Source organism: Micromonospora halotolerans, from assembly GCF_032108445.1.
GTDB classification, from domain to species: Bacteria; Actinomycetota; Actinomycetes; order Mycobacteriales; family Micromonosporaceae; genus Micromonospora; species Micromonospora halotolerans.
The window spans coordinates 6340557-6455124 of record NZ_CP134876.1; the positions used below are offsets into that span (position 1 = coordinate 6340557).

Consider the following 114568-nt stretch of genomic DNA (forward strand, 5'->3'; position numbering starts at 1 on the left):
CCCAGCTCCCGCCCGCCAGCAGTAGTGAACCTGTCTCCAACCTGAGGCTCGGGAAGGTCGACCAGCTTTCGAGGTGAGCGGCGGCCAAGGTTGTCAATCCAGTCGTAGGCGTAAGGGGCGAGCCTCACTTGTGCAACCCAGGGCCACACCGCTTCGGCAGGCGCCTTCACATGCACGGCCCGCCACGCCCGCAGCTCGGGTGAGACGACGAACTCGTCACACGGATAGGAGCGCAAGATCTCGCAGTCAGTCACACCCCACCGGTCGCCGATCATGTACCCATCCTCCACAAGACTTGCGCCACCACTCAACCGACTGGCGATGTCTTGGGATTCGGGTCGTGCGCTAGGAGCGACACGAATCGATCCCCAAGTCGGGCTGCGCGTTCTCGATGTCATCCCGATCGGCTGACAGGCACCCTAGCTGGACTGATTGGGCCGGGCTGTCCACCGGGTCCATCCGATGCCGGGAACGCGATCACGGACCGGCCTCATGGACGGTCACAACCAAGCTCCCGTCAACCTTCGTCACGATCAAACCTGCCGACGACGACCCGGCCTGGTACGCCTCGATCTCACTGCTCCACGAGGACCGCTACGAAGTCGAACGCCGTGACGCCCATCAGCGCTTCCAGACCTCGCCATCGAGACCGACCGCGGCACATCGCTAAGGACCTCACCATCTGGCCGCCACTACCCCAACCGGCCAGGCTGAACCTCAGTTCCGCAGTTCCGAAGCAGGCCCCAACCCTGGTCCTGGCCCTTCCTGACGTGACGGGTGCGCAGTCGAGCCCTGGTGATTCAGGCACCGCCGGCGTCGGCGGCGCCCGTGCCGGCGTCACCCGTCCGGGCGACGAATCCGGGAAGCTCGGACGTCCCGCGACCCCGTGAAGGACACCGTAGCCGCCTCGATCCCGGTCACTCCGGACGGTTCAGCGCAGCAGGACCGGTCCGCGTCGATGCGGGTGCGGAACAGGGCGTACGGCTTGCGCCGCAGGTCCTGTCCCCGCTGGAGAAGCTCGGCGCGGCCGACGGGCCGCCGGCTCAGGCCGGGAGTACGGCCCCTTGGCCAACAGATGTGCCAGGTACGCGATCTTCGCCGTCAGGGTCGTGGCGCTGCCGACGTGCCCCTAACCGGGTCCTCGTCGCCCCGTTCGTGTCGAGCCGACCGGCGACACGACCCCGCGCACCGATCATCGGGCGGGCTCGCCGTGCTCGACCTGCGCACCCTGGAGGTACCGCCGGGTGGGCTGCTGCACGCGCTGCTATCCGCCGGCCGGTCTACTTGGCTTACGTCACGTCGTACCTGTACGCCGCCGTGAGCTGGCAGCAATCTCACCGGATCCGCTGCACTGACGGCGGGCTGCACTGGGCGAGCCTGGGGCGTGTTGTTCAGCGTGGCCCTGCTGCCGTTCGCCACCGCGGTGGTCTCCCGGGCGGTGGAGGTGGGCGACCGTTTCGACGACGGCGTCCCGGTGGCGCTGTTGGGCTGGTAGAGGTGGTCATGGTCCTCTTGACGGCCTGGCTCTGGCGCTACCACTACCTGTGGCACGGGGAGTTGCTGCAACGGCACGTCGCGTCCCGGTCCTTAGCCGTCGAGCGACCTCGGTGCCGACACCGAGAGGGAAGCACCATGACGGTCGGAGAGCTCACGACGGCGCGGTTGGTGCCGATGGACGGCGACGAGCCTGGCTACCGGTGAGGAGCAGCGATGACGCACAGTGAGCAGCACCGCCCGGAGATCGTCGTCGGACTGGTGGCGACCCCGCCGGATTACCCGGCCCGGGTGGCCGCTCGGCTCACCGCCGAGTTGGCCGGCCGGCTCGCCGAGCGGGTGGACGCGGACGTGCGGTGGACCGTCCGGGAAGGCTGGGGTGAGGTGGCGCCGCGCCGCGACGGCGGCGTTGAGGCGCTGCTCGACGATGTTGCCCAACGGCGCACCGACGACCAGTGGGGCCTCGCAATCTGCCTGACCGACCTGCCGCTGCACGCCGAGCGGGTGCCGCTGGTCGCGCAGACCTCCGCCCGGCGCCGGGTCGCGATTGTGTCCCTGCCCGCGCTGGGACTGCCCCAGCTGCGAGCGGCCCGCGCGGCCGTGCCGGATCTGGTGAGCCGACTGCTCACCGACGCTTCCGACCAGCGGGTGCCGCCGGCCGGTTGGGCACCGGCCGAGATGGCAAGCAGGGTTCCCGCCGTCCACCGGGTGGTCGGCAAGGCCGACGCCGGGGAATTCAGCTACGTCGCCTCGCGGCTGCTCGGCCGGGTGCGGCTGTTGACCGGCATGGTCCGAGCCAACCGGCCGGGGCGCGCCCTGCTGGGCCTGTCCAAGCTGCTGGTCGGCGCGTTCGGCACGGCCGCGTTCGCGCTCACCACGGACACCATCTGGCAGATGGGCGATGCGCTCGGCGGACTCCGGCTCTCCGTGATCATGTTACTCGGGCTGACCGCGTTGGTGGCCTGGCTGATCGTCGCGCACGACCTGTGGGAGAAACCAGGCCGGGAGACACCGGCTGAGCTGGCCCGGCTGTTCAACCTGGGCACGATCCTCACCCTCACTTTGGCCACGGCGGTGTCCTACCTGGTGCTGTTCGCCGGAACGGTGCTCGTCGCGGCGCTACTGATCGACACATCCGTGCTGGAACAGACCTTGCAGCGGCCGGTCGATTTCACCGACTACCTGACGCTCGCCTGGATCATCAGCTCGCTGGCCACCGTCGGCGGCGCGATCGGCTCCGGGCTGGAGAACGAGGAAACGGTGCGGGCCGCCGCCTACGGCTACCATCCCGAACCCGGCGGCTGGCGGGATGAAAGGAACGCGTAGCCCCACGCAGTGGGCGCAAGCCCCGAGTCACGATCGAACCCCCGAGGGACTGGGCCTCGCGACGCACGCCGATGGGCGTGACGGTGCGGGCGTCGATGCTGACTGTGCCGGCCAGCCGATCCCGCGGGGGCCGCAGGAGGACCTCGGTGAACGCGCTCACCTCGTGCGGGGCCCGCCGTAGTGCCGCGCGCCCGGTCACTCCGTAGTCACCAGCAGCCCGTCCACCAGGTCGCGCGGCAGCCCATGGGTGTCGTGCAGGTAGCGGAAGTCCTCCTCGGTGGCTCGCGCATCAGCTCGATCAGGCGGTCCGGCTGCGCGCGGATAGGTGGATGCTGGCGGGACAGGTCAGCAACAAGCTGTCCGGTCGTTGTTGGCCGACGGCTGTCCTTCCGGGAGCTCATATCCTGAGCAGGGAGGCGCCACCGCCTGCCGGCTCAAGCCGTCTGCGATCACGAAGCCGGGCCGTTCATCTGCGCGGGCGGCCTCATCGGACCCCCCGTCAGGGTTGGTACTGGCTGCGGGTGCGGGGCAGCCACTGCGGATGGTGGTCGCGCAGGTAGCGGATCAGTCCCTCGCGCAGGTCGCAGCGCAGGTCCCAGGCGCTGGCGCCGTCCGCGGTCGAGGCCTGCACCTGGATGACCACCGTCTGAGGGGTGGAGTCAACCATCTGGAGCACCCACTGGTCGCGATCCCACAGCGGCGAAGCCTCAACCAGCCGGCGCGCCTCCCGGCGCAGGTCGTCGAGGTCGGCGGTGTGGTCGACGTGGATCTGAATCTTGCCGACCACCCGGGACTCGTTCCGGGTCCAGTTCTGAAACGGCCGCTCGGTGAAGTACGTGGTCGGCAGGATGAGCATCCGCTCGTCCCAGAGCCGGATCACCACGTTGGTCAGCTTCACCTCTTCGACTCGGCCCCATTCGCCGTCCACCACCAGCACGTCGCCGACGTGCAGCCCGTCGGCGAAGGCAACCTGGACGCCGGCGAACGCGTTGCCGAGCGCGGTTCGGGCGGACAGGCCGATCACTGCGCCGACCACTCCCGCCGAGGTCAGCACGGAGATGCCGAAGAGGCGTACCGGCCGGAAGGTGATCAGGATCAGGCCGATCGCGACGATCGTAACCACGGCGACGGTGAGCCGCCGCACGGGGCGGATCTGGGTACGGGCGCGCCGGATCCGCCGGCTGGTCACCGCGTCGCTCGGCAGTCGGCTGAACGCGACCGCTTCGGCGACGTGCAACGCCCTGATCACCAGCCACGCGCCGACGAAGATCAGGACCAGCAGGACGACGTGCCGCAGATAGCGCTGCCACCCGGCCGGCCCCAACGGCAGCGCGTAGTACAGCGCCCCGACCAGCAGAACCCCTGCCGCCGGGCGGCGGCAGGCTTGCCGCAGCGGCTCCAGCAGCCACTTGTAGCGGCCGCGGGCAACCCGGCGGACCAGCATGCCGGAGATCAGGTCCACGACCACCGCCGTCGCGAGCGCGGCTACTACGATCAACGCGGTACGCATCAGAAGCCGCTCACCGTAATCCTGATGCCGCCTTCGCCCAGGTCCCTGCCCACTCCACGTGCCCAGGGTGCCATCCGGTCCGGTGGTAGGCGGCGAACATCGCCAAACGACCGCTGACCGGGCGCGCGTCAGCCGCCCGGCGGCGGCTTCCCCGTTACCGGCTTGGCGCCCTGCAAAATACCGAACAGCCAGAGCAGGGAGGCGTGAGGAGCAACGCTCCGACGACGAGGACGGCGAGCACGGTGGCGAGCGCACTGGGATCACCGGCCGCCTCGGCCACGGTGAGATCGGCTGGCAGCAGGACCGGGTACCGGGCCGCGCTCAGGAGCGGAGCACGGCCGCGACCGCGAGGGCGGCGGTCACCCGCACCAGCCGGTAGCCGCTGGGGGTGATCAACACCAGGGAGACGATCCCGGCGACGAAGGAGAGCAGGACCAGGACGCGCGCCCGGCCGCGCCGGTCGGCGAGAAGGTCCGGGCGGGGCTCAGGGCCGGGCTATCCTCCCGGCCTGGAGCCCCATTGTCAGGCTGTCGCCATCTGGCGGACGTGTTTGCCCTCGGCGAACTCCTCGACCATCTTCGCGCAGAAGGCCGGGAGGTCGCTGGGGCTGCGGCTGGTGACCAGGCCGTTGTCGACCTGCACCTGTTGGTCCACCCAGTTTCCGCCCGCGTTGCGGATGTCGGTGCGCAGGCTGGGGAACGAGGTGACGGTCCGGCCGTTGACCATCCCGGTCTCGACCAACGACCAGGGGCCGTGGCAGATCGCTGCCACCGGCTTCTGTTGCTGGAAGAACGCCCGGACGAAGTCCATCGCCTGCTGGTTCATCCGGAGCCGGTCGGGGTTGACCGTTCCGCCCGGCAGCAACAGGGCGTCGTAGTCGGCCGCATTGGCCTCGTTCACGGTCCGGTCCACCGGATAGTGGTTGGCCGGATTGATGTCGTGGTTCATTGACTGGATCTCGCCGGATTTCAACGAGATCAGGTGGACCTCGGCCCCCGCCTGTTCCGCGGCGGCCCGGGACTGGGTGTACTCCACGTCCTCCACCCCGTCGGCGGCGAGGCAAGCGACTCGCTTGCCGGTCAGTGGCTGCTGGCTCTGCGCCATTTCTGCGGCCTTCCCTTCGGGCGTCGCCCCATCGGCGGCGCATCGTTCGCTCGCGGTCGCCTTCCCGGTGCGGGCACCGGAAAACAGGCCAGCGAACGCCACTCGAGGGCCGACAGTCCCGCTACATGCCGGCCTTGGCCGCCCTCACCGCGGGCCTTTGCTCGCGTCGGGATGCGCCTGCTTGCCGAACCGACGATGCCCAGGCCCGCCCGGATCCGGACCTCCTCGACCAGTTCGCCCGACGGCGCCGGACCGTCCGCGGGCCGGCCGACATACCGATATACGGCGAGGCCAGCAGCTGGACGGTCCGCGTCATGGCAGCCAGCGTCACCCGATGACCTTGGGCGCTCGCATTGGCGCACCATCCAACGGATGTGCGGCCGCGGCCTCGCTGAACGCCTGGCGCAGGTGCAGGGCGACCTCCTCTTGGGCGTGCGCGGCCTTGTCCAGCACCGCGGCAAGGCCGAAGAAGTCGTGCATCACTCCGCCGTAGCGGACCGACGTGGCCCGCACGCCGGCGGCCTGCAAGCGGGCGCACCACTCGTCGCCCTGGCTCTGCAGCACGTCGCGGTCGGTGGTGACGATGAGTGTCGACGGCAGACCGGCGAGGCCCTGCGCGGAGAGCGGGAGCAGATCGACCCTGGGGTCTTTCAGGCTGTCGGTCACGCCACGGAAGGCGTGCATCATCATCCAGGACAGCAGTGGACGATTCAGCGGCCGGGCGTCCGCGGCGTCCCGCATGGACGCGCCGTACTGGGCGGTGGTGGTCAGCGGGCAGACGAGCACCTGGGCCACGGGCAGTTGCTCACCTGCCTGCTTGAGCTGACCGCAGGTCGCGGCCGCCATGTTCGCCCCGACGCCCTCGCCACCGATGGCGATGCGTGACGGGTCGCCGCCGAGTCCGGTGGCGTTGGTCCGGAGCCACCGGTACGTGGCCAGCACGTCCTCGTGGGCGGCCGGGAACACGTGCTCGGGAGCCTTGCGATACTCCGGCGACACCACGATCGCACCCGTCCGGTTGACCAGGGCGCGGCAGGACGCGTCATAGTCGTCGTTCGTGAACAGGATCCAACCGCCACCGTGCACCCACATCACGACGGGCACCGGATCGGGGGTCTGGCCGAGCGGCTTGTAGACGCGTACGACCAGATCACCACCGGGGCCGGGCACGGTGACGTCCGCTGCCGATCCGACCTCCTCGGCGTCCGTCGGCCGCCCGTCCTGCTGCAGGATCTCCATCGCCGTGTCGGCGAGGCTCGGCTGCTGGCGGGCCTGCTCGGGGGTGAGAAGTTCGTACGGGGCCAGTACCAGTCGGGACCAGGTGTCGAGGATCCGCTGCGCCTAAGTGTCGAGCAGCCAGGAGGCGTCGGTCGACAGGACGTTGCTGCGGCCGGATACCCGGTCACGTACCTTGTCCATGAACCCGGCGGCCACGTGCATGAGCCTGCGGCGGCGTCCGGTGGGCAGGACGGTGGGATGCGAGCGGGCCGGGACCGACCGCTTGGCGGCGAGGTACCGCTCGCCGAGCCGACCCATCTCCTCCGCGCCCACCGCCCGACGCAGCGCCGGCAGGAACTCCCGTTCCTCCTTCTCGATGTGGTGCCGGACACCGCCGATCAGCTCGTTCAGCGCCCGCTCGAATTCGCGGCTGCCGGGATCCGCATGGTCAAGCAGGACGAGCAGCCTCTTGAGGCCCTGGTGCTCGTCCCGCCCCTCCTCGGCGTCCGCGGCGGCGCCGATCTCGGCCAGCGCCGGATACAACACCTCCTCCTCCGCGTGGGCGTGCAGGGCGCGGCCGTAGCTCACCTGGTCGACCAGCATGCGCCGGTCACCGCGTCCGGCCTCGAGGTGCTCGAAGAGGCGGTTCGCCACCACGTGCTCGTCGGCGATCAGGTGGTCGAGGTCGCCCGGCAAGGTCGCGTACGGCAGCGTCATCGGACACCTCCTCCTCCAGTTACCGCAACCGGCACCGCCGTCGCGGCATAACCTGGCATGTCGCCAAGACCCGAACGGGCGGATCGATGCTGGTCAGCGCATGCCCGGCCAGGCGTTGGCACCCGGCTCTCCACCCGCAGTGAACATGGGTCGGCCGCGTACGCTCACGCCTGCCTTCTCGTCAGCAGAGCCCGCATGATCATCCGGCGCGTGCGCCCTCGGAGAGGGTACGAACGGCCCGCGGGGGCGAGCGTGGCCGACCCGGCTGATCGGGACTGCCTCACCTGCCACCAACCGTGAAGCCGTTTCACTGCGACAAACGCCACCGAACCCAACAAAGCACTACTAGGTGCCGACCCGGCGGGACTCGAGTCGTCCCGTCCCCGGCCCGGTCAACTGCCAGAACTCCTGGGGCAACTGGTCAACGAGGTCCCCGTACTCCTTCGCGCTGGCCGACTCACGGAGGGTATCCAGCACGGCGTGTGCCCCGTCGGTGGCCACCTGGCGATCCACCCCGGACCGTGACTGCACCCGTTCGAGGAACTCGGCGAGCCCGAACCGTTCCGGATCTTCGGTGGGCCTATCCACCAGGCCTCGTAGCTCCTCAGGGAGTTGGGAGGCGAGGTCCCTCGCCTGGCCACCAGTGATCCGTTCTGCCAACGTCTCGAGCGTGGCGCGGGTGATCGGTTCCGCCTGCCCCGGCGGAACCTTCGGTCGCGCTGCCACGGACTGGATGAACTCGGTGTAGTTCACCTCGGATCCCCTCTCAAACCGGATTGCGGCGGGTACCCGCGCCCGCCGGGGTGAAACGGCAGCCCGCCCTCAGCCGGACGGTGGCGGAGGGCGGTGGGTGATCCGGCGGGTCATCGGAAACTGGTACAAGCCGGCGCTGGTGACGGCGTAGAAGACGGGCAGGAGGAGGAAGATGGCGAGGCCGACCAGCGGCGCCACCAGGTAGCCGACCACCCCCGCCAGGACGTACAGAACGACCCCGGCGAGGGCGCGGAGCCGCTCGACGCGGAAGAACGCGTCCTTGACCTGTTCCTTCAGCAGGTCCGGGTGCCGGGCCAGGTAGTGGTAGAACGCCAGCCAAGTCGCGCACAGCAACGCGCCGATCAGCGCGTAGAAGGCGATGGCCACACGCTGGTCCGCGTTGTCGTGCTCCTGCAGCGCGTGCGACACGACGATGGTCGGAAACGGCAGCAGCGCCGTGGTGAACAGCACGAACAGGTTCCTCCAGTGCAGTCCGCGATCGGCCTGCTGGATGCGGTTGAACGCCGCCTTGTGGTTGAGCCAGACGACGGCCACGTACGAGTAGGACGCGAGATACGCGACATACGACGGCCACTGGTGGAGCAGTCCGGACAGAAGGCGGCCGGGCGGGACGTCCGGCACCCGGAGGTCCAGGACCAGCAGCGTGATGATGATGGCGAAGATGGCGTCGCTGAACGCCACGGCACGGCTGGTGTCCGACCGGGTGCCAAGGTCCATCTCAGGCCCGCTCACCAGGCGTGCCTACCCACGACCGGCCCCGGTAGGCCGGCGCCGGGGCAGCAGCAAGGGCCTCACCGCGCTCTGTCTCGTGGCCAGCCCGGCGCCCGGCATTGCTGGTACCGCCTATGGCTACGCGGACACGGCTCGTCCCGAGACGCACTGACGGTGATGGCCGGTGCCGGCGACACCGAGACGGGCAAGGTGCTGCGGTGGGAGTTGGACTCGGAGCCGGAGGCCCTGCAGATGGTCGGCCGTCTGCTGCGCCCCGAGGTAACCGCGAGTGTCAGGCCGAGCGGCCGCCTCGTAGGACGATTCGGATCAATGGGCCGGTGTGGGGGGCGAGGCGATAGGACCTGCCCCACTCCCCCGGCCACGAGCGCCCCGCCGGGTCACCGTCCTGGCGACCAAGGCGGTCATCCTCGCCGACTAATCCTCGCCACCGGCGCCGTCGCCGTGCTCGCCTCGCTGCCGGCCGGCCGGCTCATCCTCCTCGGCCACGGCATTCGATTCGGCGCACGGCTACCGGGCGCTGTCCCTCGGCGACGGGCCGGTGCTGCGCGCCGCTGTCGGGTCGGTCCTCTACCTCTCGTTGATCGGCCTGCTCAGTCTCGGTACCGCTGCCGTGGACGTCAGAACTCGAGGACGTACTTGACCCCACCAGAGCGGCCGCCCGCGACCTGGTCGGCGATCGCGGCGCCGTCCTTGATCGGTGTCGTCTGGACGTCAAGTCTCAGATCGCCGGACGCGGCGAGTGCCGCGAGTTCGGCGAGTGCACGTCCGTTGGGTTGCACGTAGAGGTTCGAGGTGGTGATTCCGCGAATCGGGTCGGGTGCGTCCGAGGTGATGGAGGTGAGGCGGCCTCCGTCGGTGAGCAGTCCGATCGCGTCCTCGGCGGTGCCTTTCGCGGCAATGAGGACGGCGTCGAATCGGCGATCGCTCTTCTGCGCCCAACCGTCAGCGTGGGTGTCGATGACCTCGCTGGCGCCGAGGGCGCGGAGCTGATCGGCGCGGGCCGGCCCGGCACCGGCGACGATGTCGGCGCCCCGGAGGTGGGCGAGTTGCACGGCCAGTGACGCGGTGGGGCCGGACGCTCCGACGACGAGCAGGCGGGTGGTGGCGTCGACCTGGAGCTCGTCGAGGGCCTGCTGGGCGGTGAGCCCGGCGACCGGGAGTGCCGCCGCAATCTCCGGAGCCAGGTTCTCGGGCAGTCGTGCGACGTGCGCGGAACGGACTAGGACGCGCTCTGCCCAGGTGCCGCTGCCGCCTGGCAGTGGCGCCTCGTGGACCAGCACGAGGTCTCCCGTGCGGAATTCGGTCTCGTCCGGGCCGGTCGCGCTGACGCGGCCGACGGCTTCGACGCCCAGAGCTGCGGGCGGTACGAGGCCGACGTCCCATCCGCCCGTGTGAAGCAGGGCGTCCCACGGTCCGATCCCTGCCGCGACCACCTCCAGGACGAGCTCGCCCGCGTCAGGCTGGCGGGGGTCCGGAAGGTCGAGGATCTCCAGAGCGCCGTTGGCGGCTCGCACACCGAGTCCGATCATGGTTCTTCCTTCTGTGTTGATTCTGTTCGTGCGTGTTTCGGGTTTCAGGCGGAAGGGTTCGTGCTCGGATCCACGGGCCGCTTGGATTTCGGGAGTTTGTCGACCACGAGCCGGTAGGAGCCGGTGACGAGCTCCTTCACCAGGTTCTCGTCGAGGCTGGGCCCACCTGCTGCCGTGATCCAGTGCTTCTTGTCCATGTGGTAACCGGTCGTGATCTCTGCGTACTGCTCGCGCAGCCCAACGGCCTCGTCCGGATCGGCCTTCAGGATCACGACGGGCTGTCCCGGCATGTCGGTCATGAGCATGAAGACCTTGCCGCCCACCTTGTACAGCTCCCAATTCGGGTCGACACGGTGCTCGAACGTCACGTCCGGCAGATCTGTCGCGTACTCGTTCGCGACCTTCTGAAGTTCCTGTCCGTCCATAGCTGATCAGCTCCTCTAGCGATCGGTTCGCCCGGGCCGGGCGGCTCAGGCGAAGGTGAATAGACGCTCGGGCTCGAACCGCGACACGGGGGTCTTGTACTGCTTCGCCTCGTCGGGGTAGCCGAGCGCGAGCAGCACGGTGGTGGTGTATCCGGTCTCGCGGATGTTGAAGGCCTTGTCCACGCTGATCGGGTCGAAGCCTTCGAGCGGCATGGCCTCGACGCCGAGCTCGGCGGCCGCCATCATCGTCAGACCCATGACCATGTAAGTCTGCTTCTCCATCCAGTGGTAGGTGTCCTTGTAGCTGTATTTGCGCAGGCTCACGAAGTCACGGGTCATCGACTCCCACCGCTCCTGCTTAGCCTCGTCTGCGAACCGGCCGTCGGCCCGCTCCTTGGCGAATACCGCTTCGAGGTGGTGCTCGGGCACATCGGCCCGAGTGGTGAGGATGATGGTGTGCGAGGCGTTCAGGATCTTCTCGGCGTTGTCCTGGAACCGCTCGCCGAGGTTGGCCGCCAACCGCTCCTTGCCCTCCTGGGTAGACACGACGTAGAAGTGATTCGGCTGGATGTTCGTCGACGTGGGAGCCGAGCGCAGGAACCTCAGCAGCTGCTGAAGAGTCTCGTCCGGGATCGTCTTGCTGCCGTCGAAATACCGGCTGAGGTGCTTGCTCATGAGCTTGTCGAGATCCATGTCATCGTGCTTTCTGTGGTGATGAGTTGAGGGGCTGTGATGGTGGAAGTCGGATACGGCTAGGGCCTGCGGGCGAGGAGTTCGCTCACCCGGTCGAAGCTGATGCCTGTCGTGGCCGAGGCGATGTCGCCGGCCTTGAGCGCCGCCGCCGCCTGTTCGAGAGCACCCATCGCGTGCGTGTAGAGCGCAGGGCCCAGGCTGATGCGCTTCACCCCGGCCTTCTGCAGTTCAGAGACGGTCAGCACCTGGTCCGCCGGTGAGATGAGAACGTTCACGGGTGTCGGCGCGACGGCGGTGACGATTGCGACCAGGGACTCGAGGTCGGGCGGGAACGGCGCGTAGAGCACGTCGGCGCCGACCTCGGCGAAGGCCGTCAGCCGTCGGATGGTGTCATCGAGGTCAGGCCTCCCCTGGATGAAGTTGTCGGTGCGAGCGGTGACGACGATGCGTCGCTTCGCCGCGGCGACCGCACTGCGAACCCGGCCTACCGCGTCGTCGAAGTCGCGGATCGGGTCATCGGGATTCCCGGTGGTGTCCTCGATCCCGATGCCGGCCAGCGCGTGCGCGACGGCGCTGTCCACAGTCACGGCGACGTCCTCGGCGGTGACGCCGTAGCCGTCCTCGAAGTCACCGTTGACGGGCAACCCCGTGAGCCGGCCGAGCATCTGTGCGTGGTCGAGATGCTCGTCGCGGGTGATGCTGTGGCGTCCGTCGATGCGGCCGAGCGCGGCCGCCAGGGCCGCCGACGACGTGCCGACGGCCTCGAAGCCGGCATCCGCCAGGACCAATGCCGACACGCCATCCCAGGCGTTCGGCATGACGAGGCCCCCTTCTCGGGTGTGCAGTGCCATGAACTTCTCATAGAGCTCAGAACCGGGCATGTCGTCCCTTTCCGGTGCGGTCGATCAGGGCGAGGGTTCGACCGGTCAGGCCGCTGTTCTCGCAAGTTCGGTAAGCGCTCATGCGAGGTCGGGGGCCGGGATGTCGACGTCGGTCAGGTTCACGTTGTTGAGGTAGTTGGTCAGCAGTGCCCGGACGACCAGCGTGACGATCGCCAAGATCTCCGGATCGGTGTACCCGGCCCCTTGGACGGCCGCGAGGTCGGCATCGCTGACCCGTCCGCGCGTCTCGATCACCCGCTGGGCGAAGCGAGCCACCGCAGCCCGCTTCGGATCGACCGAGCTTCCCGCCCGCGCCAGCTCGATGTCCTCCGCGGACATGCCGCCCTTCAGGGACCCGGCCGTGTGCAGCGCCAGGCAGTAGTCGCAGCCATCGGCTTCGGACACGGCCAGCGCGATCGTGTGGCGCGTCCTTGCGTCCAGGAGCCTGCTCGCCTTCGTCTGCACCGTCATGACGAGATCGAGGACGGTCGGGTTCGACGCGAGCATGGTGAACATGTTCGGTACGAAGCCGAACTGCGCGCCGACCTGGTCAAGCGTGCTCCGCACGTCGGCGGAGGGCTCGTCGGCAGGAAAAACGTTCAGGCGTGACATGGGAAGTCCACTCCGGTCCGTGTGCGGTGGTGGTCGGTAACCGACCTGGGTCAGGTTTTGGGCTGCGCGGCCCACTCGCTAGATGCAACACTACACAAGACTGGGCTGTCAAGCCCACTTTTGGTAAGATGTGAATCATGAAGGCCACGACGACAGCGCGAGAGCCTCGCCAGCTCACCGAGAAGGGGCAGGCGACGCGCGCCCGGATACTGGAGCAGGCCGCCGCGCTCATCTACGCCGAGGGCGTCCACGCCACGAACAACGACAAGCTCCGGCGCGCCGCCGGCGTCAGCGGGTCGCAGATCAACCACTACTTCCCGACCAAGGAGAGCCTCGTCCTGGCGGTGATCGAATGGCAGGCTGAACGCGTCCTCGGGCTCCATCGCAGCGAACAGTTCGACGGCTTCGAGAGCCTCGAGGGGTTTCGGAAGTGGGCAGCGTTCTATATCGGGTATGAACGCGCCTACCACGAAGGCTGCAGCCTCGGGTCGCTCGCCAGCGAGATCATCAAGACCGACCTCGACGTTCACGATGAGCTTGCGCATGCGTTCGCCCAGTGGCGAGAGATCTTCCGCGACGCGCTCCTCGGCCTGCAGCGGCAGGGCCGTCTGAGCAACGAGGCCGACCCCGGGCAGCTCGCGAGCCTGCTCCTTGCGGCGTTCCAGGGCGGCATGCTCCTCGCACAAGTCGCCCGGGGCATCTCCCCCCTCAGGGACGCCCTGGAAGCCGCTCTCGACTACATCGAGACCTTCGCGATCCCGCACGGCACATAGGCAACTGGAACCGAATCGGCCGTCCGGGTCCCGGCCTCACAGCCGACAGCGCCCTGCGTGAATTGCCCAGACGGCGCCCGGCTCTTCCTCACCACCGCCCACTTCGGGTTACCGCCGGAAGCCGTCGGGCGCTCCGGCGGCGTCTTCGTCGCGGAGGTTGACGTGCGGGCACTCCGGCGGCCGCCTACGGTGGCATCCTGCCGGACGCGGGCTGACTCCGCCGGCACGGCCGAAGAGGTTCCTGGTGCTGACGGCGGCATTGTTCGCCGTCGCCAGCGCCGGGGTGCCGCCTGTGCGGTGGACCTGGCGCACCGTTGTGGGGCAGGCCCACCAGAAGCCCGCCCCACACCCGTGGGCCTCGGACTGGCCGTCAGCGCGGCCGGGTTCAGGCCGTGATGATCACGTGCAGGTTGCGGGGTCCGTGGACGCCCTCGACCCGGTTGAGTTCGATGTCGCTGGTGGCCGACGGCCCGCTGATCCAGGTCAGGGGCCGGTGTGGAGTGATGCGGGTGAGGGCGTCGGGCACGGTGGCGACGACCTGGTCGCTGCGCACCACGCACACGTGCACGTCGGGCAGCAGCGTGATGATCCGGCGACCCTGGTCCGGGGCGCCGTCGAGCACGATGGTGCCGGTCTCGGCCACGGCAACGGCCGCTGCGGTGACGACCCCGTCCAGGGCCGCGATCCGCGCCGCGGTGAGGTTGTCGTCCGGCACCGCGCGGACGCTGCCGGGCAGCCAGTGCCGGGGCAGGCCGGGTGGCACCACGACCTGCCGGCCGCCGAGCACCTCATCGACGATCCGGGCCACGTCGGTGTCGGCGCACCGGTGCACGGTGGCCCGGTAGTCGGTGAGCCGGTCCACGAACAGGTCGAGGTCGGTGGCGACGGCGCCGGCGGGCCGGTACTCCCGGGGCACCGGCGCCGGCGCGACCCGCGGGTCGCCGAGGGCCGCGCGGATCCGGCCGAGAACGACGTCCCGCGCGGTCACCGCTGCGCCCACCACTGGCGGAAGGTCTGCGGAGGCGGCTCGGGCAGGTCGCGGCTGGCCGTCCAGCCGGACAGCGGCGGCGGCAGGCCGCGCCCGCGCGGGCCGGCGAGCCGGCTCAGCTTCGCGGCGCGCTGCGCGGCCGCGTACAGCGCCGGGTGGTCCATGGTGTACGCGGCCGCGGCCATCGCCGCCGCCTCGGCGCGGGGGTGGGGGGCCTCGGCGCGCAGGTGCACCAGGATCGACGGGATGTCGATCATCACCGGGCAGGCGTCGTAGCAGGCGCCGCAGAGCGACGACGCGTACGGCAGCGAGGCGTTGTCGGCCACCCCGGTCAGCTGCGGGGACAGCACCGCCCCGATCGGCCCCGGATAGACCGACCCGTACGCGTGCCCGCCCGTGCGCTCGTACACCGGGCAGACGTTCAGGCAGGCCGAGCAACGGATGCAGTGCAACGCCTGCCGGCCCACCTCGTCGGCGAGCACCGCGCTGCGCCCGTTGTCCAACAGCACCAGGTGAAACGCCTGCGGCCCATCGCCCGGCGTGACCCCCGTCCACATCGACGTGTAGGGGTTCATCCGCTCCCCCGTCGACGCCCGAGGCAGCAGCTGGAGGAACACCTCCAGGTCCCGCCAGGTGGGGACGACCTTCTCGATGCCCATCACGGTGATCAGGGTCTCCGGCAGGGTGAGACACATCCGCCCGTTGCCCTCCGACTCCACCACAGCCAGGGTGCCCGTCTCGGCGACGGCGAAATTCGCCCCGGAGACGGCCACCCGCGTGCTGAGGAACGTCTCCCGCAGGTGCCGGCGCGCCGCCGCCGCCAGGACCGCCGGCTCATCGGTCAACCCCGGGTCGACGTCGGGCATCTCGCGCAGGAAGATCTCCCGGATCTCCGCCCGGTTGCGGTGGATCGCCGGCACCAGAATATGACTCGGTTTATCCCGCCCGAGCTGCACGATCAACTCGGCCAGATCCGTCTCCACCGGCTCGATCCCGACCGCCTCCAGCGCCTCGTTCAGGCCGATCTCCTGCGTGGCCATCGACTTGACCTTCATCACCCGGTCCGCGCCAGCCGCCCGCACCAGGCCGGTCACGATCCGATTGGCCTCCACCGCGTCGACCGCCCAGTGCACCGTGCCACCCGCCGCGGTCACCGCCGCCTCCAACTGCTCCAACAACTCGGGCAGGCGCGCCATCGTGTCGGCCTTGACCGCCGAGCCGGCGGCCCGCAACTGTTGCCAGTCCGGCACCTCGGCGATGACCGCACCGGACTTGGCCCGGATCGTGGTCGTGGCGTGCCGCAGGTTGCGGCGCAGTTGCGGGTCGGCCAGGCCACGGCGCGCGGCGGCCGGGAACGGCTCGCCCTCGCGCAGGTGGCCCACCCCCCGAGGGGCCGTCGTCGGCATGCCCAGGAACGTCCGCGTCATGACCGCACCTCCCGGCGGGCCTGCTTCCCCGCCCGGTCCTCGTCCTCCGTGCTGGCCAGGATCTCCGCCAGGTGCACCGTCCGCACCCCCGCCCGCAGGCGCGACAGCCCGCCACCGATGTGCATCAGGCACGACGCGTCCCCGGCGGCGCACACGTCCGCCCTCGTGGCCAGCACATTGCGCATCTTGTCCGCCAACATCGCCGTCGACGTGTCCGCGTTCTTCACCGCGAACGTGCCCCCGAAACCACAACACTGCTCCGCTTCCGGCAACTCCGCCAGCTCCAGCCCCCGCACCGCGCGCAGCAGCCGCAGCGGTTTGTCCCCCACCCGCAGCATGCGCAGCGAGTGACACGTCGGGTGGTACGTCACTCGGTGTGGGAAGTAGGCGCCGACGTCGGTCACCCTGAGCACGTCCACCAGCAGCTCGGACAGCTCGTAGGTGCGCCGGCCGATCTCCTCGGCCCGGCTGGCCAGCCGCTCGTCACCGGCCCGGCGCGCCACCATCGCGTGCTGGTGCCGCACCGACCCCACACACGAGCCCGACGGCGCCACCACCACCTCGAACGGGGCGAACACCCGCACATGCCGGCGCACCAACCGCAACGCCTCATCCGGATAACCGGTGTTGACGTGCATCTGCCCGCAACACGTCTGATCCTCAGGAAAGACCACCTCATGGCCCAGACGCTCCAGCAGCCGCACCGTCGCCCTGGCCGCCTCCGGGAAGAGGGTGTCAGCCAGGCAGGTCACGAACAGGGCGATCCGCATCCTCAGCCACCCACCCGATCCTCGGCGGCTCGCCAGGCCGCCTGGCCACCTCGCGGCTCGTATCGAACGAGGTGCTGGGTCTCGCGCAGGAGGGCCCGCAGTGCCGGCAGGTCGCCGCCGACGGCGCCGGCGGCCCGGGCCTGTACCAGGATGTTACCGAGTGCGGTGGCCTCGACCGGGCCGGCGATCACCGGCAGCCCGCAGGCGTCGGCGGTCAGCTGGCAGAGCAGGTCGTTGCGGGCGCCGCCGCCGACGATGTGCACGGCGTCGACGTCCCGGCCGGACAGCTGCTGCGCCTGCTGGACGGCTCGCCGGTGGGCCAGCGCCAGGCTGTCGAGGATGCAGCGGACCGTGGCGGCCGGGCTGGCCGGCACGGGCTCGCCCGCGCGCCGGCAGGAGTCAGCGATCCGCGCCGGCATGTCGCCGGGCGGCAGGAACACCGGGTCGTCGGGGTCGACGACGGACCGGAAGGCCGGCTCCTTCGCCGCCTGCCGCAGCAGGTCGGGCAGGTCGACCGGACCCCAGGCCCGAGCTGACTCCTGGAGCAGCCACAGTCCCATCACGTTGCGCAGGTAGCGGATCGTGCCGTCGACACCGGACTCGTTGGTGAAGTTGGCCTGGCGGCTGGCCGCGGTGAGGACCGGGGCGTCGAGTTCGACGCCAACGAGGGACCAGGTGCCGCAGGAGATGTAGGCGAACTTCTCCCCTGCGGCCGGTACGCCGACGACGGCGGACGCGGTGTCGTGGGAGCCGACGGCCACCACCTCGGGCGTGCCGGCGAGCCCCAGATCGGGCCGGACCGGCCCGATCCGGGTGCCCGGCTCGTGCAGGGGCGGGAACAGGCCGGTGCCGATGCCCGCGTCGGCCATCAGGTCGGTGGCCCACGCGCGGCGGCGTAGGTCGTACAGCTGGGTGGTCGAGGCGTTGGTGACTTCGGCCCCGATGTGATTGGTGAGCCAGTAGGTGATGAGGTCCGGGATCAGCAGGAGCCGGTCGGCGGTTTCCAGCTGTGGTGTGCCGGCCGCCGCGACCAGCTGGTAGAGGGTGTTGAACGGCAGCTGCTGCAACCCGGTGGTGGCGTACAGCCGCTCCTCTCCCAGTTGCTTCGCCACCCGCTCGGCCACCCCGTCGGTGCGCGCGTCGCGGTAGTGCACCGGGTTGCCCAGCAGCTCCCCGGACCGGTCGAGCAGCCCGTAGTCGACGGCCCAGGAGTCGACGCCGATGCTCGTCACCGGGCCGGCGGCCCGAAGCCCGGTGCGGACGCCGTGCCACAGGTTGAGGATGTCCCAGTGCAGCGTGCCGCGGACGCGGACGGGCTCGTTGGGGAAGCGGTACGCCGCGGTGAGCTCCACCCTGCTCTCGCCGACGCGGCCGACCATGACCCGCCCGCTGGACGCGCCGAGGTCGACCGCCGCGACGTCGACGACGGCGCTCACCGGAGGAAGGCGGCGGCGACCCCGGCGTCCACCGGGATGTGCAGCCCCGTCGTGTGCGACAGGTCCCCGGCCGTGAGCACGAAGACGGCGTTGGCGACGTGTTCGGGCAGCACCTCCCGCTTGAGCAGGGTGCGTTGGGCGTAGAACTCGCCCAGCTTTTCCTCCGGCACCCCGTAGACGGCGGCGCGCTGGGCGCCCCAGCCGCCGGCGAAGATGCCGGAGCCGCGGACCACTCCGTCGGGGTTGATGCCGTTGACCCGGATGCCGTGGCCGCCGAGTTCGGCGGCGAGCAGGCGGACCTGGTGGGCCTGGTCGGCCTTGGCGGCGCCGTAGGCGACGTTGTTCGGGCCGGCGAACAGGGAGTTCTTGCTGGAGATGTAGACGATGTCGCCGCCCATGCCCTGGTCGATGAGCACCCGGGCGGCCTCGCGCGAGACCAGGAAGGAGCCCTTGGCCATCACGTCGTGCTGGATGTCCCAGTCCGCCTCGGTGGTTTCCAGCAGGGACTTCGACAGCGACAGCCCGGCGTTGTTGACCACGAGGTCCAGCCCGCCGTAGGCGAGCACTGCGGCGCGGACCGCGTCCGCCACCGCCTCGCCGTCGGTGACGTCGACCGGCACGGCCACCGCGACGTCGGGGCCGCCCAGCTCACCGGCGACCGTCTCGGCGGCGGTGGCGTCCCGATCGGCGACGACGACGCATGCGCCCTCGGCGGCGAGGCGGTGGGCGATGGCCCGGCCGATGCCGGAGCCGGCGCCGGTGACCAGGGCGATCCGGGTGGCGAGGGGCTTCGGCTTGGGCATCCGGGCGAGTTTGGCCTCCTCTAGGGCCCAGTATTCGATGCGGAACTTCTCGGCCTCGTCGATCGGCGCGTACCGCGACAGCGACTCCGCGCCACGCATCACGTTGATGGCGTTGACGTAGAACTCGCCGGCGACTCGGGCGGTCTGCTTGGTGGCCCCGTAGCTGAACATGCCCACGCCCGGGATGAGGACGATGGCGGGGTCGGCGCCGCGCATCGGTGGTGTGTCCGGCCCGGCGTGCCGCTCGTAGTAGGCGCGGTAGTGGTCACGGTAGGCGGCGTGCAACTCCTTCAGCCGGGCCACGGTGTCGTCCAGCGGCGCGGTGGGCGGCAGGTCGAGCACCATCGGGCGGACCTTGGTGCGCAGGAAATGGTCGGGGCAGGAGGTGCCGAGCGCCGCGAGGGCGGGGTGCCGTTCGCGGGCGACGAAGTCGAGGACCACGTCGCTGTCGGTGAAGTGCCCGACCTGCGGGCGGTCGGTCGACACCAGGCCGCGCAGCACCGGTGCCAACGCGGCGGCGCGGGCGCGCCGCTCGGCCGGCGGCAGCGGCTCGTAGCCGGCGAGCACCGGCCCGAACGGCTCGGGCAGGCCGCGCTGGTCGAGGTACGCCTGCGCGGTGCGGATGATCTCTAGCGAATTGCGCTCGCACTCCTCGCTGGTGGCCCCCCAGGCGGTGATGCCGTGCCCGCCGAGGATGACGCCGATCGCCTGCGGGTTGGCCCGGGCCACCGCGGCGATGTCGAGGCCGAGTTGGAAGCCGGGCCGCCGCCAGGGCACCCAGATCACACGGTCGCCGAAGATCTCCTTGGTCAGCTCGGGGCCGTCGTCGGCGGTGGCGATGGCGATGCCGGCGTCGGGGTGCAGGTGGTCGACGTGCGGGGCGTCGACCAGTCCGTGCATGGCCGTGTCGATCGACGGCGCGGCGCCGCCCCGGCCGTGCAGGCAGTAGTCGAACGCGGCGACCATCTCGTCCTCGCGGTCGACGCCGGGGTAGGCGTCGGCCAGGGCGCGCAGCCGGTCGAGCCGGAGCACCGCCAGACCGGCCTCGGTGAGGGTGCCGAGGTCGCCGCCCGAGCCCTTGCCCCACAGCAGCTCGACGGGGCGGCCGGTCACCGGGTCGGTGGTCTCGCCCTTGGCCGAGGTGTTGCCGCCGGCGTAGTTGGTGATGGTCGGGTCGGCGCCGAGCCGGTTGCTGCGGGCCACGAGTGCCTGAACCTCGGAGTGCATCGTCCTCTTGTCCTCTGTCTGCGTTTCTTGGGTGACGCTCAGGCGCCCCAGCCGGCCTGCTGGCCGCCGACGCGTTCCGCGCGGATCTTGTCGAAGTAGCCGGAGCGGCCGTAGGCGGCCATGGGATCCGGGTCCAGGCCCAGGTCGGCGCGCAGCTCGGCGAGCAGCGGCCGTACATCGGTGTTGTAGGCGTCCATCAGCACCGCGTTGGCGCCGAGCACGTCACCGGCCTGCTGCGCGGCCGCGAGCGCCTCGGCGTCGACGAGCAGCGCCTTGGCGGTGGCCTCTTGCACGTTCAGTACCGACCGGATGATCGCCGGGATCTTCGGCTCGATGTTGTGGCACTGGTCGAGCATGAACGCGATGCCGGCCTCGGGGCGCAGGGCGTCACCGCGGACGATCTCGTACATGATGCGGAACAGCTGGAACGGGTCCGCGGAGCCGACCATGAGGTCGTCGTCGGCGTAGAAGCGGGAGTTGAAGTCGAACGCACCGAGCTTCCCGACCCGCAGCAGGAACGCCACGATGAACTCGATGTTGGTGCCGGGCGCGTGGTGCCCGGTGTCGATGACGACCTGCGCCTTGGGCCCGAGTTCCAGACAGTGCGCGTACGCGGTGCCCCAGTCGGGCACGTCGGTGGTGTAGAAGGCCGGCTCGAACAGCTTGTACTCCAGCAGCATCCGCTGGTTGTCGCCGAGCCGGTCGTAGGTCTCGCGCAGGGCGGTGGCGAGCCGGTCCTGCCGGGCGCGAATGTCGTCCTGGCCGGGGTAGTTGGTGCCGTCGGAGAACCAGAGCTTCAGGTCCCGGGAGCCGGTGCGGTCCATGATGTCCACGCACTCGAGCAGGTGGTCGATCGCCTTGCGCCGCACCCCCGGGTCGGGGTTGGTGACGCTGCCCAGCTTGTAGTCGTTGTCCTGGAACACGTTGGCGTTGATCGCCCCCAGGGCCACGCCTTGGTCGGCGGCGTACCTGGCGAGGTCCGCGTAGTCCTCGACGCGGTCCCACGGGATGTGCAGCGCGACCGTCGGCGCCACCCCGGTGAGCCGGTGCACCACGGCGGCATCGGCGACCTTCTCGTACGGGTTGCGCGGCACGCCCTCCTGCGGGAAGACCTTGAACCGGGTGCCGGAATTCGCGTATGCCCAGGACGGGGTTTCGATGCGCTGGGTGCGCAGGGCCTGCTTGACCCGTTCACGGGTCGACGCGTCGGTCTGGGTCATCGTGGTTCTCCCGTCTGAGCGGCGAGCTGCGCCTCGAGGTTGAAGATCTCGTCGAGCGGCCGCATGGCACGGTCGGCTGTGCCGTGGTCGAGGTGGAGGAAGAACGACGCCATCTCCGCCTGCCAGCGGGCGTTGACGTCGCGGGTCTGCATGGCGGCTAGGGCCGCCGCGAAGTCGTCGGTCACCAGAAACCCCACCAGCAGGCCGTCCTCGCGGAGGAAGAGCGAATAGTCGCGCCAGCCGCACTCGGCGAGGGCGGTGAGCATCTCCGGCCAGACCCGTTCGTGCCGGGCGCGGTACTCGTCGAGGCGGGCCGGGTCGACCTGCAGGGTGAAGCAGATGCGGGGCATGTTTCTCCCGTCGGCGCCCGGGCCGGCGCCCGAGAGGGGCGACGGCGCCGGCCGGGCGGCGCGTCAGAACTTGAACTGGTCGATGTTGCTCTTGTCGAAGACGGTGGGCGGGCCGAGGACGACGATGCCGTCCTTGCCGACGGTGAACTCGCCGAGCTTTCCGGCGGTGAACTTGTCGCCCTCGGCACCGGTGATCTGACCCGAGGCGAGCGCCGCGCCGGCGTAGGCGGCGAGGTAGCCGAGGTCGGCCGGGTTCCACAGGGCGAACGCGTCGACCGTGCCGTCCTTGACGTACTCCCGCATCTGGTTCGGGGTGCCCAGGCCGGTCAGCTTGACCTTGCCCTTGTACTGCGACCCGCTGAGGTAGCGGGCGGCGGCGGCGACGCCGACGGTGGTCGGGGAGATGATGCCCTTGAGGTTGGGGTACGACTGCAGCAGGCCCTGGGTCTCCTGGAACGACTTCTGGTCCTCGTCGTTGCCGTAGGCCACCGTGACCAGCTTGATCTTGCTGTACTCCGGCTTCTTCAGCTCTTCCTTCATCAGCGCGATCCAGGCGTTCTGGTTGGTCGCGTTGGCGGTGGCCGACAGGATGGCCACCTCGCCCTCACCACCGATCTGCTGGGAGATGAGCTTGACCTGGTTCTCGGCGATGCCCTCGGCGGTCACCTGGTTGACGAAGATCTGCCGGCACTCCGGCTTGGTGTCGGAGTCGAAGGTGACGATCTTGGCGCCGGCCGTCTTCGCCTGGTTCAGCGCCCCGCAGATCGCGTTCGGGTCGTTGGCCGAGGTCACGATGACGTCCATGCCCTGCTGGGACAGCGTGTTGATGTAGCTGACCTGGGACGAGGCGCTGGCCTCGGACGGGCCGACCTCCTTGAACTCGCCCTTGATCTCGGTGACCGCCTCCTTGCCACCGTTGTCGCTGGTGGTGAAGTAGGGGTTGTTCACCTGCTTCGGCAGGAAGGCGATCTTGAGCCCTTCCTTGAGCTTGGCGTCCGGGTTGGCGGCGCCGCTGGCCTGCGCGCCGCCGCCGCTGTCGTTGCCGGAGTTCTCCCGGGTGGTGCCGCCGCAGGCGGTAGAGCCGAGCAGCAGCGCGGCGAGGGTGAAGGCGGTGGCCCCGGCACGGAGCCCTCGGTACCTGGACATCGATATCCTTTCGGGGGTGGTGGGGGAAGCGCCGGCGGTCACGACGCGCCGAGCTGCGCGCGTCGCCGTCGGCGGTGCAGCCGGGCGCGGACGTCCGCGACGGCGTTCGGCAGTACCACGGAGACGATCAGCAGGGTTCCGGTGACGATGGTCAGCGCATTGGCGTCGACGTCGGCGAGCTGCAACGCGTTGCGCAGCACCCCGAGCAGCAGGACGCCGGCGACCACGCCGAGCAGGCCGCCGCGACCGCCGAAGATGGACACGCCGCCCAGCAGCACCGCGGTCACCACGGTCAGTTCCAGGCCGGTGGCGTTGTCACCACGGGCGCTGGCGTAGCGCAGGGTCCAGAAGATCCCGACCAGCCCGCCGACGACCCCGGAGACCACGAAGAGCCAGAACTTGGTTCGGGCCACCGACACGCCGGCGAACGTGGCGGCCTCGTCGTTGTTGCCCATCGCGTACAGCGCCCGCCCGACCGGGGTGGCGTGCAGCACGACGCCGAACACCAGCGCCAGCAGCAGCACCGGGACGACGGCGGCGGGAATCGACGTGCCGGGAATGGTCTGCACGGCGGCGGCGGTCCAGCCGGCCGGGAAGTCGGCCACCGCCTGGTCGCCGAGCACGACGAACGACAGTCCCCGGTACAGGGCGAGGGTACCGATGGTCACGGCCAGCGACGGCAAGCCGAAGCCGGTGACGAACAGGCCGTTGACCGCGCCGAGCACGCCGCCAATCAGGACGACCAGGACGCAGATCAGCTCCAGCGACAGCCCGCTGGACAGCCACATCTGCCCCATGAGGGTGCTGCTCAAGCCGACCACGCTGGCCACCGACAGGTCGATCTCTCCGGTGATGACGATCAGCGTCATGGGCAGCGCCAGCAGAGCAAGCGGCACCAGGTCGAGCAGCAGGAACTGGACATTGCGGCCGGTGGCGAAGTTCTGCACCGACAGGCTGGCCAGCAGGACCGCCACGACGAGGACGGCCACGATGGCCCCGTCCCAGGTGCCGAGTGCGCCGCGCAGCCCGGCCAGGCGGCCGGCCTCCCGCTCGGTGTCGGCGCCGGACGGCGGCGCGGCGTACAGACTGTCATGCGCCATGGAGGCTTCTCCCTCGGAGCCGGACCGCCATCCGGAGGGCCAGGAGCCGGTCCAGGCCGATGGCGGCGAGGATGAGCGCGCCGACAACGGCCTGCTGCCAGAACGGATCGATGCGCAGGACGGCCAGCGAGCTGCCGATCGTCGTGAGCAGGACGGCGCCGAGCGCGGCGCCGTACGCGCTTCCGCTGCCCCCGAAGATGGCCACTCCGCCGACCACCGCCGCCGCGACGACCTGAAGCTCCAGGCCGGAGCCGGCGGCCGCGTCGAGGGTGCCGAACCGGGCGGCGTAGAGCACCCCGGCCAAGCCGGCGAGCGCGCCGTTGGCCACGAAGACGGCGAAGACCCGCCGGCCGACCGGGATGCCGGACAGCCGGGCGGCGGCCGGCTCGGAGCCGATGGCGTACAACTCGCGCCCGCTGCGGTAGGAGCGCAGGTAGAAGCCGACGGCGGCGACCACGACGAGCGCGACCAGGAAGAGCACTGGTACCCCGAGCACGGTCTGGTTGCCCAGGCGCAGGAACGACCGGGGCATGTCGGCGGCGTTGATCTGCCGTCCGGCGGCCCAGTAGTAGTCGACGCCGCGGAAGGCGTAGAGGGTGCCCAGGGTGATGACCAGGGCCGGGACCTTGGCCACCGCGATCAGGCCGCCATTGATCACTCCGCACAGCGCTCCCAGCCCGACGCCGAGCAGGAGGGCGACCGGCCAGGGGGTGCCGGGCGCGGCGAGGAACAGCTCGCCGGTGGCGAAGGCGACCAGCCCCAGGATCGACCCGACGGACAGGTCGACGTTGCGGGTGACGATGACCAGGGTCTGGCCGACCGCGAGGATCACCAGGATCGCGCAGCCCAGCAGCAGGTCCTTGATGCTCTGCGCGCTCAGGAAACGGTCGTTGCGCAGCGTGGTGACCAGGATCAGCGCGCCGAGTGCGAGCAGCAGGCTCAGCTCGCGCACGGCGAGCAGCCGTTCGGTGAGGCTGCGGCGCGGCCGGCCGACGTCGGGTGGTGAGTCTCCGGCGACCCGTGCGGGCGCGCCGGTGTCGGCCAGGCTCATGCGGTCGCTCCTTGACCGGTCGCGGCGAACATCACCGAGGTCTCGTCGGCCTCGGCCCGGGACAGCTCGCGGACCACCCGTCCCTCGTGCATGACCAGGACCCGGTCGGCCATGCCGAGCACCTCGGGCAGCTCGCTGCTGATCATCAGGATGGCCAGGCCCTCGCCGGCCAGTTCGGACAGCAGCCGGTGCACCTCGGCCTTGGTGCCGACATCGATGCCTCGGGTGGGCTCGTCGATGATCAGGACCCGAGGTTCGGTGGCCAGCCACTTGGCGAGGACGACCTTCTGCTGGTTGCCGCCGGACAGGGTGGCCACCGGCGCGGCTAGTCGGGAGGTCTTGACCTGCAGCCTTCGGGTCCAGCGCCGGGCCTCGGTCCGCTCGGCGGTGCCGACGAGCAGGCCCAGCCGACTCAGCGCCCGGCGGCGCGCCAGGGTGGCGTTGCGCTCCACCGACAGCTCCATGACCAGGCCCTGCTGCCGGCGGTCCTCGGGCACCAGGGCCATGCCGGCGGCTATCGCCTTGCGCGGGCTGCCCGGCGGCAGGACCCGGCCGGCGACGCGGACCTCACCGGCGTCGTAGCGGTCGACGCCGAAGATCGCACGGGCCACCTCGCTGCGCCCGGCTCCGACGAGACCGGCGAGGGCGACGATCTCACCACCGCCGACGGTGAAGGACACGTCGGAGAAGACACCGGCGCGGCGCAGGGCACGCACCTCCAGAAGGGTGTCGCGCAGCGCCGCGTCCTGCTTCGGGAACAGCGAGTCGACCTCCCGGCCGACCATCCGCCGCACCACCTCGTCGACGGTGAGATCGGCCGTCCGGTCACTGGAGACCCACGCCCCGTCGCGCAGCACCGTCAGCCGCTGGCACAGGTCGAACACCTCCTCGAAGCGGTGCGAGATGAACAGCACCGCCGCGCCGCGCTCGCAGAGCGAGCGGGCGACCCCGAAGAGCCGTTCCACCTCGACGCCGGAGAGCGCGGCGGTCGGCTCGTCCATCACCAGGACGCGGGCGTCGAAGGAGAGCGCCTTGGCGATCTCGACCAGCTGCTGGTCGGCGATGGACAGCCCGCGCGCCGGACGGGCGGGGTCGATCCGCACGCCGAGGCGTTCGAAGAGCTGCTCCGCGGCTCGGTTCATCATGCGGGTGTCGATGCGCCGCAGGCTCCGGCGCGGCTGCCGACCCATGAAGATGTTCTCCGCGACCGACAGGTCCGGGAACAGGGTCGGTTCCTGGTAGATGACGGCGATGCCGGCGGCGCGGGCATCGGCGGGGCCGCGCAGCAGCAGCGGTTCCCCGTCGAGGGTCATCCGGCCGGCGTCCGGCGCGTGGGCGCCGGCGAGGATCTTGACCAGGGTGGACTTGCCGGCGCCGTTCTCACCGACCAGGGCGTGGGCCTCGCCGGCGTGCAGTTCCAGGTGCACGCCGCGCAGCGCGGCGACGGCGCCGAACGACTTGGCGATGCCGTCGAGGACGAGCAGCGGGGATGAGGTGGTCCCGCCTGCGTCGGGGCTCATCCGACCCCCTTCTTGAATCGTTTCATGCGGCTTGGGTTAGGACGCTAGGGGCTCTCATTCACGGGCGTCAAGAGTTTCGGGGACATTTCTGGTCGGCGTCGAGGGGCAATCCCGTGAAACGTTTTAAGGCGTTGTAGACTCCCCCCGTTCGGCGAGGTGCGGACCCTGCGTGAGCACAGATCGGCGAGGGAGCGATGGCGGCGGCAAGCATCAAGGAGGTGGCGCGGCACGCCGGCGTGTCCCTGGGCACCGTCAGCAACGTGCTCAACCGGCCGAACAGCGTCACCCCGGCCACCCGCCAGCGCGTCCTGGACGCCATCGCCGAACTCGGCTACGTGCGCAACGACTCCGCCCGGCAGTTGCGGGCGGGGCAGAGCCGCAGCGTCGCCATCGTCGTCCTCGACGTGGCGAACCCCTTCTTCACCGACGTGGTCCGCGGCGCGGAGCAGGTGGTCGAGGACGCCGGGGCCATGCTCGTCGTCTGCAACAGCGGCGAGGACAGCGCCCGGGAACGCCGGCACCTCGAACTGCTTGAGGAGCAGCGGGTCCGGGGCGTGCTCATCACCCCGGTCGGTCACGGACGCCAGCCCAACCTCGAACGGCTGCACAAGCGGGGCATTCCCGTGGTGCTCGTCGACCGGGGATCCGGCCGGGCCAGCCGGTGCTCCGTGTCGGTGGACGACGTGATGGGCGGCCGGCTGGCCATGGAGCACCTCCTTGATCGCGGGCACCGTGACGTCGCGTACCTGGGTGGGCCGTTCGCGATCCAGCAGGTGGCCGACCGGCACGCGGGCGCGGAGTCGGCGCTGGCCGAGCGCGGGGGCGGCGCCGCTCTGCGGGTCGCCTCGACGACCAGCCTGACGGTCGCCGCCGGCCGGCGGGCGGCCGAGGAGCTGTTGAGCCTTCCCGTCCGGCAACGCCCCAGCGCCGTGTTCTGCGCCAACGACCTGATCGCGCTCGGGGTGCTGCAGGAGGTGACGGCGCGCGGGCTGCGGGTGCCCGACGACCTGGCGATCGTCGGCTACGACGACATCGAGTTCGCCGGAGCGGCGGCGGTGCCGCTGTCGTCGGTCCGCCAACCGCGCGAGCAGCTGGGGCGTACGGCGGCCCAGCTGCTGCTGGAGGAGGCCGAGGGCGGCGAGGCGCACCGCCACCGGCACGTCGTGTTCCAGCCGGAACTCGTCGTCCGCCACTCCAGCGACCCAGCCCCGCGCTGACCCACGTGCGCTGCTAGCCCAGCCGGCCGGTCTCCGCCACCTTGGCGAAGGCGTACGCGCTCGGCCTCGGGATCCGGGCGAAATCGTCGCGGTGGTCGACGGCGATGAGGCCGAACTTCGGACGGTACCCCTCACTCCACTCGAAGTTGTCGAACGCCGACCAGTGCAGGTAGCCGCGCACGTCGACGCCCTCGGTCAGCGCCGCGGCGACGGCGCCGAGGTGTGCGTGCAGGTAGTCGATCCGTTCGGTGTCGTCCTCGGTGGCGATGCCGTTCTCCGTGACGTACAGCGGCAGGCCGGTCCCGGCCGCGCGGTGCAGGACCTGCCGGAGACCGTCCGGGTGGACGGCCCAGCCCATCTGGGTGCGACGGAAACCCGGCGGCGGGTCGGCGAACAGCGTCGGCGAACGCGGGTCGACCCACTGCTTGCGGTAGTACTGCACGCCCAGGAAGTCGCCACGGTCGGGCCCGGTGAGCCCGTCCAGGTAGCGGTCGACGATCTCGCCGCGCAGGAGCCGGTGCAGCGCGCGGCACTCCTCGTCGTCGCGGGCGGGCGCCAGCAGCGGCAGCTGCACAGCGAGGCCGACCTGGGACCGCTCCCCCGCCGTACGCACGGCGCGGACCGCCGCGAAGTGGGCGCTGAGCAGCTGTCCGCCGGCCTGACGCCAGAGCCCGTCGTCGGCGAGACCGGGTGGGTGGTAGCCCTCCAGGTAGCCGTGCAGGGCCACCATCTGCGGTTCGTTGATCGTGCACACGAAGGGCATCAGCTCGCCCAGCTCGGTCGCGACGTATCGGCAGTAGCGGGCGAACACGTCGACGGCATTCGGGGCGAGCCAGCCTCCGGCGTCGGCGAACCACCGGGGCAGCGTGAAATGGTGCAGGGTCACGAACGCAGTCATGCCCGTGTCGGTCAGCGCCGTGAGCACCCGCCGGTAGTGGGCCGTCGCGGCCCGGCTGAACTCCCCGGGCGCGGGTTCGATGCGGGACCACTCCAGGGACAGCCGGTGCGCGGTGTGGCCCAGGGAGCGCAGGAGCGCGAAGTCCTCGGCGTAGCGGTGGTAGTGGTCGATGCCGTCGCCGGAGGACCAGCGGGCGGCCGTGCCGGGTCGGTGTTCGAATTCCCACCAGTCGTTGTTGACGTTGCCTCCCTCGACCTGGTGCGCCGAGGTGGCGCTGCCCCAGAGGAAGCCGGCCGGGAAACTGCCACCCACGATGTGCTCCTCGGTCGGGGCGGGGCCCGGCGTCCGGGTTCGGGCGTCGGGCCCCGCCTGCCTAGCCGGTGACGGTGAAGGTGAACGCGCCGGATCCGACGCGGTAGACGGCGTGCCCGCCGTCGATCCGGACGAAGTCGGCCCGCTGGGGCGTCGCGCCCACGCGGCCGCCCTGCAACGGCACCCAGACCTCCGCGGTGGTGTTCGTGGGGATCGTGACCGAGAGCCGGAGCTGGCCGTCGGCCCTGATCCACTCGGACCGGGCGGTTCCGGCCGGCGTCCGGTAGCTGCCCTTGACGAAGGTCAGGTCACCGACCAACTTCGGCTGGATGACCAGGTCCCGGTAGGCGCTGCTGCCGTCCGCGGCCCGAATGCCGGCGAGCCCGCTGTGGAACCACTCCTCGATCTGGGCGAGGATCATGTGGTTCTTGGAGTCGCCGCGATTCCACCGCTCCCCCATGGTGGTCATGCCGCCCGGGTTGGCGGTGGTGGACGCCATGAAGTAGCCGTAGCTGGGCTGGTCGTCCTCCTGCAGCAGGTCCCACAGCACGTCGTCGCGGCCGCCGGCGGCCAGGGCGCGGACCGTGGGGGCCATGCCGATGGTGCCGCCGCTGAAATGCGGGCCGTCACCGTTGGGGTGGAAGGCCTGGACCAGCTCGACGAGGGCGTCGAGGACAGCGGCGCGCTCGCTGTCCGGGACGAGCCCGGCATCCAGCGCGAGCGCCTGGGCGGTCTGGGTCGCGCCCGTGGTGCCGGCGTTCCCGTCGGCGGCGTACCGGCGCAGCTGGGTGTTGTAGAAGTTCGCGTTGAAGGCCGTCTTGATGTCGGCCGCCAGGGCGCGGTACTTCTGCGCGTCGGCGTCGTGGCCGGTCAGCTGCGCCATCATGGCCAGTTTGGTGGTCATGACGTAGTAGCCCCAGGTGCCGGTGATCCGGCCCGAGGTCTGGTCCGCCGCGACCCAATCGGCGAGGGCGGCGTCGACGATGTGTGCGTTGGCGCCGGTGCCGACCTTCTGCCGCTGGATGTAGTCGGCAAAGGTGACCATCCGATCGTAGTAGCGGGTCATCGTCTGGGTGTCGCCGTAGAGCTCGTACAGCATCGCGGGGACGAGGATGATGGCGTTGCCCCAGTTGATCTCATCCCCGAAGCGGCCCGTGTAACCCCAGTCGTAGACGGGGGTCTTCAGGGCAACGTTGCCGAACATCGGGGTGTCGGCCAGCGACTGCCCCTCCACCAGGTGGTGCATGGTGGTACGCAGGTACGCCGCGAGCTGCTCGTTGCGGTGGATCGCGCCCATCGGCATGGTGTAGTCCGCCGGGTAGGACAGCTTCTCCCGGCCAGGGCAGTCGGTGAAGACCGACATGATGTTGCTGGCGAACGAGTACCGGGCCATCGTGTGGATCCGGTTGATGCGGGCGTTGGAGGTGGTGACCTCGCCGGCCACCGGGGTGTCCGCCTGCACGCGCAGCCCGCGGATGGTGTCGAGCGCCGGGACGTAGTCGTCGGGGAGACCGGTGACCTGCACCCACTGCATGCCGAAGTAGTTGAAGTCGGGGTGCCAGGTCTCACCGCCGTCGAGGCCGGCGGTGGTGTAGGTGTTGAACAGGTCGCGACCGCGGCTACCGCCACCGCCCATGAGCGATGCCTGGTCGACGGTGCCGTCCGCGGCGAGGGACTCGGCCGGGGACATGCGAACGGTGGTGCCGGCCGGTACGCCGTCGCGCAGGCGCAACTCCGGCCAGCCGACGATGTTCTGTCCGAAGTCGAAGACCCAGGTGCCCGGTACGGGACTGGTCACCGAGACGGGCGTGAACGTCTCGACGACCTTGACCGGTTCGGCCGCGCGGGCGACCAGCTTCGTGGCGAGGTTCGGTGGCGGGGCGACACCGGCGTCGACCCAGCCGGTGACGGTGCCGTCCCGGCGCGTCGCGGCGGCGGACAGATCGGCGCCGGGCGCGTCCCAGCCGGGCTGCTCACGGCGGGCGTCGTAGTCGGCGCCTGAGTACCAGGCGTCGGTGACCAGCGCGCCGAGCGCGGTGCGCCAGGTGGGGTCGGAGACGATGACGTCGGTCGTTCCGTTGGCGTACGTGATCTCCAGCCGGGCGATCATCCGCGGCGTCACGGCGGCGCCGGCGCTCGGGTCACTCGCGGCGATGTTGTTGCCCGATCCGGTGACCCGCGCTCCGGTGGCGTGTGGCCGGGCCAGGGCTGGGGTGAAGGTGATGCCGGTGCCGTCCGGGCCGGCGGTGCCGATCGAGGTGATGGTGCGGGATTCGAGGCGGTCGCCTCGGTCGCCGGTGTCGATGTTGATGGTGCCGCCGACGTGGTAGTTGGCGACGGTGTCCAGCTTCACGGTCGTGGCGCCGGCCGCGACCTCGGCGGCCAGGGCGCTGGTGCCCTTGAGCTGGCTCTGCCACCAGGAGTACGGCGCGGTGCGGCCGACCGCCGGGTTGGTGACGCTGCGGCGCACGTAGGCGGGACCGTTGCCGAGTTGCACGCCCAGGGTGTTGGCACCCTTGCGGAGTTGCTCGGTGAGGTCGTAGGTGCGGTACTCGCTGGACAGCTGGTAGTTCGAGTTGCCCGGAGCGAGGACCTCGTCAGTGAGCGTCCGGCCGTTGAGGGTCGGTTTGTGCAGGCCGATGCCGGACAGGTACAGGCGGGCGGCGCTGACCTGCTTGCCGCGTTCGACGGAGAACTGCCGGGCGAAAATCGGCATCGGCTGGTTCTCGGTGCGGCCCGGGTACTCGATCCAGCTCGCCGGCGCCCAGTCGCTCTGCTTGAGCAGGCCCATCTCCCAGGAGGAGGGCGCGCTCCAGTCGGAGGGGCGCCGGTCGGCGTCCCAGACCCGGACCCGCCACACGACCCGTTCGCGGGACTCCAGCGGCGCGCCGGCGTACCGGACGTCGGTCTGCGCCGCGGACTCGACCTTCCCGGAGTCCCAGAGCAGCCGTCCCCGCTTCAGGTCCGACTCATCGGTCGCCGCCTGGATCTGGTACGCGGTCTGCCTGTCCCCCGGGCAGGCCGCCCGCGACGCCGGCCGGTAGCACCGGTGCGACACGGCCTGCCGGGTCTCGGCCATCTGCCAACCGAGCGCGGGGTTGCTGTCGTCGATGCCCAGCGGCTGGTCGTACCGGCCGTCGACCTGGAGGTTCAGGACCCGGACGTTGGTGGGGCCGCCGGCGGCCGCCGGTGTGGCGGCCACCGCCTGCGGTACGAGCAGGGCCAGGCATAGACCGGCTCTGGCCAGCGTGCGCGTTCGATGTCTCGTAGTCGGCACAGGTGTCTCCCTCCCGCCGGCGCACGGCTGTGGCACCGGCGACTCGTCTGGTCGTGCGACTGGTGGAACGGCCGGGCCGGTCGGGACTGCGGTCGCCCCGCGTGGGCGTGCGCCCCGACCGGTCGGCCGGCTCAGGCGGTCAGCCGCCCGCCTTGTAGTCGGCGTCCATCGCGGACAGGACCTTGGCGGGCGTGGCCTGCTTGCTGAAGATCTCCTGGAGGCCGGAGAGCATCGTCTGCTGGACCTTGGCGTTGGGCCACAGCTGGTCCATGAACGGCACGGTCCGGTTGTCGTTGATGAACGTGGTCAGCTCGTTGAAGGCCGGGTCCACGGCTGATCCGCTGTCGGCCAGGGACGGCAGGCTGCCCTGTTTGGCGTTGAACACCTTCATGCCTTCGGGGGACATGACGAAGTCGACGAACTTGAGCGCCAGGTCCTTGTTCTTGGCCTTGGCGTTCACCCCGTACCCGGCGCCCGCGGCGGCGGGCATGACGAACGTGCCCGGGTCGTCGGTGGCCGGCAGGGCCTTGAGGACGAACGTCCCGGACGGGTTCTTGCCCTTCAGCAGCGCCACCACCCAGTTGCCCTGGACAATGCCCAGTGTCTTGCCGGTGGCGGCGAGTTCCTGGCTGGCCTCGTAGCTAGTGCCGAGCGGGTTCTTCTGGAAGCAGCCGGTCTGGTTCATCTCCTGGTACTTGGCCATGGCCGTGGTCCACGCCGAGTTCGCGAACGTGGCCTGCCCGGCCTGCATCTTGCGGTCGAACTCCCGGTCGTTGCCGTACACGGTGGTGGCGACCAGCGCGTACAGGACGAGCTGGGTGACCCAGTTGTCCTGGATGCCGAGCGCGAAGGCGGGGGTGCCCTTTCCGGCCGCGGCCTTGCAGAAGGCGAGCAGCTCCATCCAGGTGCCGGGCGGGGTGAGGCCGGCCTTGCGCATGGCCGCCTGGTTGTAGATGGCGCCGATGCCGTTCATCCCGAAGACCCCGTTGTACGTCTTGCCCTCGTACTGGGCGACGCTCTTGACCGCGTCGGGCAGCTTCGCCGCCCAGGGCCGGTCGGACAGGTCCATCAGGTAGCCCGGCTTGGCCAGCACGTAGGTGGCGCCGGGGTTGCCGTTGCCCGGCCAGACCGACATGACGTCCGGGGCGGTGCCGGAGGCGAGCTGGGTGCGAATCTGCTGCTGGTACTGGTCGGCGCCGCTGGTGGTGAAGTTGACCTTCACACCCGGGTTCGCCGCCTCGAACGCCTTGATGACGTCCTCGACCGAGCCCTGGTCGACCGAGGCGAGCGTGAGCGTCTTCGAGTCGCCGGCGGAGCCGGCGTTGGTGCCACTGTTGCAGGCGGTCATCGCAGCGGTGATCGTCATCGCGGCCGCGACGGCCGCGAGTCTCGTGTGCTTCATGGTGTCTCCCTGGTGAAGGAGCGGTTAGGGCACCACGTCGGGTGCCGTGGCGGTGACGGTGTAGCGGCCGGACGTGAGCCGCAGGGTGACTCCCGCGGCGTACGTCTCGACCCCGAGAACCCCGGGTCGGCCGGCGGCGGGCGCGTCGTTCTCGCGCACGCTGTCCGGGTCCGGTGTGGGGATCTGCAGTACGGCGGTGCACCCGGGCGGCACCGTTGCGGTGACGGTGAGCCGCCCGTCGGAGATCGACCAGCCACAGACGACGCGCCCCCGTGCGGTCTCCTGCTCAGCGCGGGCCCAGCGGAGCCGGCCACCGGGCAGCGGACGCAGCAGCAGCTCCCGGTACGCCACCGAGGACGGCGCCTGGTCGATGCCGGCGACCCGGCCGTAGAGCCAGTCGCCGACGCTGCCCAGGCTGTAGTGGTTGAACGAGTTCATCGCCGGCGACTGGAAGCCGGCGTGGTCGGTCCAGCCGTCCCAGCGCTCCCAGATCGTGGTCGCGCCGTGCCGGATCGAGTAACCCCAGGAGGGGAACTCCTCCTGATGCAGCAGGGCGTAGGCCAGATCGGCCCGGCCATGGTCGCTCAACACCGGGCACAGCAGGGCCACACCCACGAAGCCGGTGGTCAGGCGGTGGTCCCGCTTCTCGATGTCGGCGGCCAGGTGCCCGACGGCCGCCGGCACGAGCCGCTGCGGCAGTAGCCCGAACGCGAGCGCCAGCAGGTACGCGGTCTGGGTGCCGCCCTCGACGGTGCCGTCGGCGGCGACGTACGAGTCGATGAAGGCCGCGCGGATCCCGGCGTGCAGGTCGCGCAGTCGGGCGGCGTCGTCGTGCCGGCCCAGCACGTCCGCCGCTTCTGCGGTGAGTTGGGTGCTGCGCGCGAAGTACGCGGTCGCCAGCACCTCGCGGGGCGTGGTGACGTCGACCTGCAGCCAGTCGCCGTAGGAGTTGCCGGTGCGGTGGCGCCAGCGCAGGTCCGGGTTGTGCCGGTGGACGTACCGGACCCAGGCCAGCATCGAGTCGTAGCTGCGTTCGAGCACGCGGCGGTCGCCGTAGGCGCGCCAGAGGTGCCAGGGGATGATCACTCCGGCGTCGCCCCAGGCCGGGGCCGCCTCCCGGTGCAGGGCGACGACCGGGGCGACGTCCCGGAAGGCGCCCTGGGCGTCCTGCCCGTTCACCACGTCGCGCAGCCAGCGGGCCAGGAACGCGGACACGTCGGCGTTGCGGCTGGAGGTCGGGGCGAAGATCTGGGCGTCGGCGAGCCAGCCGAGCCGCTCGTCGCGCTGGGGGCAGTCGGTGGGTACGGCGATGAAGTTGCCGCGCTGCCCCCAGGTGATGTTGGACTGCAACTGGTTGACCATCGGGTCGGAGCACTCGAACCGCCCGGTGAGCGGCGTGTCGTTGTGCAGCACCCGGGCGACGATGTCAGTCGGGGCCAGCTCACCGGGAAGGTTGTCGACCTCCACGTACCGGAAGCCGTGGAAGGTGAACCGAGGCTCGAACACCTCGACCTCGTCGCCGCCGGCGAGGTACATGTCGGTCGCCTTGGCGGTGCGCAGGTTGTCCGTGTAGAGCTCGCCGTCGGCGAGCATCTCCGCGTGCCGCACCACGATCCGGTGACCGGCGGGGGCACCGCGAACGGTCAGCCGCACCCGCCCGACCAGGTTCTGCCCGAAGTCGACGATGTATCGGCCAGGCGCACGCTGGTGGACGTCGATCGCCGGCACGTCGAGGATTACGCGGATCGGGTGGTCCGGCTCGGCCACCAGCGGACCCGGCTCGGGGTCGAGCACGGCCACGGGCAGGAACGCCGCTGCCCCGGCGGTGTCCCACCCTGGCACGTGTTGGCGGCGGTCGACGTACTCGCCCATCAGCAGGTCGGCCGAGCGGATGGCGCCCGGCCGCTCGCCCCAGGCACCGTCGGTGGCCACCACCTGTCGGGACCCGTCGGCGAAGTCCACGACGAGCTGGGCCAGGAACGCCGGCTGGTCGCCGTAGTGCTGCGCGGGGCGGCGTGCGTCGAAGCCGACATACCCGCACCACCAGCCGTCGGCGACGATCGCGGCCAGGGCGTTGGCGCCGGGGTGCAGCAGCTCGGTGACGTCGTACGTCTGGTAGTGCAGCCGGCGGTGGTACTCGGTCCAGCCGGGCGCCAGTTCGGCGTCGCCGACCCGGACGCCGTTGAGCCGGGGCTCGTACACACCGCGAGCGGTCGCGTAGAGCCGTGCCCGCACCGGCGGTCGGTCGAGGTGGAACTCCCGGCGCAGGTACAGCGGCGGTGCCTCCAGCGGCGGGCGGTCGTCGTCGCCGGGCGGCTCGACGTACGGCAGCACTGCCGGGTCCCGGCCGACCCACGTCGCGGTCCAGTCGTCGTGGTGCAGCAGGCCGGTTTCGAACCAGCTCTGCGCCGCCCCGGCCTCGGCGCCGGTCTCGTCCCAGACCTGCACCCGCCAGTGGTAGCGGGTCGCCGACCGCAGGGCAGGCCCGTCCCACGGGATCAGGATCGTGTCGGCACACTCCCGGCGGCCGGTGTCCCAGATCAGCCGGTCGGGATCGGCCAGATCCGCCGCCCGTTCCGCGGCGGTGAGCCGGTACGCGGACTGGGTCGCCCCGCGCCGGTCGGACGCGAGCTTCCAGGACAGCCGGGGAAGCCGCTCCCCCACCCCCAGCGGTTCGGGCCGCTGTTCCGTCTCCAGGCCGTACGGTGTCATCCCTTCAGCCCTCCGGCGAAGCCGTTGATGATGCTGCGCTGCAGCGCGAAGTAGAGGAGCAGGATCGGCACGATGCTGATCACCAGCGCGGCGAAGATGAGGTTCCAGTCGGCGACGAATTGGCCGACGAAACCGGCCAGCGCCACCGGCACCGTCTGCTGGCTGCTGCCGCTGAGATAGAGCAGCGGGGTGAAGAAGTCGTTCCAGACCGCGATCGCGTTGAGCACCAGCGCGGTCACCGTGACCGGTTTGAGCATCGGGAAGACGACGTGCCGAAATGCGTCCCACGGCCGGCAGCCGTCGATCAGGGCGGCGTCCTCGAAGTCCTGCGGCAGGGCCCGGATGAAACCGGTGTAGAGGAACGTGGTGAACGGCACCTGCAGCCCGGAGTAGAACAGGACCAGCGCCCAGACGCTGCCGAGCAGGCCGAGGTCCCGCATGGTCTGGTAGAGCGGCAGCGCGGCGAGCTGGAACGGCAGGACCAGCCCGAGCATGATCAGCAGGAACATTCCCCGGGACCATCGGGCGGTGGCACGGGCCAGCGGGTACGCGGCCAGCGCCGAGACCGCCAGCACGATCACGACGCTGACGGCGGTGACTATCGCGCTGTTGACCAATGCCCCGCCGAGGCCACCCTCGCGCCACGCCTGTGTGAAGTTGGCGAGGGTGGGCGAGGTCGTCGGCCGGATCGGTGAAGAGGTGTCCGACGGCGCACGCACCGCCAGGTTGACCAGGACGTAGACCGGGAAGGCAATCACCGCCGCCGCGACGACCATCACCACTTCCAGGCCGAAGGTGCGCCACCGGTAGCGGTTCATGACGCCGCCCTTTCGTTACGGGCGAGCACGGTGTACTGCCCGGTGGAGGCGATCGCCACGATGATGGTCAGCACCACCGCCAGGGCGATGCTGTAGCCGAACTCGCCGAGGGTGAACGCGTCCTTGTAGATCAGCGTGGAGATGGTGTCCGTGGCGTGCCCGGGTCCGCCGCCGGTCAAGGCGTACACCTGGTCGAACAGCTTGATCCCGCCGATGATCGACAGCATCAGGTTGATCGTGAACGCCGGCGCGAGCTGCGGCCGGACCACGGACCAGAACCGCTGGACGGGCCCGGTGCCGTCGATCGCGGCGGCCTCGTAGAGCTCCTTGGGCACGGACTGCAGCCCGGCCAGGAAGATGACCATCGAGTATCCGGCGAACTGCCAGACGACCACGGCGACGACCGCCCACAGGGCCAACTGAGGATCGCCCAGCCAGTCCTGCCGCCACGAGTCCAGCCCGACGGCACCCAGCAGGCTGTTGACCGCGCCGTCCGGGCCCAGCAGGTTACGCCACAGGTAGGCGGTCACGATCGGCGTCACCACTGCCGGGGCGAACAGGAAGACCCGCAGCACGTTGCGGGACTTGATCACGGTGTTCACCCCGAGCGCGAGCAGCAGCCCGATCCCGTTCTGGATGATCGTGATCGACACCGCGATCACCAGCGTGTGCCAGATCGCCTGCCGGGCGTCGGGGTCGCGAGTGATCCCGACGAAGTTGTCGAGTCCGACGACCGCGAAGTCGGGGCTCAGGCCGTCCCAGTCCGTGAAGGCGTAGTAGAGGCCCCGAGCGCTGGGCACGAGCACCACGAAGGCGAACAGCACCAGCGCCGGCGCGGCGAACCACCAGGGTGGCGCCGAGCGGCGGCCACCGGTGGAGATCAGGGGCACCGAGCGGCGGTCGCCGGTGGAGACCGGATGGCCGGTCGGGGTGATTGTCATCCGCGTGTCCACTCTTTGAAACGTTTCAAGCAGCGGGCGCAAAGGGAGCTGGAACAACAAGCCAACTGCGAGGGCCAGAGGGTGTGGCGTGGGTAACGTTGTCCAAAATGTTGCGCCTGACCCTAGGAGTTCATCTACCACACGTCAATAGGTCCGCGGCTGGTACAGCGTGTTCCGGCGATCTAGGCTCTGGGCAACGTTTCACACGGCACTGGAGGACGTAGGTGGACAGGCCCGCAGCGCCCACCCGACGGATCACCATCATCGACGTGGCACGGCACGCCCAGGTGTCGACCACCGCGGTGTCCAAGGTGCTGCGTAACGCCTACGGCGTCAGTCCCACGATGCAGGCGAAGGTGCGTCAGGCAATCAGCGAGCTGGGCTATCGCCCCAACGCCGCCGCCCGCGCCATGCGGGGCCAGACCTACACCATCGGCATCATGTTGCCCGACATCCGCAACCCCTTCTTCGCCGACATCCTCGACGGCCTCACCGCCCGGATCGCCGGCACCGATTACCAGGTGCTCCTCGGCCCCGGTTGCAACGGCGAGGAGGCCGAGGCCCGGGTCATCCACGCCATGATCGACCGCGGCATGGACGGCATGGTCCTCGTCGCACCCATCTCCACCCGCGCTTATCTCGAACAGGTCGCCGGCGTCGTACCCACCGTCGTCGTCGGCCGGCACGGCCGATCCCAGACCTATGACACTGTCGCCGACGACGACCTCACCGGCGCCGCGCTGGTCGTCAACCACCTCGCCGACCTGGGACACCGCCGCATCGCGCACATCGAGCACCACGAGACCACCGCCGACTGCCTCGCCGAGATGCCCAACGCCATTCGGGCCGAGGGCTACCGGCAGGCCATGCGCGCCCGCGGCCTCGCCGACGAGATCGACATCGCGTCCACCCGATACAACCAGGAGGGCGGCTACCTCGGCACCCGCCAGCTACTCGCCCGGCCGGTCCGGCCCACCGCCATCTTCGCCGGCGCCGACATCGCCGCCCTGGGCGCGCTCGACGCCATCGCCGAGGCCGGGCTCCGCGTGCCCGACGACATCTCCGTCGCCGGCTACGACAACACCACGTTCGCCGCGTTCCGGCCGATCTCCCTGACCAGCGTGGACCAGGCCGGCCACGAGATCGGCGCCGACGCCGCCCGGCTCCTGCTCGACCGCATCGCCGACCGGAACCGACCCACCGCTCAGATCAAGCTCTCCCCCGCCCTCGTCGTCCGCCGCACGACCGCCCCACCACCGGCATAGCCGATACGCCGGCTCACCGCGGCCTCCCCGCGTGCGCCACCGGTTGACGACGGTCTCTGAACATCACCCACTACGAACTGTTCAGCCTCAGGGAGGCCGACAGCAGCTCCACGGAACCACCGGGACACTGGGCATCGTCACCGACATCTACCGACCCAAGCCCGCTCTCGCCGTCTACCGCGACACCGTCCGCAGCACTGACCAGCTACCCGTTACCAGACATCCCTGAGCACGGCGGACCGCAACGCAGCAAGGCGGGCCAGTGTCCAGTATCGGCCCGCCTGCACGCTCTGAAATGCCGACGCACCGTCAACCCCTCGTCTCGCCGACGCGGCACGCCGATTAACGCCCGCACATGCCGCGCGTCGTGCGCTGCGGAGCGTCACGATCGCTCGAGCCATGCGCCGTCCGGTCGTGTCGATGGGCGTGCCCCCGGTCGCGCCCCCGTTGGACCCTTGCATAGGCTGCGTCGCCATGGGCGAGTCGCGCGGGTCAGGAGTCCTCCGTCATCAGTCGCTGCACGACGGGTTCGTACCGGCGCTAGGGCCGCAACAGGCCTTCGCCGACGCTATCGACCGACACATCGAGGAGCACTTCGGGCCCGTCGAGTTCGTCTACCACGAGATCGCCTCGCACCTGGTCGGTGTGCATGTCTATGTCGTGGCCCCGACCGAGGAACGCCCGTACCGGACGCTGATCACTTCTGGGATGAGTGATCTGCCGATGACGGTCCCGGAGGGCCACGACATCAGCCCGTACGCCGAACTGATGCTCAGCCTTCCGGCAGATTGGCCGCTGACCGAGGTAGCCGGGCTCGCCGACGAGGCCGGGTGGCCGCTGCGGATCCTCAAGCAGGTAGCTCGGCTGCCGCACGAGTACGGAACCTGGATCGGCGAATGGCATTCCGTGCCGAACGGCGATCCCGCGCAGCCGTACGCTACGGACGCCCCGTTCGCTGGAGTCGTCGTCACGCCGATGCTGCGGGTGCCGCCAGAGGCCCGGACGATCGACGTCGGCGGCGGCATCCGCATCGCGTTGCTCGCGCTGATCCCTCTGCACCCAGAGGAGATAGCGGTCAAGGTCGAACGCGGTACCGACGCACTCATCGAAGTCCTCGACCGTGGCCGCGTCACCGAGTTGCTGGACCCGCGCCGGCCCTCGTACGCCTGACAGCTCGATCGGACGCGCTGACCAAGGTCACGTGCGCGCTTCTGCCGCTCACCGTGCGTCGCGCAGCGTCGCACTCCGTCGATCAAGCCGATGCTCGGTCTTGCCGAGGTGAGTGCGTTGCCTGACGTCAAGACTGCGGCAGGTTCAGCCGAGCTGGAACCGCTGTACTCCAGTGCGACCGAGAAGGGTACCGCTCGCGTCGGCCATTGCCTGGGCGGCCGGACCGATGCGGTAGCCAGTCAGTCGTCTTCCATTTTGATCTTTGATTCGAGCCGGACGAGTGGTGGCGATCAGCACCGACCGAACCGCCCGTGTTTGCCGCAGGAGGACCTGGTGTGTGTCGGCAGCGACTTCGTCCTCGAACCAGCGGACGGCCAGCCTGCCGGCATTAAAGTAGGCACCGCCTTCCGGGTGCCGGTACCCGGCGTCGTGATCGCAGTAGGTACCGCCGGGATCATGTCGACGGGTCGAGCGCAGGAGTTGAACAATGGCAGCGACCGGTGGCCCGTCCGGCAGCGGGACGCCATCGGCAAGCGCGACGGTTGACGGCAGGCTCGCGCCGATCGGCAGGTGCAGGAACGCCTGAACTCCCCGTCCGCCACAGGCCATCGCGTTTGCCAGCGAGCCGTGCAGGTGGACTGGGTGAAGTCCTAACGGTCCCGGTTGCGAGCACCGCCACGCGGCGCCAGGGAACGTATCGCGCAACGCCAGGTCGAACGCGTCTTCGTCCTCGGGCAGCAACCAGGTTCCGACATTCATGGTCCGGGAGCCCGCATACGCCACCACCAGGACGGTACGTCATGGATCGCCCATGATCCGCTGCACTCTCAATCCGCTGATCGCGCGTCTTGACCGGCTTCGAGGATCGCATGCCCCAGCGATAGGCGGCACGCACGACTCCGTCAGGTGATGTGCGACAGGGGCCGGCGATTGAGCGACGGCTCAGCCGCCGACCGATGTCCTGTCATCCCGATGAGCGGATGCTGCCCGCCGGCTACCTTCGGCCAAATTCTTCTGCAGGATTTGATACAAGGCAGGATCGCTGGCGGGAGTTCCGGCAGCCCTCATCCATAGAACACCAACACCTGGTCCGCGATGCACGCAGGCTTGGTCTCGCCCTCGATCTCCACCTTCACTTGTACGACCACGCGGGCGCCGTTGGACAGGGGTCGGGCCTGCGTAAGCGTGGCCACACCGCGGACGCGCGAACCGACCAGCACTGGCATGCGGAAACGGACCTTGTTCAGACCACCGTTGACCACCAGGCGGACGCCGTTGACGTGGATCAGTTCGGACAGGAAGGCGGAGCATAGCGAGAGCGTGAACGCGCCGTGCGCGACGGTCTTCCCGAAGGGGCTCTCCGCAAGGGCGCGCCGCTCGTCGACGTGAATCCACTGATGGTCGCCGGTGACGTCCGCGAACGCGTTGATCCTGCCCTGGTCGATAGCCTGCCACTGGGTAGTGCCGAGCATCTCGCCCTCGTGCTTGAGGAACGCGGCGATGCTCTCGTACGTGCTCATGCGCACCCCGTCCCACTGTGGTTTCTAGTCATGGTCATGGGCAGCGGACGATCTGCCCGGCGTACGACAGTCCTCCGCCGAAGCCCAGCAGCAGCACCGGTGCACCGGACTGGAGCTCTCCGCGTTGGAGCAGCTTCGACAGCGCGATCGGGATGCTCGCCGCCGAGGTGTTGCCCGATTCGGTGACGTCGCGGGCAACGACGGCCTTCGTCGCCCCGATCCGCTGTGCGACCGGCTCGATGATGCGCAGATTGGCCTGGTGCAGGACGATGCCGCCGAGATCGTCCGGCGTCATGCCGGCGGCGGCGCAGATCTGGCGGGCGATGTCGGGCAGCGTGGTGGTGGCCCACCGGTAGACGCTCTGTCCAGCCTGGGTGAACTTGCGATCGCCCTCGATCACCACGGCCTCGCCCATGTCTGGGTAGGAGCCCCACACCACCGGGCTGATCTCGGGCTGCTCGGCGGCGGTCAGCACCACCGCGCCGGCTCCGTCACCGACCAGCACGCACGTCGTCCGGTCGGTCCAGTCGGTGAAGTCACTCAGCCGCTCCACGCCGATCACCACCGCGTTCGTCGCCGAGCCGAGCCGAATGGCACCGTCAGCCGTGGCCAACGCGTGGGTGAACCCGGAACAGGCGACGTTGATGTCGATCGTCGCCGGTGACGCCATGCCGAGCCGACGTGCGACCCGGGCGGCAATGTTGGGACTGCGGTCGACCGCCGTGCAGGTCGCCACCACCACCAAATCGACCGCCTCGACGGCCACGCCGGCCTCACGCAGGGCCGCGTCCGCCGCCTCGGCCGCCATCAGGTCGAGCGGCTCGGCGGGCCCGGCGATCCGCCGTTCCCGGATGCCGACCCGACTGCGGATCCACTCGTCGCTCGTGTCCACCATCGTGGCGAGGTCATGGTTGGACAGCACTTTCGCAGGCTGGTAGTGACCTGCGCCGACGACCTTCGAACCGCGCACCGGCGCCTCCCATTAGCCCAGGCGAAGATCAGCAGGTAGACGTTGTCTACCATCTCTGCGTAGACAATGTCTATGCCGTGGGTCGGGCGGCCAACACGGAAGGTAGGTGCGAGTAGACGGCGTCTACTCGCACCTGGTAGACACCGTCTATGCTTGCTGACGAGGGGCTACGCGAACGCCTCATCCGTACCGGCGGCGAACTACTCGACAATGAGGGCCCGTCCGCGGTGTCGCTGCGAGAGATCGCCCGACGCGCCGGCGTCTCGCACGGCGCGCCGCGCCGCTACTTTCCCACCCACCTGGAGTTGCTGTCGGCCATCGCCCGCGACGGGTTCACCGACCTCGCCACCCGGGCGAACTCCGCCCTGGCCGAGGCGGCCGGCGACCCACGCGCCCGGCTGGCCGCGCTCGCCCGGGTCTACCTGCACTTCGCCGCCACCCGCCGCGGCCGATACGAGCTGATGTTCCGCCACGACCTGCTGGAGAGCGGCCACCTGAGACTGCGCGACACCAGCCTGCCACTGTTCCGGCTTCTCACCGACCTGGTCGCACAGGCCCGGCCCGAGCCCGAGCCGCCAGCTCAGGTCGTCGCAGGAGCACTGTGGGCCAACCTGCACGGCATCGCCCAACTGTGGAACTGGGGCAGCCTCACCCTCGCGACCGGCGCCACCGATCCGAGCGCGCTGCTCGACGCCACCCTCACCGCCCACCTCGGACCCGCCGCATGACCGGCACCCCACCCCTGTACGCGCTCGCCCAGCACAGCATCGGCCGATACCTCCGCCACTCCTGGCGTCCCACCGTCACGGGCCTCGGTCACCTCCCCGACTCCGGGGGCGCGATCCTGGCCGCCAACCACCTGTCGATCGCCGACCAGTTGTTCCTCGGAATCCTGACGCCCCGGCACATCGCCTTCTGGGCCAAGGCCGAATACTTCCGCTCCCCCGGACCCCGCGGCTATCTCACCCGGCAGGTCGTCACCGGCATGGGCGCCATCCCGGTCGAGCGGGCCGGCGGTCGGGCGGTCCTCTCGGCGTTCGACGCCGCCGTCCCCGTACTCCGTTCCGGCGGCCTGGTGGCCGTCTTCCCCGAGGGCACGCGTTCCCCCGACGGCCGCCTCTACCGTGGCCGTACCGGCGCAGTCCGCCTCGCGCACCAGGCCGGCGTCCCCATCATCCCGGTCGGCATCCGCGGCACCGACCGCGTACGTCCGCCCGGCGCGCGCCTTCCCCGGCGCCACCCGATCAGCGTCACCTTCGGACCAGCCATCCCAGTGCACATCGAGGCGCCGGCGGACATCCGCCGGCTCACCGACACCCTGATGGCCACCATCCAGTCCCTCACCTTCCAGGACTACGTGCAGCACTACGCCCGGACTTGACCGCAACACGTCTTCCCGCACGAGGCGTCGGAGTCGCCACCGAGCCCGGACCAAGAATCACGTGTGCACATCTGCCGCAGTCCGGGCGCTGGCATGGTCGGTGAGCGATCGGACCTGCCGATGTGCGTGCGGCTTGGTTCTTGTCGTTCGGAGGGTCGCCGTTGCGGCCCTATCTTCGATGAACAGGTCGAGGCCGTGCATCAGTGGCCTTTGGCGAGCCGTGTTTGTAGTCGGGCCCGGCAGGCCGGCCATTCTGAGGCGAGGATGGAGTACATCGCGGAGTCCCGGAGTAAGCCCTCCTCATTCGGTGCCCACGACCGGGACCAGCAGCGCAGTACGCCCTCGAACTGCGCTCCTACGCGCTCGATCGCCGCGCGGGAGCGCTTGTTGCGGGCGTCGGTCTTGAGATCGACACGGGCCACCTGCCATTGCTCAAACGCGTGGGCGAACAGCAGAAATTTGGTCTCGGTGTTTAGCCCGCTGCCCTGTGCCGAAGCAGCCAGCCAGGTGAAACCGACCTCGAGCGCGCACAACTCGTCGCGATCCGGCCACAGCCGCGGATCCCAGTAGGCGGTCGCCCCAACGGCGCGTCCGGACGCCTTGGCTACCTGCGCAGACGGCATCAGACTCCCGGCCGCAGCCCTTGCCAGCTGCGCATCGATGTAATCGCTCACCTCGCCCGCAGTGGGCATCCACGTGAAGCGGTACGAGGTCCGGTTTTCCTCGGCTGCTATGGCGAGGTCCGCAGCGTGCCGGTGCTCCAGCGGCTCCAGACGAACAAGTTCACCGTCGAGCAGCGGCGCGGTCAGTCTCGTTGGGAATGGCAGGGGAACGCTCCGTCCGCGACTTGCCTGGCACACCATGCGCCGGGCCGGGTCCTCACCCGGAGCACCCCACCCGCGTAGGAGGGTTGCCGGCCAGCAAGCCGGGGCTTGGAGCTGGCACTCATGACCTGGCGTTACCGTAGCGGCGCCGCCGGTCCACCGCAATCCGCATTTTGATGACTGACGATGCGTGGCGCCGCCTGCGCAGATATGCCAGGACAGAGTCTTCCCGCCGCTGGACCTGCGCCCCCACGTGATCGGGAATCGGATCTGCCGCGCACCGCGCTGGTTGCAACTCAGGTATGGCCTCGCTACTCGAGCGTCAGTCAGTTCCACCCGACGCCGTATGAAGGCTCTCCTAGACTTTCTTGGTGCAGTACGAGGACCGTACGCTTCCGCCCGCGCTGGCTGCAGCCCACGCTGAAGGCTTCTCCGTCGACCATGACGGTCACGACTTCGAGCCGTACGACGAGTTCATGTGGTCCGTCGAGACGCTTGAGTGGTGGCAATCCTGGACTGGCAACCCGACGGCCGACATCGCGCCGTTCCGAGTCTTCGGGCAAGATGGGTCCGGCGGTCTGGCTGCCTTCTGGATCCGCGTGCCTGACGCCCCGATCGAGACCCAACCGATCGTGTTCCTTGGCTCCGAGGGTGAGCTGAGCGTGATCGCCAGGAACCTCGGCGACTACCTGTGGCTGCTTGCCAATGGCGTCGGCCCCCTTGAGACCGTTGACGGCATCCACCGCACCACCACGCCCGTCCCCGCGCTTACCGTTCGCACGGCGCTACACCGGCGGCACGCACCGGCCCACCGCACCGGTGATCGACGCAGCCCAAGCCGAGTTCTGCGCGCTGACAACACTGTTCGACGCGACCGCGCGGTAGCTGCTGGCCGTACCCCGTTCACAGGCTCTGTGTCCCGAGGTGGGGGCGAACACATGGTCGGCAGGGGAGAGCTTCCGTCGTGGCTTGATCGGAGATGATCAGCGAGTGGCTGGGTTGATTGAACACCTGGAATCGCACCTCGGGCTCATCGCGACTGGTAGCCGAGGCGACGATACGACGCCGGAGGGCGTTCAGGTGGCGTGGTTTGGCCCCGACGTCCCGTTCGGCGGGGTCACGACCCTGGTGACGGTCGGGCTGTCGCGGCGTCATCTCAACCTGCCGGGTGACGGGGCCTTGCACCAGGAGTTGGTGATGCACGTTCCCACTGATGACTATCCGGCCCTGGCGGCTGGGCTGTTGTTCCAGGTGGCCGGTGAGATGGTGCGCCGCCGGACCGGCTTGTCGCATGGGCAGGTGATTGGTCCGCGCGGGCATCTCTTCCCGGGCAGCCAGACCACAGCCATCCTGGCCATCAGCCCGAGATATCTGCCGGAGTCCTTCGCCGTCTGTCACACCGAACCCGCGCCGGTGGTCTTCACGTGGTTGGTCCCGATCACCACAAGTGAAGCTGAGGTGATTCAGAAGTTCGGGTGGGGGACGCTGGAGCAGGCATTCGCGGCTCAGGATCCTGACCTGGCTGACCCCGGTCGGGCAGAAGTGGCGCTGGATTGGTCGGGCTCGTAGGCCTCAGCAGGCGGGTGATCGAGTATCCGGACCTGCCGCTAACCGCGAGCCGGTTAACGGCGCACGCCAGGTGCCGATCGACATCTGCGGGTCGGCTCCGGGATTCACCTCATTACGTTTGCGCCAAGTCGTCCATAAGACTCTTGGCATGAATCTTCTGCCGAGTCGGCCGCGGCCACCGCGCGCCCTTTTTCGCAGGAGTTCCGCACGCGCCGAGTCCGCGCCACCGCCCGTGCGCCGAGAGACCGCCGACGTCGTCGCCGGATGGCTCGGCGTGCCCCCGGTCCGGTCGGACGAGGCGGCCCGGAAAAGACTTGGCGCGACCCAACGGACCGGCGCGGCGGCGGCCGTCGTCCTCGCCGGCCTGACCTGCGGTCAGCCCATTCCGCTCCCGGTCGTCGTAGTGGGCGGGCTGGTCGCCATGGTCGTGGTCGTGGGTTCCTGGCTGATTCTCGGCACGGTCGCCCACGCAGTGCCGCTGCGGCGTCTGCGCACGATCGCGGTCTGGTGGTCGCTGCCGCTGGCTCTCGGCCGTCCGCTGTTCAGCGGCGACCTGTGGAGCTACCAGGCTCAGGGCCTGATCCCGCTCGCGGGGCATGACCCGTATCGACTCGGCCCGGCGCGGGCCCTCGAGGCGGACTCGGCGGTCGCCCAGCACGTCAGCCACTACTGGGTGGACACGCCTGCGCCCTACGGCCCGGCGTGGGAGGGCCTGGCCACCCTGGTGGGGCGGGCCACCGGTACGAACCTGGTGGCCGGCGTGCTGGTGTACCGGACGCTGGCGCTGGCTGGCGTCCTGCTCATCGCCTGGGCGTTGCCGCGCCTGGTGCGGCGCACGGGCACCTCCCAGTCCACGGCGCTGTGGCTCTGCCTGCTCAACCCGCTGGTGCTGTGGCATCTGGTATCCGGGGCGCACAACGATGCGATCATGCTTGGCCTGATGTTCGCCGGGTTCGAGCTCGGGCTCGGCGGCCTCGCCCGACGGGGGACGAACGGCGTACCGCGGCTGGCGGGGGGCTTCGCGTTGTTGATCCTGTCGGCCAACGTGAAGGTCGTGGCGATCGGTGCGGTGTGCTGCCTGGCCGCGTACGCCGCCCGAAGGCATGGCCGGGTGGTGCTGGTGACGGCGGTGGCGGCCGGGGGCGGCGTGGTGCTTTCCACGGTGGTCGCGCTTGGATCGGGGCTCGGGTTCGGCTGGATCGGTGCACTCGGCTCTTCCACCAGCGTGTACAGCTGGATGGCGCCCACCAACCAGCTCGGCTTCCTGATCGGCGGCGGGGCGGGGCTGTTTGGCTGGCACGTGCTGCCGCAGGCGGTGCACGTGGCCACGCTGCTGGGCGCGGCGGTCGGTGCCGTGCTCTGCGGGCGGGTGCTCCGGTCGGTGTGCCGCGGCGCCGTGGAACCGGTGCGGGGTCTTGCGCTGCTGCTCACGATCATGGTGGTGTGCGGGCCTGTGGTGCAGCCGTGGTACCTGCTCTGGGCGATCCTGCCGCTGGCAGTGTCGGCCCGGCTGCCGCAACAACGGAACCGGCTAGTGATCTTCAGTGCGGTCATCGCTCTCGCGTTGCCCCCGACAGGCTCCGGTGCGCCCACCCTCATCACCGGGTATGCGATCGCGGCGGCGGTCGGCGCCGGGGTGTGGTGGCGGCTGCGGGCCGCCCAGCTGGCTCGGGCTGAACGGGCCGAGCCGTGCACTGGCGCCACGACCGGGGAAGTCGATCGTGTACACGACGTCGCGACCTCGCAGGTAACTCCGGTCCCTAAACGAACGCACCACTCTTGGTCGCATGTAGTGACGGGATACGACGTTTAAGCCACGAGTTATCGACCGCGACAGGCGGACACCGGGGGGTTCCACCGGCCAGGTCGACCGAAGCCGTGAAGGCAGCAGCGACGAGCCCGCTCTCATGCCGCCGACCGGGCGCGGTCCGCTGATCGGTCTGTCGGTATCCGTGGCCGCTGATCCCGGCGCTGCCGAATCTGTGTGGAGCATCCAGCCTGCGTGCAGCCCGGGCCACGATCTGCCTGGGACACCTACGATGGCCTCGATGACCATTCCCGAAACACGACACGACGACGCCCTAACCGACGAAGCCCGGGTCGAAGAGGCCCTGCGGCTGCTCACCGGCGTGCCGGTCACACTCGATGTCGCCGTCAAGCGGCTCAGCCGTGGCAGCGGTGTCTACGCCTGGTGGGCTGATCCTTCGGTCTTTCCCGACCTTCCCGGGCCGCCGAATGAAAGCGTCCCGTCGCTACGGCTGCTGTATCTCGGTCGGGCGACCAGCCTGCGGGGCCGGATCCTGCGCAACCACCTGAGGCGTTCGGGCAGCTCGACTCTGCGCCGTACTTTGGTCGGGCTTCTTGTGTCCGAGGGCTACCGAACAACCTGGACCGATCGCGTTGTTCTGGTCCCTGAGGACGAGGCGCGGCTGACCACGTGGATGTACGCGCACCTGCGTTTGACCTGGGTGGAGGACGCCGAGCCGGCGACCATCGAGGCCGAACTTGTCCGGCCTCTGCACCCGCCGCTCAACGTCCACGGCGTCAACCCCGAACACATCCAGGCGGCCGTGGTCGCCGCCAAGAACTCCTACAACATGAGCAGCCACCCAGCCGAGTCCTCGCGAACCCCTTAACCGTTCGCCCGGCCGGTGTACAGGTACCGATGCGCCCTCCTGCCGCACACCGTGCGCTATGCCGCTCGGCGCTCGCAAACTGAGCTTCTGCACAGCTCAACCGCTCCAGCACTCGCCATGTACATGGAGTAAGGCTCCGGCCCGAGCGTCCCCAGACCTCCACGGGCGTCATTAAGGGCGAACGGCAGCTGGCAGCCCGGTAGCGAGGGCCATCAGCTGCCGATGTCGTCGGGATTCTCGGCATCACCAGCGCCGACGCCCGCGGCCGGCCACCCGTTCCGGTGGCCGGCCGCGGGGCCGGAGGCTACGCCGCGCCGTTGAGCGAGGCGGCCAGGGCCTCTGCGAACCCGGTGTCGGCGGGCGCGCCGCTCACGCCGATGCGCCAGGTCCCGCCCGGGAGGTCGCCCACCGGCAGTGATCGCCCGCCCGGCTGCCACAGGGGCTGCCAGGCGACCGAGCCGCTCGGCCGGTTGAACCACCGGTTGTCCTCGCTCCAGGCCGACCCGTCCCGGTAGGCAACCGCCAGTGTGGTCGTGTCGTCCGTGGCAAGCGTCCACCGGGTGAAGCCCGCCGCGTCCCCGTCGCGATCGGCGCCGGCCGGGTCCGCGAGCCGGGGCAGGGCCGAGTCGAGGTTCCAGGCTGCCTCCCAGACCGGCGCGCTGGTCGGGCCGGTCACGTGCCAGGCGAGGCCAACATCCACCGTGGTAGGTGCGAACCGGAAGCGCCAGTCGACGGTCACCGGTTCGTCGCCGAGCGGGATGCCGGCCAGGAGCACGTCCGTGCCGTCGGCCGACACGGTCACGTCGCGGGCAGCGCCGGCCGTGTCGGTGGGCCCGAAGGTGCCGACCGCGAGGTAGGGCGCCGTGGAACGGAACGACGAGTCCGTCACGGTCCGGTAGGCGCCTTGACCGGTCGGGTCGGCCTCGTAGGAGACCAGCCGGGACTCGGGCGCGGCCTGCACGACGGCCCGGTAGTAGGGCGTGCTGACCAGCCGCCCCTTCGTCACCACCGGCGTACGCCAGTTCAGCGGTGCCAACCAGAGCCCGCCCTGACCCCAGCCGGCGCCCGTGACGTACCACTGGCCGGTGCCGGAGTCGTCCTTGACCACCTCGGCGGCGTGCGCCTCGATCCGGCCGGCGAGCTGGTCGACGGTGAAGTGGAACGGGTCCTCGCTGCGGTACACGCGGGTGTCCTGGTAGCCGCTCTCGCAGCAGACGAAGAGATACCAGGAGCCGTCGCGGTGCACCACGAACGGCGACTCGGTCGGCCCGCCGAAGGTGCCGGTGGCCGGGTGCTCGAAGGCCGTCCGCCGGTCGCTCCAGTGCACGAGGTCACGGCTCGTGCGGTAGGCGACGATGTGGTGGCCACCGGCCGGGGTGCTGTTGGCGGTGTAGTACATGACCCACTGGTTGCCGACGCGGGTCACCATCGGGTCCCGACCGTCGAAGCCGTCGGTGAAGAGCGGGTTGCCCGGGTGCCGCGTCCAGGTCGTCAGGTCCTTGGACGTGGCGAGGTGCATCCGGTACGCCTCGTGGTCGGCGGTGCCGCCCGCGTAGAACATGTAGTAGGTGCCGGCGTGGAACAGCACGTACGGCGCCCAGATGTGCGTCTCCCCCGCGCTCGGGTCGGCCTCAAGGGCGAACGGCTGCTTCGTCCAGGGGCCACGGGGTGACGGCGCGGTGGCATGGCCGAAGAACTTCTCGTCCAACGGGTTGGCCGGCTCGGCGTGGGTGATCGCGAAGACGTGCCACAGGCCGGTTGCACGGTCACGCACCATGGTGTGGTCGTTGTAGTACCAGCGCTCGTCCTCGCCGACGCTGGGGTCGTACACGTTCACGAACTCGCCGGCGGTGACCTGGACGGACCGGTTCTCGTACGGCTGGTTGCTCAGCGCGGCGCTGTCGGCGGCCCGGGCCGGCGCCGGGGCCACGATCAGTCCCAGGGCGAGGGCGAGCAGCGCGGACAGCCGACCGACGCGCGACGGTGGGCGGGGCATGCGTTCCTCCAGGGGTCAACGGGTGGCGAGGGGGTGCGCCGGACGGGCGCGCGGCCGCGCTGGTCCGCCGCCTACCTCCGGCGGCGGACCAGCGCCCGGCCCTACTGCTTGCCGCCGAGGGTGGTGTAGACCTCCGCGGCGTTCTCCTTGGTGATCTGCTGGGTGCCGAGGGTGGTCGTCTTCGGGACGTCCTTGGCGCAGTCGACGAGGATCTTCTTGGCCAGGTCGATCGCCTCACGCCCGCCGGTCGGGTACTGGAACGTCGCCTGGAGGCGGCCCTGCTCGACGGCCTTGATGCCGCCGGAGGGGACGGGCAGCGCGTCGATCCCGGTGAACTTGATCGCGGTCTCCTTGCCGGCCGCCTTCGCCGCCAGGTAGGCGCCCTCCGCCATCGGGTCGTTGTGCGCGTACACCGCGTCGATGTCCGGGGTCGACTTGAGCATCGCGTCCATGACGCTCTGCCCCTTCTCCCGCAGCCACTCGGCGGTCTGGCTCGCCACGATCTTGATCTTCGGGTTGCTCGCGATGCCCTCCCGGAAGCCCTGGGCGCGCTCGGCGGCCGGGGTGGAGCCGGGCAGGCCGGAGATCTCCACGACGTTGCCGCCCTGCGGCAGCAGCGTCTTCGCGTAGTACTCCCCCGCCGCCTTGCCGATCGCGACGTTGTCGCCACCGATGAAGGCCGTGTACGCGTCGCCCTCGACCTTGCGGTCCAGCACGATGACCGGGATCCCCTGGTCGTAGGCCTTCTTGACCACCGCGGTCAGCGGCTTCGCCTCGTTCGGCGAGATGATCAGCAGGTTGATGCCCTGGGAGAGGAAGTTCTCCACGTCGGCCACCTGCTTGCTGTTGTCCTGGGCCGCGTCCGAGACGACCACCTTGAAGCCGGGCACGGACTTCGCGGCGTTGCTCACGTCGTCGTTCATGACCTGCCGGTACGGCTCGGCATTGTTGGCCTGGGACATGCCGATCAGGAAGTCCTTGCCGCTGCCGCACTTCGCCGAGGCGTCGGAGCTGCCGCTGCCGGGGTCGTCCTCGACGCTGCACGCCGAGGTGGCGACGAGCGCGGCCAGCGCCAGGATCGTGGCGGCTCTTCGGGCGTAACGCATGGTTTCCTCCAGTGGGTGGTGGGTCAGGCGATGCGGGGACGGAGCTTCTGCAGCGCGGCGGCAGCCACGATGACCAGGCCCTTGACGACCAGCTGCACGTTCGCGTCGATGTTGTTGAGGGCGAGGATGTTGTTGAGGATCCCGAGCAGCAGGGCGCCGGCGATGGTGCCGCCCATGGATCCACTGCCACCGGCAAGGCTCGTCCCGCCGATGACCACGGCCGCGATCGCGTCCAGTTCGTAGCCGGCGCCGTCGTTCGGGCTGCCCTGGTTGAGCTGCCCGGCGTGGATGATCCCGGCCAGCGCGGCGAGCAGGCCGGAGATCGCGAACACGGTGATGCGGACACGGCGCACCGGCACCCCGGACAGCCGGGCGGCCTTCTCGTTGCCGCCGATGGCGTACACGTGCCGGGCGAAGGCCGTGCTGCGCAGCACCAGCAGCGCGCCGACGCCGATGGCGAGGAACAGCAGCGCCGGCACCGGGAGGACTCCGTTGATGGACCCGCTCAGCGTCGAGAACGCCTCCGGGGCCTCCTGCGGCCCGTCACCGTAGGCGATGGGGATGCCTAGGCCGCCGGACCACATCCGGGCGATGCCCCGGGCCGCCTGCAGGCCGGCGAGGGTGACGATGAACGACTGGATGCCGAGCCGGGCGACGATCGCACCCTGGGTGGCGCCGAACGCGGTGCCGATGAGCAGCACGATCAGGACCGTCGGGAGGATGCCCATGCCGCTGTCGACCATCAGGGTGGCGGACCCGACCGCGGCGAGCCCGAGCACCGCCCCGACGGAGAGGTCGATGCCGCCGATCAGGATCACGAACGTCATCCCGACCGCGATGATGCCGATCTCCGAGACCGCCCGGACGATGTTGGCGAGGTTCCCGGAGCTGAGGAAGACGCTCTCGCCGTTGCGGACGGGCGACACGGCGATCGCGATGATGAAGACGGCGGCCAGGCCGAACAGGCTCTGGAAGCGGAAGAAGCTGTCGACGATCGCGTGCCGGTCCCGCGGCAGCCGGATCGGCCCGCGGCGGGGCGGCGTCTCGCGCGGCGCTTCGGCGACGGAGGTGGGGTTGGGCGAGTTCATCGGGCCTCCTTGGCATCGTCCCCGTTGGCCGCGGCGAGGATCGCTTGTTGGGTGGCGGACGCGCGGGGCAGCGCGGCCACGGTGTGACCGCGGTGCAGGACGACCACCCGGTCACAGAGGCTGAGCAGCTCGGGCAGTTCGGACGAGGCGAGCAGGATCGCCATGCCGGTGTCGGCGAGCTGGTGCAGCAGCCGGTAGATCTCGGCCTTGGCCCCGATGTCGACGCCTCTGGTGGGCTCGTCGAGCAGCAGCAGCCGCGGTCGCGTCAGCAGTTGCTTGGCGAAGACGATCTTCTGCTGGTTGCCGCCGGAGAGCGTGGCGGTGGCGACCGCGGGCGAGGCGGCCTTCACCGCCAGGGCGCTGAGCTGCCCGGCCACCGTCCGCTTCACCGCCTGCCGGCGTACGAGGCCGAGCGTCGTCAGTGTCGACAGCGCGGAGAGCACGACGTTGTCGGCCACCGAGTGCTCGAGCATGAGTCCGGCGCCGCGCCGGTCCTCGGGGACGAACGCCACCCCGCGCGCCAGGGCCGACCGTGGGCCGTGCGGACGGTACGGACGGCCGTCGAACGTCACCTGGCCGGCGCGGCGGCCGGAGCCGCCGGCGCCGAAGAGCGTCTCGAGCAGTTCGGTGCGGCCCGCGCCCATCAGCCCGGCGAGTCCGACGATCTCGCCGGAACGCACCGTGAGGTCGACACCGGCCGGCTCGGTCCGCCCGGGCGTCGGCCGGCGTGGCGCCACGGCGAGTCCACGGACGTCGAGCAGCACGTCCCCGGGCTCGTTGCGACCCTCGCCGTAGAGCGCGTCGACCGACCGGCCGACCATCAGCTGGATGATGTCGTCGCGGGAGGCGGTCTTCGGGTCGACGCTGCCCGCGATGCCGCCGTTGCGCAGCACGGTGACCCGGTCCGCGACGACCTCGATCTCCGCCATCCGGTGCGAGATGTAGACGATGCCGACGCCGGCCCGACGCAGCTCGGCGATCGTCGCGAAGAGGCGTTCGACCTCGGCGTCCGCCAGGGCGGCGGTCGGCTCGTCCATGATCAGCACCCGCGCGTTCAGCGACAGGGCCCGGCCGATCTCGACCAGTTGCTGCTCGCCGACGCGCAACGACCCGACGAGCCGCCGCGGTTCGAGGTCGGCGCCGAGCGTACGCAGGTGGTCGGTGGCCTGCCGGCGCATCCGCCGGAGGTCGACGGTGCCCATCCGGGTGCGCGGCTCGCGGCCGAGGAACATGTTCTCCGCGATGGAGAGCCCGCCCACCAGGTCCAGCTCCTGGTGGATCGTCGCGATGCCGGCGCGTTGGGCGTCGGACGGGCCGGCGAAGCTCACCGGCTGCCCCTCCAGCTCGATGGCGCCGTCGTACTCGGTGATCACGCCGGAGAGGATGTTGATCAGTGTCGACTTGCCGGCGCCGTTCTCGCCGAGCAGCGCGTGCACCTCACCCGCCCGGACGGTGAGGTCGATGTCGCGGCAGGCGTGCACACCGCCGAACCGTTTGCCGATGCCGGTCATCCGGACCAGCGGGCGTTCTGTCATGCGGCACCTCGTCAGTCGTCTGCGGGTCTGCTGCGGGTCGGGCCGGAGCCGCCGGGCCCGCTGCGGGCCCGGCGGCTCCGGTCGGTCACGAGACGAGCCGCGCCTCGACATAGTCGAGCCCGGCCAGGTAGCCGACCGCCGCGGCGGCCTTGCCGGTCACGGTGAGCGTGAGCGTGTGCCGGCCCGCCGTCAGCTCCCGCTGGCCGTAGTCGAGCGGGTCGCTCACGACCACCTCCGGCGAGTGGTACGCGTCGAAGGCCGGCCCGACCCGGGCACCGTCGATCGCCACCGTGTTGGTGCCGTAGTCCCGGGCCAGCGTCTGCACGAGGCGCAGGTCGTAGGTCCCGGTGGTGGGCACGGTGAAGTTGACGGTGACGCTCTGGTTCGGCCCGTTCGCGTGGAACCACAGCTGCGCGCTCTGCGACCAGTGGATGCCGCAGCAGTCGCTCTGCGGGTCGGCCGGCGCGTCGGCGCTGACCGCGGGCAGGAGCGATTCGCCCTCGATCCGCAGCGTGTCACCGGTGGTGGCCGAGGCGGTCGGCGAGTACGGGCTGGCGTTGCCGGCCGCATCCACGGCGCGTACCCGGTAGTACCAGGTCTCGCGCAGCCCCAGACCCGCGTGCTCGAAGCTCGGGCGGGTCGTGGTGCCGACGCGGTTGCCCGGTCCCGGCGTGAAGTCCGCCTGGCGGGAGGCGAACACCTCGTACCGGGGGGCGTAGACGTCGTCCGCGGCCGGCTGCCAGGTCAGCGTCACGGCGTTGGTCGTGCCGCTGGTGGCGGTGAGCCCGCTGACCGCGCCCGGCCGCTGGTGGTCGGTGAACGGCGTGACCAGGCTGAGCACCGCGTACCGGGCCGCGGACCAGGCCGGAGCGCCGGCGGTGGGCGTCAGGGTGACGGTCACCGCGTCCCTGCCGCGGGTGAGCGCGGCCGGGACCCGGTACTCGTCCTCCAGCCACCGGTGCGACGCGTTGGCCAGCGGCTGCGACCAGATGCCGGCGTCGTGCCCGTCGACACCGACCGCCACCGACTGGTACCCGGCCGACTGGTCGCCGACCCGGCGTAGGACCGCGCCCGCGTTGTCCTCGTCGAGGGTCACCCGGAACCGGATCGGCTCGCTGGAGGCGCGGACGTCGTCGGTCACCGGTCGGGGCGCGCCGTCGTCGCCTTCGAAAGTCGCCGTGAGCACCGTCCGGTCGCCGCCGGAGGCGTACTGGTGGGCCGTCTCGCTGGCGGAGTCGCCCACGTCGACCGTGTCCGTCCAGCGCTGCCCGAGGGTGTCCTGGCCGTACCAGTACGCCGTGGAGCCGTACCGGGCCGGGTCCTGGTCGCCCGGGCCGTGCTCGATGCCGAACCGCAGTCCGGTCGAGAACGCCACCGACTCCGCGAGCATGAGCCGGTACGCCCCGGTGCAGTCGTACCGGCAGCCGTAGTCGGCGATCTCGTGGGCCGGGTTGCCGTTCATGGGCGCGGAGAAGGTGCCGTGGTTGAAGTACCAGCCGCTCTCGTAGAAGTCCTCGGTGCCGGTGCCGTGGATGCTCGGGCTCTGCGCGCCGTCCACGTACACCCGCTCGTCACCCTCGAGGTAGTTGCGCTGGTTACCGGCGGGGATGTGCCCCTCCATGGTGTGGGTGACCCCCACGAACTTCCCCCGTCCGGCGACGTCGAGGAAGAGGTGGTCCGCTCCCGGCGTGGTGTCGGCGCTGGTCGCGGTCGCCCGGAAGTAGCCGGTGTCGCCGGTCGGCCGCAGGGCCGCCGCCCAGCGGGCGGAGCGCTCGGTGGTCACGGTGGCCACCGACGGTTTGATCGCCACGTCGGACCCGTTGCGCAGCTCGATCGACCAGCGCGACCGGTAGGGCATCGGCCACCAGGCCGACAGGGTCGCGGTCGCGGGGTCGACGCCGAACATCAGGGACCGGACGGCGTGCAGCCCGAGGCCCGTGCCGAAGAACTCGCCGAGCGGGGCGTCCACCGTGGTCTTTCCGTCGAACGAGATGCGCAGCCGGGTGTCACGCAGCACCGCGTCGGACGCGGCGACGGCCGCCTTGCGCTCGTCGTCGGACGGGTAGGAGGAGGTGTTGCTGCCCTGCCAGGTCTGCGCGGTGATCCGGTAGCCGTGCGCCGCCTCGACGTCGGTGTGCGCCGGGCCCAGGTCGACGGTGTCGGTGCGCTTCGCGGTGCCGGCGACGAGGCTGTCGACCCAGTAGGTGAACTCGTTGACGTCGAGGTCGGACGAGATGAACTCGTTGCGGATGGTCAGCTTCGTCTTGCCGGCCGTGGCGCTCGCCGGCAGTTCGACGCTCTGGTCCAGCCAGGTGCCGAACGGCACCGGGTCGTTGGCCGGCCACTCGGCGACCGGTGCTCCGTCGACCAGGATCCGCGCCCGCTGGTGCCCGATGTGCGGGTCGAGCCGGCGGGTGAGCCGTACGCCGGTGTTGGCCGGGTCGACGGCGACGGTGAACTCGCTGCCGCCGCCGGCACCGAAGGCGCGGCCGTCGTCGGCGATCGGCTGGGGCGCGCCGACGAGCTGGGGAATCTTCAGCTGGAGTGCGGTGATCGCGCCGGGGCCCACGCCACTGGCGAGGGTGGCCCGACCGCCCGCGGGGACGGCGAAGGTGCGCTCGGCCGTCGCGGCGCCCGGCTGGGCGGGCTTGGGGTCGCGGGTGCCGGCGGCCTTGAGCTGCGCGATGACGTCCTCGGCCCGGTCGGTGGGGTCGAAGGTGCGGACGCCGTCCGAGGTGGTGAACTTCCGGTAGGAGACGTGGTGGAAGATCGGGTTCTTCTCGGTGGTGACCCGCATCGAGCTGCGGTAGGTCATCGGCGCCTTGATGTAGACGCCCCCGGAGCTCTGCGCCGCGTTGGCGACCACCGGGTAGACGAAGGGGGCACCGAGCTTGCCGTCCACGACATCCTGGAGCTTGGCGTCGAGCACGGTCTGTCCGTCGAGGACGACCGTGATTTTGCCCGTGGCGGAGACGTTGCCCTCGTCGCGGGTGAACCAGATGGAGTCGATCTCGCCGGCGCCGGTGGCCTCGGCGATGACGCAGCCGTCGGCGCTGGTGCGCAGGCAGGAGTACTGGCCGGAGAAGCCGTCGTCGTTACCGCCGCTGCGGTCGAAGCTCGAGAACTGGTAGGCCCGGGAGCCGTCGGTCAGTTCCGGGAGCCGGTCGAGCCGGCGGTAGACGTCCCAGCCGACGGGGCCGTTCGCGGTCGTTCCGGTGGAGGCCGAGGCGGGCCCGGTGAGACCGACGACGGCCGAGCCGGCGATGAGCGTCGCCGCGGCGGCGGCACCGAGCAGCCGCCGAAGCGAGGTACGTGGTGCGTGGGTGGTGGGTGTCATGAATCGCCTTTCCACATCGGTGGGTGGGGCGGGTCGTGATATGCGGCAGACAAGGAATCGATTTCTCGCTGCGGTTGCGATCAGGTTAGGCAGCCGTCGCGCGGCGGTCAATCCTCCAGCGCTGACGGGCGAGGTTCGGCGGCGCTTCGACGTTGACAGCCCCATCCGCCGCTCCTATGGTCCTCGATCAGAACCGAGCAAACGATTTCTCGCTCACAAAAGCGCACCGCGGCCCCGCGGCGCGCGGGGAGGGGGCAGCCGTGCCCCGACTCGTCGTCCTCACCGGATTCCTCGGCGCGGGCAAGACCACGACCATGCTGGCCGCCGGACGGCTGCTCACCGCACGCGGCGGCCGGGTCGCGGTCATCACCAACGACCAGGGCAGCGACCTCGTCGACACCCACCTGGCCCGGGACGCCGTGCCCGACGTCGGCGAGGTGACCGACGGCTGCTTCTGCTGTCGCTTCGAGGACCTCGCCGACCTGGTGACGGACCTGCTCGACACCGGGCGTGCGGACACCATCCTGGCCGAGGCCGTCGGCAGCTGCACCGACCTGCAGGCGACGGTCATCCGCCCCCTGCGGGCCCGCTACGGCGACCGCCTGACGCTGGCCCCCCTCACCACGATCGTCGATCCGGCGCGCGTCGGCGTGCTGGACGGCGACCTCGGCTACCTGTTCGACCGCCAACTCGCCGAGGCGGACCTCATCGCGGTCAACAAGTCCGACGCCCTGCCCCGCGCCGCGTTCGGCGCGCTCCTCGACCAGATCCGGCGCGGCTACCCCGGCGCGGGCGTCCTCGGCTACAGCGCGAGCCTCGGCGAGCACCTCGACGATCTCGTCGCGCGGTGGACCGGCGAGCCACCGCGCGACCGGGACGTGGACCTGGCCGTCGACTACGACCGGTACGCCGCGGCGGAGGCGCGGCTGAGCTGGCTCAACCAGATATGGCAGGTCTCGGCCGACGGCGGGTTCTCCCCGCGACGCTGGGCACACGTCGCCCTCGAATCGCTCTCCGCCGCCTGCGCCCGGCGGGGAGACGTCATCGGTCACGCCAAACTCGCCGTCCAGTCGCCCGCCGGGCTGATCCGCATGAGCGTCGTGGCCGCCGGTGACCGGCCTCGGCACGAGCCCGCCGGGCCCGACGGATCGCCGGTGGCCCGGGCCACCGTGCTGCTCAACGTCCGCGCCACCTGCCCACCGGAGGACCTCGAATCACTGGTACGGGCCGCCGCCTACGACGCCGACCTCGCGGCCGGCGCCGCCGCCCGGCCCGGCCCGGCGAACGCCTTCGCGCCGTCCTACCCCCGCCCCGTGCACCGTCTCCCGGCCACACCGGCCTGACCGTCAGGAGCACCCATGGCAGAGCATCCGTACGACCAGTGCTGTCCCGGCAACGCCTGCGGCCCGAACCGCCGGCAGTTCCTCACCCTCTCCCTCGGGCTCACCGCCGGCACCGTGCTCGTCGGCTCCCGGGCCGAAGCCGCCGCTGCCCTCGGCGTACCCGAGGATCGGCTGATCGGCGTACCGGTCGACAAGGCGCTGCCGCCCGACTGGTCCGCGGCGCTGTACCGCCGGGGCGAGCCCACCAGCTACGCCGGCACCGACCTCCGCTGGCTCGGCATGCCGGTCGGGGGTGGCGCCACCGGCCAGCTGTACCTCGGCGGCGACGGGCGGCTGTGGAACTGGGACATCTTCAACCGACCGGCGGCCGGCACCACCGACGTCGGGTACGCGAGCCCACGGCAGCCCGCCTCGCCCGTCCGGCACGGTTTCGCGCTGCGGACCCGGTCCGGCGGGCGGGTCCAGACCCGCGCGCTCGACGCCACCGGCTTCGACCAGGTGCGGTTCACCGGGCAGTACCCCATCGGCACGGTCCGGTACTCAGCCGCCGACGCTCCGGTCGAGGTGACTCTGGAGGGGTTCTCGCCGTTCGTACCGCTGTCGGTCGCGGACTCGACGCTGCCGGCGACCGTGCTGGTCTACACGCTGCGCAACACGTCGCACGCAACGGTGGACGCGACGCTGCTCGGCTACGTCGAGAATCCGGTCTGCCTGGACACCAGGACGCAGCGCGGGATCACGCTGCGGTCGACGGCGTTCGGCGACCGGTCGCTGCGCGGAGTCCGGTTCTCGGCCGCCGAGCAGACCGAGACGGCCGACCGCCCCGACGTCGTCTTCGAGGACTGGGAGCGGGACACCTACGAGGGCTGGACCGTCGAGGGCAGCGCCTTCGGCGCCGGCCCGGTGCTGGTCTCCGAGATACCGGACTACATGAAGGGCGGCGGGCCGCTCAACGCGACCGGACAGCGACTCGTCACCTCGCACGACTTCCGCGGGGCCGACGGCGACATCGGCCGGGCCGACGCGCCGACCGGCAAGCTCACCAGCGCCCCGTTCACGGTCTCGCGCAAGTCGATCCGGCTGTCCATCGGCGGCGGCAACCACCCCGGCCAGACCTGCGTCAACGTGCTCGTCGACGGCGCGGTGGTCGCCACGGCGACCGGCCGCAACGCCGAGGCGATGCACAGCGTCTACCTGGACGTCGCCGCACACGAGGGGAAGTCCGCGGTCATCGAGATCGTCGACGCCCACACCGGCGGGTGGGGGCACGTCAACGTCGACCGGATCGTGTTCACCGACGTGGCGCCCCGCCCGGAGATCGTGTTCGAGGACTGGGAGCGCGAGACCTACGACGGCTGGACCGTCGAGGGCACCGCGTTCGGCGCGGGCCCGGTGCAGGTCTCCGCGGTGCCCGACTACATGAAGCGCTTCGGCGATCTCGGCGCGTCGGGGCAGCGGTTCGTGACCTCGCACGACTTCCGCGGCTCCGGCGGTGACACGGGCCGGGCCGACGCCGCCACCGGCAAGCTGACCAGCCGGCCGTTCACCGTCGAGCGCCGCTACGTCAACGTGGCCGTGGGCGGCGGGAGCCACCGCGGCAGCACCTGCGTCAACCTCCTGGTGGACGGCGCCCTGGTGGCCAGCGTGGCCGGCCGCGACGCGGAGCCGGTCAGCGTGGCGACGATGAACGCCTCCGCGTACCAGGGGCGCACGGCGGTGATCGAGATCGTGGACGCGGACACCGGCGGGTGGGGGCACGTCAACGTCGACCGCATCGTGTTCAGCGACGTGCCGACGGACACCCGGCCGCTGGACCAGGTGCCCGACAACGGCACGCTCGTCCTCGCCGCGCTCGACGGTCGGGCGGTGACGCGTCCGTCGCTCGCCGGGTGGGACAGCCTCGACGAGGTGTTCGCGGCGGAGGCCGGCCCCACGGAGGTGGACGGCTCGCTGGCCGGGCAGGCCGGATCGGTGAGCGTGGCGGTCCGCCTCGCGCCCGGCCAGAGCCGCACCGTGCGATTCGTGCTCGGCTGGCACTTCCCCGTGCCGGACCGCGTTTCGCTGGGCTTCCTGCGCGGCTCGGACAGCCTGCGCCGGCACTACGCGACCCGGTTCGCCGACGCCCGCGCGGTGGTGGAACACGTCGCCCACGACCTCGACCGGCTGGAGGCCGACACCCGCACCTGGGTGCAGACCTGGTACGCCGACGCGACCCTGCCGCACTGGTTCCTGGAGCGCACCCTGGCACCCGCGTCGACGCTCGCCACCAACACCTGCTACCTGTTCGACGACGGCCGGTTCTACGGCTGGGAGGGCGTGTACTGCTGCCCGGGCACCTGTGAGCACGTGTGGAACTACGCCCAGTCCATCGCCCGGCTCTTCCCCCAGCTGGAACGCGACACCCGCGGCAGGGTGGACCTCGGCATCGGATTCCACCCGGACACGGGCCAGATCGGCAACCGCGCCGAGGCCGACATGGGCTGGGCCACCGACGGGCAGTGCGGGACGATCCTGCGCTGCTACCGGGAACACCTCACCGCGCCGGACGACACCTACCTGCGGGTGAACTGGCCCCGGCTGCGGCGCGCGCTGGAGTGGATCATGGAACACGACGTGGGCCCGGACGGCACGCTCGACGGCCCGCAGCCGAACACGCTCGACACCACCTGGTACGGAAAGATCGCCTGGATCACCGGGATGTACGTCGCGGCACTGCGAGCGGGCGCGGCGATGGCCGACGAGGTGGGCCAGCCCGAGTTCGCCGACCGGTGCCGGGTCCTCGCCGATTCCGGCAGCCGGTACCTGTCCACGGAACTCTTCAACGGCGAGTACTTCATCCAGGAGGTCGACCCGGCCCACGCCGATGCGATCAACAGCAATCGGGGGTGCCACATCGACCAGCTCTTCGGGCAGAGCCTCGCCGGTCAGCTCGGGCTCCCCCGCGTCGTGCCGGCGGAGCAGGCCGTGAGCGCCCTGGAGAGCCTCTACCGGTACAACTTCACGCCCGACCACGCCGGCTACCGGGAGGACAGCGTCATCCCGGGCGGCCGCTGGTTCGCGATGGACCACGAGTACGGCATGCTGATGACCACCTGGCCGCACGGTGGCGCCGACACCGCGGCCGGGAACCCGGCGAGCTGGGCCGCGATGTATTTCAACGAGGTGTGGACGGGCCAGGAGTACCAGGTCGCGGCACAGATGCTCCAGGAGGGCCTGGTCGAGGAAGGGCTCACTCTCACCCGGGCGGTGCACGACCGGTACGCCGCGGGCAAGCGCAACCCGTACAACGAGATCGAGTGCGGCGACCACTACGCCCGGGCCATGGCCAGCCACGGTGTCTACCTCGCGGCGTGCGGGTTCGAGTACCACGGCCCCCGCGGCCACATCGGGTTCGCGCCCCGGATCAGCCTCGACAGGTTCGCCGCCGCATTCACCGCGGCGGAGGGGTGGGGCCTGTTCCAGCAGGAGCGCCACGGCGGGCACCTCACCGGCACCGTCGAGGTCCGGTACGGCCGCCTGCGGGTATCCAGCATCGCCCTGGCGGTGACGCGTTCCCCGGCACGGGTGACGGTACGTCTGGGCAATCGCACTCTGCCGGTGCGTGACTGGTCGTGCCGGGACGGGCGCATTCTCGTTACCTTGGACGCCGAGGTCGTGGTCGGTCGGGGAGACACCATCCAGGTGATGCTCAACGGCTGAACGTGTCGGCGCTCGACACGGCACCGTGTCGAGCGCCGGCGCGGACGCCCTTGACTATTCCGTCATTTTCCGCCCGTAAGATGCCCAGTCCCCGCACCGACGAGGGTGCGGGGATCGGGCACCCGTTCTCGGGCTTGTCATCGTAGGAATCCACCGGATGGAGGCGAATGGCGACGATCTACGACGTGGCACGGCAGGCTCAGGTCTCCCCCGCGACGGTCTCGCGGGTGCTGAACGGCCGCACCACCGTCGATCCAGTCATGGCCGCGCGCGTGCACCAGGCGATGCAGGACCTCGACTACCGCCCCAACGCGGTCGCCCGCAACCTGCGCCTGAGCCAGACCAGCCTCTGGGCGGTCATCATCTCCGACATCGGCAACCCCTTCTTCACCTCCATGGTGCGTGGGGTCGAGGACGTCGCGCAGAGCGCCGGCTACTCGGTGGTCCTGTGCAACACCGACGAGGACCCGGAGAAGGAGTCCCGGTACATCGCGGCGGTCCTCGCCGAACGGATGGCCGGCGTCATCATCTCCACGTCGGGCCGCTCGACGGTGATCAACCGGCTCCTCGAGGCCCGCATCCCGGTCGTGGCGATCGACCGCCAACTGCGCGGCGTCACCATCGACACGGTGCTCGTCGACAACGTGCACGGTGCCGGGCTGGCGACCACGCACCTGCTCGACAACGGCTACCAGCGGGTCGCCTGCATCACCGGCCCGCGCCGGATCTCCACGGCCGCCCAGCGGCTCCGGGGCTACCAGCGCGCGCTGCGGGAACGCGGACAGGAGGTCACCGACGCCCTCGTGCGGTACGCGGACTTCCGCGAGGAGGGCGGCTACCGGGCCATGGCCTCGCTGCTCGACAGCGACAACCCGCCCGACAGCGTCTTCGCCACGAACAACCTGATGACCGTGGGCGCCGTGGAATGCCTCGTCGACCGCGGCATTCGGGTGCCGGACGAGGTCGGGGTCGTCGGATTCGACGACATTCCGTGGGCACACCTGGTCCGGCCGTCGTTGAGCACCGTGTCCCAGCCGACGTACGACCTCGGACGCGCCGCCGCCGGCCTGCTCACCGAGCGGATCGCCAACCCGTCGCGGCTGCCGTCGACCGTCACGCTCAGCACCGGGCTCCAGGTGCGCGACAGCTCCACCCGCCCGAGCTGACCGTTCGCCGGCACGAGGGCTCGGCGACCCGGCCGGGCTTCCTGACCGGCCGGGTCGCCGAGCGCGTACTCAGAGGTTGACGTCGCCGCAGAGGTGCACCTGGACGCCGAGTTCGGCGAACATCGCGGCCTTCACCCGCAGTGTCCGGTCGGCGGTCTCCGCGTCCGGCGCGTAGGCGACGTTCACGTGGTTGGCCTTGTGGCGGGCCATCAGCTGGTCGCGACCGACCCCGTGCAGCACGGCATGCATGATCGGCCACTGCGGGTTCGTGGCCTCCAGCCGGCGCCGGGTCTCCTCCTCCGGAAGCTCGACGACGGTCGCGCGGCCGAGGTCGACGTGCAGCCCGCCGTCCATGATGAACACCCGGGACCAGACGATCTCGCCCGGCTTGGAGACCCCGCTCAGGGTGCCGCCGCCGAGCGGGAAGAACATCGGCGGCTGCCGCATGCTGTACGACTTGTCGTACCCGCCGTTGTGCGACGCCGGCACCGAGCCGGAGATCTCGAACGCCCAGACGAAGTCGTCGCCGTAGGTCTCCCCCCACCGGATGTCGTGCAGGGTGGTGGCCGGGTCGAGGCCCATGGCGGTCCAGATGCGGTTGGTGACCAACGAGTCGACGGCCACCCCCTCGTCGACCTCGTTGAAGTGCGGCAGCGGCGCGCCCGCGTAGAGTTCGCGGCTGCCGTCGCGGCTGCGTACCGGTGGCCGCTGGACGTTGTTGAGCAGCCCCTCGGCCAGGTCGCTGGCCGGGACGGTGTCCTTCAGTCCCTGCTGGTACTGAATGCCGACCGCGTCGAGGCCGAAGTCGTCCGCGATGCGCAGAGCGGCGATGTACATCTTGAACTGGCTCGTCAGCTGGGCGTCGGTGAGCTCGGTCGCCTCGTCGGTGCCGGTGTGGAAGGTCATCCCGGCCTCGTCCAGCCAGCGGCGGACCGCGTGGGCCTCCTCGTCGGAGACCCGTGCCATCTCGGCGACCAGCGCGCTCTGCGACAGCCGCTCCTTGTAGATGCCCAGCGGGTTGATCAGTTCGTCGTCGAAGATCGCGTTGTACATCCCCATGCAGCCCTCGTCGAAGACGCCGATGATGGCCTTCTCCCGGGCCAGCTGCGCGGCCAGGGCGCGACCGAGCTCGACCTCCGGGTCGTCCGGCAGGGTGGACAGATCGCGGACGTGACTGGTGTCGTGGCGCAGCTCGCCGGTCTCCAGCCAGGTGCGCAGCCCGTTGACCGCCCAGTCGTCGGTGAAGTCCCGGCTCCACAGCGCGGAGTGCCGCACGCCCGCCTTGGTGAGGCTCGCGGTGAGGTTGAGCAGGCCGACCAGGCCCGGGAACTCGCCGCTCCAGTTGGCCACGATGAGGATCGGTCCCCGGTGGCTGCGCAGGCCGGCCAGGACGTGGTGGCTGTACTGCCAGACCGCCTCGACCACGATGAGCGGCGCGTCGACCGGGATGCTCTTGAAGACCTCGATCCCGGCCCGCTGGCTGTCGATGAACCCGTGGCCCTTGTCCGGGTCGAACGCGTGGCCGCGCTCGACCTTCCAGCCGAGCGCGTTGACCGCAGTCGTGAGGTCGGCCTCCAGTTGCTGCTGCGTGGGCCAGCACGTGACGTTCGCGCGGGGCCGGAGATCGCCACTGGCCACCGTGTAGACGGTGCCGGGCGCCGCGACGGGCGGCTCGGCCAGCACGGGCAGCGGGTAACGGGTCATGGGGCGACTCCTTCGGTGCGTGGGGTGTCGCTGGCCGCCGGCGGGCCGGCGGCCATCAGACGGTCCTGACGTGCAGCGAGCGCGTGCGCGACCCGCTTGGAACTCGTGTACAGCTCCCGGTACAGCTCGTAGAGCTCGTCGTAGTCCGCGGCCAACTCGGCCCGGGGCTGCCGGATCTCCTTGACGGGGTTCCACGCCTCGATCGAGACGGGCCACCCGGTCCGCGCGGCGAGGAACGCCGCTCCGTAGCTCGCGCCGATCGTCTGCGACGGAATGACCTGGGCACGCCCGGTGACGTCCGAGACGATCTGGGTCCACAGCCCGCCCTGGGTGCCGCCGCCGACCGCCACGACCCGTCGGATGTCACCACCGCTCGCCTCGATCGTCTCGATGTTGTGGCGTACGCCGAGCGCGGTCGCTTCGAGCGCGGCGCGGTACAGGTCCCCGCGCGTGTGCGAGACGGTGAGGCCGGCGACGAAGCCACGGGCTCGCGGATCCAGGATGGGCGTGCGCTCCCCCGCGAAGTACGGGAGCATGAGCAGCCCCTTCGCGCCCGGGCCGGAGGCCTCGGCCAGCCGGAGCAGCTCGGGATAGTCCGGTGAGCCGAACAGCTCGCGGAGCCACGCCGTGATCGCGCCCGAGGTGGCCAGGCCGCCGGCGAGGTTCCGCGTCCCGGGCAGGGCGCCGACCGTGCCCCACAGCGACGGGTTCGTCAGGCGGGCCGTGACGGTGTGGACGAGGAACATGGTGGTGCCGTACATCAGCATCAGGTCGTTGACGCCCTGGGCGCCCACGCTGATCGCCTCCGACCAGGCGTCGATGGTGCCCGTGATCACCGGGACACCCGCCGGCAGGCCGGCCTCCGCCGCCGCGCGCGACGTCACCGTCCCGGCCACCTCGCCGGGCCAGCGCAGCGGTGGCAGGACCAGGTCGGGTGCGATCTCCGTGGCCCACAGCGCGTACCAGTCCTGGCCCTCGGTGTCGTAGAGCGGTGTGCACTGGCTCGCCGAGTGCTGATCGAGCACGTAGTGGTCGGTGAGTTTCCACGCGAGCCACGAGCTGGGCATGAAGAGCCGTCGGGCCCGGGCGAAGAGTTCCGGTTCGTTGTCGGCCACCCAGGCCACCTTGGCGCCCGCCGCCTGGCTGGACAGCGCCGAGCCGCACCGACGCAGGATCTCCTCCGCGCCGAACCGCTCGGTGAGGCGGGCGATCTGCTCCGTCGAGCGGGTGTCGACGCCGTAGAGGATGGCGGGGCGCAGCGGGGTGTTCGCGGCGTCCGTGAGCAGCACGCACGGACCCATGCCGCTCACCCCGACGGCGACGACGTCGACGTCGCCCGGTGCGAGGAGCTCCCGGCTGAGCGCGACGAACTCCCGCCACCAGACGTCGGCGTCCATCTCCACCCAGCCCGGTCGCGGGCGGCTCACCTCGTGCGACCGGGTCGCCGAGCGAACGACCCGGCCGTCGGTGTCGACGAGGACGCCCTTGCTGCTCGATGTGCCGATGTCCACGCCCAGGACGGCCGCAACCTTCATGGCGCCACTGTTTCAGCAATCGATTTCCGAATCAAGACCGCTGCGTCGGCGTCTTCCCCTGTTGGGTTCGAGCCCGCGCGCTGGCATGCTGTCGTATCGCCTGATGAATGCGGGTGCCGGCACGGCCGCAGGTAGCCGGGACCGGCGGGAAATCGTTAACTCACTACGGCTCCGGACACGGTGGATCCGCCGATCCCGCACGATGCCGACAGGCGTCATCGGGCCGCCGCGGGCATACCACCCTCGGGCAAGCGAACCCGGCTGCGTGCAGCGCCAGCGACCAACTCGGCGGATTCCAGGTGCCGCCCGTCGTGGGGCGTCGTCCGCCCCAGGGGCGGGTCGGCGAGTAGGTCAGTGGCCGGCCGATGAATTTGAGATGCTGCGGCGGTCTACCTGTCGACATCACCCGATTCGAAGGGACCGCCCGATGGCAAAGGTCATCTCCACGCTGTTCATCTCGGCCGACGGTGTGGCCGAGATCGACCCCGACTGGCACTTCCCGTACTTCGACGAGAACATGGGCCGCGCCGTCAGCGAGGACTATGACGCCGCTGACGTGCTGCTCATCGGCCGCGAGACCTACGACAGCTTCGCCGGGGCCTGGCCCGAGCGCGAGGCCGCCGGCGGCGATGACGCGCCGTTCGCCAAGCAACTCGGGGACGTGCGCAAGGTGGTCGTCTCGCGCCAGCCGCTGCAATTCTCCTGGCGCAACTCGGAGCTGATCGAGGGTGATCTGCTCGACGCGGTCCGCGCGCTCAAGGCCGACACCGGCAGCAAGGGCATCCTCATCCCGGGGTCGATCTCCGTGGTGCAGCAACTGCTCGCCGCCGGGCTGGTCGACGAACTGCGCCTGCTCGTGCACCCGGTGGCCGCCCGCAAGGGCCGCAAACTGTTCGACGACGGCGATACCCCGTACCACTTCCGGGTGACCACGACCGAGGTATTCCCCACGGGCGTGATCCGGGTGATCTACGCCCCGACCCCGGCGCCCGGGAAGGTCGGCTACGACGACGTCACCGACCAGGTACCGGCCGGGAGCTAGGCCGTGTTTCATAAGCCGGGTCGGAGCCATTCGTTGATCGTGGCGATGTGCACGGTGGCGTGGTAGCGGACGGCCAACTTGTCGTAGCGGGTGGCCAGCGCTCGGTTGCGTTTGAGCTGGTTGATGCCGCACTCGACGGCATGGCGTTGCCGGTAGGTGCCGGGGTCGAAGGTCGGTGGCCGGCCGCCTTTCGAGCCCTTCCTGCGTCGGCTCTCCGCCTGGTCGATCTTGATCGGGATGGTCGCCGCGATGCCTCGACGGACCAGGTGCTGCCGGTTGGCGCGGGAACTGTAGGCCTTGTCCGCCAGGACCCGATCCGGTCGTGTGCGGGGCCGGCCACCGCCGACCCTGGGGACCCGGATACCAGCCAGCACGGGAACGAACTGCGGGCTGTCGCCGCGGTGCCCGGCGGTGAGCACCGTCGACAACGGCTTACGACCCTGTTCACAGGCCAGGTGAAGCTTGGTGGTCAACCCACCTCGTGACCGCCCCAACGCATGATCATCGGGTTCGTCATCGACACCGCCGGGCGACTCGACCTGCAACTGGCCACGGTTGCAGGCGCCGGCAGCGTGCTGATGAGCGCGGGCGCTGGTGGAATCGACGCTCACGTCCCACGTGATCATCCCCGCCGCGTCGGCCCGAGCCTGCAACCCGGTGACCACATCCCGCCACACTCCGGCCCGCTGCCACCGCCGGAACAACCCGTAGACGGTCTGCCAGGGCCCGTAGAGCGCCGGCACGTCCCGCCACGGCGAGCCGACCCGGGTGCGCCACCGAATCCCGTCGATCAACTGCCGTCTGCTCCACTTCGGCGGACGTCCTGACCCACGCAGCCTGGGCAGCAACGGCTCCAGCACCGCCCACTGAGCGTCGGTCAGGTCGTGTCGCCTCGTCACCGCTAAGGTGGCCACGAGGTCTCCGGTATGAAAGTTCGTCTTGGTCGATGAACCCTCTACCGGAGACCTCACTGTCTATCGATCACCGACACGCCTGAGCCGGCCCGGTGCGGGCCAACGGCGGACGATCAGACGGTTTTCATTTTTGAAACAGGGCCTAGTAGTAGCGGGCCGCAGCGGTCGACGCGACGCAGAGCACCGGCGGGGACGCGTACCTGTGCCGCCGTCCCCGCCCCACCGATCCACGACGCCGCCCTGGAGGTTCCTGATGTATCCGACGGTCGACTCGTTCCGCACATCCAGCGGCGAGGCGTGATGACCACGGTCGAGGCGAACGGCGTCACGCTCGGGGTCGAGCACTTCGGCGACCCGGCGGCGCCCCTCGTGCTGCTCGCGGGCGGCACGACCATGCTCTCCTGGCCCGACGCACTCTGCGAGGCGCTCGCGCACGGCGGGCGCCACGTGGTGCGGTACGACCTGCGCGATTCCGGCGCGTCGACCACCGTCGACCCCGACGCTCCGGCGTATACGCTGCGCGATCTCGCCGCCGACGCCGCGGCCCTCGCCCGCGAACTCGACGGCCGGCCGGCGCATCTGGCGGGCATCGGGGTCGGCGGGATGGTCGCCCAGGTCGCCGCGCTCGACCACCCGGACGCGTTCTCGGCGCTCACGCTCGTCGGAACGCGGCCCGTCGCTCCAGGCCCGGTAGATGACGACCTGCCGGACCACGACGCGGCGACGATGGGCCGGCTGTTCTCGCGAGCGATGCCCGACTGGTCCGACCGCGCCGCGGTGGCCGAATTCGCCGCCGGAGGCGCGGAGATCCTCGGCAACGATCCCGCCGCCGCGCGCGCGACCGCCGCGCGCACATGGGACCGCACGCCGGGCACCGAGCCCGCGGTACAGGTGGCCAACCAGTTGGGCACGGTGTTCGCCAAGCTCGACTGCACGCCGCGCTGGCGCGAGCGGCTGTCCGAGCTCACGCTCCCGACGCTGGTGGTGCACGGTCGCCGCGACCCGTTCTTCCCGGTCGGCAACGGCGAAGCGCTCGCCCGCGAGATCCCTGGAGCGCGGCTGCTCGTGCTCGAAGGGGCCGCGACGGCGATCCCCGATGCGGCCGCCGGTGAGGTCGCGGCGGCGATGCTGGCGCTGTAGGTCTCCCCGGCGGCAACCTGCGGGTCGACTACATCGACTGCCGCGTCATGCACCCGTCCGCCTTGTTCGCACTCCGAAGCAATTCGACCCGCCAGTCACCTATCGGATCATCGCCGCCGAGGGCACCACCAACGCCTCGACCGTCGGCTACCTGCTCCCGGTGGTCTCGGTGGCGCTGGGGGCCATCGTGCTCGACGAGGGCTTCAACCTCCGGGTCGCCGCCGGGATGGTGGTCGTGCTCGTCGGCGTCGGCCTGACCCGCCGGCCCACGGGTGGCGCCCAGGTGTGCCGCGACCACGAGCGTGCCGCGCGCCGCGGAGCTGCGGCGGGCGGCACGGCTCGCGCGCCAGGTCAGGAGATGACCACGTCGCTGTAGTAGTAGCGCAGAATCGCCTGGTAGCTCTTGCCCGAGTTCGCGAGATCACGCGAGCCGTACTGCGACAGCCAGTCCCCGGTCACCCAGCCACCGCACGCAGTCGTGGTCGCGCAGTAGTGCGCCTGCAGGATGTTGCCGCTGCGGGTCATCCGGGTGGACCAGGTGCGGTCCACCGCGCCGGACGTCGACGCCTGCGCCGACGACGGCCGGTAGACCTGGTCGCCGGTGTCGTCACGGACGTCATAGCACTGTCCGCCGGGGGTCTTGCGGGTCGAGTGCAGCGCCCAGTACCAGCCGTAGCTCTTGACGGCTACGGCTCCGGCCTCCAGCGAGGCGCTCGGCCAGCTCGACACCCACTCGTTCGGGAGGACGTTCTTGACGTACGTCTTGAAGTCGACCCGGTCGACTCGCCCGAGGCTGACCCGGTAGACCAGGATGGTGTTCGGCAGCGTGCTGTTGGTGCCGTCCGTGCTGCAGCCCGTCGGCCCGCTCAGCAGTTCGTGCGAGGCGTTGTTGTTCTTCAGCGTGACGTTGAGGTTGCCCTTCGCACCGGCGGCGAAGTCCTGGCTCGCGCCGGCGAAGTTGCTGTTGAAGTAGACGCGCACGGTCTTGCCGGTCCGGTTCCACACCGACGCGGCGTTGTTCTTCACGCACACGCCCTGGCCCGCGCCCGTACCTTTGAAGTCGTAGCAGGTCGGCTGGGTCGTGCCGTAGTCGTCCAGGGAGTCGGTGAAGTCGGAGACCGAGCCGGCCTGGTTGCTGTTGTAGTAGTAGCAGAACTCGCCACTGTCGCAGCCCCCGTCGCGGGCGGCGGCGGACGCCGCGCCCGGCGCCACCGTGACGCCGACGAGCGCCGCCACCAGGACCGCCAGGATGGCCGGAAAGGTTCTCAGGATGGTCATCCGTGGTCGCCGATCAGCAGTGGAGCGTGTGCGGGAAGCGGGCTGGGCGCCGCTCAGGTGCACCTGTGAGCGCATGCCGGGTCACCAGCCGCTCGGGACGTAGGCCCAGCCCAGGTAGTCGGACCGGTCCCGGAACGTGTTGGTCTGGTAGACGCTCGGCCCAGTGCTGATGGCGCTGTTGCCGCCGATGGAGAGCATGACGTGCCCGGCCGACGTGGTGGACGTGAAGAACACCGCCGTTCCGGCGGGCGGCACCGAGCCGGTGTGAATGCGCCCGTTGTCTTTCTGCCACTGGTAGTGCGTGCGGGCCGTGGCGAACCGTCCGCTGGTGCCGAACGCCCGCTCGACGAACAGCTCGCACTGGTTGTTCCAGTCAGTGTGCCCGAGCCGTGCCTTCGCGAACGCGACGGCCTCGGCCGCGCGCGGGTCGGCCGGGTAGGTGCCGCTGGTGCCGCCGATGTTGTGCGAGGCGTTGTTGTTCTTCAACGTCGCGTTGAGGTTGGCCTTCGCCCCGGCCGCGAACGACTGGCTCGCACCGGCGAAGTTGCTGTTGTAGTAGACCACCACGGTCTTGCTGGTGCGGTTCCACACCGACGCGGCGTTGTTCTTCACGCACAGGCCCTGGCCTGCGCCGGCACCCTTGAACTCGTAGCAGGACGGCTGGGTCGTGCCGTAGTCCTCGATCGACCCGGTGAAGTCCGAGATGGAGCCGGCGTAGTTGCTGTTGTAGAAGTAGCAGAACTCGCCGCTGTCGCAGACCCCGTCCCGAGACGCCGCCTGGGCCGGCGAGGCGACAGTCAGGATGGAGGTGGTCATGGCGAGCGCTGCGCCGACGACGGCGAGGTTCTTGCGAATGTTCATGGTGTCCTCTCGTGGACAGTGAGCGATGGTTGTGGATCGGGTCGGGTGCGGGTCACTGCCCACGCTGGTACTGCTCCCAGGTCAGGATCGGAACCTGAGGGCCGTTGTCCGGGCCACGGTTGGCCAGGCCGTTCATGCCGAGGTAGTAGTCGCCGACCTGGTGCTGCGCCTGGCTGGACAGGTCCGTGTCGTTGATCGCCGCGGCGTGGATGTGCCACGGCCAGTCACCCTGACTGGGGTCACGGACCCAGGCGGCGAAGCCGACCTGGCGCAGAGCTCGGGCGACGGCGGTGCGCTTGGCCGCGGTCATGCCGGTGACCGCGATGTCCACCACGCCCCCGCCGTCGTGCGTACCGGCCGAGGTCGGGTCGCCCCCGGGGTTGTACGAGCCCTGCTCGAGCACCAGGGTGGAGCCGAGCAGACGCTGGGCCTCGGCCAGCATCGCCTGGGTGCGGGCGTTGACGACGTACCCGTCACGCTGGACCTTCGCGCCCGGGCCGATCGTCTTGACGACGGTGTAGCGGTTGAGCCCGAGCTTCGTCAGCGAGGTCGTGCCGGGCAGCCCGTTCGCGGCCAGGCCGGTGTAGCCGAGCGAGCGCTGGTAGGCCGCGTACGCCGCGACGGTCTGGGTGCCGAAGTAGCCGTCGACCCACTGCGCGTCCAGCAGGTTCGACGCCTGGAGCGCCTGCTCCACGGCGAGCACGGAACTCTTCGCGCCCGGGGTCAGTGTGCTGTCGGCACGGCGGGGGTCGATCTGGGCGGCCAGGACGGTGGCCTCCATGTCCACGACAGGCCGCGCGGCCGTGGTGACGGTCCGCTGCGCTGTGGCGCCGGATGTCGCGGCCCACGCGTGGGCCGGAGCGCCGACGGCCACGCAGAGCGCGGCGAGCCCGACGGTCAACCAGGGACGTTGCAAGGTCGGTCCTCCTCGTAGCTGGTGAGTCTCGTTCGGAACGGACATCACCCTGCGAGAGGAGACGTGCTGTTCGGTACCCCCGGCGCCCTGTCAGATCCGTCAGGCCCTCACCGACCTCGATGAATGCGGTGTTGTCAGGTTGGACGGCGCCCGGGGCTGACATCGAGCGGTCGCCCGCTGACACCGGGCGGGGCGACCCGGGACCCGGCAGATCGACCGGGGCGGCGGCACGGCGGGCTTGACCGCGGCCGCCGCCGGGGGCGCTCAGGCGATGACGGTGACCATGAAGTACACCGGCCGGCGGGTGGGAAAGTACTCCTGCCCGTGCTCGTCGACCATCTTCCAGCTGACCCAGCACTTCCCTGGGCGGTTCGGCGCGGTGACCACCACACTGATCATCACCTGCTCGCCGGGGGGCGTGTCGCCGATCGCCACCCGGTCCGGTGTCCGGCAATCGTCATCGTCAGCGGTGGGGTTCGTCCGCGCGAGGAAGCGGTTGTGCCAGTCGACCGATCCCACGTTCTTGAGCGCCCACACCTTCTCGAATCGGGCGTTCACCTTCACCCGCGTACCGTCGGGGATGGTGATGTCGGCGACGAACTTGCTCGAGTCGCCGGGAATCAACGCGTCCGAGAACGCCGGCGGCGACGGGGACTGAGAGGCGGCCACGGCGCCCGAGCCGCCCGGGGACGACCGGCCGCGGACGGCGAAGCCCAGGGCGGCGACCAACGCCACCACCACCACCACGGTCGCCGCGGCGGCGAGCCACGGCAGGGGGTGCCGTCGCGCACCCGCGACGTCGTCCTGCACGGCCGGCAGGTGCTCCGCGACCCGCAGCGCGCGTGGGCCCGCCGGCACGAGGTCGGCGGACGTGGCGACGCCGGACACGACGGGCCCACCGGCCGCCGCAGAGTTCACGGCGCGGGACGTCTCGGCGGCCACGACGCGAGTCGTCGCAGCATCGGAAATGCCGGCCCTGGTCGGGGAATCGGTGTCGACCGGTGTCGGGGAGTCGTCCGGAGCGGCGTGGACTGTTCCCGAGCGCTGAGCATCCTCCCAGCGGCACCGCCACTGGGCCTCGTCGGCCTCGCAGGCCCGGACGAACTCGCGCGTGGTCTCCCACGAGGGAAACCTGGTCCCGGCGGCAGCCTCGTGCAGCGTCGTGTGCGAGATCCGGCCCGACCGCCCGGCCATCTTCCGGAACGACGGGTTGCCCACGCCGGTCCGCAGTGTCCGCAGCTGTTCGGCGAATTTCTCGGCGGCCACGCGGTCCGGACCTAACTCACCCGCAGCACGCTGGTTGTCCATGTGTCCCCCATGTCAGACGCCGGCGTCAGACGTTGTCAGAGCGTGTAAGAGGCTACCGAACGGCGTCGTCGGTCATCAATGTCGTGGACGACGACACCGGGCGCGAAGATCCCGGTGCGCTGAAGGAGATCATCGATGAAGAGCCTTTCCCGACGTGGGATCCGCTTCCTCGCCGCTGCCGGGCTGGCGGTGCCCGCCGCGCTGGCGTTTGCCGGACCCGCCCATGCCGCCGAGACCAACCCGCACTGCGCGAGCTCGGTGCAGATCGGCGCGACGGCGTACGTCACCGTCGGCGGACAGACCGCCGCGTCGGTCAAGCAGTACAAGGGATGCGGCAAGAACTACGCCTACACGCACGTGTGGCAGCAGTACCGGGCCAGCCACGGCTCGTACCAGGTCTGCACCTCGATCGTGACCGGGAGCAGGCTACGCGACCTGCAGTGCTCGAGCGGCCCGGACGTCTGGTCCTCGGGCGCCAACACGCTGACGGTGTGCACCCGGGCTCTCGGCGGGATCTCCGACGTGGCGCAGAAGGAGACCGAAGTGCGCTGCTGACCGGGGAACTCGACCTCACGCCACGCAGAACTCGTTGCCCTCGGGATCCTGCATGACGACGTGCCCCAAGGTGTCGCCGTACCACTCCTCGCGCAGCACGGTCGCGCCGGCGGCCACCAGTTCCGGCACCTTCTGCTGGATCAGTCGTGCACGCTCGACCATGTCCCAGGGGCCTGGGCCCGCCACCCGGACGTCGATATGCATCCGGTTCTTGGCGGACTTGCCCTCGGGTACCTTCAGGAAACCAATGGCAGGTCCCCTGCCGTGCGGATCGACGATGGACGCGTTGTCCGGCTCGTCGAAACCGGGCTCCTTGACATACCCGAGGGCGAGCGCCCAGAAGGCAGCGAGCCTCTGGGGATCGCCGGCGTCGCACCCCAGGGTCCAGTAGGTCGCCATTGCGCCAACGTACGCGGGGCCAGGACCCGCTGTCATCGTCGAGGGTGTCCGAGATGAGGGTGGGCGGTGACACCGAACGCGTCGCCCAGGCGCTCTTCCGTCGCCTCCGCGCGTCGGCCCCGGACTCCTCGCCGTGCAGGACTGGATCGTGTCGCACGGCGGTCAACCAATGCAGCGGGTCGAGGACGGCCCGGACAGCCTTGTCGGGTCAGCGCCCGACGGGCACAACGCTCGGATCGACTGCATGAGTGCTCAGGCGATCAAGCAGCGTCGTCGACCTGCCCGAGCCATCGACGGATCGCTGAGAAATCGGATGCGGTCAGGCCCACGTAGGGGTCGACACGTTGCAGCAGCGCCGGCACGGGGTGGTGTGCTGCTACCCATCGCCGGTCAGCATCAGTTATCTCGTCGTCGAGCCAGACGAATGGGCGGCCGGCTGCCCACCGGGTCAGGAAGACGGTCTTCCAGTGCAGACCGTGCTCCGGATCCTCGTCGTCGTCCGGCCATTCGACGACCGGCAGGTCCGGAAGCCCGAGCGGCGGCGAGATGACCTCGTTCGCCTCCGCCATCCATGTCGTCGCCCAGACCAACTGACATCCCAGTGCCAACAGCCGCTGCCCGTCGTCTGGGTCAAGCCGGCCCAGCAGAGGGTTGCCAGTATCGTCGGGTGGCTGCACGACGGCACCACCCAGAGTAACCTCGCGGCCAACCGGCCGGGCTTTGAACGGGATCAGCGGCCCGTCGACATCGACGAACACAAGAATGTTGTTCGCAGGGCCGGCCATCACGCTCGAATCGTATGGAATGAACGCCGTCCCCGCTCCGGGGAAGCATCCCGCGGCGTGCCGCCGGCTACCGTTCACACCACCAGCGGCCCGCGCCGTCGACACCCGCCCATAGCTGCTGACCGCGTCGCGTACGGGTGGCAGCTCGATCACGGCGAAGTCGAGGGCTTGGCCTTCTGCGGGTGAATCGTCTCGTGACGGGCCAGCATGGCGACGAACTCGGCGATCTTCCGCTCGCGGGTCTGCGCCCGTTTGACGGCATTGACGCGGTGGATGAGAGCGAACCGGTTGGTTTTGGTGAGTACGTCGAACATGGCCTGGGCGGCGGGTTCGGCGGCGATGGCGGCGAGCAGGTCGGCCGGCACCTCGGCTTCCGACGGCGGGGCGTAGGCGGCCTCCCAGCGCCCGTCCGCCTTCGCGGCCTCCACCGCGGCGCGGCCCGCAGGCTGCATTCGCCCCTCCGCCTCCAGCCGGGCCACGTGGGAGACGTTGCGTTGTGACCAGGAACTGCGGGACCGGCGCGGGGTGAACCGGATCCAGGAGGTCTCCTCATCCCGTTTACGGGCCTGCCCGTCGATCCAGCCGAAACACAGGGCCTCGTCGACGGCCTGCTGCCAGGTCAGCGTCGTGACTGTGCCGCCCTTCCTGGTCAGGGCGAGCCAGACACCGGGCGACGTGGCGTGGTTGGCCGACAACCACACGCGCAGCGCGTCGGCGTCGGCGACGATCAACTCGTCCAGTTCGGCGCTCCCCATGACGGCAGGCTACCGCTGCGCCGAGTGGGGCCGTGATCAGCTGGAGGCATCGCGGGAAATAGGATCAGGTCATGCCCTTGACGGTGGATGACGTCGATCGATTCGAGCTGTCGAGGCGCCGTCTGGAGGCCATCGCCTACCGTCTCCTCGGCTCCGCGGACGAGGCGGAGGACGTCGTGCAGGAGACGTTCCTGCGCTGGCAGGCCGCCGACGTCGACCGCGTCGAGGTCCCCGAGGCTTGGCTGACGAAGGTACTCACCAACCTGTGCCTCAATCAGCTCACCTCCGCGCGGGCACGCCGCGAGACCTACGTGGGTCGATGGCTCCCCGAGCCGCTGCTGGCGGGGGACCCGATGCTCGGCCCGGCCGACACCGCTGAGCAGCGCGAATCGGTCTCGTACGCGGTCCTCACCCTCATGGAGCGCCTGTCCCCCAACGAGCGGGCCGTGTACGTGCTGCGAGAGGCCTTCGACTACCCGCACCGGGAGATCGCCGAGATCCTCGGCATCACCGAGGCCGCCAGCCAGCAGATCTTTCACCGCGCCAAGAAGCATGTCGCGTACGGCAAGGCCCGCACCGACGTCGACCAGGCCGCCGCCCGGCGGATCGCCGCGGAGTTCCTCGCGGCCGCCACCAGTGGCCGGACCGATGAGCTCGTACGCCTGCTCACCAAGGACGCCATCTCCATCGGCGACGGCGGAGGAAAGGTTCCGGCACGCACCAGGGCGTTCGAGGGAGCCGTCGCGGTCGCGAAGTTCGTGTGGGGCCTGCTCAAGCCCGCCGAAGCGAAGCGCGCCATCGTCGGCGGCTCGCCCGAGATCTACGCCTGGACCGCCAATGGCGAACCCGCCGTTGTGGCGGTCGTGGAGGGCCGGGTCGTCGCCATCATGTGCCTGGAGGTCACCGCCGAGGGCATCACCGCCTGCCGTACCCAGGCGAACCCCGACAAGCTCGAACGCGCGACCCAGCAATGGGCGGCGGCCAGCCATGGGGGGCCCCTGCTCATGATGTGACCCGCGTCACCCTGGGCTCCTGTCAGGAATCGGCGGGCCATCCGGTTCAAGTGACGAATCCGAACCGGACAGCAAGGGAGCCGACGATGAGAGTGCTGGTGGCAGGAGCGACCGGAGCGATGGGCAAGGAACTCGTGCCGCGTCTGGTCGATGCCGGACACGAGGTGTTCGCCATGATCCGCAGCGGATCCAACAAGGCCAGGGCGGCACAGCTGGGCGCGGTACCGGTCATCGCCGATGCGCTGGATCGCGCCCAGGTCGAGGCGGCCGTGCGCCAGGCGGCCCCGGAGGTGATCGTTGACCAGCTGACCGCCATCGGGCACGTCGACACCCGTCACTTCGACCGCAGCTTCGCCGCCACCAACCGGCTGCGGATCGAGGGGACCGACAACCTCCTCGCGGCCGCACGCGCCACCGGAGCACGACGGTTCGTCGCCCAGAGCAACGGGGCGTTCACCTACACGCGGACCGGCGGGCCGGTCAAGAACGAACAAGACCCGCTGGATCGCGCGCCGGTCAGCCAGATGGCCCCGATGATCGCCGCGATCGAACACCTGGAGAAGGCCGTGCTGGGCGCCGCCTGGACCGAAGGGATCGTGCTGCGCTACGGCGCGTTCTACGGACCCGGCACCTCCATGGCGCCGGGCTCCGAGCAGCTCGAGATGATCCGCAAACGCAAGTTCCCGGTCGTCGGCGACGGCGGTGGGGTGTGGTCGTTCGTCCACATCGCCGACGCCGCCGAGGCCACGGTCGCGGCGGTGGAGAACGGCGGCCGCGGTGTCTACAACATCGTTGATGACGACCCCGCCCCGGTCGCCGAGTGGCTGCCGGAACTGGCAGCGATGCTGGGCGCCAAGAAGCCGATGCGCGTACCGCGGTTCGTCGGACGGCTGGCCGCCGGAGAGGCCGGCGTGGTGCTCATGACCGAGCTGCGCGGCGCATCCAACGCCAAGGCGAAGCGCGATCTGGTCTGGCACCCGACACACCCCACCTGGCGTCAAGGCTTCCAGGTCGTGCCGTGACGTGCTGAGCGTCGTTCTTCCCGCCTCGTTGGCAGCAGTACCGGGCGAACCACAGCTCGTACCAGGTCTGCACCTCGATCGTGACCGGAAGCACGCTGCGCGACCTGCAGTGCTCGTGCGGCCCGGACGTCTGGTCCTCGGGCGCCAACACACTGACGGTGTCCACCTGGGCCCTCGGCGGGATCTCCGACGTGGCGCAGAAGGAGACCGAGAGGGTGCGATCAGGCAGAGTAGCCGTGGGTGGCCATCCAGTTCGCAAGGTCGATGGTGGTCATCCCGTACGAGGCGGTAGCCACATTCGCCGAGCCGGCAATCCGGACGGTCCGGCCGTCGTCCTTGTAGCCAACCACCGTGATGTAGTGCCCGCCGGGAAACGAGTGCCAGCCGCCGTCGGTGTCGGTCGCCGAGCCGACGGTGTTGGCAACCACTGCGCGCCGCGGGTCGATCTGCGCCGCCTTGATCAGCGCCTCCATGTCGACCTCCGGCAGGACCGCCCTACCGGGAACCGCGAGCAGCCCGGCGCCGAGCACCCCGAGCGTCACCGCGGCCGTACGGCTCAGCGGGTGCCTCCGGTGCAGCACGGTCCCCGCCGGTCGATCGCGGCGGTCGGGTCGCTGCCCAAACCCGGCTGCCAGGCCCGGGCTCACCAGGCCGCCGGCAGGTAGGCGACCGACCAGCCGCGGTAGGAGCCGTGGTCGAGGTAGCCGGCCACCCCGACCCCGCCGCCGACGGAGGTGCCGATCACCTTGCCCTCCCCCAGGCTGATCGCCACGTGCCCGCTGCCGACCGAGTTGTGATACCAGACCAGCGCGCCGCGCGGCGGGATGCCGGAGGTCTTCAGGTAGCCGTTGCTGCTCTCCCAGTCACCGCCGATCTCCGCGGTGTTCCAGCCCGAGCCGCCCCACCCGTACGCCTGGGCGACGAAGGCCAAGCACAGGTTCTCGTAGGCGGTGGAGCGGTACCGCTGGAAGGCCCAGTCGATCGCCCCGTTGGCGGATCGTGGGTTCGTCTTCGAGGACGGCTCGTCGCCGACGTAGGCGCAGCTGTTGACGACCTGGCCGTCCGAGCCGGTGTGCACGTAGGCGTCGGAGACCATGCCGCCGTTGGACAGCAGGTCCCACAGCGTCGTGGTGCCGTAGGTGCCGGTCACCGACTGGCCGGTGGTCTGGCACAGCAGCGTGACCGTCGACCCGTCGGACACCGTTCGCCACGCCGCGTAGCCGGTGCCCGGTCCCGACCGGACGCTGAGTGCCGTACCGGAGGTGTTGATCGTGCCGGTGGCGGAGTCGGCGTACGCGTAGGCCGCGCCCGGCGCTCCGCCGACCAGGACGACGGCCAGCGCGGCGGCGGCCACCGCGGCGACCGGTCCGCGCGAGCGCTTCGGCAAGGTATCGACAATCTTCCACATAGTTGAGGAAGCTAGCGTTCGCTCACGGCCCGGTCCACACCCGTGTGGACATTCTTGCCACAGACGCCCATTGACCCGAAACTAACCTTCACCCTCACCCTTGACAGCGAGGTTCATCTATTCTTTGCTGTTCCGGACGATAAATAATCGCTGCAGCGGTGAGGAGTTGGCATGAGCAGGACAATCCCCGTGCGCCGGTTCGCCCGTCGGGCAGGTGCGATCCTCGCGACCGCCGCCCTGGTGACAACCGGCGCGGTTCACATCGCCACCGGCCCCGCCTACGCGGCCGGTGCCCGGGCAAGTGTCGTCAGCGCGGCCAGGGCCTATCTGGGAACCCCATACAAGCTGGCCTACGGCTGGACATGCGGGCGGGCGGCGGTGGACTGCGAGTGCCTGAACCGGCACGCGATCTGGGACGGCACCTACGCGGCCACCGGCCGCGGCCTGCAACTGAACTACTGGCTCCAGGGCCAGATCAACCAGGGCCGCCGCACCACCAGTCCCCGGGCCGGAGACCTGATCTTCTGGGACACCGATCCCAACGACGGCATCCGCTACGGTGGCGACCTCGACCACACCGGTGTCTACATCGGCAACAACCAGGCCATCGACGCCAACGCCTACTACGGCTACGTCAAGGTCGACTCGATTACCCTGGGCGGCACCGAGCCGGACCCGATCTTCGTGGACGTGTTGACCCCGAACGGCTATTGACGGCGGGCACCGGGCCGGCCGACGGTCCTACCGTGACCGGCCGGCCCGGACCATGGCGATCACCCGTTCCACCGGCAACGCCGACATCGCGTGGCCGTCGCGGCCCGTCATGTCCTCGTTGACGAACAGCGCGTTGAGGACCGCCTCCTCGACGGCCTGCACGACAGCCTCGAAGAAGCGGTCCATGAAGCTCCACGGCACGAACGACATCTCGTCCAGACACTCGCGGGTGTCCTGCGGATACCCGGCGTGCAGCGCCCCCTCGTTGGCGGTGGAGAAGGTCAGGAAGAGATCACCGGAGAAGTGCGATCCGCTGGTGCCGGTGCGCGCGAGTCCCAACGGCACGCGCCGCGACATCGCCTTGCACTGGCCGGGCAGCAGGGGCGCGTCCGTCGCCACAACGACGATCACCGATCCGGCGCCGGCGGGCGGGCGCGCCCCCTCCGGCGCCGGTGGCGGGTCGGGCAGGGCCCGGCCCACCGGCACCCCCGCGACGACAAGTTCGTCTCGGGTGCCGAAATTGGCCTGGACCAGCACCCCCACCACGTAACCGCGCCCGGCGAAGGTCACCACGCGTGATGCGCTCCCGGTTCCGCCCTTGAAGCCGTAGCAGCACATCCCGGTGCCGCCCCCGACCGAGCCCTGCGCCACCGGTCCGCCGGCGGCCTCCTGGATGGTGCGGGCGACCGCCGCCGGTTGGACGTGCGCGCCGTTGATGTCGTTCAGGTACCCGTCGTAGGTCTCGGCGACCACCGGAAGCATCCACCGCTGCGCCCGCTCCGGAACATTCGCCACCACCCAGTCGATCACCCCACGGTGCGCCGCACCGACCGCATGGGAATTGGTCAGCACCACGGGCAGATCCAGCAGACCGGCCTCCTCGACGAACGCCGCTCCGGTCATCTCCCCGTTGCCGTTGAGCACCGACGTGCCGGCAGCGCACGCCGAACCCACGCCCGCGCGTCCGCGCGGCAGGATCACGGTGGCCCCCGTACGTACCGGACCGGAACCCACCGCCAGCGTCCCGGAACCCTCGATCAGGGTCAGCAGACCCACCTCGACCCCGGGCACATCGCTGATCGCATTGTTCGGGCCGGGCTCCCCGAGCAGCGGAACGCCGGCCTCCCGCGCACCCACCCCGGCCCATCGTCCGCGAGCCATCAGTCCGCCCCCTCCGGCGCCTCGGTTCCTCGGATGCGACGACAAACCCTACCGATCCGCACCGCGGGGATCGTGACGGCATTGATAGCGTGAGCTGACGGCGCAGCCGTCGGACGACCCGGGGAGACAGATGGCCCGTCCCAAGGTGCAGGAGCAACAGCGCGCTCACCTGGCCGCGGCAGCCCGTCGAGCAATCGTCACGCACGGCTTGGCGCACGTCCGGATCCGGGACGTCGCCGAGGCCGCCGGCATGTCACCGGGCACCGTCACCTACTACTACCGGCAACTCGACGAGCTGTTCCAGCAGATCTACGAGGACGCCGTCGACCGCTTCCACCGGCAACGCGCGCAGGCCATGCAGCGGCAGGCCGACCCCGCCGGAAAGCTGCTCGCCGCGATCGACGCCGGCCTGCCGGAAGGCCAGGACGACGAGCTGTGCTGTCTGCTCTACGAGTTCTCGCCGCAGGCGCGGCGCCGGCCTGGGGAGGCCGCCCTCCGCCGCGGTCTCTTCGACCAACAGGCACAGCTGTACGCGGACCTGCTCGCCGCGGGTGCCGACCAGGGAGCGTTCGCCTTGGCCCTGCCGGCCGCCGAGGCGGCCCGGAACCTCGTGGCGCTCGAGGACGCCTACGCGTACCACATCATCGCCGGGACCTCGGTGACTCGTGGGCAGGCTCGGGACTATCTCGTCGGATACGCCAGCTACGCGACCGGCACCGACCTGAAGCGGCGGACGCCCTCACCGCGGCGGGCCGATGAGATCGCAGGTTGCGTGGCGGACCACGGCTAGGCCGGCTCGCCACTTGCCGCGCCGGGCCCGGAGGCGGGCCCGGCGCGGCACGGTCCGTCAGCCGAGGGTGAACCGGAAAACCGGGGACGGTAGATCCCCCGGGTCCCGGTAGTGGGTGCCGGCGGGGTGTTGTGCTTTCCCCGAGCAGCGCCTGCGCCACAGCCAACGTGAGCAACTCCGCGTCGGACAGCCTCGGTGGCCTACCGGTCCTACGAGGCCGTCCGAGCCAGTCATCGATCTTCACGTAAAGTGCGGTCAGAAAGGATGTTGAGGTCTGTCGTCACAAACAGAACTTCAGCACCCTTCGTCTACGCCCACACCCCGGGGTTGTTAGGACTTACTCGTCTAGTGGCCGGCGTAGAGGGCGTCGATCTCCGCGGCGCAGTGCTCCTGCACCACCTCCCGCTTGATCTTCAAGGTGGGGGTGAGCTCACCGTTGGCCTCGCTGAAGTCGTCGGGCAGGATGCGGAAGGTCTTGATCGCCTCCGCCTGGGAGACCGGGCTGTTCGCCCGGTCGATCGCCGCCTGGATCTCGCCGCGCAGGGCGGGGTCGTCGCGCATCTCCGCCACCGATGCGCGCGGGTGACCGTGAGCGGTCCGCCACCGCAGCCACGCCTGCGGGTCGATGGTGATCAGAGCCGCCGCGTACGGCTTCGCGTCGCCGACGAGCATGCAGTTGCTGACCAGCGGGTCCGCGCGTACCCGATCCTCCATCGGTGCGGGCACGATGTGCTTGCCGGCAGCGGTCACGAGGATCTCCTTGGTGCGTCCCGTGATCCGCAGATAACCGTCGTCGTCGAGGCTGCCGAGGTCGCCGGTGCGGAACCAGCCGTCGGCGGTGAACGCCGCGCGGGTGGCGGACGGGTTGTTCCAGTACCCCTGGAACACGACCTGGCCGCGGACGAGGACCTCCCCGTCGTCGGCGATCGCCAACTCCACGCCCGGTAGCGGCCGGCCGACCGTGCCGATCCGCATCGCCGACGGCCGGTTCGCCGCCACCGCCGGGGAGGTCTCGGTCAACCCGTACCCCTCCAGCGGCGTCAGACCGGCCCCGCGGAAGAAGTGCCCGAGCCGCTCACCGAGGGGAGCGCCGCCGACGATCGCGACGCGGCACCGTCCGCCGAGCGCCGCCCGCAGCTTCCGATAGACCAGCAGGTCGAAGACCCGCCGCGCCAGCCGGAGCACCGGACCGGGGCCGGACGGGCGGTCCAGGGCCCGGCTGTACCGCACGGCCACCCGGTCCGCGACGGCGAAGAGGCGACCCCGGCGGCTCTCGATGGCCTTCTGCCGCGCCTGGTTGTACATCTTCTCGAACACTCGCGGCACCGCGAGGACGAACGTGGGCCGGTACCGACGTAGCTGATCCATCACGCCGCTCATGCTGGCGCTGTGCACCATCGTGGCCCGGGTCTGCACCATCCCCACCTGGATCATCCGGGCGAACGCGTGCGCCAACGGCAGGAAGAGCACCGTCGACGCCCGCTCATGGAACAACTCCGGCAGCACCGCGACCGCGTTGCCGACGTCGAGGCCGATGTTGCCGTGCGTCAGCACGCAGCCCTTCGGCCGGCCCGTCGTCCCGCTGGTGTACACGATCGTCGCCACGTCCCCGCCCGACACCGCGCCCCGGCGGGCCTCCACCTGCTCGTCGTCGACAACCCGACCCCGAGCCGCTGCCTGTATCAGGTCGCCGGCGTCGATCTGCCACACCTGCCGGAGCCCCGGCAGCCTTTCCCGCACGCCGGTCAGCATCGCGGCGTGCTCGGGTGTCTCCACCACGCACGCCACCGCGCCGGAGTCGGCCAGGATCCAGGCCAGCTGATCGGCACTGGAGGTGTCGTACACCGGAACGGTCACCGCCCCGATCGTCCACACCGCATAGTCGACCAGGGTCCACTCGTATCGGGTACGGCTCATCAACGCCACCCGTTCGCCCGGCTCGACCCCTGCGGCGATGAGCCCTCGCGCCAACGCCAGCACGTCATCGCGGAACTGCCGGCAGGTCACCGCACCCGCGTCGCCGACGCCGGACTGCTGCGCGGGCCACGACCGGACGTCCGGGTCCGGGCGCAGAAACTGCACGGTGTCCGGTTTCCGTCGCGCGTTCTCCCACACCACGTCGGCCAGCCCCACCGACTCGCCGCCGGTCACCTCCGGCTTCACCGCGACGCTGCCTCGCATGCCTCGTACGCCTCCTGGCTGTAGACCGATGCGTCCCTGCACGTCCTATCGGCTGCTCTTCACCTTCCTGTGGAGCTGGTCGAGCTCATGCGGGTCCGGCTCATGCGGGAAGTCCAGCCCTTTGTTCCGCACCCGGGAGAAGTCGTCGATCATGTGCTGAACCTCGCCGGGGTGAACCGCTTGGTCCCGATCACCCTTTTCTTTCACTCGATGACGTCGTCGTAGTTCTTCCAGTCCCGTTTGCCGATCAAGCGCTCGATGTCGGTGACGTCGTATTCCTTCTGCATCGCTGACTGGCCGGGTCGTGGATCTTCATCACCCGATCGCCCCGTCGCCGGTTCTCCGCCGCGCGATTGCCCGAGGCGTACTTGGCCAAACGCTCCGCTCCGCCATGGGGCCCCGTTTGTGGCCGGTGCCGGCGAGTGACCGCGCCGGGCGGCCATCCGGGCCTGGAGTGAGTGGACCACGGCTGATGTTGAGAGCGGGTCTTATGGCACGACGCGACTGCGGCGGGCAGCTGGGCGCCTGGGCTGATCCACACCCCGACCCGCATGCCGGTAAGCCAGACTGCATGAGTGAAGATCGCGGCGCCGACAATCAGGTGGACGCCCTGGCGGTTCGTGACCGTGTTCGGTGTTGTCAGTCTGCTGTCGGACGTGGTGTACGAGGGCGCCCGGTCAGTCATCGGTCCTTACCTGGCCATCCTCGGCGCATCCGCGACCCTCGTCGGCCTGGTCACCGGTGTCGGGGAGGCGTTCGCCCTGGCCGGACGGCTGGGCAGCGGGCCCCTCGCCGACCGAACCCAGGCCTACTGGCCGCTGGTCCTGGTCGGCTACGTCCTGACCATGGTCGCGGTGCCCGCACTCGGGCTGACCAGCGCATTGTGGCTGGCTGCGGTGCTGTTCGTCGCGGAACGTGCCGGTAAGGCGATCCGGGGCCCGGCGCGCGATGTCATGATCTCCCACGCGGCCTCGGCAGTGGGCCGTGGCAAGGGCTTCGCCGTGCACGAGGCGCTCGACCAGGCGGGGGCGGTTGCCGGGCCGTTGCTGGTCGCCGCCGTTCTGGCCGCCACCGCCTACCACTACCGACCCGCGTTCCTCGCCTTGGCCGTACCGGGTGTGGCGGCGCTGCTCCTGCTGCTGTGGCTGCGCGTCGGCGTTCCCGATCCGCGCCGCTTTGAACCGAGTCCTCAACCCGGTGCGGCGCCCACCCCGCCGGGCGTCCGGCTGCCCCGCGTGTTCTGGACCTATCTGGCCTTTACGGTGCTGACCACGGCCGGCTACGCCACCTTCGGCGTGCTCAGCTTCCACCTCGCCACCCGGCACGTCGTACCGGTGGCGGTGGTCCCGGTCGTGTACGCCGCCGCAATGGGCGTCGACGCGATCGCCGCGCTGGCCTCCGGGTGGCTGTATGACCGGGCCGGCCTGCGGGTACTGGCCGCCGTCCCCGTGCTGACCGCCCTGATCCCGCTGGCCGCCTTCACCACCACTCCGGCGACCGCGGTCGCCGGCGTCCTGGCCTGGGGCGCCGTGCTCGGCATCCAGGAATCCACCATGCGTGCGGCCATCGCCGACATCGTCCCCGCTGCCAGGCGGGGCACCGCCTACGGCATCTTCGCCGCCGGGTTGGGCGCGGCGACCCTGGTCGGTGGGGTGATCATCGGCGCCCTCTACGACTACTCAATCACCGCCATGATCATCGCCGTGGCCGGAATTCAGGCCGTCGCCCTCGCCCTGTTCGTCGCTACCGATCGCCCGGCCACCCGGCCCGTTCGCCCTTCACCGCAGGGAAGTCGTGGATGACGAACGAGCCGGCGACAGCACCGCGGTGGGGCCCGGCGGCGAGTGGGACACCCGGGATGCTGGCCAGCTCGCGGGCCGGCATCCGCAGGAGAAGCAGGTACATGAGCGAGCTAGGCGGTGACGGGCCGGTTGCGCCGGCCGCCGGTGGCGCCCAGCATGCGGGCCGAGATGGCGATCCGCTTCGCCAGGCCGTAGGTCTTGATCGGGCTGCTGCTGACGGCCTCCTTGTAGAACACGGCTGCTCGGCCGGTGAGCATCCAGCGCCGAGGAGTGTCGTCGGCGTGCGTGAACTGGATCACCGCGTCCTTCCGGCCGAGGCTGACCGGCTGGTGGATGTAGCCGAACCGGAAGGGCCGGGGCTCCTTGCCGCGCGCCTGGCGGGCGACGTTCTCGGCGACGTGGGCGGCGGTCGGCAGGCCGCTCTGACACGTGCCGTGGAGCACGCCGTACGCCTGCCGGATCGCGGCGGCGTCTCCGACGGCATAAATGTCCGGGTGCGACACGGAGCGCAGGGTCGCGTCGGTCACGATCCGACCGGTCTCGTCGGTCGTGATCCCGGCATCGGCCGCCAGTGGTGCCACGCGCACCCCGGTGGTCCACAGGGTTCCGTCGCCCGGTACGAACTCGCCTCCGGCCAACTCGACACCATCCGGCAGCACCCGGGCGACCTCGGCGCCGGCGCGGACGGCCACACCCAGCCGGTCGAGCGACGCCCGCAGGTAGGCGCGCGCCCTGGCACCCATCATCGCGCCCGGTTCGCTCCGACTCAGCAGCGTCACCTGGACCTTCGGGTAGGACTCGGCGATCTCAGCCGCCGCCTCGATACCGGTCAGCCCGCCCCCGCACACCAGGAAGGTGCCCTGGTCGGCGGCCTTGAGGTGCTCGGCCACGTGTAGCGCGCTCCGCGGGCTGTTGAGGGTGTAGGCGTGAGCGTCGGCGCCCGGGACGCGGGCGGAGTCGGTAGTGCTGCCGAGCGCGTAGATCAGCGTCTCGTAGTCCACCGCAACCCGCTTGTCGGAGGTGGAAACGGTGACGGTGCGCGCGGCGGTGTCGATGCCGGTTGCCCAGCCCTTGACGAAGGCGATCCCGGTGCCGGTCAACAGGTCCGGGATCCGGTGGTCGGCGAGCTGCTGTCCGGTCGCGATCTGGTGCATCCGCAGCCGCTCGGTGAGGCGCTCCGACGGGTTGATCAGTGTCACGCGCACTCGGCCCCTGCCCCGGTGCGCTGCGCCGAGAGCCGCCAGCATGCCGGTGTATCCGGCGCCGACAACGACGATCCGCTTTTGCTCTGTGTTCACCATGCCCCACGGACGAGGCAGCGGCGCGGCGAGTGAGCTGCTGTGAGCCCCGTCACAGCCCGCCGATGGCGGTGAGCTTCTCGGGGTTGCTGATCAGGTGGATCTCCCGGGCGCGCCCCTCGACGAGGTGCAGCACGACGACCACCACCGGCGTTTCGGTGGAGTAGATGACGATGCCGGGGCCGCCGTTGACCTCGGTCATGACAACGCGCGGCGACTCGGGCATGCGCCCGGCGAACGTGACTAGCGCCCGCGCCACCAGCTCGATTCCGTCGATCGCCTTGCGGGGCGCAGGTGCCAGGCCGCCGCCGTCGCAGACCAACCTGACGTCGGGTGCGAGCACCTCCATCAGGGCGGTCAGGTCGCCGCCGGCACTGGCCGACATGAACGACTCGGTCACCTTGCGCCGCGTCGCCTGATCGGTGTCGTAGCGCCGGCGGTGTCTGCTCACGTGCTGGCGTGCACGCACCGCCGTCTGGCGTACCGATTCCGGGCTTCGCTCGACGATCTCGGCGATTTCGTTGTGGGAGTAGCCGAACGCCTCGTGCAGCACGAAGACCGCCCGCTCGAGCGGCGACAACGACTCCAGGATGAGCAGCACGGCCAGGGACACCGACTCGGCCCTGGCCACATCGTCGGCGACATCGGGCGCGGTGAGGATCGGCTCGGGCAGCCACGGCCCGACGTACGCCTCGCGTCGGGCGGCGGCGCTGCGCAACCGGTCGATGGCCAGCCGAGTGGTCACCCGGACCAGGAAGCCCTCCGGGTCGTCGACCTGCCCGATGTCGACGGCGCTCCACCGCAGCCAGGCGTCCTGCACCACGTCCTCGGTGTCGCTGGCGCGACCCAGCACACGGTAGGCGACGGCCATCAGCAGTGAGCGATGCGCGGCGAAGACCGTCTCGTGCTGCACCTACCCAGGATACGGAACTGCCGTTCCGCCTTCGCACCACTCAACTGCTGTCGCTAGCCAAATGCCAGTCGTGTTTGTCGTGAACGGCGATCATGGGTATGGGGTCGGCTTCGCCCCTCGGGCGCCAAACGAAGAACCACCAAACGACGCCGTACCGCCTGGGTGCCACCTAGCTTGATCTTCAACCTGTGCGTCGCGGGCCCGCAGCCATGCTGGCGTCATCCGGGTGATCGACCACCCACACCTGAACCGTGACCCAACCACGAGCCTTGACGGGGTCGTCTGCTGAAGTGGACGAGACGGCAGTTGATCGACGGAACCGGTGGCGGACCAGGCTAGGTTCGCAGTGGCGGGACGTGCCCGCCCGGTGCGGGCCGTGGCAGAGATGCCGCGGCCTTAGCGTGCGGCGCCGCCCGGTCGACCTGGGCCGGTCCCGGAGGGCCGGTGACCGACGCGTGGAGCCCGTATCACTGGGGAGTTGCCAGATGCCGGGCGGAAACTCCGTGCCGCGCCGGCCACCGTATCGTCGGGATCGCGCTCGAGGGCCCGCCGGATGTGCGGCGGGATGACCTCGGATTTTGCCATCGCCAGTCGGACCTGCACCGAACGGTCGTCAACCAGGCGTTCCAGATCGGCCTCGTCCAGCTGGACCGTGCGGACCAGCGCGGCACGGACGTCGACCACGGGGTCCTGGGCAAGCGCGCTGCGCTGCTCGGCGGTGGTCCGGGGGTTGCGGGCGACCCCCTTGCGTACGCGTGCGGTGCGATCGGCCATCAGAGCGGTGATCACGTCGGGGTCGTGGGTGTGGGTGGCGAGTCGTTCCCGTACCTCGGGTGAGACGTCGTCGATCAGGCTGGCGGCCAGATCGGGCTCCAACTCTCGCATCTCCGCGAGGAGGCCACGAAGCTCCTTGTCGGGTGCCTCTGACATCACCCGGCGAACCGACTCGTCGCAAGCCGGGTTGCCGGCGACCGCCCAGCGGACCCACCGGTCGGCGTCTTTGACGAGACGCAAGAGGTTGGCGACCGAGGTCGAAGGGTTTCTTGCCACGGCCTCCCGGACCTGACGATCATGGTCCCGAGTCAGCGGTCGCAGTGCCTGCGCGGGTGCGTCGGCCCGGGCCGCGACCGCCTTACGGACCACAGCCGACGGGTCGGACGCTAAGTCGATGAGGGTCGTCTGTGGCGTTGCGGGGTCCTGCGCGATGGCGAGCCGCGCGTCGACGCTCCCACCGATCGCACGGTGGGCGGTGGTACCTGACGCGCTGTGACGATCAGGCCCGCCGACGTCCTGCTGCTTCCCCATGGGCGCAATCATGTCACGGACTGACTGGGGCAGCGCGAGCCTGACCAGCGCGTTGACGATGGCCGAAGCGTTACCTCACCGCGGCGCCCTTCGGTACGTCAGCTGCACGGACCTCTCAGCTGTGCCAGGAGCGCCAGAGGGAGGCGTAGGCGCCGTCGGCGCGGATGAGTTCGTCGTGGCTGCCGAGTTCGGTGATCCGGCCGTTCTCCATCACGGCGACCCGGTCGGCGTCGTGCGCGGTGTTGAGCCGGTGCGCGATCGCGATGACGGTCCGGCCGGTGAGCACGGCCGCCAGCGCGCGCTCGGTACGCCGGGCGGTGGTCGGATCGAGCGCGGCTGTCGCCTCGTCGAGGATCAGCGTGTGGGGGTCGGCGAGCACCAGCCGGGCCAGCGCGAGCTGCTGCGCATCGGCCGCCCCGAGTTGCCTGGCCCCGTCGCCGAGTTCCGTGTCGAGGCCGTGGGGCAGCTCGGCGTACCAGTCGGCGCCGACGGCGACCAGCGCGGCTCGCATCTGTTCGTCGGACGCGTCCGGCGCGGCGAAGGAGAGGTTGTCGCGCACAGAGCCGATGAAGACGTGGTGTTCCTGGGTGACCAGGGCGATCCGGCGGCGGCGCTCGGCGGGATCCAGGTCGGTGACCGGGCAGCCGCCGATGCTGACCACGCCCTGTCGCGGCGCGTCGATCCCGGCCAGCAGCCGGGCCAGGGTGGATTTCCCGGCACCCGACGGGCCGACGATAGCCAACCGCTCGCCGGGCCGTACCTCCAGGTCGATGCCGTGCAGGACGTCGTGGCCGTCGGTGTACGAGAATCGGGCGCCGCGCACGACGAGCCGCTCCCCGGGTGGCGCGGAAGCCTTGCCGGGCGGCTCCGGTGGCACCTGGCCGACGCCGAGCACGCGGGCGAATGACGCGAAGCCGCGCTGCGCCTGTTCGGTCCACTGCAGGATCCGGTCCAACGGCTCGATCGCCTGCTGAAGATAGAGCGCGGCGGCGACCACTTCACCGAGCGAGACCAGCCCCTTGGACATGAAGAAGCCGCCGACCAGCAGCACTGCGGCGATCGGCAACGGATAGCTGGCCTCCACCACCGTGTAGAACACGGTCCGCAGCGCGAGCGTCGCCCGTCGGGTGGCCCACACCCGGGCGATGCGCTCGGTGCCATGGACGATCCGATCGTCAGTGAGGCGCAGCGCCTCCACGGTGCGCGCGCCCTCGGCGGTGGTGGTCAGCGTCTCGGTCAGCTCCGCCGTGGCGGCGCCCTCGGCGAGGTAAGCGGCGCTGGCCCGCCGCAGGTACCAGCGGCTCGCCGCCCAGATCGGCGGCAGCCCGGCCAGCGCGACCAGGCCGAGCATGGGGTGCAGCAGGAAGATCGCCCCGAACAGCAGCGTCAGCTGCGCCGATGCGATGACGATGGTAGGCACGACGTCGCGGACGGTGGTCCCGGCCGTTGACACGTCGACGGAGCTGCGGGTGGCGAGGTCCCCGGAGCCGGCCCGCTCCACGACGCCGACGGGCAGGCCCAGCGTCGTGCGGATGAACTCCTCGCGCAGCCGGGCAACCGCCCGCTCCCCGAACCGGTGACCGGCGTACTGGGCGTACCGGGAGAGCAGCGCCTGCACCAGAACGCATCCGCCGATCGCCGCCGCCAAGCGGTCCACGGTGGCGACGCCCGCGCCGGCGGCAACCTGGTCGACGATGGTGCCAAGCAGCCACGGCGCGGCGAGTCCGGCGATCGCGGCGGCACCGTGCAACACCAGCACGACCAGGACCGCGCGCCGGTCCCGGCCGACGAGGTCCAGCATCTCCCGTCGGACCGCGGCCCAGTCCGCTACCGGCAGCCGGCTCACCGCAGCGCCCTCTTGGGCCCGGTGAAGTCTTCGACGTCGAGGGCGTCGCCGCCCCGGGCCACCAACTGCCGGTAGCCCCGGTCCTGTTCGAGCAGTTCGGCGTGCGTGCCGGTGGCGACGATCCGACCTTCGCTCAGATGCGCGACCGTGTCGGCGTGCCCGAGCAGCAACGGTGACGTAGCGAGCACGATGGTGGTCCGCCCGGCCCGCGCGACGCGCAGCCGCTCGGCGATCCGCGCCTCCGTGTGCGCGTCCACCGCCGACGTCGGGTCGATGAGGATCAGCACCTCAGGTTCGGCGAGCAGCGCCCGGGCCAGCCGTACCCGTTGGCGCTGGCCGCCGGAGAGTGTGCGGGCCCGGGTGTCGATCGGGGTGCCGAGCCCGTCGGGCAGCGCGTCGGCGACGTCCTCCGCCGACGCGATACGCAGGGCCGCCGTGATCCGGTGGTCAGCGCCTCCCTTCTGGGCGAGGGTGTCGCCGTTCCCTGCTCGGGCGCGGCCGTCGCCGTTCCCCGCCGGGCCGTCGGCGCTCGACGCCCGGCCACGCAGGATGTCCCGTAGGGTCCCGGCGAAGAGGTAGGAGTCGTGGTCGGCGACCAGGATCCGGGCGCGTACCTGGTCGAGTGCGATCTCGGTCAGCGGCACGCCGCCCCAGGTCACGTCGCTGACGACGTAGCGTCCGAGCCGGTCGGCCAGGGCGATGGCCTCGGCCGGGTCGTCGGCGGCGACGCCGATCAGCCGACCGTCGCGCACGGCCAGTCCGCAAGCGGGGTCGTACAGGTCTGCGGGCCGTACCGGCGCGGACCTGGCTAGCGGCCGGCGGGCACCGGGTACGTTTCCCGGCCCGCCCACGTCCTGCGGGGTCGTGCCGCCGACGTGGTCCGGGGTCAGGTTGAGCAGGGCGATGATGCGGCGGGCGGCGACGCGGCCCCGGATCACCCCGTAGCTTCCCTCGAGCAGGAACCAGACCGGCACGATGAGCGTCGCCACGTATCCGTAGACGGCGACCATTTGCCCGACCGTGATGTCGCCAGCGACCGCCATGCGGGCCGCGAGCCACACCACGGCCGCGAGGAACAGCCCCGGTATGGCGACCGTCAACGCGCCGATCCAGCTGTAGACGGCACCGACCCGATAGCCCTCGGCGAGCAGGTCCTGGGAGCGGGCGGCGTACCGGCGGGCGAACAGGCCGCGGCCGCCGACCCCGGCCAGCACCCGCAGCCCGGCCACGATGTCGCCGGCCCTGGTGGTGAGGACGCCCTGCTGGTGTCGGTAGACGGACTCCGCCCGTTCGAGGCGGCGCAGCAGCGGTCCGATGATCAGCGCGATCGCTGGCACGCCCAGCAGCACACACAGCGCCAGCAACGGAGAGACCGACCACAGCACGACGGCGATGACCGCGTACGCGATGACGGCACCAACGCCCGGGCCGGTCATGGTCAGCACCTGCGACGTGTAGCCGATGTCGGAGCCGCCGACCGTGGCGACCTCCCCCGCGGCGAGCCGGCGCGGCAGCACCGCGCCGATCCGAGACAACTGGCGCAGCAGGGCCGCCGCGGAGCGGGCTGTAGCGTCCTCCCGGACGAAGGTCATCGTGCGGTGCCGCATGATGCCCAGGTACGACAGCCCCACCCCGGCGACGACGATTGCCGCGACCCATAGCAGCAGGGCTCGGGTGTCGTGCGCGCGCAGTCCGTCGTCGACGGCGCGGGAGACGAGGTACGGCCGGACCGACAGCCCGATCATCCACGCCGTGCCGACCACGGTGCCTCGCAGCACCCGCCAGGGTTGGCAGCGAACCAGCCACCAGACGTACCGCATCGGCCCCCTCGTGTCCGGCACACCGGGCTCGGGATGCGGAATCTGTGGGGGCACCTGCCAAAACTACCGAGCGGGCTGGTGACGTACCCACCCAATATCCCCGGGTTCGGTCGTGCATCACCCCGCGCGGGCCGCACTGCTGCTGAGGCTGCGGTTGGCCACGAACCGCAGGCGCTCCAAGCCACCGTCGGTCAAGGCGTTGGCGACGTCCTGGTATTCCAGCCGGACTTCGTGATCCGGCATGCTGGCAGGCGGCAGAGCCGCGCAGGCCCACACGCGAGCGGCGCAGCCCGGCGACGTGACAGTCTCGTCAATGCGGATACGCGCGACAGGGAAGGTGCGACGGTATGACCGCTGACGAGATCGGCCGGCGCGACCCCGAGCCGCGGCAGGACCTGGTGCAGCGCTCGGCACCGTTCCTGCCCGTTGGCAGCGCGATCCGGCAGGTGTTCATCTGCCAGAGCGCGCCGAACTTCTGGTTCTTCGTCATCACTTATCTCACCGGCCTGACGATGTTCTGGAACAAGTACCGGTGCGTGGCGGTCACCCAGGACGCCATCTACGTGTTGGACAGCAGCAAGCTGTCCGGCGGCGCCAGACCACAGCGGCTGGCGGGCATGATGCCACGTCATACCCGACTTGGTCCGGTCTCCGGCCGGTGGGGGCAGGTGAACCTACTCGGCGAGCGTCATTGGGTTCACAAACGCTTCCACGACCAGATCGCTGCCGCAGACGAGGAGACCGGTTTCGCCCCATAGGTCACGACCTTGGATGGCGACCTGATGTCATGGTCTGACGCGGCCGACGCCCGACCCGGTCGCGCTGCCGACCGACCAGCCGTACTACATCAAGAGCCTGGCCAAGGACGGCGCAACCGAGTCGAAGCAGACGGACATCAGCAACATGCTGAAGGTCGACAACGCCGGACACTTCGCCCTGCTGGCCACCGGCACGGACCCGCATCAACACGCACGACTTCTACTACGACCAGGACAAGGGCGGCCGGCTTCGTGAACACGACCCAAATCTCCGGGGCACCGACACGTCAAACCGTTGTATATAGAGTGCGATGATCGCAGAGCGCGAGGTTCACAATCTAGATTGGACAGTCCGCTTGAGAACTATTGCCGATCGACTGCGCCACAAGCTGAACCGGACCGTGAGGCGCGGTGCGGTGCTCGTCGCGGCCGCCATGGTCGCCGTGTTCGGCCTGCCGTCGGCAGCCATGGCCGAGGACAACTACTACAAGACGTGTGAGTACGACTATGCGAGTTGCCAGACCGGCGTGGCGGCCGGGCTCGTGGAAGGCCAGTGCATGACGGCGAGCTTGAGTTACGGGTCCACGTCGGTCTGCGTCGACTACGACGGCGACTACGTCTACGTCAGGGATGGCAGGGCCGACGGCTACGCCGCGATCGGCTACGTCGGCTCTGCCAACGGCGTCAGCGACCGCCTCTGCCGGAACAACCACGGCTACGGCACCTGGGTCAGGTGCAACTTCGACTGGGTCGAGGCAGGCTCGCACTCCGCGTCCGGCGGCTATCTGGAGCAGTACTACATCATGGACCTCAGCTACCTCTGGTCCTGGTCCGGCAAGTAGCGGCCGGGTAGGCCCGCGTCGGCTCGGGCCGGCGCCGCCGCCGGCTGGCTGACTGCTTGTGGGTGAGATCCCCGAGACCTGACGGTGCCGGCGAAGCCTCCTGGTGAATCCCGCGGCGACACCACAGATTCGCCAGGAGGCTTCCTTGCGCGTGGATCGGGCTGACGGTCAGCCAATCATCAACCGCCGCTGAACAACGTTCACGGCCGCACCCTGGTCGCACCGGCAGGCGGGCGGTCCTCCCGATTTCCGAGGGAGCGAGATGAGAAGACCCCTGGCCCTGGTCAGCGCCGCGTCGTGCTGGCCGCCGCCGCGCTGACCGGCGGCGCGGCGCAGGCTGCACCTGCGGCGCCCGCTGCGGACCGCACCGTCGGCACCGCCCGGACACCGGCCACCCCGGGCCCCGAGGCGACCCCGCCGCCTGTCCAACGGGCCAAGCCGTTCCGGGCGGTGTCACCGCCCGCAGATGGGCCGCGTGCCAAGGCCGCCCCGCCGGACTTCGGCCCTGGCGAGAAGATTCTCGCGGCGTACCACCGGGGCAGCTGTCGGGTGACGACGCGGTGCGGCACGGGCTGGCCGCGCTGCTTGCGCTCGGCACGGTGCCGGCCCACCTGGGGCCGAGGGGCGCGATCCGCGACCCGCAGCGCTACCTGACCTACCTGTCCATGCCTGGCCGCCAGCGCGCGCCCGGAGGTGGCCCGACCCATCGCGCCCGACGTCACCGCACCCGCCGCCGCGACGGGCTACGACGACTGCGCCGCCGAGCCGTGCGAGTATCTCGACGTCACCTGCCGGTGCCGGGCCGGCGCGGGCGAGTTCCTCATCCTCTACAACGTCGCCTCCGGCAGCCAGCCGGGTGTCCCGGCGGCGCCCGGCCGGCCCGCAAGATGCGTCCCGAGGCCCGTTGGTTGCGGTTCGTTCCCGGGCATCCGCCGGGGGCGTTCCCGTACCTGCCGGGGCAGTCCGGTTACAACAAGCGGTTGCGGGCTGCGTTGCCGCTGCTCAAGCGGGCAATCCGGGCGGTTGCCGCGGACACCGACCTGTGGTCGGATGCGACCTGGGTGGTGGACTCGACACCGGTGGAATGCGGCCGGTCGAGGCCGACGGTGAAAAGGTCCGGGCGGGGTGGGCCGGGTACGGCTACTGCGCCTCGCACTCCAGGTTCTTCTGGGGTTTGCGCCTGCATCTGATCTGTACCCCGTCCGGTCTGCCGGTCGCCTGGGCGCAGGTGTTGACCGCGGTCCTCGAACATGACCCGGACCTTGTCACCGATCGTCCGGGTCTGCTGATCGTGGCGGACAAGGGTTACGTCTCGGCCGAGTTGGATCGGTGGCTGGCCGAGCGTGGGGTGCGGTTGCTGCGACGGTCGTACCGCAACCGCACCCCACGCCAGGACGAGCACCTGTTGGAACCGATCCGCCAGCTCATCGAGTCGGTGAACGACACGTTGTAGGCCCAGTCCTCAAGGTCGTCAGAAGATCAGGCTCAGCGCGGCCTCCCGCCGGGCGGCCGGCGCGGTGTGCGGATTGCCGGCATCGAACGGTGGCTGAGGGTCGTACTCGATGGCGAGCTGCACGGTCCGTGCTGTTTCCGCGTCCTGCGCCTCGGCGAGGAGGATCAGCGCCATGTCGATGCCGGAGGAAACTCCGGCCGCTGTGACGATCTTGCCGTCGATCACCACGCGTTGCTTGATGTGTTCGGCGCCCACGGCTGGCAGCCGGTCAGCCCAGCCCCAGTGGCTGGTCGCCTTCTGCCCGGCCAGCACGCCGGCTGCGCCGAGGACGAACGAGCCGCTGCACACCGAGGTAGTCCACCTGGTGTGCTGATGCGCGGCGCGGATCCAGGAAAGCAGCTTCTCGTCGCCCGCAGCGGCGACGGTTCCGGGACCACCGGGGACCAGGAGCACATCCGGCCGGGGCAGGTCCTCGAAGGAGGCGGTGGCGGTGATCGACAGGCCACCTTTGTCGTCGATGACCGGGCCGGGTGTGGCGGCTACGAAAGTGACCGTCCAGCCCGGCGCGAAGGCCAGGACTGTGTAGGGGCCGACCGCGTCCAGGGCGGTGAAGCGAGGGTAGAGAGGGATGGCGACCTGCATGGGTCAGTTCTCCTTTGTGTGAAAGCGGCGGCGGTAGTCGCCTGGTGAGATCCGCCAGTGCCGGCGGAAGACGCGGTAGAGGGTTTCCGGCGCACCGAGCCCGGACTGTCTCGCGATGCGGTCGAGCGGGTAGCCAGTGGTTTCCAGCAGCCGGCGAGCGGCGTCGGCGCGGCTGCGCTCGACGTACCGGCCGGGCGACATGCCGGTCTGGTCGGTGAAAATTCGGGAGAAGTGGCGCTCGCTCATCCCGACTCGCCGGGCCAGTGCAGGCACTCAGGTCGTCGGCGGGGTGGGTGGGCGCCGATGAACGCCTGCAGCTCCCGCAGCGGCTCTGTGCGCGGTGTGCCTACCTGCATCGGCGTGCTGAACTGGTCGCCCGCCCGGCCGGTGCAAATACACCACCAGTCCACGGGCCACTTTCCGGGCCAGCGCGTGGCCGTGGTCTTCAGTCACCAGGGCGAGGCAGAGATCGATCCCGGCGGTGACGGGGCCGTTGTGTGGCGGCTCAGAGCAGTTGCGCCCGCACGAAGCCGAAGAGTAGGACGGTGAAACCGCCGGTCTCGGCAACGATTAGCGCGATCATGAATGGCGTGGTGCCACGGACCCGGTCACGAAACTGGTTGTCGGTGTCACGGCGCCAGCCGTGATAGACGTACGTGCCGATGGCGGCCATGAAGAACAGCACGATCGCCCCGGCGGACAGCAGGTTCATGATCGCGTTCCAGCCGCTGAACTGGACGAACGTGGCGACCAGCAGGGTCGCGAACGAGTAGAGCAGCGCGGCACGATGCGCCATATCGACGTACGGATGAGCCACGTGGTCCCTGGACCCGGCCATCTGCCGGTATTTCCACATCCCCAGCACCAACGCCCACAGGAAGATCAGCCCAGCCGCCAGCAGCACGACTTTGGTGTCGGCCCCCAAGTCCATCTGTATTTCTCCCATCGCTCCCGGCACTGCGGCGCAGGTCGGATCCGTGAATCAGTCTCTGTGTCTGGTGGTTTCAGTGGGCGTGTGGGAGCCGGCTGTTCGCCGGCTTGCCTGGTGGGACCAGTGCCAGAACGAGGACGGCTGCCGCGGCGGCCGCGATGGCCGTCGCGGTGTAGGCGTCGGTGAACCCGCCGATGGAGGGCACGCTGGTGAGCCCGGCTGCGGCGAGGGAGGAGGCCATCGCGACGCCGATGGCGCCGCCGAACTCGTGGAAGGTGTTGATCACACCGGAGGCGAGCCCTTCCTCTCCATGATCGACGTGGGCCAGCGCGGAGGTGGTGGCGGTGACGAAGACCGGGCCGACTCCGACCGCGGCGATGACGATCCCGGGCAACAGCTCGGTGTAGACGCTGCCGTCCACGGAAAGCCGCGTGAGCAGTCCGGTGCCGGCTGCCACGAGCGCGAGGCCGGCGGCGGCGACTGGCCGGGTCCCGATGCTGCCGACGAGGCGGCCAGCCAGGTGCGCCCCGATCCCGGTGGCCAGCGCGGCGGGCAGGAACAACAGCCCCGTCTCCAGTGCGCCGAGGTGGCGTAGGTGCTGCAGGAAGAGCGACCCAAGGAAGAACAGCGAGATCAGCAGACCAGAGCCGACGAGCATCAGGAATGCGCCGGCGGCCACCGGGCGGCGGGCCAGCATGCCTACCTGCATGAGCGGGGAACGCGCTGTCCGTTCGATGCCGGCGAACACCCCGTACAGCAGGGCGGCAGCGGCCAGCGGCACCAGAGTTGCGGAGGCGCCCCAGCCGTGATCCCCGGCGGTGACGAGCGCGTAGATGAGCGAGCCGGTGGCGGCGGTCACGGCCAGCGCTCCGGAAATGTCGATACGCCGCTGGTCGCGGTGCGGTCGGAGGACGGCGGGGACGGTCGCCGGGAGGGACGCCAGCACGGCGACGCCGACCGGCACGTTGACGAAGAACGCCCATCGCCAGCCGGGACCGGCGGTGAGGATCCCGCCGAACAGCACCCCGGCCGCGAAGCCAATGCCGCCGAGCCCCGCCCAGATGCCGAGCGCCTTGTTGCGCTCGGTGCCGTGGAAGGTCGTGGTGACGGTCGACAGCGCCGCGGGTGACAGCAGGGCTGCCCCGATGCCTTGTGTGATGCGTCCGCCGATGAGCAGCACCTCGTTCTGGGCGAGTCCGGTGCCCAGCGAGGCGAGGGTGAAGACCGCCAGGCCGATCAGCATCATCCTGCGGGCTCCGAACAGGTCGGCGAGCCGGCCGCCGAGCAGCATCAGCCCGCCGAAGAACAGGGTGTAGGCGGTGATCGCCCAGGTGAGCGCGGTGCGGTCGAGCCGCAGATCAGCGCCGATCTCGGGCAGAGCGACGTTCACCACCGTCACGTCGAGGATCAACATGAACTGGGCAACGCTGATCAGCGCGAGCGCCGCCCAGCGGCGCGGATGTGCCGAGGTCTCGGGCTTCGGCGGGCAGTGCAGCGCATGCGAGGGGTGGGCCATGTGCACTCCGTTTTGGCGGTTGGAGGGATGGGCGATGACGCCGGCGACCCGCTGGCGCAAGTCGTACAGGCCTGTTCGGCTTGAACATACTCCGTGAGGGCAATAAGTCAAACAGTGCTGTTCGACTACGTCTATGCTGTGGACATGGCGCACACCGCAGAGCACGGGGCCCGAAAGGCTGGGACGCGCAAGAGGGCCGACGCCGAACGCAACATCGCGGCGATCATCACCGCCGCCGCGGACTCTCTCGCCCGGGACCCGGACGCCAGCATGACCGACATCGCCAAGGCCGCCGGTCTGGGCCGGGTCACCCTGTACGCGCATTTCCCGTCCAGGGAGGACTTGCTGAGGAGTGTGCTCGCACAGACGATCGCCGAGAGCACCGGAATCATCGAGGCCGTTTCACCTGATGAAGGGCAGGCCGCTGAGGCGTTCGCCCGGATGATCCGTTCCTGCTGGCCGCTGCTCAGCCGGTTCGGCAGCCTGCACGCCGCCGCGCAGCGCGCCCTGCCTGCCGGCGAAGTACGCCGCCGCCACGATCAGCCCATGGCCTATGTCGAACGGATCATCGCCCGCGGACGGGCGGAGGGGGCCTTTCGCACCGACCTGCCGGTGGAGTGGCTGGTCACCACCGTTTACACACTGCTGCACGCGGCCGCCGACGAGGCCGCCGCCGGACGACTGGCCACGGACGCTGCTGGCGAGATCCTCGAAAAGACCCTGCTGGCCGCGCTGAAGCCCGAGTAGGAACATTCAGGTCGCAAGCCCTCAGCCGCGAACACTCGAGCGGCGCAGTCGGCCATGTCGCCGTCGCCCGGTGTGCGAGCCCCTACCGGACCGAGAGGCCGACATGCGGGCAGCCGCTGAGGCGATCGAAGCCTGCACGTCGTCGGGAATGCCAGCGAGTTGCTGTTCTCGGCGACGGTCGGCGTGCCGGTTCAGCGCCACCCAAAACGAGTCGCCACCGAGGACGTCCAGGTCGACCAGCAGGTCGGGCGCATCGGCGTCCGCCACCCCGCCAGTCGCCGACCCGGCTCTAACACAAGCCGGCGGACGGCTCGGCATGTCGTAGCAGGTATCGCATCAGCGTCGGTGACACCGGCTGCCACCGCACCGTCTCGCCCTTCTCTCCCAGGAGGATCAGGCACAGATCTGGGTCCAGGTCGATCGGCCGCAGCGCCAGCGCTCCGCGCCGACGGCACGCCGTCTCGGTCTGCAGCCGCAGTAGCAAGGGGTACGTCTCGGCCGAGTTGGATCGGTGGCTGGCCGCGCCTGGGGTGCGGTTGCTGCGACCGTCGTACCGCAACCGCACCCACGCCCGGACGAGCACCTGTTGAAGCCGATCCGCCAGCTCGTCGAGTCGGTGAACGACACGTTGAAGGGCCAACTCGACCTTGAGCTTCACGGCGGCCGGAGTATCGAGGGGTCGCCGTCCGGGTCACGCAGCGACTCCTCGCGGCGACCGCCGCTATCTGGCACAACCGGACCACCGGCCAACCCGTGACCAGGTCCCTGATCGCCTACGACCACTAACCCGACTTCGGACTTACTCGTCTAGCCGTTCCGGCAGGGGAGGCCTCGCGAAGCCCAGCGATCGGCCGCCGGCGCCTCGTGGATCATTCCGCACCCCTGAGGTTGTAGCCTCGGCCCCTATGAGCTGGCTGCCGGACGACTTCGTCCACCCCGTGCACGTGCCCGTGCCCAACACCACGCTTCACCTGCGGCCGATCCGGGAGGCCGACACCGCGCTCGACTACCCCGCCGTGATGGGCTCCCGGGAGCGCCTGTGGGAGATCTTCGGCCCGGCGTGGGCCTGGCCCCCGGCGACGATGACCTACGAAGAGGACCGCATCGACCTGCTGCGGCACGAGAAGGAGATCGCCGCGCACCAGTCGTTCAACTACGCGCTGCTGGACGAGAAGGAGACGGCGATCCTCGGCTGCGTCTACATCGACCCGCCCGAGCGCACCGGCTCCGACGGCGAGGTCTCCTGGTGGGTGGTGGACGACCTCGTCGGCAGCGAGGCCGAGCGCGCGCTCGACGCGCTGGTGCCGCGGTGGATCGCCGCCGACTGGCCCTTCCGGCAGCCCCGTTACCTGGGCCGCGACATCACCTGGCAGGACTGGCTGGCGCTGCCGCGCGCCTCGTGACACCTCCCCGGCGGGGCCCGGATCGCGTCAGGACACCTCGTGTTCCCGTCACTGGCTGGCAACAACGCCGGCAGGAGTGTCGGCGAGGAGCTGGATCCTCCGGGCCGGCCTGGCCGGCCGCCTGCGCAACGCCCATTCGACGACGGCCAGGTTGATCACCCAGCCGGCGAGCATCATCAGCACCCGGCCGATCCCGCTCGGCTGGCCGACCAGCAGCATCCAGGGCAGGTGGGTCAGGACCTGCGTGCCCGCGCCGAGACCGATGGCGTAGCCGCGGGCCATCCAGGCCCGGTGGCGGGGGATGTCCCGACGCAGGATGGCGGCGAGGCCGAGGACGATGCAGCAGAGCATCGCCGTGCCGAAGACGAGCCGGATCGGGGTCACCAGCACGTGGTCGATCGGCGGGCGGGGATAGAACAGCGTCATCCACAGGCCCGACAGGGCGGCGGCGATCCCGCAGGGGACGAGCAACCGGCCGGCGAGGCGGTGCCAGCCGGGCCGGCGGCGGCGGAAGCCGGGGGCGAATTGGAACGCGCCGAGGAAGCAGTACACGCTGGCGCCGATGATGTGCACCAGCACGGGTGCCGGTGAGGCGAAGAACCGGGCGTTGTCCGGGGTGACCGTCGCACCGCCGCTGAGTTCGGCGGCCCGGGCGGCGCCGGCGATCACGGGAACGGCGCTGAGCATGATCAGGCCGGCGGGGACCAGCCACTCTCGCTTGGCTGAGGGGGTCATGGCACATCCATTCGTGCTGGTCATCCGCCCGGCCGGCCACCTCGCCACCGCCCGAAGGTGTACGGCGTACACCTGACGTCAGAGTAAGGTGTACGGCGTACACCGTCAAGAGGCGATACCGTTTGGCGACGCTTCACGGAAGGGCGACGGATGGCTCAGCAACAGGTGGACGGCGCACGCCGCGCTCCCCTCAGCCGGGACCGGGTGCTGCACGCCGCCGTCGCGCTCGCGGACCACGCCGGCGTCGACTCCGTGAGCATGCGCAACCTCGCCCAGGAGCTGGGCGTCGTACCGATGGCGCTCTACAAGCACGTGGCGAACAAGGAGGAACTCCTCGACGGCATGGTCGACGTCGTCGTCGGCGAGATCGACCCGCCCGCCGACGGCGCCGACTGGAAATCGGCGATCCGGCAGCGCATCCTGTCGGCCCGACGTGCCCTGGAGCGCCACCCCTGGTCGTCGCGCGTCATCGAGTCCCGCCCGAAGCCCACTCCGGTCGTGCTGGACTACCTGAACTCGATCGTGGGCATGTTCCGGGCCGGCGGCTTCTCCGTCGACCTCACCCACCACGTGATGCACGCTCTCGGCAGCAGGGTGTGGGGGTTCACCCAGGAACTCTTCCCCGCCTCACCGCTGCCCGAGGACCCGGAGACGCAGGCGGCCGGGTTCCGCGAACTGGCCAGCAGGTATCCCCACATCGCCGAGATAGCGATGGCCGCCGCCCACGACGACGAGTCAGTCGTCGGCCAGGGCTGCGACGACGAGTACGAGTTCCAGTTCGCGCTCGACCTCCTGCTCGACGGATTCGACAACCTCCACCGGCAGGGATGGACATCCCGCGGCACGGGATCCTGACGCAGGGAGGCAACCCCGCCGATGTTCAACACCGCACGCCTGCAGGTCATCCTGGAGATCGCCCGCCACGGCACCATCGTCGCCGCCGCGGAGCGGCTTCAGCTGAGCCCGTCCGCGGTGTCCCACCAGCTCGCCGCCTTGGAGCAGGAGGCCGGGGTCGCGCTGGTGGACCGGGGGCCGCGCAGCCTGCGGCTCACGGTCGCGGGCCAGCGCCTGGCGGACTACGCGCAGCAGATCGCCGACCTGATGTCGGCGGCCCGCGACGAGCTGGCCGCACACGGAGAGGGCCGTCAGGGGCTGCTGCGGATCGGGTTCTTCGCCACCGCCGGGACCGAACTGCTGCCGCGCGCGCTGTCGAGCTTCACCCGGGACCATCCGCAGGTCGAGCTGGCGCTGATCCTGGGGCAGCCGCACGAGCTGCTCCCCCGCCTCCACCAGGGTGAGCTGGACCTGGTGGTGGTCTTCGACCATCCGCTGAGCCCGGCGCAGGCATCGCCGTACGCGACGGTCGAGCCACTGATGGTGGACCCCCAGCTGGTGGTGCTCCCCGAGGACCATCCGCATGCCGGCCGGCGGCGGCTTCGGCTCGCCGACCTAGCCGCCGAACCGTGGATCACCACACTCGGCGTGCCGGGCGAGGTGTCGGTGCTGGAGCTGGCAGCGCGGGCGGAGGGCTTCACGCCGAGGATCCGCTGCCGCAGTGACCATTACGAGGTGGTGCTGGGCCTGGTTCGGGCCGGTGTCGGTGTGGCGCTGGTGCCGTCGCTCGGCCTGCGTAACCCCGGCGGCGTGGCGGTGCGGCAGCTCGCGCACGCCAAGCTGTACCGGGACATCGGCGTGGCGCTGCGTCCCGGCAACCCCAACCCGGTGGTCGGCAGGTTCGTCGAGCGGCTGAGCGACGCGGCGTCGACGCTCAGTCAGGAGTTGTCGCAACGGTGGTCTCCGGCGAGCCGGTCGACCGCCGTACCCCAGCGGCGCAGCTCGGACACGGCAGCCCGCTCCGCCCCGGGCGGGAACGCGGCGACCACCGCGTAGACGACGGTGTGCCGGCCGGACACGATCCCGGTGTCGGCGCGTACCCCGGTGTCGGTGCCGGTCTTGTTCTCCACCCGGACGCCGTCGCCCGACCACGGGTCGTGGCCGATCGAGTCGGCGACCATCGTGCGGTCGGTGTTCCCGGCGAGCCAGCCGCGCAGCAGCCGGCACGCCTGGGGGCTCTCCCAGGTCCCCGTCGCCACCTCGGTGAGGAAGGCGCAGAGTTCGCGGGCGGTGCCGGTGGCGAAGGTCTCCGGTACGCCGGGGCCGCGCTCGGCCCGGATCCGGTCGTGCACGGTGGTGTCCCGCAGCCCGCTGCGGCGGGCCAGGTCCCGCACGGCCTCCAGGGACACCAGCCGCAGCAGGGCGTTGGTGGCGGCGTTGTCGCTGACCGTGGCGACCGCGGTGGCCAGGTCGGCGACCGCCCACCACCGGGGCGACAGCTGGCCGAGCAGGCCGGTGCCGCCGACCTCGCGGTCCGCGTCGAGCAGCTCGACCGGCTGGTCCGCGGTGAGCGTCCGGTCGGCGAGCCGCCGGGCCACCTCGCCGAGGAGCAGCACCTTGCCGACGCTGGCCAGCGGCAGGACCAGGTCGGGGTCGGTCGAGAGGGTGCGGCCGTCGTCCAGCCGCCGCACCATCGCCGCGACCCGCACCGCCGGGCTCATCGCCGCCCCGGCATGGCGCGCTGCCGATCCGGTACGGCGAGCACCCGGCCCGGCCGCGCATCGGTGACCGCACCGCCGTCCACGACGACCCGGCCGCCGACCAGCACGCACCGCACCCCGTGCGGCGGCGCCAGGGGTTCGTCGTACGTGGCGCCGTCGGCGACCCGCGACGGGTCGAGGACCACCAGGTCCGCGGCGTACCCGTCGGCGAGCAGCCCGCGGTCCCGCAGGCCGAAGCGGCGGGCGGGCATCGCGGTCATCTTGTGCACCGCCTCCGCCAGCTCCAGCAGTCCCACCTCGCGAACGTAGTGGCCGAGCACCCGGGCGAAGCTGCCCGCCCACCGCGGGTGGGGACGGCCCCCCTTCGGTACGCCGTCGGAGCACAGCATGGTCAGCGGGCTGGCCAGCACTCGGCGTACGTCGTCCTCGTGCATGGAGTGGCTGAGGATCGTGACGTCGCCGTGCTCGGCGGCGAGCAGGTCGCAGGCGTAGTCGACGGGGTCGACGCCGCACGCGGCGGCCAGGTCGGCGATGGTGTGCCCCTGGGCGTCGGGGTTGTTCGGGGCGGATGCCACGCGGATCAGGTCCCAGCCGCCGTTGCCGACGGTGTTCTCCCAGCCCGTCACCCCGGCGACCAGATCGTGGCGGATCCGGTCGCGGACCGCCGGCTCGGCGGCGGCGGCGAGCATCGCTGGCACCCCGTCGGCGATCAGCCACGGCGGCAGCATGGCGTGCAGGGCCGTGCTGCCCGCCGTGTACGGGTAGACGTCGCAGGTGACGTCCAGCCCGTCGGCGCGCGCCTGCTCGAGTCGGGCGAGGGTGCTGACGGTGGCGCCCCAGGCGCGCCGGCCCGCGGTCTTGTGGTGGGAGACCTGCAGCGCCGACCCGGCCGCGGTGGCGATCTCGATGGCCTCCTCGAGCGCGGACTCGACCTGGGACATCTCGTCACGCAGGTGCGTCACGTACGGCTTGCCGTGTGCGGCCACGACCCGGGCCAGCGCGATGACCTCGTCGGTGCCGGCGTTGACGCCCGGGGAGTAGATCAGGCCGGTCGACAGGCCGGCCGCGCCCGCGGTGAGCGCCTCGTCGAGCAGGTGGCACATCCGCCCGATCTCGGCAGGGGTGGCCCGCCGCTGGGCGAAGCCGACGACCGCGGCGCGCAGCGTGCCGTGGCCGACGAGGGCGGCGAGATGGTTGCGCCGGGCCACGCCCTGCGCGTCGGCGAACTCGGCGAACGACCCGTACGCCGAGGCGGGTGGACCGAACGTCGCGGCGATCAACTCCCGCACCGGTTCGCCGCGCTGGGGCGGGACCGGGAAGGGGCTGATGCCGCAGTTGCCGCAGATCTCCGTGGTGACGCCCTGGAGCAGCGGCGCCCGACGTAGCACCTCCCGCTGCTCGTCCTCCCCCGCCAACAGGTCGGAGTGGGTGTGCACGTCGATGAAGCCGGGTGTGACGACCAGCCCGGTCGCGTCGATGACCTCGGCGGCGGGCGTGCCGCTGCCCGGGGGCAGCAGCACGAGCCGCCCGTCGCGGACGCCCACGTCGGCGGGGCGGGACAGCGAGCCGCTGCCGTCGAGCACGTCCCCGCCGGTGACCAGCAGGTCCAGCCGGGCCATCAGAGCACCTTGGACAGGAAGGCGCGGGTACGGTCGTGCCGCGGCGCGGCGAGCACCTCCCGGGGTGGGCCCTGCTCGACGATCAGGCCCTCGTCCATGAAGACGAGGTCGTCGCCGACCTCCCGGGCGAAGCCCATCTCGTGGGTCACCACGATCATGGTCATGCCGCTCGCCGCGAGGTCCTTCATCACCTCCAGCACCTCGCCGACCAGTTCCGGGTCCAGCGCCGAGGTCGGCTCGTCGAAGAGCATCAGCTTCGGCGACATGGCCAGCGAGCGGGCGATGGCCACGCGCTGCTGCTGGCCGCCGGAGAGCTGCGCCGGGTAGTGGTGGGCGCGGTCGGCCAGTCCGACCCGGTCGAGCAGGTCGGCGGCGCGCCGCCGCGCGTCGGCGGCCGGGACGCCCTTCACCGCGACCAGGCCCTCCATCACGTTCTCCAGCGCGGTGCGGTGCGGGAACAGGTGGAAGCGCTGGAAGACCATGCCGATCGACTCGCGCTGGCGGCGCAGCCGCGCGTCCGGCAGTGGCCGCAGCCGGCCGCCGCGCTCGGAGTATCCGATCAGCTCGCCGTCGACGTAGACCCGGCCCGCCTGCGGCTCCTCCAGGTGGTTGAGGCAACGCAGCAGGGTGGACTTGCCGGAGCCGGACGGGCCGACCACGCAGACCACCCGGCCGCGTTCGATGGTCAGGTCGATGCCGCGCAGCACCTCCAGCCGCCCGAAGCTCTTGCGCAGGGCGCGGCACCGCACCATCGGCGGGGTCACCGCGCGCTCCCGGTGAAGCGCAGGTTGCGGGCGATCCGCCCGCGCAGGGCTCCCGGCACCGTGGCGCCGAAGCCGCGGCTGAACCGGCGCTCCAGGTAGTACTGGCCGATGCTGGCGACGGTGGTCAGGACCAGGTACCACAGCGACGCGACGATCAGCAGGGCGATCACCTCGAAGTTGGTCAGGTAGAGCCGCTGGGCGACGGTGAGCAGGTCGGCGCCGGCGATCACCGAGACCAGCGAGGTGGTCTTGAGCATGGAGATGAACTGGTTGCCGGTCGGCGGGACGATGATCCGCATCGCCTGGGGCAGCACCACACGCTTCATGATCTTCAGGCGGGACATGCCCAACGCCGCCGCGGCCTCCTGCTGGCCCGGGTCGACCGCGCGCAGGCCGGCCCGAACGATCTCGCTCATGTAGGCGCCCTCGTTGATGCTGAGCCCGAGCAGCGCCGCGACGAATCCGGTGACCAACGTGTTCGTCTCCCAGGTCACCAGCTTCGGACCATCGAACGGCACGCCCAGCCCGACCTCGGGGAAGATCAGCGCGATGTTGAACCAGAAGATCAGCTGCACCAGCAGCGGCGTGCCGCGGAAGAACCACACGTAAGCCATGGCGCCGGCGCGCAGGATGCGGCTGTCGGAGACCTGCATCAGCGCCACGATGACCCCGAGCACCACACCGATCGCCATGGACGCGACCGTGAGCTGGACGGTGACCCAGAGCCCTTCCAAGATGACCCGGTCGAACTGGTACTTGACGACAATGTCCCAGTGCAGGTTCGGGTTGATCGCGATGGTCCAGGCCAACCAGGCCAGGATCAGGGCGATTACCCCGGCGGCCAGCCAGCGACCCGGTCGCAGCGGGTGGCTGATCCGGTTCGCCTCCGGTCCGGCGGGCCCGGCCGAGGCCGGGCCCGTGACGGTCGCATCCACCGGGGTGCTCACTTCTGGTCGTTGACCGTCGCGGTCTGCACACCGCTGGCCTGCACGCCCCACTTCTCGAGGATCTTGGCGTAGTCGCCCGCCTCGATCAGCTCCTGCAGGGCCCGCTGGACGGCGTCGCGCAGCTGGCTGTCCTTCTTGTCGATCGCGATGCCCCACGGGCCGGCCTCGTACTGGGCCTCCAGCACCTCGTACTTGCCGCTCTGCTGGGCCAGCATCTTGGCCACCGGGTAGTCGACGATGGTGGCCACCGCGCGCCCGGCGTCGATCTGCAGCAGGCCGGTCGGGGCGTCCTCGCTCTGCGAGATGGTCATCTTCTTGGCGCACGAGGTGTTCTGCTTCTCGCCGATGGCGAGGTTGGAGCTGCCCTTGGCGAGCACCACCGCGCGGCCGCACAGGTCCGCCAGGTCCTTCACCCCGGCCGGGTTGCCCTTCGCCACCATGATGGCGCCGCCGGCCTGGAAGTAGTCGACGAAGTCGACGGCCTTGCGGCGCTCCTCGGTGTCGCTCATCGAGGACATCGCGAGGTCCCACCGGTCGGCCTGCAGACCTGGGATCAGGCCGGGGAAGCTGGCGTTGGTCATCTCCAGCTTCAGGCCGAGCCGTCCGGCGATCGCCGCCGCCAGCTCCGGGTCGACGCCGGTCAGGTCCTGGGTCCCCTCCTTGTACATCTCCATCGGCGGGTAGCCCTCGGCGGTGGCGACCCGCAGGACGCCCTTCTCCTTGAGAGCGGCCGGGACCAGGTCGGCCGCCTTGGCGTCGGCGGCGACCGAGGCGGAGGCACCGGCCTGCGGCGTCTGGCCGCTGGTCGAGCGCCCGCAGCCGGTGACGGCGAGCGAGAGTGCGGCGAGACCGACGACGATGCGAAGCGCACGCTTCCTGACCACCGGAAACCTCCTGGCTGAGACGATGGCGGGGACCCTATCCGGGATCGGTCAGCGTGAACAGCCCGAATGCTTTGCAGGGTGAGCGGTCGGATTTTCGATGCTCACCTGTGCAGGGCCAGGGCACTCGCGGCCTTCGCTTTGCACGACTTGAACGGGCGGCGGCTACTGACCGTTAGCCGACTGAGACGTCGGTCACGGAGTCGCCGGCGGAGCCCGAAGGTGGGGTCTGACCAGCGTTTTCACCAGACCGCAGGGCGGTCGGCGGACGGGTCGGAGCGGTGGCGCCGCTGACCGGAACTTCACTGTCAGCTAGCCGTCCGCTGATTCGCTTCCCTCACGGACACCACGTACCGCTCACTGGGAACACCCACTGAACGAAACGGAGTGAGCCGTGTCCACCACCAACCAGACCGGGCGGGCGGTCGTCCTCGGCGGCAGCATGGGCGGCCTGCTCGCCGCCCGGGTGCTCAGCGAGTCGTACGCGACGGTGACCGTCTTCGACCGGGACGAGCTGCCGGCCGAGGCCGCCGACCGCAAGGGTGTGCCGCAGAGCGGGCACGCGCACGGCCTGCTCGCCCGCGGCCGCCAGATCCTCGAGGAGCTGTTCCCCGGCCTGACCGGCGAGCTGACCGCCCACGGCGCCGTCCCCGTCGACATCCAGCGGGACTGCCTCTGGGTCAACGACGGCCACCGGATCCCCCGGGTCACCTCCGGGCTGGCCGGGCTCTGTGTGAGCCGGCGCGCCCTGGAGGCGTACGTCCGGGACCGGGTCCGGGCGCTGCCCAACGTCGAGATCCGGGACCGGTGCGAGGCGGTGGGGCTGCTCGCCGACGGCGGCACGGTGACCGGCGCGCGGATCCTGCCCCGCGGCGGCCGGGAGGAGCGCCACGACGCCGACCTCGTCGTGGACGCGACCGGCCGGGGCAACCGCGGCCCCACCTGGCTCGCCGAGCTGGGCTACCAGCCGCCCGCCGAGGAGCGGGTGGACCCGCGCACGGTGTACGTCTCGCGCGACTACCGCCGCGTCCCGGGCGAGACAAGCTTCGCCGCCGTGATCAGCAGCCCGTCGCCGGCCGCGCCGTACGGCGGGGTGGCCATCGCCGCGGAGGGTGACCGGTGGATGGTGACGCTGCTCGGCGTCGGCCCGGACCACGCCCCGCCGGTCGACGACGAGGGCTACCTCGCCTTCGCCGGGCGGCTGCCCGCGCCGGAGCTGCCCGCGCTGCTGCGCCGGGCCGAGCCGCTCGGCCCGCCGCAGCGGATGCGCCTGCCCGCCAGCGTGCGCCGCCGCTACGAGCGCCTCCCCCGCCTCCCGGAGGGGTTCATCGCGGTCGCGGACGCGGTGTGCAGCTTCAATCCGGCGTACGGGCAGGGCATGACGGTGGCCGCGGCGGAGGCGGTCGTGCTGCGTGACTGCCTGCGCCGGGGCCGGCGGGACCTGCCCCGCCGCTTCTTCACCGCGGCGGCGAAGGTGGTGGACGTGCCCTGGGACATGGCCGTCGGCGCCGACCTGCGCCACCCGGCCGTGGTGGGGCCGCGCAGCGCCCGGACGCGCTTCCTCAACGGGTACGTCGCCCGGCTGCACGTCGCCGCCGCGCGGCACCCCGCCGTCGGGCGGCGTTTCCTGAGCGTCGCCAACCTGATGACGCCGCCGCCGGGGCTGTTCGCGCCGGGGATCGTCGCCCGGGTGCTCTGGTCCGGCCGGCCGCCCGCCAACCCGGTGCCGGCCCACCGGCCGCTGGTCCCCGAGGTCGAGGAGTTGGTCGCCCGGTAGACCGTTCTCCGTGGGAGAGGACCCGTTGTCCCGGCGGCAGAAAAGGTCGCGCGACGGGGGCGCGCCGGCCGAAGCATCGGCCTGTTCCTGGACCTCGCCCTGCTGATCCGCGTCGTCGACGACGGGCCGCTGCGGCAGTACTCGGGCACCGGGCTGTACGCGTTGATGGTCTGGGCCGCCGACCCGCCACCCGCGCAGCCTGACCCCAACACCCCTGACCGATCGTGGTCACGGCACTAGCGGACCGAAGGAACGGACGGTCGAAGGCCGGCCCCCGCCATATGCCGGGGCCGACCTTCGTCGTACTCACTGCGCGGCGCGTACCGCCGAGACGAGTCCGCCCGCGCCCTCGTCCTGCTGCGGCGGGGTGAGCACCGGACGCCCGTAGGCCTCGGCGCGCTCACGCAGGGTGAAGGTCTCCGCTTCCCAGCCGAGGCCGCCTAGCCAGCCGACCGGGTCCTCCGGCATCTCCCAGACCCACATCGACGCTGCCGATCCCGAAGCGGCATCCCCGCGGAAGCGTTCGACCACACCGCGCGAGCCCAGTGTGAGGCCCATCCTGCTGCCTGCAGCGGACAGCGCGCCGACGCGTTCGAGCAGCGACTCCACTGCGTCCTCGGGTAGATAGATCAGCAGTCCCTCGGCGATCCACACCGTCGGCTGCCCCGGATCGTGCCCGGCCGCGGCCAGGGCGCCGGGCCAGTCCTCGCGTAGGTCGACCGGGACGGTGATCCGCTCGCAGCGCGCAACGGCACGCTCCTGACGCAGCACCGAGGCCTTGAAGCCAAGCGGTTCGGCCGTGTCGACCTCGAACAACCGCGTACCCGCGGGCCAGTTCATCCGGAAGGCCCTGCTGTCCATCCCGGCTCCGAGCAGCACGACCTGCCGGACGCCGGACGCGACCGCCCGATCCAGCAGGTCGTCCAGGAACTTCGTCCGGATGACGATCGAGAAGGCCACACCGAGCCAGCGGCGCCGCGCCGCCTCGTCCGCGCGCGGGGGCGGCGGCGTCCCGGGGCCCCTCCCACCGGCCGTGGCGAAGGCCAGCGCCAGCGGGTCCCGGAACAGCGGCTGCTCGCGTGCCGTCTCCATTGCCCTCACCCGGGCCACGCCCACGGCTGTGGCCCACACCCCGGACGGCTCGATCGGTCCCGCCGCATCAGTCACGCGTTCAGCCTAGCTAGGCGGCGTGTCACCCAACACCGTGAACGTTCGTGGTCACAGCACTAGCCGGGGCGCTTGGCGGCCAAGCCGGTGCACCGCTGGGCTGCGGCGAGCTTGTCGAGGATGCGCTGCTTCCCCACCCCGGTGGCCGGGATCGGCTGACCGCTGCCGGAGACCGTCGCCGGGACGAATCGGCTCTCGACCACCGTCCGGCCGCGGACGACCAGGTGCAGCACGCCCGAGTCCGTGCTGTGCGAATTGGCGTACCAGAGGAAGTTGCCCAGCCCGTAGTGCACGTAGGTCGCACCGAGCCAGCCGTCGGCCAGCAGCGTGTGCGCGTGGGTACCGACCACGATGTCGG

General features: G+C 70.5%; 99 protein-coding genes, 5 pseudogenes and 1 riboswitch (2 of these 105 only partly in view). Of the genes and pseudogenes, 32 read left to right on the top strand and 72 right to left on the bottom strand.

Features of this window, described 5'->3' with window-relative positions; all coding sequences use genetic code 11:
* Positions 1-275 carry the 5' portion of a polyketide cyclase gene (locus RMN56_RS29710; RefSeq protein ID WP_313721161.1) on the bottom strand. The gene continues 223 nt to the left of window position 1, outside the view, so the window shows 275 of its 498 coding nt (coding positions 1-275); its start codon is at positions 273-275; its stop codon lies beyond the left edge, outside the window.
* A 1435-nt stretch (positions 276-1710) separates the two neighbouring features.
* Between RMN56_RS29710 and RMN56_RS29715 the strand changes: the two genes are divergently transcribed.
* Positions 1711-2820 (top strand): DUF2267 domain-containing protein, encoded by a 1110-nt coding sequence (locus tag RMN56_RS29715; protein ID WP_313721162.1) that lies wholly within the window; start codon positions 1711-1713, stop codon positions 2818-2820.
* A 499-nt stretch (positions 2821-3319) separates the two neighbouring features.
* On the opposite strand, the gene RMN56_RS29720 is transcribed toward RMN56_RS29715, so the two are convergent.
* The 12 genes and pseudogenes from RMN56_RS29720 to RMN56_RS29775 form a co-directional block, all read right to left on the bottom strand.
* Complete coding sequence (locus RMN56_RS29720) at positions 3320-4330, bottom strand: mechanosensitive ion channel family protein (RefSeq protein ID WP_313721163.1); 1011 nt, start codon at positions 4328-4330, stop codon at positions 3320-3322.
* 522 nt (positions 4331-4852) lie between these two features.
* A complete protein-coding gene (locus tag RMN56_RS29725) occupies positions 4853-5434 on the bottom strand; it encodes a type 1 glutamine amidotransferase domain-containing protein (protein WP_313724889.1) in 582 nt (193 codons plus the stop codon).
* 188 nt (positions 5435-5622) lie between these two features.
* Positions 5623-5750: pseudogene (locus RMN56_RS29730) on the bottom strand (molybdenum cofactor biosysynthesis protein); the annotation flags it as partial.
* 11 nt (positions 5751-5761) lie between these two features.
* On the bottom strand, positions 5762-6673 hold the full coding sequence (locus tag RMN56_RS29735) for an alpha/beta hydrolase (RefSeq protein WP_313721164.1): 912 nt from the start codon (positions 6671-6673) through the stop codon (positions 5762-5764).
* Between the two features lie 102 nt (positions 6674-6775).
* Positions 6776-7369 (bottom strand): hemerythrin domain-containing protein, encoded by a 594-nt coding sequence (locus RMN56_RS29740; RefSeq protein ID WP_313721165.1) that lies wholly within the window; start codon positions 7367-7369, stop codon positions 6776-6778.
* Between the two features lie 345 nt (positions 7370-7714).
* Complete coding sequence (locus RMN56_RS29745) at positions 7715-8122, bottom strand: DUF2267 domain-containing protein (protein WP_313721166.1); 408 nt, start codon at positions 8120-8122, stop codon at positions 7715-7717.
* A gap of 69 nt (positions 8123-8191) precedes the next feature.
* Complete coding sequence (locus RMN56_RS29750; RefSeq protein ID WP_313721167.1) at positions 8192-8875, bottom strand: TMEM175 family protein; 684 nt, start codon at positions 8873-8875, stop codon at positions 8192-8194.
* 617 nt (positions 8876-9492) lie between these two features.
* Positions 9493-10404, bottom strand: a complete 912-nt coding sequence (locus RMN56_RS29755; RefSeq protein ID WP_313721168.1) for an NADP-dependent oxidoreductase — start codon at positions 10402-10404, stop codon at positions 9493-9495.
* Between the two features lie 44 nt (positions 10405-10448).
* Positions 10449-10829 (bottom strand): MmcQ/YjbR family DNA-binding protein, encoded by a 381-nt coding sequence (locus RMN56_RS29760; RefSeq protein WP_313721169.1) that lies wholly within the window; start codon positions 10827-10829, stop codon positions 10449-10451.
* A gap of 45 nt (positions 10830-10874) precedes the next feature.
* Positions 10875-11522 (bottom strand): nitroreductase family protein, encoded by a 648-nt coding sequence (locus RMN56_RS29765; RefSeq protein WP_313721170.1) that lies wholly within the window; start codon positions 11520-11522, stop codon positions 10875-10877.
* A gap of 59 nt (positions 11523-11581) precedes the next feature.
* Positions 11582-12373 carry an isocitrate lyase/PEP mutase family protein gene (locus RMN56_RS29770; RefSeq protein WP_313721171.1) on the bottom strand — a complete coding sequence of 264 codons (792 nt, stop codon included), beginning with the start codon at positions 12371-12373 and terminating at the stop codon, positions 11582-11584.
* A 108-nt stretch (positions 12374-12481) separates the two neighbouring features.
* Positions 12482-13015 (bottom strand): carboxymuconolactone decarboxylase family protein, encoded by a 534-nt coding sequence (locus RMN56_RS29775; RefSeq protein ID WP_313721172.1) that lies wholly within the window; start codon positions 13013-13015, stop codon positions 12482-12484.
* Positions 13016-13152: 137 nt separating this feature from the next.
* On the opposite strand from RMN56_RS29775, the gene RMN56_RS29780 reads away from it, so the two are divergent.
* On the top strand, positions 13153-13788 hold the full coding sequence (locus RMN56_RS29780) for a TetR/AcrR family transcriptional regulator (RefSeq protein WP_313721173.1): 636 nt from the start codon (positions 13153-13155) through the stop codon (positions 13786-13788).
* Positions 13789-14173: 385 nt separating this feature from the next.
* Here the strand turns inward: RMN56_RS29780 and RMN56_RS29785 are convergent, their stop codons facing one another.
* The 11 genes from RMN56_RS29785 to RMN56_RS29835 all read right to left on the bottom strand — a co-directional run bounded on the left by RMN56_RS29785 (position 14174) and on the right by RMN56_RS29835 (position 26826).
* Positions 14174-14776: a LutC/YkgG family protein gene (locus RMN56_RS29785; RefSeq protein WP_313721174.1), complete on the bottom strand. Its 603-nt coding sequence runs from the start codon at positions 14774-14776 to the stop codon at positions 14174-14176.
* A complete protein-coding gene (locus tag RMN56_RS29790) occupies positions 14773-16203 on the bottom strand; it encodes a lactate utilization protein B (RefSeq protein ID WP_313721175.1) in 1431 nt (476 codons plus the stop codon). Before RMN56_RS29790 ends, RMN56_RS29785 begins: the two co-directional genes overlap by 4 nt.
* Positions 16200-16973, bottom strand: coding sequence for a (Fe-S)-binding protein (locus RMN56_RS29795; protein WP_313721176.1), 774 nt, complete (start codon positions 16971-16973; stop codon positions 16200-16202). Before RMN56_RS29795 ends, RMN56_RS29790 begins: the two co-directional genes overlap by 4 nt.
* Positions 16974-16975: 2 nt before the next feature.
* A complete protein-coding gene (locus tag RMN56_RS29800; RefSeq protein ID WP_313721177.1) occupies positions 16976-18409 on the bottom strand; it encodes a rhamnulokinase in 1434 nt (477 codons plus the stop codon).
* On the bottom strand, positions 18406-20439 hold the full coding sequence (locus RMN56_RS29805) for a bifunctional aldolase/short-chain dehydrogenase (RefSeq protein WP_313721179.1): 2034 nt from the start codon (positions 20437-20439) through the stop codon (positions 18406-18408). Before RMN56_RS29805 ends, RMN56_RS29800 begins: the two co-directional genes overlap by 4 nt.
* Positions 20440-20477: 38 nt before the next feature.
* Positions 20478-21659: an L-rhamnose isomerase gene (gene rhaI, locus RMN56_RS29810; protein ID WP_313721180.1), complete on the bottom strand. Its 1182-nt coding sequence runs from the start codon at positions 21657-21659 to the stop codon at positions 20478-20480.
* Entirely contained in the window at positions 21656-22009 is a 354-nt protein-coding gene (locus RMN56_RS29815; RefSeq protein ID WP_313721181.1) for an L-rhamnose mutarotase, read from the bottom strand. Before RMN56_RS29815 ends, rhaI begins: the two co-directional genes overlap by 4 nt.
* A gap of 63 nt (positions 22010-22072) precedes the next feature.
* Positions 22073-23155, bottom strand: coding sequence for a rhamnose ABC transporter substrate-binding protein (gene rhaS, locus RMN56_RS29820; RefSeq protein ID WP_313721183.1), 1083 nt, complete (start codon positions 23153-23155; stop codon positions 22073-22075).
* Between the two features lie 38 nt (positions 23156-23193).
* A complete protein-coding gene (locus tag RMN56_RS29825; RefSeq protein ID WP_313721185.1) occupies positions 23194-24255 on the bottom strand; it encodes an ABC transporter permease in 1062 nt (353 codons plus the stop codon).
* Positions 24245-25306 (bottom strand): ABC transporter permease, encoded by a 1062-nt coding sequence (locus tag RMN56_RS29830; RefSeq protein ID WP_313721187.1) that lies wholly within the window; start codon positions 25304-25306, stop codon positions 24245-24247. The genes RMN56_RS29825 and RMN56_RS29830 overlap by 11 nt, the downstream gene beginning before the upstream one ends.
* The gene (locus RMN56_RS29835; protein ID WP_313721189.1) at positions 25303-26826 is read right to left on the bottom strand and encodes a sugar ABC transporter ATP-binding protein; all 1524 of its coding nucleotides are present in this window, start codon (positions 26824-26826) and stop codon (positions 25303-25305) included. The genes RMN56_RS29830 and RMN56_RS29835 overlap by 4 nt, the downstream gene beginning before the upstream one ends.
* Positions 26827-27020: 194 nt before the next feature.
* Here RMN56_RS29835 and RMN56_RS29840 point away from each other — a divergent pair, with 194 nt between their 5' ends.
* Positions 27021-28043, top strand: a complete 1023-nt coding sequence (locus RMN56_RS29840) for a LacI family DNA-binding transcriptional regulator (RefSeq protein WP_313721190.1) — start codon at positions 27021-27023, stop codon at positions 28041-28043.
* Between the two features lie 13 nt (positions 28044-28056).
* On the opposite strand, the gene RMN56_RS29845 is transcribed toward RMN56_RS29840, so the two are convergent.
* The 6 genes from RMN56_RS29845 to RMN56_RS29870 form a co-directional block, all read right to left on the bottom strand.
* Positions 28057-29253, bottom strand: a complete 1197-nt coding sequence (locus tag RMN56_RS29845; RefSeq protein WP_313721191.1) for a glycoside hydrolase family 1 protein — start codon at positions 29251-29253, stop codon at positions 28057-28059.
* 61 nt (positions 29254-29314) lie between these two features.
* Positions 29315-32530 carry a family 78 glycoside hydrolase catalytic domain gene (locus RMN56_RS29850; protein WP_313721192.1) on the bottom strand — a complete coding sequence of 1072 codons (3216 nt, stop codon included), beginning with the start codon at positions 32528-32530 and terminating at the stop codon, positions 29315-29317.
* Between the two features lie 139 nt (positions 32531-32669).
* Positions 32670-33932: an ABC transporter substrate-binding protein gene (locus tag RMN56_RS29855; protein ID WP_313721193.1), complete on the bottom strand. Its 1263-nt coding sequence runs from the start codon at positions 33930-33932 to the stop codon at positions 32670-32672.
* A 24-nt stretch (positions 33933-33956) separates the two neighbouring features.
* Positions 33957-36644: an alpha-L-rhamnosidase gene (locus RMN56_RS29860; protein ID WP_313721195.1), complete on the bottom strand. Its 2688-nt coding sequence runs from the start codon at positions 36642-36644 to the stop codon at positions 33957-33959.
* Entirely contained in the window at positions 36641-37462 is an 822-nt protein-coding gene (locus RMN56_RS29865; RefSeq protein WP_313721196.1) for a carbohydrate ABC transporter permease, read from the bottom strand. Before RMN56_RS29865 ends, RMN56_RS29860 begins: the two co-directional genes overlap by 4 nt.
* A complete protein-coding gene (locus RMN56_RS29870; RefSeq protein ID WP_313721197.1) occupies positions 37459-38403 on the bottom strand; it encodes a carbohydrate ABC transporter permease in 945 nt (314 codons plus the stop codon). Before RMN56_RS29870 ends, RMN56_RS29865 begins: the two co-directional genes overlap by 4 nt.
* Positions 38404-38627: 224 nt before the next feature.
* Between RMN56_RS29870 and RMN56_RS29875 the strand changes: the two genes are divergently transcribed.
* Together RMN56_RS29875 and RMN56_RS29880 are read left to right on the top strand one after the other, a co-directional pair.
* On the top strand, positions 38628-39668 hold the full coding sequence (locus RMN56_RS29875; protein ID WP_313721198.1) for a LacI family DNA-binding transcriptional regulator: 1041 nt from the start codon (positions 38628-38630) through the stop codon (positions 39666-39668).
* A 474-nt stretch (positions 39669-40142) separates the two neighbouring features.
* Positions 40143-40838, top strand: coding sequence for a suppressor of fused domain protein (locus RMN56_RS29880; protein WP_313721199.1), 696 nt, complete (start codon positions 40143-40145; stop codon positions 40836-40838).
* A 144-nt stretch (positions 40839-40982) separates the two neighbouring features.
* Here RMN56_RS29880 and RMN56_RS29885 read toward each other — a convergent pair whose 3' ends face one another.
* The 3 genes from RMN56_RS29885 to RMN56_RS29895 all read right to left on the bottom strand — a co-directional run bounded on the left by RMN56_RS29885 (position 40983) and on the right by RMN56_RS29895 (position 43328).
* Positions 40983-41621 (bottom strand): hypothetical protein, encoded by a 639-nt coding sequence (locus RMN56_RS29885; RefSeq protein WP_313721200.1) that lies wholly within the window; start codon positions 41619-41621, stop codon positions 40983-40985.
* 281 nt (positions 41622-41902) lie between these two features.
* Positions 41903-42358: a MaoC family dehydratase gene (locus RMN56_RS29890; protein ID WP_313721201.1), complete on the bottom strand. Its 456-nt coding sequence runs from the start codon at positions 42356-42358 to the stop codon at positions 41903-41905.
* Positions 42359-42392: 34 nt separating this feature from the next.
* Entirely contained in the window at positions 42393-43328 is a 936-nt protein-coding gene (locus RMN56_RS29895; RefSeq protein WP_313721202.1) for a beta-ketoacyl-ACP synthase III, read from the bottom strand.
* 149 nt (positions 43329-43477) lie between these two features.
* Between RMN56_RS29895 and RMN56_RS29900 the strand changes: the two genes are divergently transcribed.
* Both RMN56_RS29900 and RMN56_RS29905 read left to right on the top strand, forming a co-directional pair.
* Positions 43478-44056 carry a TetR/AcrR family transcriptional regulator gene (locus RMN56_RS29900; protein WP_313721203.1) on the top strand — a complete coding sequence of 193 codons (579 nt, stop codon included), beginning with the start codon at positions 43478-43480 and terminating at the stop codon, positions 44054-44056.
* On the top strand, positions 44053-44709 hold the full coding sequence (locus tag RMN56_RS29905; protein WP_313721204.1) for a lysophospholipid acyltransferase family protein: 657 nt from the start codon (positions 44053-44055) through the stop codon (positions 44707-44709). The genes RMN56_RS29900 and RMN56_RS29905 overlap by 4 nt, the downstream gene beginning before the upstream one ends.
* 200 nt (positions 44710-44909) lie before the next feature.
* Here the strand turns inward: RMN56_RS29905 and RMN56_RS29910 are convergent, their stop codons facing one another.
* On the bottom strand, positions 44910-45572 hold the full coding sequence (locus tag RMN56_RS29910) for a GNAT family N-acetyltransferase (protein WP_313721205.1): 663 nt from the start codon (positions 45570-45572) through the stop codon (positions 44910-44912).
* Positions 45548-45662: riboswitch (SAM riboswitch) on the bottom strand. Its footprint overlaps the gene before it by 25 nt.
* A 242-nt stretch (positions 45663-45904) precedes the next feature.
* Here RMN56_RS29910 and RMN56_RS29915 point away from each other — a divergent pair.
* The 4 genes from RMN56_RS29915 (at position 45905) to RMN56_RS29930 (ending at position 49738) form a co-directional block, all read left to right on the top strand.
* Positions 45905-46516: an SMI1/KNR4 family protein gene (locus tag RMN56_RS29915; protein WP_313721206.1), complete on the top strand. Its 612-nt coding sequence runs from the start codon at positions 45905-45907 to the stop codon at positions 46514-46516.
* A gap of 7 nt (positions 46517-46523) precedes the next feature.
* On the top strand, positions 46524-47102 hold the full coding sequence (locus tag RMN56_RS29920) for a suppressor of fused domain protein (RefSeq protein ID WP_313721207.1): 579 nt from the start codon (positions 46524-46526) through the stop codon (positions 47100-47102).
* A gap of 148 nt (positions 47103-47250) precedes the next feature.
* Positions 47251-48915 carry a polyprenol phosphomannose-dependent alpha 1,6 mannosyltransferase MptB gene (gene mptB, locus RMN56_RS29925; protein ID WP_313721208.1) on the top strand — a complete coding sequence of 555 codons (1665 nt, stop codon included), beginning with the start codon at positions 47251-47253 and terminating at the stop codon, positions 48913-48915.
* A 235-nt stretch (positions 48916-49150) separates the two neighbouring features.
* Complete coding sequence (locus RMN56_RS29930; RefSeq protein WP_313721209.1) at positions 49151-49738, top strand: GIY-YIG nuclease family protein; 588 nt, start codon at positions 49151-49153, stop codon at positions 49736-49738.
* 304 nt (positions 49739-50042) lie between these two features.
* Here the strand turns inward: RMN56_RS29930 and RMN56_RS29935 are convergent, their stop codons facing one another.
* The 5 genes from RMN56_RS29935 to RMN56_RS29955 all read right to left on the bottom strand — a co-directional run bounded on the left by RMN56_RS29935 (position 50043) and on the right by RMN56_RS29955 (position 58800).
* Positions 50043-51734, bottom strand: a complete 1692-nt coding sequence (locus tag RMN56_RS29935) for a family 43 glycosylhydrolase (protein ID WP_313721211.1) — start codon at positions 51732-51734, stop codon at positions 50043-50045.
* Between the two features lie 101 nt (positions 51735-51835).
* Positions 51836-52840 (bottom strand): substrate-binding domain-containing protein, encoded by a 1005-nt coding sequence (locus RMN56_RS29940; RefSeq protein WP_313721212.1) that lies wholly within the window; start codon positions 52838-52840, stop codon positions 51836-51838.
* A gap of 23 nt (positions 52841-52863) precedes the next feature.
* Positions 52864-53928, bottom strand: a complete 1065-nt coding sequence (locus RMN56_RS29945; protein ID WP_313721214.1) for an ABC transporter permease — start codon at positions 53926-53928, stop codon at positions 52864-52866.
* Positions 53925-55463 (bottom strand): sugar ABC transporter ATP-binding protein, encoded by a 1539-nt coding sequence (locus RMN56_RS29950; protein WP_313721215.1) that lies wholly within the window; start codon positions 55461-55463, stop codon positions 53925-53927. The genes RMN56_RS29945 and RMN56_RS29950 overlap by 4 nt, the downstream gene beginning before the upstream one ends.
* A gap of 85 nt (positions 55464-55548) precedes the next feature.
* Positions 55549-58800, bottom strand: coding sequence for a DUF2961 domain-containing protein (locus RMN56_RS29955; RefSeq protein ID WP_313721216.1), 3252 nt, complete (start codon positions 58798-58800; stop codon positions 55549-55551).
* Positions 58801-59060: 260 nt separating this feature from the next.
* Here RMN56_RS29955 and RMN56_RS29960 point away from each other — a divergent pair, with 260 nt between their 5' ends.
* The 3 genes from RMN56_RS29960 to RMN56_RS29970 all read left to right on the top strand — a co-directional run bounded on the left by RMN56_RS29960 (position 59061) and on the right by RMN56_RS29970 (position 65008).
* Entirely contained in the window at positions 59061-60143 is a 1083-nt protein-coding gene (locus RMN56_RS29960) for a GTP-binding protein (RefSeq protein WP_313721217.1), read from the top strand.
* A 15-nt stretch (positions 60144-60158) separates the two neighbouring features.
* Positions 60159-63842, top strand: a complete 3684-nt coding sequence (locus RMN56_RS29965) for a GH116 family glycosyl hydrolase (RefSeq protein ID WP_313721218.1) — start codon at positions 60159-60161, stop codon at positions 63840-63842.
* A 167-nt stretch (positions 63843-64009) separates the two neighbouring features.
* A complete protein-coding gene (locus RMN56_RS29970) occupies positions 64010-65008 on the top strand; it encodes a LacI family DNA-binding transcriptional regulator (protein WP_313721219.1) in 999 nt (332 codons plus the stop codon).
* 69 nt (positions 65009-65077) lie between these two features.
* Here RMN56_RS29970 and RMN56_RS29975 read toward each other — a convergent pair whose 3' ends face one another.
* Together RMN56_RS29975 and RMN56_RS29980 are read right to left on the bottom strand one after the other, a co-directional pair.
* Positions 65078-66712: a fucose isomerase gene (locus tag RMN56_RS29975; RefSeq protein WP_313721220.1), complete on the bottom strand. Its 1635-nt coding sequence runs from the start codon at positions 66710-66712 to the stop codon at positions 65078-65080.
* On the bottom strand, positions 66709-68247 hold the full coding sequence (locus RMN56_RS29980; RefSeq protein ID WP_313721221.1) for an FGGY-family carbohydrate kinase: 1539 nt from the start codon (positions 68245-68247) through the stop codon (positions 66709-66711). The genes RMN56_RS29975 and RMN56_RS29980 overlap by 4 nt, the downstream gene beginning before the upstream one ends.
* Before the next feature lie 427 nt (positions 68248-68674).
* Here RMN56_RS29980 and RMN56_RS29985 point away from each other — a divergent pair, with 427 nt between their 5' ends.
* Positions 68675-69289, top strand: coding sequence for a dihydrofolate reductase family protein (locus RMN56_RS29985; protein WP_313721222.1), 615 nt, complete (start codon positions 68675-68677; stop codon positions 69287-69289).
* A gap of 8 nt (positions 69290-69297) precedes the next feature.
* On the opposite strand, the gene RMN56_RS29990 is transcribed toward RMN56_RS29985, so the two are convergent.
* Complete coding sequence (locus tag RMN56_RS29990; protein WP_376787327.1) at positions 69298-70188, bottom strand: IS5 family transposase; 891 nt, start codon at positions 70186-70188, stop codon at positions 69298-69300.
* 315 nt (positions 70189-70503) lie between these two features.
* Between RMN56_RS29990 and RMN56_RS29995 the strand changes: the two genes are divergently transcribed.
* Complete coding sequence (locus RMN56_RS29995) at positions 70504-71343, top strand: alpha/beta fold hydrolase (protein ID WP_313721223.1); 840 nt, start codon at positions 70504-70506, stop codon at positions 71341-71343.
* A gap of 169 nt (positions 71344-71512) precedes the next feature.
* A complete protein-coding gene (locus RMN56_RS30000) occupies positions 71513-71719 on the top strand; it encodes a hypothetical protein (RefSeq protein WP_313721224.1) in 207 nt (68 codons plus the stop codon).
* On the opposite strand, the gene RMN56_RS30005 is transcribed toward RMN56_RS30000, so the two are convergent.
* The 4 genes from RMN56_RS30005 to RMN56_RS30020 all read right to left on the bottom strand — a co-directional run bounded on the left by RMN56_RS30005 (position 71695) and on the right by RMN56_RS30020 (position 75664).
* Positions 71695-72621 carry a peptidase inhibitor family I36 protein gene (locus tag RMN56_RS30005; RefSeq protein ID WP_313721225.1) on the bottom strand — a complete coding sequence of 309 codons (927 nt, stop codon included), beginning with the start codon at positions 72619-72621 and terminating at the stop codon, positions 71695-71697. The genes RMN56_RS30000 and RMN56_RS30005 overlap by 25 nt on opposite strands.
* A gap of 81 nt (positions 72622-72702) precedes the next feature.
* Positions 72703-73482: a peptidase inhibitor family I36 protein gene (locus RMN56_RS30010; protein WP_313721226.1), complete on the bottom strand. Its 780-nt coding sequence runs from the start codon at positions 73480-73482 to the stop codon at positions 72703-72705.
* Between the two features lie 52 nt (positions 73483-73534).
* Positions 73535-74383, bottom strand: a complete 849-nt coding sequence (locus RMN56_RS30015; RefSeq protein ID WP_313721227.1) for a peptidoglycan-binding domain-containing protein — start codon at positions 74381-74383, stop codon at positions 73535-73537.
* Positions 74384-74662: 279 nt separating this feature from the next.
* Entirely contained in the window at positions 74663-75664 is a 1002-nt protein-coding gene (locus tag RMN56_RS30020) for an NBR1-Ig-like domain-containing protein (protein ID WP_313721228.1), read from the bottom strand.
* 177 nt (positions 75665-75841) lie between these two features.
* Between RMN56_RS30020 and RMN56_RS30025 the strand changes: the two genes are divergently transcribed.
* On the top strand, positions 75842-76261 hold the full coding sequence (locus RMN56_RS30025; protein WP_313721229.1) for a hypothetical protein: 420 nt from the start codon (positions 75842-75844) through the stop codon (positions 76259-76261).
* Between the two features lie 15 nt (positions 76262-76276).
* Here RMN56_RS30025 and RMN56_RS30030 read toward each other — a convergent pair whose 3' ends face one another.
* The 3 genes from RMN56_RS30030 to RMN56_RS30040 form a co-directional block, all read right to left on the bottom strand.
* A complete protein-coding gene (locus RMN56_RS30030) occupies positions 76277-76660 on the bottom strand; it encodes a VOC family protein (protein WP_313721230.1) in 384 nt (127 codons plus the stop codon).
* A 260-nt stretch (positions 76661-76920) separates the two neighbouring features.
* Complete coding sequence (locus RMN56_RS30035) at positions 76921-77445, bottom strand: HAD domain-containing protein (protein ID WP_313724890.1); 525 nt, start codon at positions 77443-77445, stop codon at positions 76921-76923.
* 149 nt (positions 77446-77594) lie between these two features.
* Complete coding sequence (locus tag RMN56_RS30040) at positions 77595-78200, bottom strand: YdeI/OmpD-associated family protein (RefSeq protein WP_313721231.1); 606 nt, start codon at positions 78198-78200, stop codon at positions 77595-77597.
* 71 nt (positions 78201-78271) lie between these two features.
* Here RMN56_RS30040 and sigJ (RMN56_RS30045) point away from each other — a divergent pair, with 71 nt between their 5' ends.
* Positions 78272-79213 carry an RNA polymerase sigma factor SigJ gene (sigJ, locus tag RMN56_RS30045; protein WP_313721232.1) on the top strand — a complete coding sequence of 314 codons (942 nt, stop codon included), beginning with the start codon at positions 78272-78274 and terminating at the stop codon, positions 79211-79213.
* Positions 79214-79299: 86 nt separating this feature from the next.
* Complete coding sequence (locus RMN56_RS30050; RefSeq protein WP_313721233.1) at positions 79300-80235, top strand: NAD-dependent epimerase/dehydratase family protein; 936 nt, start codon at positions 79300-79302, stop codon at positions 80233-80235.
* A 221-nt stretch (positions 80236-80456) separates the two neighbouring features.
* Here RMN56_RS30050 and RMN56_RS30055 read toward each other — a convergent pair.
* Positions 80457-80672: pseudogene (locus RMN56_RS30055) on the bottom strand (C39 family peptidase); the annotation flags it as partial.
* A 206-nt stretch (positions 80673-80878) separates the two neighbouring features.
* Positions 80879-81622 carry a hypothetical protein gene (locus RMN56_RS30060; RefSeq protein WP_313721234.1) on the bottom strand — a complete coding sequence of 248 codons (744 nt, stop codon included), beginning with the start codon at positions 81620-81622 and terminating at the stop codon, positions 80879-80881.
* A gap of 192 nt (positions 81623-81814) precedes the next feature.
* Here RMN56_RS30060 and RMN56_RS30065 point away from each other — a divergent pair, with 192 nt between their 5' ends.
* Positions 81815-82357, top strand: coding sequence for an NlpC/P60 family protein (locus RMN56_RS30065; protein ID WP_313721235.1), 543 nt, complete (start codon positions 81815-81817; stop codon positions 82355-82357).
* Between the two features lie 27 nt (positions 82358-82384).
* Here the strand turns inward: RMN56_RS30065 and RMN56_RS30070 are convergent, their stop codons facing one another.
* Entirely contained in the window at positions 82385-83518 is a 1134-nt protein-coding gene (locus tag RMN56_RS30070; RefSeq protein ID WP_313721236.1) for a DmpA family aminopeptidase, read from the bottom strand.
* 130 nt (positions 83519-83648) lie between these two features.
* Between RMN56_RS30070 and RMN56_RS30075 the strand changes: the two genes are divergently transcribed.
* Positions 83649-84308 carry a TetR/AcrR family transcriptional regulator gene (locus RMN56_RS30075; protein WP_313721237.1) on the top strand — a complete coding sequence of 220 codons (660 nt, stop codon included), beginning with the start codon at positions 83649-83651 and terminating at the stop codon, positions 84306-84308.
* 139 nt (positions 84309-84447) lie between these two features.
* On the opposite strand, the pseudogene RMN56_RS32900 reads toward RMN56_RS30075, so the two are convergent.
* A pseudogene (locus RMN56_RS32900) lies at positions 84448-84592 on the bottom strand (IS982 family transposase); the annotation flags it as partial.
* Between the two features lie 61 nt (positions 84593-84653).
* Positions 84654-86489, bottom strand: a complete 1836-nt coding sequence (locus RMN56_RS30080) for an AMP-dependent synthetase/ligase (RefSeq protein ID WP_313721239.1) — start codon at positions 86487-86489, stop codon at positions 84654-84656.
* Positions 86490-87064: 575 nt separating this feature from the next.
* Here RMN56_RS30080 and RMN56_RS30085 point away from each other — a divergent pair.
* A complete protein-coding gene (locus RMN56_RS30085) occupies positions 87065-88291 on the top strand; it encodes an MFS transporter (RefSeq protein WP_313721240.1) in 1227 nt (408 codons plus the stop codon).
* A 110-nt stretch (positions 88292-88401) separates the two neighbouring features.
* Here RMN56_RS30085 and RMN56_RS30090 read toward each other — a convergent pair whose 3' ends face one another.
* From RMN56_RS30090 to RMN56_RS30120, 6 genes are all read right to left on the bottom strand, one after another.
* On the bottom strand, positions 88402-89592 hold the full coding sequence (locus RMN56_RS30090; protein WP_313721241.1) for an NAD(P)/FAD-dependent oxidoreductase: 1191 nt from the start codon (positions 89590-89592) through the stop codon (positions 88402-88404).
* Between the two features lie 49 nt (positions 89593-89641).
* The gene (gene sigJ / locus RMN56_RS30095) at positions 89642-90502 is read right to left on the bottom strand and encodes an RNA polymerase sigma factor SigJ (RefSeq protein ID WP_313721242.1); all 861 of its coding nucleotides are present in this window, start codon (positions 90500-90502) and stop codon (positions 89642-89644) included.
* Positions 90503-90898: 396 nt separating this feature from the next.
* The gene (locus RMN56_RS30105) at positions 90899-91807 is read right to left on the bottom strand and encodes a hypothetical protein (protein WP_313721244.1); all 909 of its coding nucleotides are present in this window, start codon (positions 91805-91807) and stop codon (positions 90899-90901) included.
* A gap of 115 nt (positions 91808-91922) precedes the next feature.
* The gene (locus RMN56_RS30110; protein ID WP_313724891.1) at positions 91923-93608 is read right to left on the bottom strand and encodes an ABC transporter ATP-binding protein; all 1686 of its coding nucleotides are present in this window, start codon (positions 93606-93608) and stop codon (positions 91923-91925) included.
* 41 nt (positions 93609-93649) lie between these two features.
* Positions 93650-95473 (bottom strand): ABC transporter ATP-binding protein, encoded by a 1824-nt coding sequence (locus RMN56_RS30115; RefSeq protein ID WP_313721245.1) that lies wholly within the window; start codon positions 95471-95473, stop codon positions 93650-93652.
* A 117-nt stretch (positions 95474-95590) separates the two neighbouring features.
* On the bottom strand, positions 95591-95716 hold the full coding sequence (locus RMN56_RS30120; protein ID WP_313721246.1) for a hypothetical protein: 126 nt from the start codon (positions 95714-95716) through the stop codon (positions 95591-95593).
* Positions 95717-95820: 104 nt separating this feature from the next.
* On the opposite strand from RMN56_RS30120, the gene RMN56_RS30125 reads away from it, so the two are divergent.
* The 3 genes and pseudogenes from RMN56_RS30125 to RMN56_RS30135 all read left to right on the top strand — a co-directional run.
* Complete coding sequence (locus RMN56_RS30125) at positions 95821-96231, top strand: hypothetical protein (protein WP_313721247.1); 411 nt, start codon at positions 95821-95823, stop codon at positions 96229-96231.
* A 311-nt stretch (positions 96232-96542) separates the two neighbouring features.
* Complete coding sequence (locus tag RMN56_RS30130) at positions 96543-97073, top strand: hypothetical protein (protein WP_313721249.1); 531 nt, start codon at positions 96543-96545, stop codon at positions 97071-97073.
* An 887-nt stretch (positions 97074-97960) separates the two neighbouring features.
* A pseudogene (locus RMN56_RS30135) lies at positions 97961-98523 on the top strand (transposase); the annotation flags it as partial.
* A gap of 21 nt (positions 98524-98544) precedes the next feature.
* On the opposite strand, the gene RMN56_RS30140 reads toward RMN56_RS30135, so the two are convergent.
* The 4 genes from RMN56_RS30140 to RMN56_RS30155 all read right to left on the bottom strand — a co-directional run bounded on the left by RMN56_RS30140 (position 98545) and on the right by RMN56_RS30155 (position 101675).
* A complete protein-coding gene (locus RMN56_RS30140; RefSeq protein ID WP_313721251.1) occupies positions 98545-99168 on the bottom strand; it encodes a DJ-1/PfpI family protein in 624 nt (207 codons plus the stop codon).
* Positions 99169-99171: 3 nt separating this feature from the next.
* Positions 99172-99441, bottom strand: coding sequence for a helix-turn-helix domain-containing protein (locus RMN56_RS30145; RefSeq protein ID WP_313721252.1), 270 nt, complete (start codon positions 99439-99441; stop codon positions 99172-99174).
* Positions 99442-99673: 232 nt separating this feature from the next.
* Complete coding sequence (locus RMN56_RS30150; RefSeq protein WP_313721253.1) at positions 99674-100099, bottom strand: hypothetical protein; 426 nt, start codon at positions 100097-100099, stop codon at positions 99674-99676.
* A gap of 73 nt (positions 100100-100172) precedes the next feature.
* Entirely contained in the window at positions 100173-101675 is a 1503-nt protein-coding gene (locus tag RMN56_RS30155) for an MFS transporter (protein ID WP_313721254.1), read from the bottom strand.
* Between the two features lie 54 nt (positions 101676-101729).
* Between RMN56_RS30155 and RMN56_RS30160 the strand changes: the two genes are divergently transcribed.
* The 3 genes and pseudogenes from RMN56_RS30160 (at position 101730) to RMN56_RS30175 (ending at position 103765) form a co-directional block, all read left to right on the top strand.
* Complete coding sequence (locus RMN56_RS30160; protein ID WP_313721255.1) at positions 101730-102362, top strand: TetR/AcrR family transcriptional regulator; 633 nt, start codon at positions 101730-101732, stop codon at positions 102360-102362.
* 476 nt (positions 102363-102838) lie between these two features.
* A pseudogene (locus RMN56_RS32905) lies at positions 102839-103148 on the top strand (IS982 family transposase); the annotation flags it as partial.
* A gap of 119 nt (positions 103149-103267) precedes the next feature.
* On the top strand, positions 103268-103765 hold the full coding sequence (locus RMN56_RS30175; protein ID WP_313721256.1) for a GNAT family N-acetyltransferase: 498 nt from the start codon (positions 103268-103270) through the stop codon (positions 103763-103765).
* Positions 103766-103813: 48 nt separating this feature from the next.
* Here the strand turns inward: RMN56_RS30175 and RMN56_RS30180 are convergent, their stop codons facing one another.
* The gene (locus RMN56_RS30180) at positions 103814-104500 is read right to left on the bottom strand and encodes a DUF2306 domain-containing protein (protein ID WP_313721257.1); all 687 of its coding nucleotides are present in this window, start codon (positions 104498-104500) and stop codon (positions 103814-103816) included.
* A gap of 150 nt (positions 104501-104650) precedes the next feature.
* Here RMN56_RS30180 and RMN56_RS30185 point away from each other — a divergent pair, with 150 nt between their 5' ends.
* Both RMN56_RS30185 and RMN56_RS30190 read left to right on the top strand, forming a co-directional pair.
* Entirely contained in the window at positions 104651-105355 is a 705-nt protein-coding gene (locus tag RMN56_RS30185; RefSeq protein ID WP_313721258.1) for a TetR/AcrR family transcriptional regulator, read from the top strand.
* A gap of 21 nt (positions 105356-105376) precedes the next feature.
* Entirely contained in the window at positions 105377-106390 is a 1014-nt protein-coding gene (locus tag RMN56_RS30190) for a LysR family transcriptional regulator (protein WP_313721259.1), read from the top strand.
* Here the strand turns inward: RMN56_RS30190 and RMN56_RS30195 are convergent.
* The 5 genes from RMN56_RS30195 to RMN56_RS30215 are packed head-to-tail and all read right to left on the bottom strand — an operon-like array spanning position 106273 to position 111269.
* Complete coding sequence (locus tag RMN56_RS30195; RefSeq protein WP_313721260.1) at positions 106273-107055, bottom strand: serine hydrolase; 783 nt, start codon at positions 107053-107055, stop codon at positions 106273-106275. The genes RMN56_RS30190 and RMN56_RS30195 overlap by 118 nt on opposite strands.
* Positions 107052-108674: an N-acyl-D-amino-acid deacylase family protein gene (locus tag RMN56_RS30200; protein ID WP_313721261.1), complete on the bottom strand. Its 1623-nt coding sequence runs from the start codon at positions 108672-108674 to the stop codon at positions 107052-107054. The genes RMN56_RS30195 and RMN56_RS30200 overlap by 4 nt, the downstream gene beginning before the upstream one ends.
* A complete protein-coding gene (locus RMN56_RS30205; RefSeq protein ID WP_313724892.1) occupies positions 108674-109426 on the bottom strand; it encodes an amino acid ABC transporter ATP-binding protein in 753 nt (250 codons plus the stop codon). The genes RMN56_RS30200 and RMN56_RS30205 overlap by 1 nt, the downstream gene beginning before the upstream one ends.
* Positions 109427-109434: 8 nt before the next feature.
* Entirely contained in the window at positions 109435-110385 is a 951-nt protein-coding gene (locus RMN56_RS30210) for an amino acid ABC transporter permease (protein ID WP_313721262.1), read from the bottom strand.
* Entirely contained in the window at positions 110382-111269 is an 888-nt protein-coding gene (locus RMN56_RS30215; protein ID WP_313721263.1) for an ABC transporter substrate-binding protein, read from the bottom strand. Before RMN56_RS30215 ends, RMN56_RS30210 begins: the two co-directional genes overlap by 4 nt.
* A 391-nt stretch (positions 111270-111660) precedes the next feature.
* Between RMN56_RS30215 and RMN56_RS30220 the strand changes: the two genes are divergently transcribed.
* Complete coding sequence (locus tag RMN56_RS30220; RefSeq protein WP_313721264.1) at positions 111661-113043, top strand: FAD-binding protein; 1383 nt, start codon at positions 111661-111663, stop codon at positions 113041-113043.
* Between the two features lie 306 nt (positions 113044-113349).
* Here RMN56_RS30220 and RMN56_RS30225 read toward each other — a convergent pair whose 3' ends face one another.
* A complete protein-coding gene (locus tag RMN56_RS30225) occupies positions 113350-114210 on the bottom strand; it encodes a class I SAM-dependent methyltransferase (protein WP_313721265.1) in 861 nt (286 codons plus the stop codon).
* Positions 114211-114269: 59 nt separating this feature from the next.
* Positions 114270-114568, bottom strand: the 3' portion of a protein-coding gene (locus tag RMN56_RS30230; RefSeq protein WP_313724893.1) for a CapA family protein. 778 nt of this gene lie beyond the right edge of the window; 299 of the gene's 1077 nt are visible here — the last part of the coding sequence; the start codon falls outside the window, past its right edge; the stop codon is at positions 114270-114272.

Bases quoted from the DNA above. Each gene is read 5' to 3' on its own strand.
- RMN56_RS29715 (WP_313721162.1), top strand. From the start codon at position 1,711: ATGACGCACAGTGAGCAGCACCGCCCGGAGATCGTCGTCGGACTGGTG.
- RMN56_RS29720 (WP_313721163.1), bottom strand. From the start codon at position 4,330: ATGCGTACCGCGTTGATCGTAGTAGCCGCGCTCGCGACGGCGGTGGTC.
- RMN56_RS29725 (WP_313724889.1), bottom strand. From the start codon at position 5,434: ATGGCGCAGAGCCAGCAGCCACTGACCGGCAAGCGAGTCGCTTGCCTC.
- RMN56_RS29735 (WP_313721164.1), bottom strand. From the start codon at position 6,673: ATGGAGATCCTGCAGCAGGACGGGCGGCCGACGGACGCCGAGGAGGTC.
- RMN56_RS29740 (WP_313721165.1), bottom strand. From the start codon at position 7,369: ATGACGCTGCCGTACGCGACCTTGCCGGGCGACCTCGACCACCTGATC.
- RMN56_RS29755 (WP_313721168.1), bottom strand. From the start codon at position 10,404: ATGATCGGACTCGGTGTGCGAGCCGCCAACGGCGCTCTGGAGATCCTC.
- RMN56_RS29760 (WP_313721169.1), bottom strand. From the start codon at position 10,829: ATGGACGGACAGGAACTTCAGAAGGTCGCGAACGAGTACGCGACAGAT.
- RMN56_RS29765 (WP_313721170.1), bottom strand. From the start codon at position 11,522: ATGGATCTCGACAAGCTCATGAGCAAGCACCTCAGCCGGTATTTCGAC.
- RMN56_RS29770 (WP_313721171.1), bottom strand. From the start codon at position 12,373: ATGGCACTGCACACCCGAGAAGGGGGCCTCGTCATGCCGAACGCCTGG.
- RMN56_RS29775 (WP_313721172.1), bottom strand. From the start codon at position 13,015: ATGTCACGCCTGAACGTTTTTCCTGCCGACGAGCCCTCCGCCGACGTG.
- RMN56_RS29780 (WP_313721173.1), top strand. From the start codon at position 13,153: ATGAAGGCCACGACGACAGCGCGAGAGCCTCGCCAGCTCACCGAGAAG.
- RMN56_RS29790 (WP_313721175.1), bottom strand. From the start codon at position 16,203: ATGACGCGGACGTTCCTGGGCATGCCGACGACGGCCCCTCGGGGGGTG.
- RMN56_RS29795 (WP_313721176.1), bottom strand. From the start codon at position 16,973: ATGCGGATCGCCCTGTTCGTGACCTGCCTGGCTGACACCCTCTTCCCG.
- RMN56_RS29805 (WP_313721179.1), bottom strand. From the start codon at position 20,439: ATGCACTCCGAGGTTCAGGCACTCGTGGCCCGCAGCAACCGGCTCGGC.
- rhaI (WP_313721180.1), bottom strand. From the start codon at position 21,659: ATGACCCAGACCGACGCGTCGACCCGTGAACGGGTCAAGCAGGCCCTG.
- RMN56_RS29815 (WP_313721181.1), bottom strand. From the start codon at position 22,009: ATGCCCCGCATCTGCTTCACCCTGCAGGTCGACCCGGCCCGCCTCGAC.
- rhaS (WP_313721183.1), bottom strand. From the start codon at position 23,155: ATGTCCAGGTACCGAGGGCTCCGTGCCGGGGCCACCGCCTTCACCCTC.
- RMN56_RS29825 (WP_313721185.1), bottom strand. From the start codon at position 24,255: ATGGCGCATGACAGTCTGTACGCCGCGCCGCCGTCCGGCGCCGACACC.
- RMN56_RS29830 (WP_313721187.1), bottom strand. From the start codon at position 25,306: ATGAGCCTGGCCGACACCGGCGCGCCCGCACGGGTCGCCGGAGACTCA.
- RMN56_RS29835 (WP_313721189.1), bottom strand. From the start codon at position 26,826: ATGAGCCCCGACGCAGGCGGGACCACCTCATCCCCGCTGCTCGTCCTC.
- RMN56_RS29840 (WP_313721190.1), top strand. From the start codon at position 27,021: ATGGCGGCGGCAAGCATCAAGGAGGTGGCGCGGCACGCCGGCGTGTCC.
- RMN56_RS29855 (WP_313721193.1), bottom strand. From the start codon at position 33,932: ATGAAGCACACGAGACTCGCGGCCGTCGCGGCCGCGATGACGATCACC.
- RMN56_RS29860 (WP_313721195.1), bottom strand. From the start codon at position 36,644: ATGACACCGTACGGCCTGGAGACGGAACAGCGGCCCGAACCGCTGGGG.
- RMN56_RS29865 (WP_313721196.1), bottom strand. From the start codon at position 37,462: ATGAACCGCTACCGGTGGCGCACCTTCGGCCTGGAAGTGGTGATGGTC.
- RMN56_RS29870 (WP_313721197.1), bottom strand. From the start codon at position 38,403: ATGACAATCACCCCGACCGGCCATCCGGTCTCCACCGGCGACCGCCGC.
- RMN56_RS29880 (WP_313721199.1), top strand. From the start codon at position 40,143: ATGGGCGAGTCGCGCGGGTCAGGAGTCCTCCGTCATCAGTCGCTGCAC.
- RMN56_RS29890 (WP_313721201.1), bottom strand. From the start codon at position 42,358: ATGAGCACGTACGAGAGCATCGCCGCGTTCCTCAAGCACGAGGGCGAG.
- RMN56_RS29900 (WP_313721203.1), top strand. From the start codon at position 43,478: ATGCTTGCTGACGAGGGGCTACGCGAACGCCTCATCCGTACCGGCGGC.
- RMN56_RS29905 (WP_313721204.1), top strand. From the start codon at position 44,053: ATGACCGGCACCCCACCCCTGTACGCGCTCGCCCAGCACAGCATCGGC.
- RMN56_RS29910 (WP_313721205.1), bottom strand. From the start codon at position 45,572: ATGGTGTGCCAGGCAAGTCGCGGACGGAGCGTTCCCCTGCCATTCCCA.
- mptB (WP_313721208.1), top strand. From the start codon at position 47,251: ATGAATCTTCTGCCGAGTCGGCCGCGGCCACCGCGCGCCCTTTTTCGC.
- RMN56_RS29930 (WP_313721209.1), top strand. From the start codon at position 49,151: ATGACCATTCCCGAAACACGACACGACGACGCCCTAACCGACGAAGCC.
- RMN56_RS29935 (WP_313721211.1), bottom strand. From the start codon at position 51,734: ATGCCCCGCCCACCGTCGCGCGTCGGTCGGCTGTCCGCGCTGCTCGCC.
- RMN56_RS29940 (WP_313721212.1), bottom strand. From the start codon at position 52,840: ATGCGTTACGCCCGAAGAGCCGCCACGATCCTGGCGCTGGCCGCGCTC.
- RMN56_RS29945 (WP_313721214.1), bottom strand. From the start codon at position 53,928: ATGAACTCGCCCAACCCCACCTCCGTCGCCGAAGCGCCGCGCGAGACG.
- RMN56_RS29950 (WP_313721215.1), bottom strand. From the start codon at position 55,463: ATGACAGAACGCCCGCTGGTCCGGATGACCGGCATCGGCAAACGGTTC.
- RMN56_RS29955 (WP_313721216.1), bottom strand. From the start codon at position 58,800: ATGACACCCACCACCCACGCACCACGTACCTCGCTTCGGCGGCTGCTC.
- RMN56_RS29965 (WP_313721218.1), top strand. From the start codon at position 60,159: ATGGCAGAGCATCCGTACGACCAGTGCTGTCCCGGCAACGCCTGCGGC.
- RMN56_RS29970 (WP_313721219.1), top strand. From the start codon at position 64,010: ATGGCGACGATCTACGACGTGGCACGGCAGGCTCAGGTCTCCCCCGCG.
- RMN56_RS29975 (WP_313721220.1), bottom strand. From the start codon at position 66,712: ATGACCCGTTACCCGCTGCCCGTGCTGGCCGAGCCGCCCGTCGCGGCG.
- RMN56_RS29980 (WP_313721221.1), bottom strand. From the start codon at position 68,247: ATGAAGGTTGCGGCCGTCCTGGGCGTGGACATCGGCACATCGAGCAGC.
- RMN56_RS29985 (WP_313721222.1), top strand. From the start codon at position 68,675: ATGGCAAAGGTCATCTCCACGCTGTTCATCTCGGCCGACGGTGTGGCC.
- RMN56_RS29995 (WP_313721223.1), top strand. From the start codon at position 70,504: ATGACCACGGTCGAGGCGAACGGCGTCACGCTCGGGGTCGAGCACTTC.
- RMN56_RS30005 (WP_313721225.1), bottom strand. From the start codon at position 72,621: ATGACCATCCTGAGAACCTTTCCGGCCATCCTGGCGGTCCTGGTGGCG.
- RMN56_RS30010 (WP_313721226.1), bottom strand. From the start codon at position 73,482: ATGAACATTCGCAAGAACCTCGCCGTCGTCGGCGCAGCGCTCGCCATG.
- RMN56_RS30025 (WP_313721229.1), top strand. From the start codon at position 75,842: ATGAAGAGCCTTTCCCGACGTGGGATCCGCTTCCTCGCCGCTGCCGGG.
- RMN56_RS30030 (WP_313721230.1), bottom strand. From the start codon at position 76,660: ATGGCGACCTACTGGACCCTGGGGTGCGACGCCGGCGATCCCCAGAGG.
- RMN56_RS30035 (WP_313724890.1), bottom strand. From the start codon at position 77,445: ATGGCCGGCCCTGCGAACAACATTCTTGTGTTCGTCGATGTCGACGGG.
- RMN56_RS30040 (WP_313721231.1), bottom strand. From the start codon at position 78,200: ATGGGGAGCGCCGAACTGGACGAGTTGATCGTCGCCGACGCCGACGCG.
- sigJ (WP_313721232.1), top strand. From the start codon at position 78,272: ATGCCCTTGACGGTGGATGACGTCGATCGATTCGAGCTGTCGAGGCGC.
- RMN56_RS30050 (WP_313721233.1), top strand. From the start codon at position 79,300: ATGAGAGTGCTGGTGGCAGGAGCGACCGGAGCGATGGGCAAGGAACTC.
- RMN56_RS30065 (WP_313721235.1), top strand. From the start codon at position 81,815: ATGAGCAGGACAATCCCCGTGCGCCGGTTCGCCCGTCGGGCAGGTGCG.
- RMN56_RS30070 (WP_313721236.1), bottom strand. From the start codon at position 83,518: ATGGCTCGCGGACGATGGGCCGGGGTGGGTGCGCGGGAGGCCGGCGTT.
- RMN56_RS30075 (WP_313721237.1), top strand. From the start codon at position 83,649: ATGGCCCGTCCCAAGGTGCAGGAGCAACAGCGCGCTCACCTGGCCGCG.
- RMN56_RS30080 (WP_313721239.1), bottom strand. From the start codon at position 86,489: ATGCGAGGCAGCGTCGCGGTGAAGCCGGAGGTGACCGGCGGCGAGTCG.
- RMN56_RS30090 (WP_313721241.1), bottom strand. From the start codon at position 89,592: ATGGTGAACACAGAGCAAAAGCGGATCGTCGTTGTCGGCGCCGGATAC.
- RMN56_RS30105 (WP_313721244.1), bottom strand. From the start codon at position 91,807: ATGGGGAAGCAGCAGGACGTCGGCGGGCCTGATCGTCACAGCGCGTCA.
- RMN56_RS30110 (WP_313724891.1), bottom strand. From the start codon at position 93,608: ATGCTGGACCTCGTCGGCCGGGACCGGCGCGCGGTCCTGGTCGTGCTG.
- RMN56_RS30115 (WP_313721245.1), bottom strand. From the start codon at position 95,473: ATGCGGTACGTCTGGTGGCTGGTTCGCTGCCAACCCTGGCGGGTGCTG.
- RMN56_RS30120 (WP_313721246.1), bottom strand. From the start codon at position 95,716: ATGCCGGATCACGAAGTCCGGCTGGAATACCAGGACGTCGCCAACGCC.
- RMN56_RS30125 (WP_313721247.1), top strand. From the start codon at position 95,821: ATGACCGCTGACGAGATCGGCCGGCGCGACCCCGAGCCGCGGCAGGAC.
- RMN56_RS30130 (WP_313721249.1), top strand. From the start codon at position 96,543: ATGATCGCAGAGCGCGAGGTTCACAATCTAGATTGGACAGTCCGCTTG.
- RMN56_RS30140 (WP_313721251.1), bottom strand. From the start codon at position 99,168: ATGCAGGTCGCCATCCCTCTCTACCCTCGCTTCACCGCCCTGGACGCG.
- RMN56_RS30150 (WP_313721253.1), bottom strand. From the start codon at position 100,099: ATGGACTTGGGGGCCGACACCAAAGTCGTGCTGCTGGCGGCTGGGCTG.
- RMN56_RS30175 (WP_313721256.1), top strand. From the start codon at position 103,268: ATGAGCTGGCTGCCGGACGACTTCGTCCACCCCGTGCACGTGCCCGTG.
- RMN56_RS30180 (WP_313721257.1), bottom strand. From the start codon at position 104,500: ATGACCCCCTCAGCCAAGCGAGAGTGGCTGGTCCCCGCCGGCCTGATC.
- RMN56_RS30185 (WP_313721258.1), top strand. From the start codon at position 104,651: ATGGCTCAGCAACAGGTGGACGGCGCACGCCGCGCTCCCCTCAGCCGG.
- RMN56_RS30190 (WP_313721259.1), top strand. From the start codon at position 105,377: ATGTTCAACACCGCACGCCTGCAGGTCATCCTGGAGATCGCCCGCCAC.
- RMN56_RS30195 (WP_313721260.1), bottom strand. From the start codon at position 107,055: ATGAGCCCGGCGGTGCGGGTCGCGGCGATGGTGCGGCGGCTGGACGAC.
- RMN56_RS30200 (WP_313721261.1), bottom strand. From the start codon at position 108,674: ATGGCCCGGCTGGACCTGCTGGTCACCGGCGGGGACGTGCTCGACGGC.
- RMN56_RS30205 (WP_313724892.1), bottom strand. From the start codon at position 109,426: ATGGTGCGGTGCCGCGCCCTGCGCAAGAGCTTCGGGCGGCTGGAGGTG.